General features: G+C 61.1%; 114 protein-coding genes, 1 tRNA gene and 1 pseudogene (1 of these 116 running past the window's edge). 64 read left to right on the forward strand and 52 right to left on the reverse strand.

Annotation, left to right across the window (positions count from 1 at the left end):
• Positions 1–305, forward strand: partial view of a hypothetical protein gene (locus ACIGGE_RS14130; RefSeq protein ID WP_397490855.1) — the 3' portion only. 196 nt of this gene lie to the left of the window's left edge; the window shows 305 of its 501 coding nt (coding positions 197–501); its start codon lies beyond the left edge, outside the window; the stop codon is at positions 303–305.
• A gap of 15 nt (positions 306–320) precedes the next feature.
• On the opposite strand, the gene rsmD is transcribed toward ACIGGE_RS14130, so the two are convergent.
• The 3 genes from rsmD to ACIGGE_RS14145 form a co-directional block, all read right to left on the reverse strand.
• On the reverse strand, positions 321–866 hold the full coding sequence (rsmD, locus tag ACIGGE_RS14135; RefSeq protein ID WP_397490856.1) for a 16S rRNA (guanine(966)-N(2))-methyltransferase RsmD: 546 nt from the start codon (positions 864–866) through the stop codon (positions 321–323).
• Positions 863–1,627, reverse strand: coding sequence for a pseudouridine synthase (locus ACIGGE_RS14140; RefSeq protein WP_103023604.1), 765 nt, complete (start codon positions 1,625–1,627; stop codon positions 863–865). Before ACIGGE_RS14140 ends, rsmD begins: the two co-directional genes overlap by 4 nt.
• A 71-nt stretch (positions 1,628–1,698) precedes the next feature.
• Positions 1,699–2,862: an aromatic ring-hydroxylating dioxygenase subunit alpha gene (locus ACIGGE_RS14145; protein WP_397490857.1), complete on the reverse strand. Its 1,164-nt coding sequence runs from the start codon at positions 2,860–2,862 to the stop codon at positions 1,699–1,701.
• Between the two features lie 71 nt (positions 2,863–2,933).
• Here ACIGGE_RS14145 and ACIGGE_RS14150 point away from each other — a divergent pair, with 71 nt between their 5' ends.
• Positions 2,934–4,661 (forward strand): AmpG family muropeptide MFS transporter, encoded by a 1,728-nt coding sequence (locus tag ACIGGE_RS14150; protein ID WP_397490858.1) that lies wholly within the window; start codon positions 2,934–2,936, stop codon positions 4,659–4,661.
• A gap of 23 nt (positions 4,662–4,684) precedes the next feature.
• Here ACIGGE_RS14150 and ACIGGE_RS14155 read toward each other — a convergent pair whose 3' ends face one another.
• The 9 genes from ACIGGE_RS14155 to radC form a co-directional block, all read right to left on the reverse strand.
• Positions 4,685–5,977, reverse strand: coding sequence for a bifunctional folylpolyglutamate synthase/dihydrofolate synthase (locus ACIGGE_RS14155; protein ID WP_397490859.1), 1,293 nt, complete (start codon positions 5,975–5,977; stop codon positions 4,685–4,687).
• 8 nt (positions 5,978–5,985) lie between these two features.
• Positions 5,986–6,834, reverse strand: coding sequence for an acetyl-CoA carboxylase, carboxyltransferase subunit beta (gene accD / locus ACIGGE_RS14160; protein ID WP_397490860.1), 849 nt, complete (start codon positions 6,832–6,834; stop codon positions 5,986–5,988).
• Positions 6,835–6,955: 121 nt separating this feature from the next.
• Positions 6,956–7,744: a tryptophan synthase subunit alpha gene (trpA, locus tag ACIGGE_RS14165; RefSeq protein ID WP_397490861.1), complete on the reverse strand. Its 789-nt coding sequence runs from the start codon at positions 7,742–7,744 to the stop codon at positions 6,956–6,958.
• Positions 7,745–7,976: 232 nt separating this feature from the next.
• Positions 7,977–9,191, reverse strand: coding sequence for a tryptophan synthase subunit beta (trpB, locus tag ACIGGE_RS14170; protein ID WP_222828669.1), 1,215 nt, complete (start codon positions 9,189–9,191; stop codon positions 7,977–7,979).
• Complete coding sequence (locus ACIGGE_RS14175; protein WP_397490862.1) at positions 9,188–9,829, reverse strand: phosphoribosylanthranilate isomerase; 642 nt, start codon at positions 9,827–9,829, stop codon at positions 9,188–9,190. Before ACIGGE_RS14175 ends, trpB begins: the two co-directional genes overlap by 4 nt.
• Before the next feature lie 11 nt (positions 9,830–9,840).
• On the reverse strand, positions 9,841–10,515 hold the full coding sequence (gene pyrF, locus ACIGGE_RS14180) for an orotidine-5'-phosphate decarboxylase (RefSeq protein WP_397490863.1): 675 nt from the start codon (positions 10,513–10,515) through the stop codon (positions 9,841–9,843).
• Positions 10,515–10,871 (reverse strand): DUF1049 domain-containing protein, encoded by a 357-nt coding sequence (locus ACIGGE_RS14185; protein WP_103023614.1) that lies wholly within the window; start codon positions 10,869–10,871, stop codon positions 10,515–10,517. Before ACIGGE_RS14185 ends, pyrF begins: the two co-directional genes overlap by 1 nt.
• A 56-nt stretch (positions 10,872–10,927) precedes the next feature.
• Positions 10,928–12,238: an adenylosuccinate lyase gene (gene purB, locus ACIGGE_RS14190; protein ID WP_397490864.1), complete on the reverse strand. Its 1,311-nt coding sequence runs from the start codon at positions 12,236–12,238 to the stop codon at positions 10,928–10,930.
• A gap of 105 nt (positions 12,239–12,343) precedes the next feature.
• A complete protein-coding gene (gene radC / locus ACIGGE_RS14195; protein ID WP_397491005.1) occupies positions 12,344–13,054 on the reverse strand; it encodes a DNA repair protein RadC in 711 nt (236 codons plus the stop codon).
• A 59-nt stretch (positions 13,055–13,113) separates the two neighbouring features.
• Here radC and ACIGGE_RS14200 point away from each other — a divergent pair, with 59 nt between their 5' ends.
• The 8 genes from ACIGGE_RS14200 to ACIGGE_RS14235 all read left to right on the forward strand — a co-directional run bounded on the left by ACIGGE_RS14200 (position 13,114) and on the right by ACIGGE_RS14235 (position 19,701).
• Positions 13,114–16,341, forward strand: coding sequence for a YdbH domain-containing protein (locus ACIGGE_RS14200; RefSeq protein WP_397490865.1), 3,228 nt, complete (start codon positions 13,114–13,116; stop codon positions 16,339–16,341).
• 32 nt (positions 16,342–16,373) lie between these two features.
• On the forward strand, positions 16,374–16,541 hold the full coding sequence (locus tag ACIGGE_RS14205; protein WP_397491006.1) for a YnbE family lipoprotein: 168 nt from the start codon (positions 16,374–16,376) through the stop codon (positions 16,539–16,541).
• 8 nt (positions 16,542–16,549) lie between these two features.
• Entirely contained in the window at positions 16,550–16,942 is a 393-nt protein-coding gene (locus tag ACIGGE_RS14210) for a YdbL family protein (RefSeq protein ID WP_222828745.1), read from the forward strand.
• A 188-nt stretch (positions 16,943–17,130) separates the two neighbouring features.
• Positions 17,131–17,451, forward strand: a complete 321-nt coding sequence (locus ACIGGE_RS14215; protein ID WP_103023617.1) for an AtpZ/AtpI family protein — start codon at positions 17,131–17,133, stop codon at positions 17,449–17,451.
• Between the two features lie 55 nt (positions 17,452–17,506).
• Positions 17,507–18,295: a F0F1 ATP synthase subunit A gene (locus ACIGGE_RS14220; protein WP_255407933.1), complete on the forward strand. Its 789-nt coding sequence runs from the start codon at positions 17,507–17,509 to the stop codon at positions 18,293–18,295.
• Positions 18,296–18,334: 39 nt separating this feature from the next.
• Positions 18,335–18,562, forward strand: coding sequence for a F0F1 ATP synthase subunit C (locus tag ACIGGE_RS14225; RefSeq protein WP_006832363.1), 228 nt, complete (start codon positions 18,335–18,337; stop codon positions 18,560–18,562).
• A 79-nt stretch (positions 18,563–18,641) separates the two neighbouring features.
• Positions 18,642–19,136, forward strand: a complete 495-nt coding sequence (locus ACIGGE_RS14230; RefSeq protein WP_397490866.1) for an ATPase — start codon at positions 18,642–18,644, stop codon at positions 19,134–19,136.
• Entirely contained in the window at positions 19,129–19,701 is a 573-nt protein-coding gene (locus ACIGGE_RS14235; protein WP_196845954.1) for a hypothetical protein, read from the forward strand. Before ACIGGE_RS14230 ends, ACIGGE_RS14235 begins: the two co-directional genes overlap by 8 nt.
• 62 nt (positions 19,702–19,763) lie before the next feature.
• Here the strand turns inward: ACIGGE_RS14235 and ACIGGE_RS14240 are convergent, their stop codons facing one another.
• The 7 genes from ACIGGE_RS14240 to aroA all read right to left on the reverse strand — a co-directional run bounded on the left by ACIGGE_RS14240 (position 19,764) and on the right by aroA (position 26,461).
• Entirely contained in the window at positions 19,764–20,729 is a 966-nt protein-coding gene (locus ACIGGE_RS14240; RefSeq protein ID WP_397491007.1) for an NADPH:quinone oxidoreductase family protein, read from the reverse strand.
• 4 nt (positions 20,730–20,733) lie between these two features.
• The gene (locus tag ACIGGE_RS14245; RefSeq protein ID WP_397490867.1) at positions 20,734–21,306 is read right to left on the reverse strand and encodes a nucleoside 2-deoxyribosyltransferase domain-containing protein; all 573 of its coding nucleotides are present in this window, start codon (positions 21,304–21,306) and stop codon (positions 20,734–20,736) included.
• A 2-nt stretch (positions 21,307–21,308) separates the two neighbouring features.
• The gene (gene gloB, locus ACIGGE_RS14250) at positions 21,309–22,064 is read right to left on the reverse strand and encodes a hydroxyacylglutathione hydrolase (RefSeq protein ID WP_397491008.1); all 756 of its coding nucleotides are present in this window, start codon (positions 22,062–22,064) and stop codon (positions 21,309–21,311) included.
• 98 nt (positions 22,065–22,162) lie between these two features.
• Complete coding sequence (rpsA, locus tag ACIGGE_RS14255) at positions 22,163–23,866, reverse strand: 30S ribosomal protein S1 (protein ID WP_103023622.1); 1,704 nt, start codon at positions 23,864–23,866, stop codon at positions 22,163–22,165.
• 362 nt (positions 23,867–24,228) lie between these two features.
• Entirely contained in the window at positions 24,229–24,855 is a 627-nt protein-coding gene (locus tag ACIGGE_RS14260; protein WP_397490868.1) for a (d)CMP kinase, read from the reverse strand.
• Complete coding sequence (locus ACIGGE_RS14265; protein ID WP_103023624.1) at positions 24,852–25,109, reverse strand: permease; 258 nt, start codon at positions 25,107–25,109, stop codon at positions 24,852–24,854. The genes ACIGGE_RS14260 and ACIGGE_RS14265 overlap by 4 nt, the downstream gene beginning before the upstream one ends.
• Complete coding sequence (gene aroA, locus ACIGGE_RS14270) at positions 25,106–26,461, reverse strand: 3-phosphoshikimate 1-carboxyvinyltransferase (RefSeq protein WP_397490869.1); 1,356 nt, start codon at positions 26,459–26,461, stop codon at positions 25,106–25,108. The genes ACIGGE_RS14265 and aroA overlap by 4 nt, the downstream gene beginning before the upstream one ends.
• Before the next feature lie 116 nt (positions 26,462–26,577).
• Between aroA and ACIGGE_RS14275 the strand changes: the two genes are divergently transcribed.
• The 5 genes from ACIGGE_RS14275 to rimM all read left to right on the forward strand — a co-directional run bounded on the left by ACIGGE_RS14275 (position 26,578) and on the right by rimM (position 29,793).
• Positions 26,578–26,922, forward strand: a complete 345-nt coding sequence (locus ACIGGE_RS14275) for a TIGR02300 family protein (RefSeq protein ID WP_103023625.1) — start codon at positions 26,578–26,580, stop codon at positions 26,920–26,922.
• 90 nt (positions 26,923–27,012) lie between these two features.
• Positions 27,013–27,088, forward strand: a tRNA-Ala gene (locus tag ACIGGE_RS14280).
• A 204-nt stretch (positions 27,089–27,292) separates the two neighbouring features.
• Entirely contained in the window at positions 27,293–28,777 is a 1,485-nt protein-coding gene (gene ffh / locus ACIGGE_RS14285) for a signal recognition particle protein (protein WP_397490870.1), read from the forward strand.
• Positions 28,778–28,810: 33 nt separating this feature from the next.
• Positions 28,811–29,299, forward strand: coding sequence for a 30S ribosomal protein S16 (rpsP, locus tag ACIGGE_RS14290; RefSeq protein WP_103023627.1), 489 nt, complete (start codon positions 28,811–28,813; stop codon positions 29,297–29,299).
• A gap of 8 nt (positions 29,300–29,307) precedes the next feature.
• A complete protein-coding gene (gene rimM / locus ACIGGE_RS14295; protein WP_221598252.1) occupies positions 29,308–29,793 on the forward strand; it encodes a ribosome maturation factor RimM in 486 nt (161 codons plus the stop codon).
• Here rimM and ACIGGE_RS14300 read toward each other — a convergent pair.
• On the reverse strand, positions 29,790–30,710 hold the full coding sequence (locus ACIGGE_RS14300; RefSeq protein WP_397491009.1) for an NAD(P)/FAD-dependent oxidoreductase: 921 nt from the start codon (positions 30,708–30,710) through the stop codon (positions 29,790–29,792). The two genes, rimM and ACIGGE_RS14300, sit on opposite strands and share 4 nt — an antisense overlap.
• 55 nt (positions 30,711–30,765) lie before the next feature.
• Here ACIGGE_RS14300 and trmD point away from each other — a divergent pair, with 55 nt between their 5' ends.
• The 5 genes from trmD to ACIGGE_RS14325 all read left to right on the forward strand — a co-directional run bounded on the left by trmD (position 30,766) and on the right by ACIGGE_RS14325 (position 36,058).
• A complete protein-coding gene (gene trmD / locus ACIGGE_RS14305; RefSeq protein WP_397490871.1) occupies positions 30,766–31,491 on the forward strand; it encodes a tRNA (guanosine(37)-N1)-methyltransferase TrmD in 726 nt (241 codons plus the stop codon).
• A 12-nt stretch (positions 31,492–31,503) separates the two neighbouring features.
• Positions 31,504–31,872 (forward strand): 50S ribosomal protein L19, encoded by a 369-nt coding sequence (gene rplS, locus ACIGGE_RS14310; protein ID WP_103023630.1) that lies wholly within the window; start codon positions 31,504–31,506, stop codon positions 31,870–31,872.
• 169 nt (positions 31,873–32,041) lie between these two features.
• Entirely contained in the window at positions 32,042–34,357 is a 2,316-nt protein-coding gene (locus ACIGGE_RS14315) for a DPP IV N-terminal domain-containing protein (RefSeq protein ID WP_397490872.1), read from the forward strand.
• 124 nt (positions 34,358–34,481) lie between these two features.
• Positions 34,482–35,507, forward strand: a complete 1,026-nt coding sequence (locus ACIGGE_RS14320) for an aspartate-semialdehyde dehydrogenase (protein WP_397490873.1) — start codon at positions 34,482–34,484, stop codon at positions 35,505–35,507.
• The gene (locus ACIGGE_RS14325) at positions 35,504–36,058 is read left to right on the forward strand and encodes a hypothetical protein (RefSeq protein WP_397490874.1); all 555 of its coding nucleotides are present in this window, start codon (positions 35,504–35,506) and stop codon (positions 36,056–36,058) included. Before ACIGGE_RS14320 ends, ACIGGE_RS14325 begins: the two co-directional genes overlap by 4 nt.
• On the opposite strand, the gene ACIGGE_RS14330 is transcribed toward ACIGGE_RS14325, so the two are convergent.
• Genes ACIGGE_RS14330 through ACIGGE_RS14340 form a run of 3 tightly spaced genes read right to left on the reverse strand, consistent with a single transcriptional unit; the run spans position 36,059 to position 39,176 of the window.
• Positions 36,059–37,648 (reverse strand): DHA2 family efflux MFS transporter permease subunit, encoded by a 1,590-nt coding sequence (locus ACIGGE_RS14330; protein WP_397490875.1) that lies wholly within the window; start codon positions 37,646–37,648, stop codon positions 36,059–36,061.
• Between the two features lie 3 nt (positions 37,649–37,651).
• The gene (locus tag ACIGGE_RS14335) at positions 37,652–38,737 is read right to left on the reverse strand and encodes an HlyD family secretion protein (RefSeq protein WP_397490876.1); all 1,086 of its coding nucleotides are present in this window, start codon (positions 38,735–38,737) and stop codon (positions 37,652–37,654) included.
• Positions 38,730–39,176, reverse strand: a complete 447-nt coding sequence (locus ACIGGE_RS14340) for a MarR family winged helix-turn-helix transcriptional regulator (protein ID WP_103023636.1) — start codon at positions 39,174–39,176, stop codon at positions 38,730–38,732. The genes ACIGGE_RS14335 and ACIGGE_RS14340 overlap by 8 nt, the downstream gene beginning before the upstream one ends.
• Positions 39,177–39,268: 92 nt before the next feature.
• On the opposite strand from ACIGGE_RS14340, the gene ACIGGE_RS14345 reads away from it, so the two are divergent.
• The 9 genes from ACIGGE_RS14345 (at position 39,269) to ACIGGE_RS14385 (ending at position 46,661) form a co-directional block, all read left to right on the forward strand.
• Complete coding sequence (locus ACIGGE_RS14345) at positions 39,269–39,916, forward strand: 2-hydroxychromene-2-carboxylate isomerase (protein ID WP_397490877.1); 648 nt, start codon at positions 39,269–39,271, stop codon at positions 39,914–39,916.
• The gene (locus tag ACIGGE_RS14350) at positions 39,880–40,362 is read left to right on the forward strand and encodes a GFA family protein (protein WP_397490878.1); all 483 of its coding nucleotides are present in this window, start codon (positions 39,880–39,882) and stop codon (positions 40,360–40,362) included. The genes ACIGGE_RS14345 and ACIGGE_RS14350 overlap by 37 nt, the downstream gene beginning before the upstream one ends.
• Positions 40,359–40,805, forward strand: a complete 447-nt coding sequence (locus ACIGGE_RS14355) for a GFA family protein (protein ID WP_397490879.1) — start codon at positions 40,359–40,361, stop codon at positions 40,803–40,805. Before ACIGGE_RS14350 ends, ACIGGE_RS14355 begins: the two co-directional genes overlap by 4 nt.
• Positions 40,802–41,557: an alpha/beta fold hydrolase gene (locus tag ACIGGE_RS14360; protein WP_103023639.1), complete on the forward strand. Its 756-nt coding sequence runs from the start codon at positions 40,802–40,804 to the stop codon at positions 41,555–41,557. The genes ACIGGE_RS14355 and ACIGGE_RS14360 overlap by 4 nt, the downstream gene beginning before the upstream one ends.
• Positions 41,558–41,624: 67 nt before the next feature.
• Positions 41,625–43,472: a M2 family metallopeptidase gene (locus ACIGGE_RS14365; RefSeq protein ID WP_301643035.1), complete on the forward strand. Its 1,848-nt coding sequence runs from the start codon at positions 41,625–41,627 to the stop codon at positions 43,470–43,472.
• An 11-nt stretch (positions 43,473–43,483) separates the two neighbouring features.
• Positions 43,484–44,479: a YncE family protein gene (locus ACIGGE_RS14370; protein WP_397490880.1), complete on the forward strand. Its 996-nt coding sequence runs from the start codon at positions 43,484–43,486 to the stop codon at positions 44,477–44,479.
• Positions 44,476–44,940: a RimK/LysX family protein gene (locus tag ACIGGE_RS14375; RefSeq protein ID WP_103023641.1), complete on the forward strand. Its 465-nt coding sequence runs from the start codon at positions 44,476–44,478 to the stop codon at positions 44,938–44,940. Before ACIGGE_RS14370 ends, ACIGGE_RS14375 begins: the two co-directional genes overlap by 4 nt.
• On the forward strand, positions 44,937–45,842 hold the full coding sequence (rimK, locus tag ACIGGE_RS14380; RefSeq protein WP_103023642.1) for a 30S ribosomal protein S6--L-glutamate ligase: 906 nt from the start codon (positions 44,937–44,939) through the stop codon (positions 45,840–45,842). Before ACIGGE_RS14375 ends, rimK begins: the two co-directional genes overlap by 4 nt.
• Positions 45,843–45,908: 66 nt before the next feature.
• Positions 45,909–46,661, forward strand: coding sequence for an SIMPL domain-containing protein (locus ACIGGE_RS14385; RefSeq protein WP_397490881.1), 753 nt, complete (start codon positions 45,909–45,911; stop codon positions 46,659–46,661).
• Positions 46,662–46,691: 30 nt separating this feature from the next.
• On the opposite strand, the gene ACIGGE_RS14390 is transcribed toward ACIGGE_RS14385, so the two are convergent.
• The 9 genes from ACIGGE_RS14390 to rpsF form a co-directional block, all read right to left on the reverse strand.
• Positions 46,692–47,099, reverse strand: coding sequence for a hypothetical protein (locus tag ACIGGE_RS14390; protein WP_397490882.1), 408 nt, complete (start codon positions 47,097–47,099; stop codon positions 46,692–46,694).
• Positions 47,047–47,442, reverse strand: a complete 396-nt coding sequence (locus ACIGGE_RS14395) for a hypothetical protein (RefSeq protein ID WP_397490883.1) — start codon at positions 47,440–47,442, stop codon at positions 47,047–47,049. Before ACIGGE_RS14395 ends, ACIGGE_RS14390 begins: the two co-directional genes overlap by 53 nt.
• Positions 47,430–47,891, reverse strand: coding sequence for a hypothetical protein (locus ACIGGE_RS14400; protein ID WP_146029832.1), 462 nt, complete (start codon positions 47,889–47,891; stop codon positions 47,430–47,432). The genes ACIGGE_RS14395 and ACIGGE_RS14400 overlap by 13 nt, the downstream gene beginning before the upstream one ends.
• Positions 47,892–48,034: 143 nt before the next feature.
• Positions 48,035–49,519, reverse strand: a complete 1,485-nt coding sequence (locus tag ACIGGE_RS14405; RefSeq protein WP_375246160.1) for a methyl-accepting chemotaxis protein — start codon at positions 49,517–49,519, stop codon at positions 48,035–48,037.
• On the reverse strand, positions 49,516–49,839 hold the full coding sequence (locus ACIGGE_RS14410; protein WP_222828624.1) for a hypothetical protein: 324 nt from the start codon (positions 49,837–49,839) through the stop codon (positions 49,516–49,518). The genes ACIGGE_RS14405 and ACIGGE_RS14410 overlap by 4 nt, the downstream gene beginning before the upstream one ends.
• Positions 49,840–49,905: 66 nt before the next feature.
• Positions 49,906–51,345, reverse strand: coding sequence for an AMP nucleosidase (locus ACIGGE_RS14415; protein WP_103023649.1), 1,440 nt, complete (start codon positions 51,343–51,345; stop codon positions 49,906–49,908).
• A gap of 122 nt (positions 51,346–51,467) precedes the next feature.
• Entirely contained in the window at positions 51,468–52,094 is a 627-nt protein-coding gene (gene rplI, locus ACIGGE_RS14420; RefSeq protein ID WP_103023650.1) for a 50S ribosomal protein L9, read from the reverse strand.
• A gap of 11 nt (positions 52,095–52,105) precedes the next feature.
• Positions 52,106–52,330, reverse strand: a complete 225-nt coding sequence (gene rpsR / locus ACIGGE_RS14425; protein WP_086436027.1) for a 30S ribosomal protein S18 — start codon at positions 52,328–52,330, stop codon at positions 52,106–52,108.
• Positions 52,330–52,695 (reverse strand): 30S ribosomal protein S6, encoded by a 366-nt coding sequence (gene rpsF / locus ACIGGE_RS14430; RefSeq protein WP_103023651.1) that lies wholly within the window; start codon positions 52,693–52,695, stop codon positions 52,330–52,332. The genes rpsR and rpsF overlap by 1 nt, the downstream gene beginning before the upstream one ends.
• 427 nt (positions 52,696–53,122) lie before the next feature.
• Between rpsF and ACIGGE_RS14435 the strand changes: the two genes are divergently transcribed.
• Positions 53,123–54,085, forward strand: a complete 963-nt coding sequence (locus ACIGGE_RS14435; protein WP_103023652.1) for a DUF808 domain-containing protein — start codon at positions 53,123–53,125, stop codon at positions 54,083–54,085.
• A gap of 10 nt (positions 54,086–54,095) precedes the next feature.
• On the opposite strand, the gene ACIGGE_RS14440 is transcribed toward ACIGGE_RS14435, so the two are convergent.
• Positions 54,096–55,523, reverse strand: coding sequence for a glutamate ligase domain-containing protein (locus ACIGGE_RS14440; RefSeq protein WP_397490884.1), 1,428 nt, complete (start codon positions 55,521–55,523; stop codon positions 54,096–54,098).
• A gap of 54 nt (positions 55,524–55,577) precedes the next feature.
• On the opposite strand from ACIGGE_RS14440, the gene ACIGGE_RS14445 reads away from it, so the two are divergent.
• The 4 genes from ACIGGE_RS14445 to dnaN all read left to right on the forward strand — a co-directional run bounded on the left by ACIGGE_RS14445 (position 55,578) and on the right by dnaN (position 59,441).
• Positions 55,578–56,402, forward strand: coding sequence for an LD-carboxypeptidase (locus ACIGGE_RS14445; protein ID WP_397490885.1), 825 nt, complete (start codon positions 55,578–55,580; stop codon positions 56,400–56,402).
• Positions 56,403–56,424: 22 nt separating this feature from the next.
• Positions 56,425–57,363 carry an ACP S-malonyltransferase gene (gene fabD / locus ACIGGE_RS14450; RefSeq protein WP_397490886.1) on the forward strand — a complete coding sequence of 313 codons (939 nt, stop codon included), beginning with the start codon at positions 56,425–56,427 and terminating at the stop codon, positions 57,361–57,363.
• Positions 57,363–58,115 (forward strand): 3-oxoacyl-[acyl-carrier-protein] reductase, encoded by a 753-nt coding sequence (fabG, locus tag ACIGGE_RS14455; protein ID WP_196845978.1) that lies wholly within the window; start codon positions 57,363–57,365, stop codon positions 58,113–58,115. The genes fabD and fabG overlap by 1 nt, the downstream gene beginning before the upstream one ends.
• A gap of 201 nt (positions 58,116–58,316) precedes the next feature.
• The gene (dnaN, locus tag ACIGGE_RS14460) at positions 58,317–59,441 is read left to right on the forward strand and encodes a DNA polymerase III subunit beta (protein ID WP_301643025.1); all 1,125 of its coding nucleotides are present in this window, start codon (positions 58,317–58,319) and stop codon (positions 59,439–59,441) included.
• A gap of 25 nt (positions 59,442–59,466) precedes the next feature.
• Here the strand turns inward: dnaN and ACIGGE_RS14465 are convergent, their stop codons facing one another.
• The 6 genes from ACIGGE_RS14465 to ACIGGE_RS14490 form a co-directional block, all read right to left on the reverse strand.
• On the reverse strand, positions 59,467–60,477 hold the full coding sequence (locus ACIGGE_RS14465) for an NAD(P)-dependent alcohol dehydrogenase (RefSeq protein ID WP_397490887.1): 1,011 nt from the start codon (positions 60,475–60,477) through the stop codon (positions 59,467–59,469).
• The gene (locus ACIGGE_RS14470; RefSeq protein ID WP_397490888.1) at positions 60,474–62,225 is read right to left on the reverse strand and encodes an amidohydrolase family protein; all 1,752 of its coding nucleotides are present in this window, start codon (positions 62,223–62,225) and stop codon (positions 60,474–60,476) included. Before ACIGGE_RS14470 ends, ACIGGE_RS14465 begins: the two co-directional genes overlap by 4 nt.
• Before the next feature lie 64 nt (positions 62,226–62,289).
• The gene (locus tag ACIGGE_RS14475) at positions 62,290–63,777 is read right to left on the reverse strand and encodes an MFS transporter (protein ID WP_397490889.1); all 1,488 of its coding nucleotides are present in this window, start codon (positions 63,775–63,777) and stop codon (positions 62,290–62,292) included.
• Between the two features lie 34 nt (positions 63,778–63,811).
• On the reverse strand, positions 63,812–64,678 hold the full coding sequence (locus ACIGGE_RS14480; RefSeq protein ID WP_301643021.1) for an alpha/beta fold hydrolase: 867 nt from the start codon (positions 64,676–64,678) through the stop codon (positions 63,812–63,814).
• A gap of 24 nt (positions 64,679–64,702) precedes the next feature.
• The gene (locus ACIGGE_RS14485) at positions 64,703–66,391 is read right to left on the reverse strand and encodes a PHA/PHB synthase family protein (RefSeq protein ID WP_397490890.1); all 1,689 of its coding nucleotides are present in this window, start codon (positions 66,389–66,391) and stop codon (positions 64,703–64,705) included.
• A gap of 89 nt (positions 66,392–66,480) precedes the next feature.
• Positions 66,481–67,791 carry an FAD-dependent oxidoreductase gene (locus ACIGGE_RS14490; RefSeq protein ID WP_397490891.1) on the reverse strand — a complete coding sequence of 437 codons (1,311 nt, stop codon included), beginning with the start codon at positions 67,789–67,791 and terminating at the stop codon, positions 66,481–66,483.
• A 182-nt stretch (positions 67,792–67,973) separates the two neighbouring features.
• Between ACIGGE_RS14490 and ACIGGE_RS14495 the strand changes: the two genes are divergently transcribed.
• The 4 genes from ACIGGE_RS14495 (at position 67,974) to ACIGGE_RS14510 (ending at position 75,028) form a co-directional block, all read left to right on the forward strand.
• Entirely contained in the window at positions 67,974–70,190 is a 2,217-nt protein-coding gene (locus ACIGGE_RS14495) for a bifunctional diguanylate cyclase/phosphodiesterase (RefSeq protein WP_234036347.1), read from the forward strand.
• Between the two features lie 173 nt (positions 70,191–70,363).
• Positions 70,364–72,505, forward strand: a complete 2,142-nt coding sequence (locus ACIGGE_RS14500) for a putative bifunctional diguanylate cyclase/phosphodiesterase (RefSeq protein ID WP_397490892.1) — start codon at positions 70,364–70,366, stop codon at positions 72,503–72,505.
• 47 nt (positions 72,506–72,552) lie between these two features.
• Positions 72,553–74,388 carry a translation elongation factor 4 gene (lepA, locus tag ACIGGE_RS14505; protein ID WP_397490893.1) on the forward strand — a complete coding sequence of 612 codons (1,836 nt, stop codon included), beginning with the start codon at positions 72,553–72,555 and terminating at the stop codon, positions 74,386–74,388.
• A gap of 313 nt (positions 74,389–74,701) precedes the next feature.
• Positions 74,702–75,028 carry a DUF6481 family protein gene (locus ACIGGE_RS14510; RefSeq protein WP_103023665.1) on the forward strand — a complete coding sequence of 109 codons (327 nt, stop codon included), beginning with the start codon at positions 74,702–74,704 and terminating at the stop codon, positions 75,026–75,028.
• A gap of 38 nt (positions 75,029–75,066) precedes the next feature.
• On the opposite strand, the gene ACIGGE_RS14515 is transcribed toward ACIGGE_RS14510, so the two are convergent.
• Positions 75,067–75,495: a hypothetical protein gene (locus tag ACIGGE_RS14515; RefSeq protein ID WP_397490894.1), complete on the reverse strand. Its 429-nt coding sequence runs from the start codon at positions 75,493–75,495 to the stop codon at positions 75,067–75,069.
• Between the two features lie 71 nt (positions 75,496–75,566).
• Between ACIGGE_RS14515 and ACIGGE_RS14520 the strand changes: the two are divergent.
• From ACIGGE_RS14520 to ACIGGE_RS14535, 4 genes and pseudogenes are all read left to right on the forward strand, one after another.
• Positions 75,567–75,692, forward strand: a pseudogene (locus tag ACIGGE_RS14520) (hypothetical protein); the annotation flags it as partial.
• Positions 75,693–75,722: 30 nt separating this feature from the next.
• Positions 75,723–76,649, forward strand: a complete 927-nt coding sequence (locus ACIGGE_RS14525) for a patatin-like phospholipase family protein (protein ID WP_301643015.1) — start codon at positions 75,723–75,725, stop codon at positions 76,647–76,649.
• Positions 76,650–76,661: 12 nt separating this feature from the next.
• Positions 76,662–77,558 (forward strand): nucleotidyltransferase, encoded by an 897-nt coding sequence (locus tag ACIGGE_RS14530; protein ID WP_301643014.1) that lies wholly within the window; start codon positions 76,662–76,664, stop codon positions 77,556–77,558.
• A 29-nt stretch (positions 77,559–77,587) separates the two neighbouring features.
• The gene (locus ACIGGE_RS14535) at positions 77,588–78,466 is read left to right on the forward strand and encodes an HNH endonuclease (protein ID WP_397490895.1); all 879 of its coding nucleotides are present in this window, start codon (positions 77,588–77,590) and stop codon (positions 78,464–78,466) included.
• A gap of 181 nt (positions 78,467–78,647) precedes the next feature.
• On the opposite strand, the gene ACIGGE_RS14540 is transcribed toward ACIGGE_RS14535, so the two are convergent.
• Positions 78,648–79,493, reverse strand: coding sequence for a hypothetical protein (locus ACIGGE_RS14540; RefSeq protein WP_397490896.1), 846 nt, complete (start codon positions 79,491–79,493; stop codon positions 78,648–78,650).
• A gap of 237 nt (positions 79,494–79,730) precedes the next feature.
• Between ACIGGE_RS14540 and ACIGGE_RS14545 the strand changes: the two genes are divergently transcribed.
• The 4 genes from ACIGGE_RS14545 to ACIGGE_RS14560 are packed head-to-tail and all read left to right on the forward strand — an operon-like array spanning position 79,731 to position 83,256.
• The gene (locus ACIGGE_RS14545; RefSeq protein WP_397490897.1) at positions 79,731–81,653 is read left to right on the forward strand and encodes a Tad domain-containing protein; all 1,923 of its coding nucleotides are present in this window, start codon (positions 79,731–79,733) and stop codon (positions 81,651–81,653) included.
• Positions 81,650–82,255 (forward strand): TadE/TadG family type IV pilus assembly protein, encoded by a 606-nt coding sequence (locus ACIGGE_RS14550; protein WP_397490898.1) that lies wholly within the window; start codon positions 81,650–81,652, stop codon positions 82,253–82,255. The genes ACIGGE_RS14545 and ACIGGE_RS14550 overlap by 4 nt, the downstream gene beginning before the upstream one ends.
• Positions 82,255–82,902 carry a TadE/TadG family type IV pilus assembly protein gene (locus tag ACIGGE_RS14555; RefSeq protein WP_397490899.1) on the forward strand — a complete coding sequence of 216 codons (648 nt, stop codon included), beginning with the start codon at positions 82,255–82,257 and terminating at the stop codon, positions 82,900–82,902. The genes ACIGGE_RS14550 and ACIGGE_RS14555 overlap by 1 nt, the downstream gene beginning before the upstream one ends.
• Positions 82,903–82,938: 36 nt before the next feature.
• Positions 82,939–83,256, forward strand: a complete 318-nt coding sequence (locus tag ACIGGE_RS14560; protein ID WP_397490900.1) for a hypothetical protein — start codon at positions 82,939–82,941, stop codon at positions 83,254–83,256.
• A gap of 37 nt (positions 83,257–83,293) precedes the next feature.
• Here the strand turns inward: ACIGGE_RS14560 and ACIGGE_RS14565 are convergent, their stop codons facing one another.
• On the reverse strand, positions 83,294–84,559 hold the full coding sequence (locus ACIGGE_RS14565) for a glutamate-5-semialdehyde dehydrogenase (RefSeq protein ID WP_397490901.1): 1,266 nt from the start codon (positions 84,557–84,559) through the stop codon (positions 83,294–83,296).
• 43 nt (positions 84,560–84,602) lie between these two features.
• Positions 84,603–85,388, reverse strand: a complete 786-nt coding sequence (locus tag ACIGGE_RS14570) for a pyrroline-5-carboxylate reductase family protein (protein WP_397491010.1) — start codon at positions 85,386–85,388, stop codon at positions 84,603–84,605.
• Between the two features lie 210 nt (positions 85,389–85,598).
• Between ACIGGE_RS14570 and proB the strand changes: the two genes are divergently transcribed.
• From proB to ACIGGE_RS14600, 6 genes are all read left to right on the forward strand, one after another.
• Complete coding sequence (gene proB, locus ACIGGE_RS14575; RefSeq protein ID WP_103023824.1) at positions 85,599–86,768, forward strand: glutamate 5-kinase; 1,170 nt, start codon at positions 85,599–85,601, stop codon at positions 86,766–86,768.
• A 79-nt stretch (positions 86,769–86,847) separates the two neighbouring features.
• Positions 86,848–87,651: an outer membrane protein assembly factor BamD gene (locus ACIGGE_RS14580; RefSeq protein ID WP_397490902.1), complete on the forward strand. Its 804-nt coding sequence runs from the start codon at positions 86,848–86,850 to the stop codon at positions 87,649–87,651.
• Between the two features lie 284 nt (positions 87,652–87,935).
• Complete coding sequence (recN, locus tag ACIGGE_RS14585; protein ID WP_397490903.1) at positions 87,936–89,600, forward strand: DNA repair protein RecN; 1,665 nt, start codon at positions 87,936–87,938, stop codon at positions 89,598–89,600.
• 48 nt (positions 89,601–89,648) lie between these two features.
• Positions 89,649–91,709 (forward strand): NAD-dependent DNA ligase LigA, encoded by a 2,061-nt coding sequence (gene ligA / locus ACIGGE_RS14590; protein WP_397490904.1) that lies wholly within the window; start codon positions 89,649–89,651, stop codon positions 91,707–91,709.
• Complete coding sequence (locus ACIGGE_RS14595) at positions 91,710–92,201, forward strand: CinA family protein (protein ID WP_397490905.1); 492 nt, start codon at positions 91,710–91,712, stop codon at positions 92,199–92,201.
• Positions 92,202–92,237: 36 nt separating this feature from the next.
• On the forward strand, positions 92,238–93,371 hold the full coding sequence (locus ACIGGE_RS14600; protein WP_397490906.1) for a serine hydrolase: 1,134 nt from the start codon (positions 92,238–92,240) through the stop codon (positions 93,369–93,371).
• An 8-nt stretch (positions 93,372–93,379) separates the two neighbouring features.
• Here ACIGGE_RS14600 and ACIGGE_RS14605 read toward each other — a convergent pair whose 3' ends face one another.
• From ACIGGE_RS14605 to ACIGGE_RS14620, 4 genes are read right to left on the reverse strand one after another with little or no spacing between them, the layout of a single operon-like run.
• Entirely contained in the window at positions 93,380–94,063 is a 684-nt protein-coding gene (locus ACIGGE_RS14605; protein WP_397490907.1) for a DUF2459 domain-containing protein, read from the reverse strand.
• Positions 94,060–94,965 carry a 50S ribosomal protein L11 methyltransferase gene (locus ACIGGE_RS14610; protein ID WP_397490908.1) on the reverse strand — a complete coding sequence of 302 codons (906 nt, stop codon included), beginning with the start codon at positions 94,963–94,965 and terminating at the stop codon, positions 94,060–94,062. The genes ACIGGE_RS14605 and ACIGGE_RS14610 overlap by 4 nt, the downstream gene beginning before the upstream one ends.
• Entirely contained in the window at positions 94,958–95,878 is a 921-nt protein-coding gene (bla, locus tag ACIGGE_RS14615; protein WP_397490909.1) for a subclass B3 metallo-beta-lactamase, read from the reverse strand. Before bla ends, ACIGGE_RS14610 begins: the two co-directional genes overlap by 8 nt.
• Complete coding sequence (locus ACIGGE_RS14620) at positions 95,868–96,578, reverse strand: SDR family NAD(P)-dependent oxidoreductase (RefSeq protein WP_301643000.1); 711 nt, start codon at positions 96,576–96,578, stop codon at positions 95,868–95,870. Before ACIGGE_RS14620 ends, bla begins: the two co-directional genes overlap by 11 nt.
• A 99-nt stretch (positions 96,579–96,677) precedes the next feature.
• Here ACIGGE_RS14620 and sdhC point away from each other — a divergent pair, with 99 nt between their 5' ends.
• The 5 genes from sdhC to ACIGGE_RS14645 are packed head-to-tail and all read left to right on the forward strand — an operon-like array spanning position 96,678 to position 101,471.
• Positions 96,678–97,058, forward strand: coding sequence for a succinate dehydrogenase, cytochrome b556 subunit (sdhC, locus tag ACIGGE_RS14625; RefSeq protein ID WP_103023826.1), 381 nt, complete (start codon positions 96,678–96,680; stop codon positions 97,056–97,058).
• Positions 97,059–97,070: 12 nt separating this feature from the next.
• Positions 97,071–97,457, forward strand: coding sequence for a succinate dehydrogenase, hydrophobic membrane anchor protein (sdhD, locus tag ACIGGE_RS14630; protein WP_196846000.1), 387 nt, complete (start codon positions 97,071–97,073; stop codon positions 97,455–97,457).
• The gene (gene sdhA / locus ACIGGE_RS14635; protein WP_196846001.1) at positions 97,457–99,286 is read left to right on the forward strand and encodes a succinate dehydrogenase flavoprotein subunit; all 1,830 of its coding nucleotides are present in this window, start codon (positions 97,457–97,459) and stop codon (positions 99,284–99,286) included. Before sdhD ends, sdhA begins: the two co-directional genes overlap by 1 nt.
• On the forward strand, positions 99,286–100,599 hold the full coding sequence (locus ACIGGE_RS14640; protein ID WP_397491011.1) for a M20/M25/M40 family metallo-hydrolase: 1,314 nt from the start codon (positions 99,286–99,288) through the stop codon (positions 100,597–100,599). Before sdhA ends, ACIGGE_RS14640 begins: the two co-directional genes overlap by 1 nt.
• 8 nt (positions 100,600–100,607) lie before the next feature.
• Positions 100,608–101,471: a glycoside hydrolase gene (locus ACIGGE_RS14645; RefSeq protein ID WP_397490910.1), complete on the forward strand. Its 864-nt coding sequence runs from the start codon at positions 100,608–100,610 to the stop codon at positions 101,469–101,471.
• 459 nt (positions 101,472–101,930) lie between these two features.
• Here ACIGGE_RS14645 and ACIGGE_RS14650 read toward each other — a convergent pair whose 3' ends face one another.
• Both ACIGGE_RS14650 and ACIGGE_RS14655 read right to left on the reverse strand, forming a co-directional pair.
• Positions 101,931–102,578, reverse strand: coding sequence for a peptidylprolyl isomerase (locus ACIGGE_RS14650; protein WP_397490911.1), 648 nt, complete (start codon positions 102,576–102,578; stop codon positions 101,931–101,933).
• A 25-nt stretch (positions 102,579–102,603) separates the two neighbouring features.
• Positions 102,604–103,164: an ATP-dependent Clp protease proteolytic subunit gene (locus ACIGGE_RS14655; protein WP_103023687.1), complete on the reverse strand. Its 561-nt coding sequence runs from the start codon at positions 103,162–103,164 to the stop codon at positions 102,604–102,606.
• 151 nt (positions 103,165–103,315) lie between these two features.
• Here ACIGGE_RS14655 and ACIGGE_RS14660 point away from each other — a divergent pair, with 151 nt between their 5' ends.
• Together ACIGGE_RS14660 and ACIGGE_RS14665 are read left to right on the forward strand one after the other, a co-directional pair.
• Positions 103,316–103,702, forward strand: a complete 387-nt coding sequence (locus tag ACIGGE_RS14660) for a BlaI/MecI/CopY family transcriptional regulator (RefSeq protein WP_397490912.1) — start codon at positions 103,316–103,318, stop codon at positions 103,700–103,702.
• A complete protein-coding gene (locus tag ACIGGE_RS14665; RefSeq protein WP_397490913.1) occupies positions 103,699–105,390 on the forward strand; it encodes a M56 family metallopeptidase in 1,692 nt (563 codons plus the stop codon). The genes ACIGGE_RS14660 and ACIGGE_RS14665 overlap by 4 nt, the downstream gene beginning before the upstream one ends.
• A gap of 68 nt (positions 105,391–105,458) precedes the next feature.
• Here the strand turns inward: ACIGGE_RS14665 and ACIGGE_RS14670 are convergent, their stop codons facing one another.
• Positions 105,459–106,310 carry a neutral zinc metallopeptidase gene (locus tag ACIGGE_RS14670; RefSeq protein ID WP_397490914.1) on the reverse strand — a complete coding sequence of 284 codons (852 nt, stop codon included), beginning with the start codon at positions 106,308–106,310 and terminating at the stop codon, positions 105,459–105,461.
• 87 nt (positions 106,311–106,397) lie between these two features.
• Here ACIGGE_RS14670 and ACIGGE_RS14675 point away from each other — a divergent pair, with 87 nt between their 5' ends.
• From ACIGGE_RS14675 to ACIGGE_RS14695, 5 genes are all read left to right on the forward strand, one after another.
• Complete coding sequence (locus tag ACIGGE_RS14675) at positions 106,398–107,153, forward strand: 3-hydroxybutyrate dehydrogenase (RefSeq protein WP_397490915.1); 756 nt, start codon at positions 106,398–106,400, stop codon at positions 107,151–107,153.
• Between the two features lie 6 nt (positions 107,154–107,159).
• Positions 107,160–107,501, forward strand: a complete 342-nt coding sequence (locus ACIGGE_RS14680) for a hypothetical protein (protein WP_397490916.1) — start codon at positions 107,160–107,162, stop codon at positions 107,499–107,501.
• A 69-nt stretch (positions 107,502–107,570) separates the two neighbouring features.
• Positions 107,571–109,034: an IMP dehydrogenase gene (gene guaB / locus ACIGGE_RS14685; protein ID WP_103023693.1), complete on the forward strand. Its 1,464-nt coding sequence runs from the start codon at positions 107,571–107,573 to the stop codon at positions 109,032–109,034.
• Between the two features lie 3 nt (positions 109,035–109,037).
• Positions 109,038–110,210 carry an RsmB/NOP family class I SAM-dependent RNA methyltransferase gene (locus tag ACIGGE_RS14690; RefSeq protein WP_397490918.1) on the forward strand — a complete coding sequence of 391 codons (1,173 nt, stop codon included), beginning with the start codon at positions 109,038–109,040 and terminating at the stop codon, positions 110,208–110,210.
• A gap of 68 nt (positions 110,211–110,278) precedes the next feature.
• Positions 110,279–110,785 carry a tetratricopeptide repeat protein gene (locus ACIGGE_RS14695; RefSeq protein WP_397490919.1) on the forward strand — a complete coding sequence of 169 codons (507 nt, stop codon included), beginning with the start codon at positions 110,279–110,281 and terminating at the stop codon, positions 110,783–110,785.
• Position 110,786: 1 nt separating this feature from the next.
• On the opposite strand, the gene ACIGGE_RS14700 is transcribed toward ACIGGE_RS14695, so the two are convergent.
• Entirely contained in the window at positions 110,787–111,260 is a 474-nt protein-coding gene (locus tag ACIGGE_RS14700; protein WP_397490920.1) for an RNA pyrophosphohydrolase, read from the reverse strand.
• The gene (locus tag ACIGGE_RS14705) at positions 111,257–112,207 is read right to left on the reverse strand and encodes an alpha/beta hydrolase (protein WP_301642988.1); all 951 of its coding nucleotides are present in this window, start codon (positions 112,205–112,207) and stop codon (positions 111,257–111,259) included. The genes ACIGGE_RS14700 and ACIGGE_RS14705 overlap by 4 nt, the downstream gene beginning before the upstream one ends.
• Between the last annotated feature and the right edge of the window lie 80 nt (positions 112,208–112,287).

The raw sequence follows: 112,287 nt of genomic DNA on the forward strand, positions 1-112,287 counted from the left end.
GGCCGGAAGACGTGAAAGCCTATTATTGGGGCCTTACACCGGAGCGTCAGGAACTGTTCTGGCGGATTTCAGACGAAAACAAGGTGACGATCACGGCCCTTAGTGCCGAGCAGCAGGCGCAGGCCTGGACGCAGATCGAAGCTCAGGCTGCAGCCCAGACTGCACCGGCAACCACTGCACCTGCAACAACCGCACCGGCGGCGACTACCGAGCCGATGACTGATACTACGGCACCGGCCGATCCGATGGGCGACACTACCGCACCGGTCGAACCCGAAACGGATGCAGCCACCGATCCGATGTAATCGGTCTGGATCAAATCATTGGGCAAGGCGGAGAAGAGAAACCTTCGCCTTGCCCATTTTTCTGTCTGCCACAACTTCGAGGCCGCGCAGTTCGCGCTCTTCCCTTGCCCCGGTTTCCAGCGCGACCCAAGTCGCCGGGCCGATCCATCCCAGACGCGTCAGCCGGTCGATGGCGACATGGCCTGCTCCGGTATCGTAAGGCGGATCGAGCAGGATCAGGTCGTGCGGGGCCTTTGCCGGACCAAGGCTCATTACGGAGGCCTGCTGGACGGTCGTGCGTGTCCTCGCGTCGAGGGACTCGATATTCTTCCGGATGGATTTTACCGCATCGGCATCCTGCTCGACGAAGAGACAGGACGCAGCGCCACGCGATAGCGCTTCGAGCCCGAGCGCACCCGACCCAGCGAACAGGTCGACAACGTTAACTCCTTCGAACGATCCGAGCCTGCTTGCGAGCATATTGAAGAGCGTTTCGCGCGTGCGATCCGCCGTCGGGCGCGTCACCTCTCCGGGCGGAGCGGTCAGCTTGCGGCCACGCCATTCGCCTGCGATGATTCTCATTTGCGGGCCCGGGTCAATTGCTTGCGGAATCGCTCGACGTCCGCCTGACGGATCTCCACCGCCTGTCCGCGGGCAAGTTCGCCCAGTTCGAACGGACCGTAGCCGACGCGCAGCAGGCGATTGACCTGCAGGCCGAGATGTTCGAGCACGAGGCGAACTTCGCGGTTCTTGCCCTCGGTCAGCGTCATCTGAACCCAGCGGTTCTTGCCCGATCCGCGTTCCAGATCGGCTTCGATCCGGCCGTAGCGAATGCCATCGATTTCGATACCTTCGATCAATTCGTCGAGCTGCGCCTGTGTAATGTCGCCGAAGGCGCGCGCGCGATAGGTGCGCGGAATGCCGGAGGACGGCAGTTCCATCGCGCGCTTCATCTCGCCGTCATTGGTCAGCAGCAGCAGGCCCTCGGTGTTGAAGTCGAGGCGGCCCACGGGCATGACCCGGCCGGCATTCTTGGGCAGGGCGTTGCGCAGCGCCGTGTAGATGGTCGGGCGGCCCTTGGGGTCGCGTTCTGCCGTGATGAGGCCCGAGGGTTTGTGAAACGCAAAGAGGCGCGGCGCTTCGGCCTGGGCCACGGCCTTTCCGTCCACCGTCACACCGTTGAGGTTGTTCAGCTTCACGGCGGGTGTGGTCAGAACCTTGCCGTCGATCGACACGCGACCGTCGGCGATCATGCGTTCGATTTCTCGACGGCTCGCTATGCCTGCACGGGCGAGTAACTTGGCGATCCGGTCGCCCTCTTCTGGTAATCGATTGTCGGCCATGGGCGCGCCATTACACACAACCCCGCCCAAGCGGAAGCGCAAGCTGAGCAGAGACCAGCGCGGTGAGCGCGTCAGTTGGCTGCGCGCAGAGCCTCTTCGACGGTTTCGTGATAGCGCCGGATGCCGCCCTCGAGTGTACCGAGGGTGAGGTATGGGACCGCGCCCGTGGCGAGCCCCTGCTGCCCGAGCTCGGCCGCGCGGAAATCTTCGCCGGCGAAGACGCCGCCATCGAGCAGGGCCCAGCTGCGTTCCCAATGGTCGCGCGCCTTGTCGGTCGCGGGGTGTTCCGGAATGAGCATGAAATCTTCGACCAGCGTGCGGTCGTGCGCCTGCGGCATCATCACCATCACGTTGATGTAGTCCGGGCTGGGGATGATGAGGGCGCCCGGCAGAAGCTGATAGGCAAAGGTCACCACACGGCGCAGCTGCGCCATATCCTCCAGATCGATGCCTTCCATTTCCTCGAGCCGCCCCACAGCGCTGCGCGAATGGGGGCCGATCATGTCGCCGCTGGTGGCGCCGTCCTTGAAGAAGGGGCCGATGGTCTTCGCATGCAGGCGCGTAACGTGATAACTTTCCAGGAAAGCGTCCATGATGAGCTTCCAGTTACCGGCGACCTCGTGCGTCTTGCGGCGAAACAGGACCTGATCGCCCATGCCGAGCGCGTCGAAATCCTGCCCGATCTCTTCCGCCAGCGAGAAATCGGCTGGGCCATCCTGCGGGCAGAACCAGATCAGGCCACCGGTCTCCCTGCTGGGCAGTTCGACAAGGCCGTAGTCGCTCTTGTCGAGGCCCGGGAAGGTGTCGGGCCGGGGCAGGGCAAGCAATCGCCCGTCCACCGAATAGGTCCATGCGTGGTAGGGGCAGACAAGCTTCTTGGTACACTGCACCTCGGCGCCTTCCACCAGCCGGGTGCCACGGTGGCGGCAGACGTTGAGGAATACGCGTGCCCTGCCGTCGCCATCGCGCGTGATCAAGAGGGGGCGCCCAGTTGCATCGTGAGGGACTGCCATGCCGGGGTCGGGAAGCAGCGCCGACGGAGCGAGGATCTGCGGCAGCCGGTTGTAGATTGCGGCCTTCTCGCGCGCCCAGTATTCGGGATCGGTGTAGACGCTGGCGGGGACGGTGGTAGCCTGCGAGGAATCGCGCATGCGCCCGTCTGCGATGTCCTTCGCCAAAGCCAGCATGCCGTCGGTTGGTCGCCGCGCCGAATGTTTGGTGTCGACATCGCTCATGACGCCTGTTCCTCTCTCTCACACTCCGTTAGTGTTGCAAATTACACGCCCGATAGGAAGGACGCTAGGGAATGGCCGCGGTCGCAGAACATAAGAAAAAGATTTCAGCCTGGCGAGCGCTTGGTCTGGCGCTCGGCAACCGCAAGACCGGTTTCATGCTGCTGTTCGGCTTTGCCAGCGGGCTGCCGTTCGCACTTTTCCTGGGCACGCTGTTTGCCTGGCTGACCGAGGCGGATGTGGACCTCGAGACGATGGGCATCTTCTCGCTCATCGGACTGGCTTACGCATTCCAGTTCCTGTGGTCGCCGCTGATCGACAAGGTCGACATTCCGCTGCTGCGAAAGCTGGGCAGGCGCAAGCAATGGATCATTCCGATGCAGCTTCTGCTGGGGGCGATCCTGGTGACGATGAGCGTGCTTGAACCGCGAACGCAGCTCGGCATGTTCTCGCTGCTGGCAGGGATCGGCGCCTTTGCCAGTGCGACACAGGATATCGCGATCAATGCATGGCGCATCGATGTCGCAGACGAAGTGGCGACGATCGACATTCTCTCCACCGTCTACCAGATGGGTTATCGCCTCTCCTCTCTGGTGGGCGGCGCGCTCGGCCTGATCATCGCTGCGCGGATCGGCTGGCCGGAAACCTATATGATGATGGGCGGCATCTTGCTGTTCGTCGGCGCGGTCGGCCTGTTCGCTCCGAATGCGGAAGGCGCGGCCGAACTGACGGAGGGCGACGAACAGGTTCGGGCGCTGCGCAAGGCAGGTGAACTGGTACCTTCCGTGCGGAACCGCGCACTGGCCGCCGTTGCGCTTCTATGGGCACTGGCTATCGGTGCCGTGCTGGCGTTCATGATCATGTCGATGACGTATGCGCCGGAAGATCGACCCAATCCGACCGATTTTACGCTCACATGGGGGCCGTGGATCATCGTGGCGACGATCATTCTGCCCGCACTGATCGCAGGCTGGCTGTCGAGCCAGCAGAAGCAGGGGCGAAACCTGCTTGCCGAAGATGCACCGGCCGTGGGCGGAACTGCGTATGCGCTCGACCATCTCTACCGCGCGCTGGTGCTGCCCTTGGTGGAATTCGTGGGCCGCCTGGGCTGGTCGCTGGTGCTGATCCTGGCCGTCGTCCTGACCTATCGGATCTGCGATGCGATCTGGGGTACTTTTGCGTATCCGTTCTATCTAGGCGAGTTGCAGTATACCAATGACGACGTGGCCTTCGCGTCCAAGTTCTTCGGCGTTGGGGCAATCATCGCGGGGCTGGCGCTGGGGGGGCTGATGCTGACCACCATCGGGCGGATGGCAACACTGCTGATCGGCGGTATCCTCGCAGCGCTGACGAACTTGCTGTATGCCGACATGGCCATCGGCGGGGCGAATATGCAGGCGTTCAGCGACGCAATAGGCTTTACCTATCTGATCGAACAGGTGCCGGGCATCGGCGATGCCGATCTGGCGAGACTGACTATCACCATCGCTTTTGAAAACCTGGCGATCGGTATAGCGGGCGCGGCCTATATCGCCTGGCTGTCATCGATCGTGTCGAAGAAGTTCAGCGCAGTCCAATATGCGCTTCTGTCGTCGCTGACACTGCTGGTCGGGACGCTGGGCCGCGGGGCGCTGGGCGAGATGATCGAAAACCAGGGTTATTACGACGTCTTCGTACTGACGACCTGGATCGGGTTGGGGGCAGCGGTGCTGGTATGCATCGAATGGTGGCGGGTCAGCCGTGCGAAGGATGATGCCGGCATTATCGCGCCCGAGGCCGGAGCCGCTCAGCCAGCCGAATGAGCTTGGCGGGAGCGCCGGACGATCTAGTCGGGTAGCTCGCCGTTCTGCCGGAGAACGTCCCCAGCGAGATAGAGCGATCCGGCGATCAGCACGGGCAGACCGTCTTCGGGCAGGCTGGCGAGAGCTGCCGCGACATCGATTTGCGCCGCCGCATGGTCGCCAAAGGCTTCAGGCGGATGCCAGTCATGCCCCGGCACAGCGACGGCGGAGATGCTGGCGAGGCTATCCGCCAGCGGCGTGATGATAGCAGCGGGATCCTTGCTTTCCAGCATGCCGAGGATGAGATGCAGGCGCCGGCCCGAAAAGTGCCTGCCCAACATGTGGCCCGCATCGGCATTGTGCCCGCCATCCAGCCAGACTTCGCGCTGACCAACCAGCGGACCCGGCAGAAGGCGCTGAAGGCGTGCAGGCCAGCGCGCCTGGCCCATCCCGCGAGCGATGGCCCCGGGTGTGATTCTGAGCTTGTCCTGATGGCGAAGCATGGCCACGGCCAGCGAGGCATTCAGCGCCTGATGATCGCCGGGCAATGCGGGGCGGGGCAGATTCAGGCTGCCGCGCCGGTCGCGATAGCTGAGGCCGAGGCCGATTTCGACGTCCCAGTCGTAATCGAGCAGCGCAAGCTGCGCTTTTGCCCGCTCCGCAGCGGTCTGGATCTGGGCGCGTGCATCGGCTGGATAGGACAGGCAGACGAGTGGAACCCCGGCCTTTGCGATGCCAGCCTTTTCGAAGGCAATGCGCGCGATAGGCTCCGTCGGAGCGCCTTCTTCCGGGGTGAGCAGGAAGCGTTCGTGATCGATGCCGAGCGATGCGATGCCGCAGGCAGCGACGCGTTCGGGTTCCAGAACATTGGTCGCATCGAAGCGTCCGCCCAGGCCGACTTCCACGACACAGGCATCGGCGGGGACGCGGGCGAATTCGGAGAATGCTGCGGCGATCGTGACTTCGAAAAAGCTGGGGCCGAGATCTTCGCCTGCATCGAGCACCTCGGCGAGCAGTTCGGCCAGCCGGTCGTCATCGATCAGCGTGCCTGCGAGACGGATGCGTTCGTTGTACCGCACAAGATGCGGGCTCGTAGTAACATGGACCGTATATCCCTGTTCCTCGAGCATTGCGCGCAGGAAGGCGCAGGTCGACCCCTTGCCATTGGTTCCGGCGACATGGAAGACGGGCGGCAGGCGGTGGTGCGGATTGCCGAGTCTGTCCAGCAGCGCGCGGATCGTATCGAGGCCAAGCCTGCCTTCGGGAATGGACAGCGCGGCCAGCCGGTCGAGCTGTCGCTGCACTGCCGGACTGTCGGAGCGGGCGAAGTCCCGCATGCCGTGCCTCAGGCAGCCTTGGCCGGGGTGAGGTAATCGAGCAGGGTCGCCAGCGTCGCTTTGAGGTCGCGGCGATGGACCACCATGTCCACCATGCCATGCTTGTGCAGATATTCGGCGCGCTGGAAGCCATCGGGCAGCTGTTCGCGGATCGTGTCCTGAATGACGCGCTGCCCGGCAAAGCCGATCAGTGCGCCCGGTTCGGCAATATGGATATCGCCGAGCATGGCGTAGCTAGCCGTCACGCCGCCGGTAGTCGGATCGGTCAGCACCACGATATAGGGCAAGCCGGCTTCCTTCAGGCGGCGCGTCATCACGGTCGCTTTGGGCATTTGCATGAGCGAGAGAATGCCTTCCTGCATGCGAGCGCCGCCAGCAGCGGTGACGACGATATAGGGGCAGCGCCGGGTAAGCGCGTGTTCCGCGCCCTGGCAGAAGGCGGTGCCTACGGCCATGCCCATGGATCCGCCCATGAAGCCGAAATCCTGCACCCCGACCACCGCGGGCTTGCCATCGATCGCCCCCGAGCCGACCAGGAAGGCGTCCTTGTGCGGACTCTTGGCGCGCGCCTTTTTCAGGCGGTCGGTGTATTTTGCCGTGTCGCGGAACTTGAGAGGATCTTCCTTCACATCGGGGATCGGAAGGACTTCGAAGCCTTCGTCCATCAACTGGCGCAGGCGTTCGTCCGCGCCGATGCGACCATGGTGATCGCAGCGCGGGCAGACATAGGCATTGTCTTCGTATTCCTGCGCGAACACCATCTGCTGACAGCTGGGGCATTTGACCCACAGATCCTTGTCGGTGCTGCGCTTGGACAGCGAGGTGATCGAATTGCGGACGCGGGTGAACCAGTTCATAGTTGAAGCCTATAGTCCTGTTGCAGCAAAGCTCAAATAGTCGGCAGAATACCTAGGAAAATCAAATTGCTCTTTACCGGGCGGGCTGATCTTGCCCGGGCGGAAGAGCGGTCGGACCCGCTCAGCGGGCCGAACGAACAGCGCCGGCGAGCTTCGATGTCAGTTCGCGCAGGTGGGCCGGAGCATCGGCGCCATGTTCTGCCACGAGTTCGACCAGCGCCGAGCCCACCACGACGCCATCTGCCACGCGAGCGATTTCGCCGGCCTGTTCGGGCGTGCGGACGCCGAAGCCGACAGCGACCGGAATGTCGGTGGCCTGCTTGATGCGGGCGACATTGGCTTCGATCGATTCGATCGCTGCCTGCTGCATGCCGGTGATCCCTGCGACCGCGACGTAATAGAGGAAGCCTTCGGAACCTTCGACCACGGCGGGAAGGCGACGGTCGTCGGTTGTCGGTGTGGCGAGGCGAATGGGGGCAATCCCGGCATCGCGCAGGGAAGGGCCGAGCGCATCGTCTTCCTCTGGCGGGATATCGACGCAGATCACGCCATCGACGCCTGCGTTCATGGCGGCAGAGGCGAACCATTCCGGTCCGCGCCGGACCATCGGATTGGCATAGCCCATCAGTACCAGCGGAACGTCGGGATGGCGCTGGCGAAAGCCGCTTGCGATCGAGAGGACATCGGCCGTGGTGGTGCCTTTGCCAAGCGAGCGGATGTTCGCCGCCTGGATGGCCGGGCCATCGGCCATGGGATCGGTAAAGGGCATGCCGAGTTCGATCACGTCCGCGCCGCCATCGACCAGCGCGTCGAGATTGGCGGCGGTGTCGCCGTCACCGGCGGTCAGAAAGCAGACCAGCGCAGGGTGAGGCTTGGCGAAGGCAGCGGAGAGGCGATTCGAGGCGTTCATGGTGTCAGGTTCGTTCATCTAGCTTGGCAGAAGTCTGAGACATGGACCGGGTGTTACACAGTCCAAGGGAGAAAAAACTGGCTGGCGCCATCAGGGCGTATCCGGGTTTGCACTGCAAGGAACGATTAGGCGTCATCAAAGCCCCATCGCATGAATGCAGTCGTGTAGGACAGCCTGCATGAGTGGGTATGCGTAAACCAGCACGAGGCACCTCCATCGTTCGGAGCGAGGGCTAGATCTCAACTCCGAGCTTTTCCGCCACGGTGAAGATGTCCTTATCGCCGCGGCCACAGAGGTTGGCGAGGATCACGCTGTCCTTGGGCATGGTCTTGGCACGCTTGGCGACTGCTGCGATGGCATGGCTGGGCTCGAGCGCGGGAATGATGCCCTCGGTCCGGCAGAGAAGCTGGAACGCATCCAGCGCCTCGTCATCGGTGATGGCGGTGTATTCGACGCGTTCCATGTCTTTCAGCCAGGCATGTTCGGGGCCGATGCCGGGATAATCGAGACCGGCGCTGATAGAGTGGCCTTCGGTGATCTGGCCGTCATCGTCCTGCAGCAGGTAGGTCTTGTTGCCGTGGAGCACACCGGGGAACCCGCCAAGCAGCGATGCTGCATGCTGATCCCCGTCGAGGCCGTAACCCGCCGCTTCCACACCGAGCATCTTTACATCCGGATCGTCGAGGAAGGGGTGGAACAGCCCGAGCGCATTGGAGCCGCCGCCGATGGCTGCCACCAGCAGGTCGGGCAGGCGATCGATGCGCGAGAGCATCTGTGCGCGCGCTTCCTTGCCGATCACGCTCTGAAAATCGCGCACCATTTCCGGATAGGGATGCGGTCCGGCAGCCGTGCCGATGATGTAGAAGGTGTCGTGGACATTCGCGACCCAATCCCGCAGCCCTTCGTTCATGGCGTCCTTGAGCGTTGCCGCGCCGCTGGTGACGGGCACGACTTCAGCGCCGAGCAGCTTCATGCGGAACACATTGGGCTGCTGACGGGCCACGTCGGTCGCGCCCATATAGATGACGCAAGGCAGGCCGAAGCGTGCGCAGACGGTAGCCGTAGCGACGCCGTGCTGGCCGGCGCCGGTTTCCGCGATGATGCGGGTCTTGCCCATGCGCATGGCGAGCAGGATCTGCCCGATGCAATTGTTGATCTTGTGCGCGCCTGTGTGATTGAGCTCGTCGCGCTTGAACCAGACCTGCGCGCCGCCAAGCGCCTCTGTAAGCCGTTCCGCGAAATAGAGCGGGGAAGGACGGCCGACATAGTGTTCGAGCAGATCGTCGAACTGGGACTTAAAGCTCGAGTCAGCTTGAGCTTTGCGATATTCGCGTTCGAGATCGAGGATCAGCGGCATCAGCGTTTCGGCGACATAACGGCCGCCGTAATCGCCGAAGTGGCCACGTTCATCGGGCTGATTGCGGAATGAGTTTGCGTGTTCGGTCATACAGACCGCGCCGCTTTGCAGAAGGCGGCAATCTTGTCCATGTCCTTCACACCCGGAGCGCTTTCCACGCCGCTGGACGTATCCACCAGCGGGGCACCGGTTGCGGCGATCGCACCCGCGACATTCGTGGGCGACAATCCGCCGGCAAGACCCCAGGGCAGCGACATGCTGATGTCGGAAAGAAGGCCCCAGTCGAAGCGTAGCCCCATCCCACCGGGGAGCTGAGCGTCCTTCGGTGTCTTGGCATCGAACAGGATAAAGTCGGCCGCGTCGGTATAAGCCTGAGCCCTGACGACATCGCTGGCGGTGGCCACCGGGATCACTTTCCAGACGGGCAGGCCGAACTGCGCCCTGACGGCAGCGCTGCGCGCGGGAGATTCGCCGCCATGCAGCTGCACCGCGTCGAGTTTCGCGGCCGATATGGCATCGCGCAGGGCGTCGTCGTCCGGATCGACGAACACGCCAACCTTGGAAATGCGCGACCCGGCGCGCGCGGCGAGCGCCGATGCTTCGACGAGGCCGAGGTGGCGAGGGCTGGGCGGAAAGAAGTTGAAGCCGACGTGGTCAGCCTGCGCAACGAGGACAGCGTCGAGCGTTTCCGGCGTGGAAATCCCGCAGATCTTGATTGCGGCTGCCATGAAGCGCGCCGTTACAGCGTGGCTTCGATATCGCGCGCGGCCCGCGCAGGATCGTCCGCACGGCTGATCGGTCGCCCGATCACCAGCACGCTGGCGCCGTGATCACGCGCCTGGCGCGGTGTGACGACGCGTTTCTGATCGCCGACCGCGCTTCCGGCAGGGCGCAGGCCGGGTACGACGAAGTAGCCGTCCCGCCACTGGTCATGGACCGCTTTCACTTCCTGTCCCGAACACACGATCCCGTCGAGGCCTGCATCGTTGGCAAGCTGTGCGAGGCGCATGACCTGGTCATGCGCGCTGCCTTCGATGCCGGTGCGTGCGAGATCGCGTTCGTCCATGCTGGTCAGCATGGTGACAGCGACGACCCTGGTATTTTCGCCAGCTGCAGCCTTGGCATCTTCCATCATGGCGCGGCCACCGCCTGCATGAACGGTGACGATCGCCGGTTCGAGCACATGGATTGCCTGCATGGCGCCTGCGACGGTATTGGGAATATCGTGCAGTTTGAGATCGAGGAAAATGGGCAGGCCGAGCTGCCCGATCATGTGCACGCCATGCGCGCCATGCGCACAGAAGAATTCCAGCCCGAGCTTGATCCCGCCAACGTGCCCTTTGACCTTGTTAACGAGGTCGATCCCGTCGTTCAGTTGCGGGACGTCGAGTGCGAGATAGATCGGATTGGACATCAGGGCTTCGTCGGTTCGGGATCGACCGGATTGGCGGGCGGGGGTGCAAAATCGTCGCGCGGCGGCGATACCGGCGGGGTGGCCGTCGGCGTGGGAGTAGCGGCTGGCGCGGACATCTTGTGCGTGGCCGTTTCAAGCGCAGCTATCCGCCGCCTGGCGCGCCATGCGCTGGCGCGGTGGAGCAACCACATGGGCAAAAGGCCCAGCAGGAAGGACACGATGACAAGCGCCGGCAGCTTGGTTTCCAGCACCAAGTTCGACCAGATTTGAACTTCGACCGATTTCCAGTTGAAGAAACTGAATGCCAGCAGCGAAAACAGCAGCAGGACCCAAACGATAGTACGCACGATCTGCATCGGGAGCTCCCCTAATTGGCTATGCAAGCCTTGCTAGGCTGCAAGCGCGCGCTCGTCTAGCCGAACACGCGTTCGAAGATCGTGTCGACATGCTTGAAGTGGTATTCGAGATCGAACCGTTCTTCCAGCTGTTCGGCGCTGAGCGCTGCGGTGACTTCATCGTCCTGCTTGAGCAGATCGAGCAGCATCAGCCTGCCGTCCGATTCCCAGACCTTCATCGCGTTACGCTGGACGAGGCGATAGGCATCTTCGCGGCTGACGCCGTTCTGGGTGAGGGCGAGTAGAACACGCTGCGAATGGATGAGGCCGCCCATGCGGTCCATGTTGGCCTGCATGCGTTCGGGGTAGATCAGCAGCTTGTCGATCACGCCGGTGAGGCGGGCGAGGGCGAAATCGAGCGTTATGCAGGCATCCGGGCCAATGAAGCGTTCGACCGAGGAATGCGAAATATCGCGCTCGTGCCACAGGGCCACATTCTCGAGCGCGGGCAGGGCATAGGCGCGGATCATGCGGGCCTGACCCGTGAGGTTTTCGGTCAGGATCGGGTTGCGCTTGTGTGGCATCGCGCTCGACCCCTTCTGGCCGGGCGAGAAATATTCTTCCGCCTCCAGCACTTCGGTGCGCTGGAGGTGCCGAATTTCGACCGCCAGCCGTTCGATAGACCCGGCGATGACGGCGAGCGTGGAAAAGAACATGGCATGGCGATCGCGCGGAATGACCTGGGTCGACACGGGCTCGACCGACAGGCCGAGCTTTTCGGCGACATGTTCTTCGACCTGGGGATCGATATTGGCAAAGGTGCCGACCGCGCCCGAGATGGCGCAGGTGGCGATTTCTTCGCGCGCGGCGAGAAGGCGTCGGCGGCAACGGTCGAATTCTGCATAGGCCTGCGCCAGTTTCAGGCCGAAGGTCACCGGCTCGGCATGGATGCCGTGGCTGCGCCCGATGGTCGGTGTGTATTTGTGTTCTTCCGCACGGCGCTGGATTGCAGAAAGCAGTGCGTCGAGATCGGCCAGCAGAATATCGGCCGAGCGGGCAAGCTGCACAGCCAGCGTGGTGTCGAGAACGTCGCTACTGGTCATGCCCTGGTGCATGAACCGCGCCTCCTCGCCCACGTTTTCCGCCACCCAGGTGAGGAAGGCGATCACGTCATGCTTGGTTACGGCCTCGATCGCGTCGATCGCTTCGACGTCGATCTTGGGGTTGGTGGCCCACCAGTCCCACAGGGCCTTGGCCGCGCTTACCGGGACCACGCCGAGTTCGCCGAGCTTTTCGGTCGCATGCGCTTCGATTTCGAACCAAATGCGATATCTGGCTTCCGGCTCCCACAGGGCGGTCATTTCGGGGCGGGCGTAGCGGGGGACCATGGTGAACTCCGGAGTTGGCGGCTGTTTGCGCAGCGCGCTAGGCAAGGCGGCGGCCCGTGGCAAGGCGCAGGCGCACGCTTATTACGCTTCTTACAGAGGGATCGGTCAGATCAGACCCTTGGCACGCAGCGAGACGTGGCCACTGCGACCAACGATTACATGGTCGTGTACGGTAACGCCGAGCAGGCGACCGGCTTCTGCGATCCGGGCGGTGATGGCGATGTCCGCGCGGCTCGGTTCGGGATTTCCGCTTGGATGATTATGCACGAGGATCAGCGCGGTTGCGCCGATGTCGAACGCCTTGCGGATGACTTCGCGCGGGTGAATGGCCGCTTCATCGATCGACCCTTCGGCGAAGTGATGGTCGAGGATGAGGCGGTTTTGCGCGTTGAGATAAAGGACGCGCACCCGCTCGTGGTTAAGATGGGCCATGTCGACAGCGAGATAGTCCAACAGAGCCTGCCAGCTGCCCAGTACCGGCTTGTCCTGCACCGCGCCGCGCGCCATCCGCCTGGTCGCGAGGCTGACGGCATGAAGCGCGGCCACGCTCGCTTCGCCCATGCCCTTGACCTGCTTCAAAGCCTGCGGATCTGCAGCCAGAACACCGGCGAACGACCCGAATTGGGCGATCAGATTCTTGGCCAGCGGCTTGGTGTCGCCCTGCCTTATCGCTGCGAACAGGAGGAATTCGAGCAGCTCGTAATCGGCGAGCGCTTCGGGCCCGCCGGTAAGCAGTCGATCGCGCAATCGAGCGCGATGACCGGCACCCGCATGGCCCGCCGAATTATTCGATTCCTCCGGCAACCATTCCCCCATGCACGGCGTTTCGACCACTTGCATTGCCTTTCACGGGCTGCTGGCGCAAGTGGGGTTCGATGGAGCGGGACGCTGACGACAATGCCATGGCGGAGGGCGCCGATTCCATCCGGCGCGCGAGATGGCGCCAGAAACGCTGGGCTATTCCGAGTGTTCTGCTTGCCCTGCTGATCGCTGCAGGGATCGCCGCATGGTTATCGCGCGAGAGCATTGTCGACGACATTATTCGCGACCAGCTCGAAGCCAACAATATCCCCGCGACGTACACAATCGACCATGTGGGCGGCCAGACGCAGGAACTGTCAAACGTGGTCCTTGGCGATCCGGATGCGCCGGACTTTACCGCCAAGCGAATCATCGTGCAATTGCGCCACCGGCTGGGCGTGCCGGAGATCGGCAGCGTCACCCTGGTCGAGCCGCGTCTTTTCGGAACGTACCGTAATAACGAACTGAGCTTCGGCTCGCTCGACGCGCTGATATTTGCGCCGAGCGAGGGTCCGGGCGGGCTTCCCAACCTGAATGTCGCAATACGCGATGGACGTGGGCTGATCGAAACGGATTATGGCCCCGTCGGGCTAAAAATGGTCGGTTCGGGACTGGCCAGCCATGGCTGGGACGGGACGCTTGCTGCGATTGCGCCAAACCTTCGGCTGCCGGGCTGTGAGGCCGGTCGGACCAGCGCGTATGGAAAAATAACCAGCACGTCCGGCGAACCGAAATTCGTCGGCCCGGTGCGGCTCGCTTCTCTGAAATGCGAAGCGCAGGACCTCGATTTGGCCGAATACGAGATGAATCTGACCGTCGAGGCGGACAATCGCCTGCGCAATCCGTCGATCGAGGCACGGATCGAAGGCGATGACACGCGGTTCGCGGAGAATTCTGCTGCGGCCATCATCGGCACGATTCGCGCGCAGATCCGCGACCAGTCGACAACCGCCCGCTTTTCACTGGCGGCCCGCGGTGTCGAAACGCCGCAGGCACTGGCGGCTGTGCTCACGGCAGATGGACAGCTACGCGCGAACGAAGGGTTCAAGCGCGTTCAGGTCGAGAGCAATCTTGAAGGCAATGGTCTACGGCTCGGCAGCGACCTGGTCGCGGCAGTCGAGGCGCTGGCGCAAACCGGCGATGGCACGCTGATCGCGCCGCTGACTCGCAAAATGGCGAATGCGTTGCAGGCCGAGACCCGCGGAAGCGCGCTATCCGCCGACCTGCGTATCAGGACAGAACCCGGCACCTATTCCCTGTTCGCGCCAAGGGCAGAACTGCGCGGCGGCAGCGGTGCGCGGCTGGTTTCCCTATCGCGCGTCGAAATCGCTTCCCGGAGGGGTGAGACGCCGAGGATCGCAGGCAATATCGCGACGGGCGGCGCCAATATGCCGCGCATATCTGGCCGGATGGAGCGAGGCGAGGGCGGCAGTTCGATTTTTCGCCTTGCGATGGAGCGGTACGAAGCAGACGATTCCGCCCTTGCCGTGCCGCAAATGACCATCGCCCAGCAAAGCGGCGGCGCCCTTGGATTTTCGGGCCGGGTGCTGGCAAGTGGCAAGCTGCCGGGCGGGGCGGCGACCAACTTGTTGTTACCCGTCGACGGACGCTATGAGGGTGGGAACATCGCCTTGTGGCGCTCGTGCACGGATATCCGGTTCGACCGTCTCGAACTGGCCAATCTTTCATTCGAAAAGCGTGGGCTGACGCTGTGTCCTGCACGGGGCCGGGCAATCGTGAACGCGGGCGCTGACGGAATTCGCATAGCCGCGGGTGCGCCATCGCTCGATCTGCAGGGCCATCTCGGTGAAACCCCGATCCGACTTGCGTCGGGACCGGTCGGCTTTGCCTATCCCGGCGTCATGACGGCACGTGAAATCGAAGTATCGCTGGGCCCTGTAGAGACGGCCAGCCGCTTCAACGTGTCTGGCCTGGAGGCGAGGTTCGGCGACGATATCGCAGGGACGTTCACGGATGCGGACGTGATGCTGGCGGCCGTGCCAATGGATCTGAACAAAGCCGAGGGGAACTGGCGTTTCGCCGACGGTCGGCTGACAATCAATGGTGCCGACTTCACCTTGGTGGACCGCAATGCTTCGCCCCGGTTCGAGCCGCTGATCGCGCGCGATGCCAGGTTGATACTGATCGACAATGTCATCGCCGCGCAGGCACAATTGCGCAATCCCGCAAGCGACCGGCTGGTGACAACCGTGGACATTCGGCACGATTTGCAGAGCGGTGCCGGTCGTGCCGATCTCGATGTTCCTGGGCTGCAGCTGGACGGCGAGCTTCAGCCGGGCGAGATTTCCCGTCTTGCGCTGGGCGTCATCGCCAACACCAAGGGCATCGTGACCGGCACGGGCCGGATCGACTGGGCACCGAACGGCACCATCAAAAGCACGGGTAGCTTTTCGAGCGATGATCTCGATTTTGCCGCAGCGTTCGGGCCTGTCGAGGGGGCCAGTGGCACGATCGAGTTCGTCGATCTGCTGAATCTGACGACCGCACCGGGCCAGAAGATCCGTGTCGCATCGGTAAATCCCGGCGTGGAGGTCTTCGATGGCGAGGTCGAGTTTCAATTGCGCAATGGCGAGTTGCTGGCGGTTTCCGGGGGCAGTTGGCCCTTCATGGGCGGACAGCTGATCTTGCGCGATGTCGACCTCAATCTGGGGGTCAGCGAAGAGCGCCGTTACCTGTTCGAGATCGTCGGCCTGGATGCGGCCGTGTTCATGACGCAGATGGATCTCGAAAACATATCCGCCACCGGACTTTTCGACGGAACGGTGCCGATCGTGTTCGATGCCGCGGGCAACGGACGAATCGATACCGGCGTGCTGATATCCCGGCCGCCAGGGGGGAACATTTCCTATGTGGGCGATCTGACCTACGAGGATCTGTCGCCCATCGCGAACTTCGCCTTCGATGCACTGAAGAGCCTCGACTACACGCAGATGCGAGTGGTCATGGAAGGCCCCCTGACGGGCGAGATCGTTACGCGAGTGCGGTTCGACGGCGTGAGCCAGGGCAAGGGCGCCAAATCGAATTTCATTACGCGGCGACTAGCGGCACTGCCGCTGCAATTCCGTATCAACATCAAGGCGCAGTTCTACCAGCTGATGACCAGCCTGAAATCGCTGTACGATCCGGCCGCAGTACGCGATCCACGCGAACTGGGTCTGCTGTCCGACGACGGAACACGTTTCCTGAGGCGCTCGATCACTGGCGAGGAAGCGCCACCCGAAATCAGTCCGGACGACATCATTCCGGATGAACCCACCATTCAGGAGCAGGAAAGCGAGTGAGGGCTATGAACCATGCCAAATTGACCGGGAGGATGGCTGCCGCCATGCTTTTCACAGTCGCGCTCGGGGGATGCATAACGGTGAATGCGCCCGAAAAGCCGATCGTGATCGAGCTGAACGTCAACATCCGCCAGGAAGTAATCTATCGGCTCGCGGAAGATGCGGGCAATACGATAGAGGACAACGCGGATATCTTCTGATGGGTGACATGATGAACAAGGTAACGAAATCGGTTCTCGCGGCAGCAGCCGTGGCTACGGCATTCGGTGGGTTCGCAGCGCCAGCTTTCGCGCAGCGCGATCCTGCCTATGCCGCTGCCCGCGCGGATGGCGAGATCGGCGAGAAGATGGATGGCTATCTCGGCATCGTGGGTGCGGAAACGCCCGCGCTGCGCAAGATCGTCAACGACATCAATATAAAGCGCCGGGCCGTTTATTCGGATCGGGCCAAGGCGAACAATGCGACGCTCGAGGAATATGCGCTGACGGCTGGTTGCCAGGCGATCCTGGCCACCAAGCCGGGCGAGAAATACCAGGCGCCGAACGGCAGCTGGGAAACCCGCGGTGCGGGCGCTCCGCAACGCGATCCGCGCTGCCCGTAGGATTCGGACCTCGCACTCTTTCACGGCCTCTTGCTCCCGATACGGGAGCGAGAGGCTTTTTTGCGACACGACGGCTCTTTCCGGACCTTCCTCGTGTTGACTCGCCACACCCCCCCTTCTAAGGGGGCGGCGCCCTTGGCGGGCAAGTCCCTGCGCGTGCCGCGCAACCCCCTTCAAAGGAGCAAGGCATGAGCGACGACAAACCCGCACGGGAACCAATCGAGGAGGACGCGCGGATCGACGCGCTGGAAAAGCGGCTTGCAGCCGCCCAGCAGCGCGAAGAACAGCGTAACCTTCCCAAGGCTTCCGGGGCCGATGCGAACTATCGCAGCGGTAACCGGGTTCTTGCGGATCTTCTCGGGGGGCTTCTTGGTGGTGCGGTCATCGGTTATGCCATCGGGTATTTCACGGGGACCAATCCATGGGGTCTGTTGGTCGGCCTGTTCCTCGGAATAGTGGTCGCCTTCAGGAACATTATCCGTGCGGCAAACCAGCGCCCCGAAGAATGATCCCATCGTGGGGCTTCCGGGGCGTTAGTTACAGGATCTAGGGACTAGTAGAGACGTGGTAGCCGAGCAGGCCAAAGTCGATCCGATGCATCAGTTCACCATCGAACCGCTCGCCGGTTCGGGTGGCTGGGAAATCGCCGGCTACAACATCGCCTTCACCAATTCCGCGCTGTGGATGCTGATCACCACCGTGGTGCTCTTCATCTTCGTGCTGGGTGGCATGAAGCGCGAGCTGGTGCCCGGGCGCTGGCAGATGACGGTGGAGACCTTCACCGGTTTCATCGACAATATGCTGGAAGCCAATATCGGCAAGGCGGGCCGTAAATATGTGCCCTATGTCTTCAGCCTCTTCATGTTCATCCTCTTCGCCAACATCCTCGGTCTGATGCCACTGGGCGTGATCGGGCTCCACCCGTTCACCTTTACCAGCCACTTCACCGTGACCGGCGTGCTCGCAATCATCAGCTTTGCGATCGTCCTGCTGGTTGGTTTCTGGAAGCACGGCCTCCATTTCTTCAGCCTGTTCGTGCCGCATGGCACGCCGCTGCCGATGATCCCGATCATCGCGCCGATCGAGTTCATCTCGTTCATGGTGCGCCCGTTCAGCCTCGGGCTGCGTCTGTTCGTGGCCATGATGGCCGGACACGTATTGCTCGAAGTCTTGTCGAGCTTCGTGATCGACGGTACCAACGCGGGCATCCTGTGGAGCGGCGTCGTCGGCTTGCCGAGCTTCCTTCTCATGATCGGCATCTGTGCGCTGGAACTGCTGGTTGCAGGCATCCAGGCCTATGTCTTCGCTCTTCTGACGTCGCTGTACATCAACGACGCCGAGAACCTTCACTAGTCTTCAATTAATCAATCTGATTTCCCAAAGGAGTTTGTCATGGAAATGGAAGCTGCAAAGCTCATCGGTGCTGGCCTCGCTGCAATCGGTGCCGGTATGGCTGCGATCGGCGTTGGTAACGTCTTCGGTTCGTTCCTCGAAAGCGCTCTGCGCAATCCGGGTGCTGCCGACGGCCAGCAGGGCCGCCTGTTCATCGGCTTCGCCGCTGCCGAACTTCTCGGCCTGCTGGCGTTCGTCGTTGCCATGATCCTGATCTTCGTCGCTTAATCGACGCAATCGGATTTGAGCCGGTCGGGATAACCCCGGCCGGCCCACGAATTTTCGTACCCGCCTTTCGAGAGCTGCAATGCCCCAGATAGCACAGCTTGCCGAAACATGGTCCAGCCAGGTCTTCTGGTTATTGGTCTTCTTCGGCATAACCTTCTTCGTCATCGGCCGCGGCATGGTGCCCAAGGTGATGGAAACCGTCGCCCAGCGCGATGGCCAGATCGCTGCAGACCTTGCCGCCGCAAAGGCTGCTCGTGATGCAGCCGACGCAGAAGAAGAAGCGTGGCGGGTTCGTGAGAACGAGAACCGCGCAGCTGCGCAGGCAATCGTCGCCAAGGCCAAGGATGAGGCAGCCGCCAAATCCGAGACCAAGTTGAAAGCGGCTCAGTCGCGCCTCGACAAGAAGCTGGCCGAAGCCGAAACCCGCATTGCCGAAGCCCGCACTGCCGCGCTGACCGAGGTTGAATCGGTTGCCGTCGAGGCTGCGCAGGATATCGTGGCACGCCTGGCCGGTGCCAAGGTGACCAAGCCTGCAGCCGCCAAGGCCGTCAAGGAGGCGATGAACCATGGCTAATGTCGCCCCGGAAGTATTCGCCACCGAATCTGCCGACACCTTCGTCGAGGCGGGGCATGGCGGTGCACCGACGCATTCCGAGCCCGAACTGTTCGGTCTCGCGCCGTTTCAGATTGTTTCGGTCGCGATGTTCGTTCTGCTGCTGATCGCGTTTTTCGGCGCGAAGGTACACAAGTCCATCGGCAGTGGGCTGGACGGCAAGATCGCCGCCATCAAGGAGCAGCTCGACGAGGCGAAACAACTTCGCGCCGAAGCTGAAACGCTGCGCCAGGAATATGCGGACAAGATCGCCGGCGCCGAAAAGGATGCTGAAGCCATGCTAGCCAATGCGCAGCATGAGGCGGATGCACTTCTCGAGAAGGCTGAAGCCGACAGCAAGGCAATGGTCGAGCGCCGTAAGCGGATGGCGGAAGACAAGATTTCCGCTGCCGAGCGCGAGGCGGTGGAAGATGTGCGCAATCGTGCCGTCAACGCTGCCACGGCTGCAAGCCGCAAGCTGATCGCAGAAAAGCACGACGCCGAGGCCGACAAGGCATTGGCCGACAAGGTCATCGCGGGCATCTGATCCGCGAACGGACCTGTCTGAGAATATTCGAGAGGGCGGTCCGTGGGGCCGCCCTTTTCGATTCAGGGTTCGAGGACGAGCTTGCCGATGATTTCGCCGCGTTGCATCGTTTCGAATGCTTCGCGCCAGGATGTGAGCGGTAGTCTGCGGTGGATATGGGGCACTATACGCCCTTCCTGCGCCAGACGATCGATTGCGTCTGCAATTCGTGCGCCACAATCGGGAAAGCGGCGCGCATATTCGCCTGCGCGTACACCGACGACCGAGAAGCCCTTGATCAATGGAATGTTGACGGCAATTTCCGGAATGCGGCCGGAAACGAAGCCGATCACGAGAAGCTTTCCACCAAAGGTCACGCAGCGCGTACTTTCGTCGAAGACATCCCCGCCGATGGGATCATAGACCAGATCGCACAGGCGGCCATCGGTGATTTCTGCAACGTCCTCCCTGAAGCGCCCGGTATTGCAGATCGCTGCGTGGGGTTTGGCAATCGTGTGTAGTTGCTCGAGTTTGTCGGCGCTGTGAGTTGCGGCGATGACTTGCGCTCCCATCGCGCGAGCAAGGTCGCACGCTGCAAGACCCACGCCGCCGCTGGCCCCGTGGACGAGAACGGTCTGTCCGGCCCGCAGTCCGCCGATTTCGACGAGGGCCACATATGCGGTTTGGTAAGCGGCTCCCATTGCGGCCGCGCTTGCGAAATCCAGACTGGCGGGAATGGTTCGGAGCGAGGCCGCGGGGAGGGCGGCATATTCGGCAAACGCGCCCGTCTTGGCTCCGCCGCGCACTTTGTCGCCCGGCCTGAGCCCACTCGCTTCCGGTGCTTCGACGACTTCGCCGGCCATTTCGAGCCCGGACACGAACGGCACATCGGGTTTGAATTGGTATTTGCCCTGCGTCATCAGCAGGTCGGGATAATTCAGCGAAGCGGCGCGCACGCGTATCAGGATTTCTCCTTGGGGCCTCTCGATTTCGGCGAGTTCGACACCTGACAGATCGGGTGAAAGATGGCGAACCAGAACAGCCTTCATCGCGTCAGTCTGCACCATCGCTGTGAGCGACCCGCGCCCGGACAGCGGAGATAAGTTCGTCGGTCGAGCTGACCTGTTCGATATCGTAATATTCCGCGGTGATGTCGACGTTGCCCTTTCGCCAGAAGCCATCAGGGCAATACAGGATGACCTTGCCGCTTTGCGCGTGAAGACCAAGTTCCATCAAGCTCACGGGACTTTTGGTCCCTGGCGCGAGGTACATCACGATGATGTCGGCATTATCGAGTGCGTGGAGCTCCCATTCGACCTGCCTGCGAAATTCCGGATTGTCGGCGCTAGGAAGCCAGGCTGGATTCCAGTCCGCTCTGCGCGGATTCAGCAATACGACCGAGGCCTGCTGAAGTGCCTCGATGATCTCGCTCTGCCAGTCGCGGGCTGCACCCATCTCGATGCTACCGCCGAGGAACACGCGCAAACGACCGTCGGCTTCCGGCAAAGGTTCGGGTGACGTGATGACGGTGGATGTCGATTGCGGCGCAGCTGAAAGGGGCTCGCTCCCGATCCCGATAGATCCGCAAATCAGGGCGGACGCCGCCGCCAGCCGAAGCAAATGCATTGTCAGAAATTATCCTTCGCCGCACGTAGCGCAGCGAAAGTTTCGGATGGGCTGTTTCCGCCCCAGCGGTCGCGCATATAGGCCTTGTCTGCGCGGAGAAAGGGATTGGTTTCCAGTTCGCGCGACAGAATGGTAGGTACGGTCGGTTCGCCCTTCGCGCGCTTTTCATCGATGCGGTTCGCGTAGAGTTTCAATTCGGTGTTGTCCGGATCGGCATGCAGCGCGAATTTGGCATTGGCCTGCGTGTACTCATGCGCGCAATACAGCATGGTGTTGTCGGGCAGCTGGCGGATACGGTCGAGGCTGTTCCAGAACTGTTCGGGTTCGCCTTCGAACATGCGGCCGCAGCCAAGGGCGAAGACGCTGTCGCCTACGAAGGCCATGTCTGCCTCTGCCAGATAAAATGCGATGTGTCCGTTGGTATGGCCGGACACGTCGATTACGCGGGCCGTCCAGTCGCCCAGGGATACGCTGTCCCCGTTACCCACGATGCGATCGATCGGGCTGAGCTTCTCCACCTCTTGAGGTGCAGTGATGGTCGCACCTGTCGCTTCGACGATCGTCTTGTTGCCACCGGCGTGATCGGGGTGCCAGTGGGTGTTCCAGATCTGGGTTATCTTCCAGCCCCTGGCGTCCGCCTGTTTCAGATATTCCGTGCCATCGGGCGTGTCGATCGCGGCGGTTTCCCCGCTGGCGGGATCGTGGAGGAGGTATCCGTAATTATCGGACAGGCACGGGAATTGATGAACTTCGAGCATGGCGGCCAATGTAGTTTGCCTTGGCGCTATAGGAAAGGCCCGCCTGCTCGAGTGAGCGGGCGGGCCTTCCTGATTACCCTGAGAAGGGAAAGAAGAGCTTAGTCTTCCTTCTTCTTCAGCGCTTCGCCGAGGATGTCGCCGAGCGAGGCACCCGAATCCGACGAACCGAACTGTGCAACAGCTTCCTTCTCTTCGGCGATCTGACGCGCCTTGATCGAGAAGTTGGGCTTCTTCGAGCGATCGAAGCCGGTGACCATTGCGTCGACCTTGCCGCCAACCTGGAAGCGGTCAGGGCGCTGTTCGTCGCGGTCGCGGCCGAGGTCGCTACGCTTGATGAAGCCGGTCGCGCCGTCTTCGCCAACCTGAACTTCGAGGCCGCCATCGCGGACTTCGAGAACGGTGACAGTGACGGTTTCGCCCTTGCGCAGGCTGCCCGAGGCACCTGCTTCGGTCGGCGCACCCTTTTCGAGCTGCTTCATGCCGAGGCTGATGCGTTCCTTGTCGGTGTCGACATCGAGAACGACGGCTTCGACCTGCTCGCCCTTGCGGTGCAGGGCGAGGGCGTCTTCACCCGAGATGCCCCATGCGATGTCAGACATGTGAACCATGCCGTCGACGTCGCCATCGAGGCCGATGAACAGGCCGAATTCGGTGGCGTTCTTGACTTCGCCTTCGACCTTCGAGCCAACCGGATGCTTCTCGGCGAACTCTTCCCACGGGTTGCGCTGGGCCTGCTTGAGGCCGAGGCTGATGCGACGCTTTTCGCTGTCGACTTCCAGGACCATGACTTCGACTTCCTGCGAGGTCGAGACGATCTTGCCCGGGTGGACGTTCTTCTTGGTCCAGCTCATTTCCGAAACGTGGACCAGGCCTTCGATGCCCGGTTCGATTTCGACGAACGCGCCGTATTCGGTGATGTTGGTGACGGTGCCCGTCATCTTCATGCCGATCGGGTACTTGGCGGCAACGCCATCCCACGGATCGCTTTCGAGCTGCTTCATGCCGAGGCTGATGCGCTGCGTATCTTCGTTGATGCGGATGATCTGGACGGTCACGGTCTGGCCGATTTCGATCATTTCGCTCGGGTGGTTGACCCGCTTGTAGCTCATGTCGGTGACGTGCAGCAGGCCGTCGATACCGCCGAGGTCGACGAAGGCACCGTAATCGGTGATGTTCTTCACGACGCCGTCGATCACTTCGCCTTCGGCCAGCTTGTCGATCAGCTCGCTGCGCTGTTCGGCGCGGGTTTCTTCGAGAACCGCACGGCGCGAAACGACGATGTTACCGCGGCGGCGGTCCATCTTGAGGATCTGGAAGGGCTGCGCCATGTCCATGAGCGGGGTGACGTCGCGCACGGGGCGGATGTCGACCTGCGAGCCGGGCAGGAAGGCCACGGCGCCGTCGAGGTCGACGGTGAAGCCACCCTTGACGCGACCGAAGATGCGGCCTTCGACGCGCTTGCCTTCGCCGAATTCGCTTTCGAGCTTGTCCCAGGCGGCTTCGCGGCGGGCGCGGTCGCGGCTGAGCATTGCTTCGCCTTCGGCGTTTTCAACGCGATCGACGAACACTTCGACTTCGTCACCGACGCCGGGTGCGGTTTCGGTTTCGGAGCGCTGGAATTCCTTGAGATCGACGCGGCCTTCGCTTTTCAGGCCGACATCGATGTGTGCCATACCGTTTTCGATGGCGGTGACGGTGCCCTTAACGACGCGGCCTTCAAAGCCTTCGTCGCCGGCGCCGCCGAGCTGCTCGTCGAGCATTTTCGCGAAATCATCGCGAGTGGGATTGGCTGCAGTTGCCATATGTGAGTAGTCCTAACGTTCGTTTTGCTACCGGCCACCGGTTTTCCCGGGGTCTTTACCCGTCTCTGCGCACCATTACGCAGGCCAACGGGGCAAGAGGCCGAATACCGCGCGGGGCCGAATGCCTTCGCACGGGTCCTTCAATCGACAGATTGCATGAACGGGCGCGCGCCTAGGCGAAACCGGTCGTAAAAGCAAGCGAATTGCAACGCCGCGACCGAGACATGGACCGCCTGTTACACGGTCCAAGGGGCAATAATATCGGGCGGGTGGCGAAGTGGCGGTGGGCTGGGCTGGGAAGCTTCGACTGAAGGCGGAGGTACGAGGCAGGCGTGCCACCGTAATGGGTATGTAGGAAAGCCCTAGTTTGCGCCCGTCGCCTGCTTCACCGCCTGTATCGCTGCCGAAATTGCTTCGTCCCTGTCGAGGGCGCTGGTGTCGATCACCATCGCATCTTCGGCCGGAACCAGCGGAGCAACTGCCCGGCTGCGATCGCGTTCGTCACGCCGGCGGAGATCGTCCTGAATTTCCAGCAACGTAACGCCGGCGCCCCGTTCCCGCATTTCGAGGAAGCGGCGTTGCGCGCGGGCTTCCACGCTGGCGGTCACGAATAATTTCGCTTCCGCTTCCGGTGCGATGACCGTGCCGATATCGCGCCCGTCGAGGACAGCGCCGCCAGCCTGTTCGGCGAACTTGCGCTGGCGGTCGAACAGGGCCTGGCGCACGGGCGGATGGACCGAGACGCGGCTTGCCAGGCCGCCGGTTTCTTCGTCGCGCAGTTGCGGGTCGTTCAGAAGCGTATCGGGAAAAGCGCAACCCGCCAGGGCGTCCCCGCCGTTGTCGGGATCGCCCCCGTCGAGGAAAACCTGTCTGCCGACCGCACGGTAAAGAAGGCCGGTATCGAGATGGGGCAGACCGAAATGCGCGGCCAGTGCCTTGGCAATCGTGCCCTTGCCGGAGGCGGTCGGCCCGTCGACGGCGATAATCATGCCTGCGTCCTGCGGGAGCGGAGCGCCTTGGCAAGACCCCAGATCGCAATCGCGGCCCAGAATCCTTCGAGAACAAGGCTGGGCCAGTTCGTATGGATTAGCAGTGAAACGGTCAAAAGGGCCGCGCCCGCAAGATTGGTACCGTGAAGAATATAGGGATTTGGGTCTTCCTTCCACGTGAGATAGCCATAGGCGCCGATAATGCAGGCCATGCCCACAAAGCCCACCGCAGTATAGATGTCGATATCGATCATGAGGACGCAGCGTCCAGCAGCGCCGTAAAATTAGGAAAGCTGGTGGCGATTGGTTCCACATCGTCGATTTCGACACCGTCACTGCTGACGAGGCCGGCTATTGCCATGCTCATGGCGATGCGGTGATCGAGATGCGTTTCAACCTTCGCATTGGCGGTCCCGCGAAGAGGCAAGCCGCCGCTGCCTTCTATCATGAGGCCATCGTCGCGTTCTTCCACGTTCACGCCGGATGCCGAGAGCGCGGCGGCCATGGCCGAAAGGCGGTCGCTTTCCTTGACACGCAATTCGTCGAGCCCGCTGGTGACGGTCGTGCCGCTGGCCATGGCGGCTGCGACGAACAGGATCGGGAATTCATCGATCATGCTGGGCGCGATTGCGGGATCGACGTCGATCCCCTTGAGGGCGGCGTGGCGCACGCGAAGATCGGCGACCGGTTCTCCGCCGACGTCGCGTTCGTCCAGCTTCTGTATATTTGCGCCCATCTGTTCGAGGACCGTGAATATGCCGCTTCGTGTCGGGTTGAGACCGACATTCTCGATCACCAGATCGCTGCCTGGTACCACGCTGGCGGCAACGGCGAAAAAGGCAGACGAAGACGGGTCCCCGGGGACGGTGATGTCGCAAGGGTGAAGGTCGGCGGGGCCGTGGATGCGGACCACTCGTTTGCCGTCCACCTCTTCGACGGTCAGTTCCGCACCGAACCCGCGCAGCATGCGTTCGGTGTGATCGCGCGTCGGGACCGGTTCGATCACTGTGGTGGTACCCGGCGTGTTGAGACCGGCGAGGAGAACCGCGCTCTTTACCTGAGCGCTGGCGACCGGCAGTTCGTAGGTGATGGGCACGGCCGGCTCCATCCCTTCCATCATCAGGGGGAGTGTGCCGCCGGGCGAAGCCGTAAAACTGGCCCCCATGGTCGAGAGCGGGTCGATGACCCTGCCCATGGGCCGTTTCGAAAGACTAGCGTCGCCTGTGAAAGCTGCGGTGATGCCATGGCTTGCCACCAAGCCCATCAGAAGTCTGGTCGATGTGCCGGAATTGCCCATGTCCAGCGCCTGTTCCGGCTGCAGCAGTCCCCCGACGCCAACCCCGTCGACGACCCAATCGTCACCATCACGGTTGATCGTTGCGCCCATTGCGCGCAGGGCCGCGGCGGTGGCAAGAACGTCTTCGCCCTCGAGCAGTCCGGAAATGCGGCTGCGCCCGATGGCCAGTGCTCCGAACATCAAGGAGCGGTGACTGATCGACTTGTCGCCGGGCACACGGATGCGTCCGGTCAAGGGGGCTGAAGGCAGAAAACGGTGAGCGGTCACGAATGGGTATCCATATGAAGGCGGCGCTTTGACAGCGCACATGCGTTCTGGCAAGGCGCGCGCGCTGTTGATTCCTGCCCGGCAGGTACCCATCAATACAATTACGAATTCATGGCCCTGCGGCGCAATGCCGGGGGCGGCAAAGCCAAGGATTACACATGGTCAAACCTGAATGGGGCACCAAGCGGACCTGCCCGAACTGTGGCACCCGCTTCTACGATCTGAACAAGGAAGATCCCGTCACCTGCATCGAATGCGGTGAAGAATGGACGCCGGAACCGGTGCTCAAGTCCAAGCAGCCGATTCTGGCCGAAGAAGAAGCCAAGAAGAAGAAAGACGCTGAAGCAGATAGCGATCTGGGCGGCGATGACGACGACGATCTGGATATCGATATCGATGAGGACGACGATTCTCCCGATAACGAAGTCGATCTCGGAGGTGACGACGATCTCGGCGTCGAGACGAAGTCGAAGGGTGACGACGACGACGTCGACGAGAGCTGATTTTTCTCTTGCGTTGCGCGGGGCGGCCTCATAAAGGGCTGCCTCCGCAAGGCTGGCGCGCCTCCCAGGGTGCGCCGTATGAAATGGCTCGGGGCCTTAGCTCAGCTGGGAGAGCGCTACAATGGCATTGTAGAGGTCAGCGGTTCGATCCCGCTAGGCTCCACCATTTCCGGATTTTCCGCCAGTCGGCAGATCCGTGTTCGAGTTTGATGGTAGCTTGCCGTGGCAACGGCGCCGGCTTGCTTCCACCACACCCGGGCAATAGTTTGGGTTTCATCGGGGAATTCCCCACGCTGGCCGACGAGTTCTCGTCCGCCGGCGTTTTTCGCGTTTATTCGGTCCGGCAACGGTTCGATGAGGAGTAACAGGCATGTTCGACAATCTGTCCGACCGCCTAGGTAATGTCTTCGATCGCCTGAAAGGGCGCGGAGCGCTGTCGGAAAGCGACGTGCGCGAAGCGATGCGCGAGATTCGCATCGCCCTGCTCGAAGCCGATGTCGCATTGCCGGTAGTTCGGCGCTTCATCGATGCGGTGACCGAAAAGGCGATCGGTTCGGAAGTCCTGAAGTCGGTTACGCCCGGTCAGCAGGTCGTCAAGATCGTCGACGACGAACTCACTGCCATGCTTGGCGGGGGCGAAGACGCCGACCCCAAGGACCGCGAACTGAATTTCGCTGCCAAGCCCCCGGTCGTCATCATGATGGTGGGCCTCCAAGGCTCGGGTAAGACGACCACGACGGCCAAGCTCGGCAAGCTGATCAAGGCCAAGCACGGCAAGAAGCCGCTGATGGCGTCGCTCGACGTGAACCGTCCTGCCGCGCAGGAACAGCTCAAGGTGCTGGGCGAGCAGGTTGACGTGGCCACGCTGCCGATCATCGAAGGTCAGCAGCCGGTCGACATCGCTCGCCGCGCAATGGAAAGTGCCAAGCTGCAGTCGGCCGACGTGCTGCTGCTCGATACTGCGGGCCGTCTGCATGTCGACGAAGCGCTGATGGCCGAGATGAAGGCCATTGCCAGCGTCTCCACGCCGACCGAAGTCCTGCTGGTCGTCGACAGCCTTACCGGCCAGGACGCCGTCAACGTGGCTCAGAGCTTCACCGGCGAAGTGCCGCTGACCGGCGTGGTGCTGACCCGGATGGACGGCGATGCGCGCGGCGGTGCGGCGCTGTCGATGCGTTACGTAACCGGCAAGCCGATCAAGTTTGCAGGTACGGGCGAGAAACTCGACGCGATCGAGGCATTCGACCCCAAGCGCGTGGCGAGCCGCATCCTCGGTATGGGCGATGTCGTATCGCTGGTCGAGCGGGCTGCCGAAACCATCAAGCAGGACGAGGCCGAAGCGCTCGCCAAGAAGATGGCGCAGGGCAAGTTCGACCTGGAGGACCTGCGCATGCAGCTTCGTCAGATGCAGAACATGGGCGGCCTCGGCATGCTGGCCGGCATGTTGCCGGGCATGAAGAAGGCCAAGGCGGCAATGGCAGCGTCCAATATGGACGACCGGGTATTGCTGCACATGGATGCGATCATCGGATCGATGACGCCGAAGGAAAGAAAGCGCCCCGAATTGCTGAATGCCAAACGCAAGAAGCGTGTGGCGGCAGGTTCCGGAACGCAGGTGCAGGACGTCAACAAGGTGCTGAAGATGCACCAGGAGATGTCGCGCGCAATGAAGCAGATCAAGAAGATGGGCGGTCTCAAGGGCCTCGGCGCGCTGTTCGGCGGCGGGGGCTTGGGGGCAGCGATGCCCGGGCTCGGCGGTCCGGGCGGCATGCCCGGCATGGGTGGTGCAAAGGGTCCCGGTGTGGATCCCAGCACGCTTCCGCCGGACTTGCAGGACCTTCTCAAAAAGAAATAATTTCAGACGTTTATATTCGAAAGGTAATATCAAATGGCAGTTGCAATCCGTCTTTCGCGTGGTGGTGCCAAGAAGCGCCCCTACTATCGTATCGTGGTTTCGGACTCGCGTTCGGCACGTGACGGCAAGTATCTCGAGCAGATCGGCACCTACAACCCGATGCTGCCGAAGGATTCGGGCGAGCGCGTGAAGCTCAACGAAGACCGTGCCCGCCACTGGCTGTCGGTCGGTGCGCAGCCTTCGGACCGCGTCCATCGCTTCCTCGATGCCGCCGGTATCCTGGAGCGTGCAGCGCGCAACAACCCCAAGAAGGGTGAACCGGGCGAAGCCGCCAAGGAACGCGCCGAAGAAAAGGCCGCCAAGATCGCTGAAGCCGAAGAAGCCAAGAAGGCTGCCGAGGAAGAAGCCAAGACCGCTGCCGAAGCTCCGGCTGAAGAAGCTGCCGCTGAAGAAGCTCCCGCCGAGGAAGCTGCAGCAGAAGAAGCACCGGCTGACGAAGCCGCTGAAAATAAGGGCGAGTAATCGCACCCATGTCGGACAAGCCCGTCACGCTCGCAGCCGTAACCGGCGCGCATGGTGTGGCGGGCGAAGTCCGTCTGAAGCTGTTCGGCGAGGGCGTGGACGCGCTCAAACCGCACAAGCGCTTTAACGAGGGCGCGCTGACCCTCGTAAAAATTCGCAGCGACAACAAGGGCGGTGCCATTGCGCGCTTTGCCGAGGTCATGGATCGGACTTCGGCCGAGCAGCTGCGTGGCACTGCCCTGTCTGTTTCCCGGGAGGTCCTGCCGGACCTTGAGGAAGACGAATTCTATTTTTCGGATTTGATCGATCTCGCGGTGGTCACGGAAGCAGGCGAGCCCGTCGGCCGTGTGTGCGCGGTCGAGAATTACGGCGCAACGGATATCATCGAGATCGAGAAGGCCGATGGCGCAAAGTTCATGGTGCCGCTGACCAAGCAGGCTGTCCCCGGGTGGGACGATGCCCGTCTTACGCTCAACGCCGATTTCGTGGATTAACGCCTGATCGGCTTCTGATCGGCCAAATGATTGCGGATCGTGGTGGCCGCGACGCCGGCCTGACCCATAGCATGGCTGATCTGGTCGAGACCGAGCACGACATCGCCGGCTGCGAACAGGCCGGGCACGCTGGTTTCCATGTGATCGCCGACGAGAATGCAGTCCCCTTCGCTGACATCTGCCCCGCAGGATCGGGCGAGACCCGAGCGAACGACCGAGCCGAGTGCCGGATAGACGGAATCGAATTCCAGCCATCCTTCAGCGGTTTCGACTGCCAGCTTGTCACCCCTGATTTCAAAGGCGCCGCAAGGCCCTGCCACCCGCACGATGCCGGCATCCTCCAGCGCGCTGGAACAGGCATCCGAAAGGTCGTGATCGCCATGCGGCGAAATCAGTGTAAGATCGGTAGTGTAGCCGCGTAAAAACTGTGCCTCCGCCGTGCCATGATCGCTAGTGCCGATCACACCGACGCGCTTGTCGGTAACCTCGTAGCCATCGCAGACCGGGCAATAGCGCAGGAGCCCCCTTGCCAGTGCTTCCTGATGAAGTTGATCGTCGATCCCCTGCGGCCGGTTGTTTACCACGCCTGTGGCCAGCAGGACCGTGCGGGCTCTGTACTCTTCATCATCGCAGGAAACGATGAAGCAGTCGGTGTCTTTCGCCAGATCGGTAACGCGTTTGGGTTCACGCAAAGCCCCATGCTTTGCCGCCTGTTCGCGCATTCGGTCGAGCAGGTCTTCACCATGGATACCGTCTGGAAAACCCGCATGGTTGTGGCTGGTCGGTATCCAGCTCGCACGACTGGTGCCGCAATCGAACATGCGGATGGCAAGGTGGAAGCGTGCCAGATAGATCGCGGCGGTGAGTCCGGCAGGCCCGGCCCCCACGATAATGCAGTCATCGATTTGGTCGGTCATCGGCAAGTAAACGCCGGGATGGCAAAGCTGTGCCCGGCGGGCTATCGGGCGCAGCATGACATTTGCGGCCACCATTCTCACCCTCTATCCCGAGATGTTTCCTGGCCCCCTGGGTATCAGCCTGGCCGGTCGGGCTCTGGAACGCGGAGACTGGTCCTGCGAAACGGTGCAGATCCGCGACTTTGCGAAAGACAGGCACAGGACGGTCGATGATACGCCGGCCGGGGGCGGGGCAGGGATGGTATTGAAGCCCGATGTTATCGGCGCTGCTCTTGCCAGCGTGGGCGAAGGCAGGCCTGTCCTCGCCATGACGCCGCGCGGCAAGCCGATCAGTCAGGCGCGCATCCGCGAGATCGCGCAGGGTCCCGGCGTCGCTGTACTGTGCGGCAGGTTCGAAGGCTTCGACGAGCGGATTTTCGACGCTTTCCCGCAGGTCGAAGAGGTCAGCCTGGCCGATATCGTCCTCTCGGGCGGAGAACCGGCCGCGCTCGCCATACTCGACGCTTGCATTCGCTTGCTCCCCGGCGTAATGGGCGCGCCCGATAGCGGAGTCGAAGAGAGCTACGAAAACGGCCTCATCGAATACCCGCAATATACCCGACCTCAGGAATGGGAAGGGCGCACGATCCCTGAAGTGCTGCGATCGGGGGATCATGCGAAAATCGCTGCTTGGCGCAAGGCAAGGAGCGAAGACGATACACGGTTACGCAGGCCGGACCTTTGGGAGCGTTATAGTGACGCTCGGGACCGATCTGCCTCTGGCGCGCGGCGAAAAGACTAAGGATATGGTTCGATGAACCTCATTCAGCAGCTCGAGGCCGAAGCCGTCGAGAACCTGGGAAAAGATATTCCGGCATTCCGTGCCGGTGACACCGTTCGCGTTGGCGTGAAGGTTATCGAAGGCACGCGCGAACGCGTCCAGATGTTCGAAGGCGTCGTGATCGCCCGTTCGAACCGCTCGATCAACAGCAATTTCACTGTCCGCAAGATGAGCTTCGGCGAAGGCGTGGAGCGTGTGTTCCCGCTCTATTCGCCGATCGTCGACAGCATCACCGTCGTTCGTCGCGGTATCGTGCGTCGCGCCAAGCTGTACTATCTGCGTGGCCGTACCGGTAAGCGCGCTCGTATCGCCGAGCGTCGCGACAACGCCCCGAAGGCGTAAGCAGACACGAGTTTCTCCACGCGAGAGATCGAAGGGCGGCCTCCCGATCGGGAAGCCGCCCTTTTTCGTGCGTTCAGCCTGCCGACTTACCGGAGATCCGGAACAATAGGGTATGGGTTTGCGGGCCGCTTGCGCTTGCGCGCGCGCTTGTCCATCAAGCATCGCATTGATGGAGGAAAAGAAATTGCGTCATCTGACCCTCGCAGCCGCACTGTCTTTGAGCACATGTCTGTCTGCGCCCCTTGCTGCCCAATCGACGGAGACCGCGCCTATGGAGCTGACTTTCGAACGTGTCTTCGCCTCGCCAGCCCTAGATGGTCCGACGCCGCGGGCGGTCAAGCTTTCGCCGGACGGGCGCTACCTGACGGTGCTGCGCAACCGCGAAGATGACCGCGAGCGCTACGATCTGTGGGCTTTCGATCGCGAAGCGGGACAGTGGGCCATGCTGGTCGACAGCAAGGCGCTGGGCACCGGGCGGGAGCTGTCCGAAGACGAGAAGATGCAGCGCGAGCGCGCGCGCGTCGGCAATCTGAAGGGCATTATCGATTATCAATGGACCGAAGATGGTACGGGCGTGCTGGTCCCGCTAGACGGTGACCTCTATCTTGCGCGCCTTGGCGGCGATGTGGTGCGGCTGACGGATACCGAGGAAAGTGAACTCAATCCGGCGCTCAGTAGCAAGGGGCGTTACGTCTCCTTCGTGCGGGATCGCCAGCTCTGGGTTGGCGAGGTAGGCGCCGATGCGCAGCCGATCACCCCGAAAGAGGGCGAGGCGATCCGCTGGGGTGAGGCGGAGTTCGTCGCTCAGGAAGAAATGAGTCGCCACACCGGATATTGGTGGAGCCCGGATGACCGACGGGTCGCCGTTGAACGGTTCGACGAAAGCATGGTCGGCATTGTTACGCGCGCCGCCATCGGGGCCACCGGGACAAAAGTGTTCGATCAGCGTTACCCGGTCGCAGGCAGCCAGAATGCCAAGGTCGAGCTCTTTGTCATGAACCCCGATGGGGGCGACCGGGTCGAGGTCGATTTGCGCAGCAACCAGTCACCCGACTATTACAATGCCAAAGATCCCGACGATTTCTATCTGGCACGGGTAGACTGGGCGCCCGATGGCCGGGCGCTGTACGTGCAGCGCCAGAACAGACAGCAGACATGGATGGATGTGCTGAAGGTGGACCCTTCCACTGGAGCGAGCGAGATCGTGCTGCAGGAAGAAGCATCGCAGGCCCATTCAGGCGAAGGATACTGGATCAACCTGTCCGACAATTACCGCATTCTCGATAACGGGGATCTGATCTGGTGGTCCGAACGCGATGGCTTCGGACATTTGTATCGATATCTCGGTGACGAAGGATGGCGCGGCTATCAGCGGCTGACCAAGGGTAATTTCGTTGTCACCAAACTGGTGGGCGTGAACGAAGAGGATGGGCGCTTGTTCTACCTTGCGACCAGCGAAGACGACCCGCTTGAACAGCATGTCTATTCTCTCGATCTCAATGCGGAAGGCCCAGCGACGGCCCGGCGTCTGACGGAGCCCGGCTTCATGCATACGGCTAAGATGGATGCGAAGGGGCAGACGTTGCTGATTACCCGTTCCAGCGACAATTCCCCGCCGCAGACCTATATTGCCGATGAGCAGGGCAACCGCCTTGCCTGGGTCGAGGAAAATGCGCTCGATTCCGATCATCCCTATGCGCCATATCTCGCCAGCCATCGACCGGTGGAATACGGCACCATCGAGGCCGATGATGGTACTCCGCTTTACTGGGAAATGGTCACACCGGAACTGGAGCCGGGGAAACGGTATCCCGTCTATTTCTACCACTATGGCGGGCCGGGGCCGCAGGTCGTGAACAAGGGCTGGGATGGCGCGCTGCGGCAGGCGATCGTCGACAAGGGCTATATCTGGTTCGCGCTCGACAATCGCGGCAGCGCCAATCGCGGCGTTGCTTTCGAACAGCCGATCTATCGTGCGATGGGCGGCGTCGAGGTGCGGGACCAGAAGGCGGGGGCGGAGTACCTCAAGACACTGGATTTCGTGGACCCGGACAAGATCGCCATCGATGGCTGGTCCTACGGCGGATATATGACCCTAAAGCAGTTGCAGGCCGATCCAGGTCTCTACGCTGCAGGCATCAGCGGCGCGCCCGTGACCCGCTGGGAACTGTACGACACCCATTACACCGAGCGGTTCATGGGAACGCCGCAGGCGGATGCGCAAGCCTATGAGCTTTCGAGTGCCATCCCGGATGCGACCAAGGTCACCGATCCCCTGCTGATCATTCACGGCATGGCGGACGACAATGTCGTTTTCGAAAATGCGACCGAAGTGATTTCTGCCATGCAGGAAGCGAATGTGCCCTTCGAGATGATGCTCTATCCCGGTTACACGCACCGCGTTTCGGGTGAGAAAATCTCGCCCCATCGGTACAATACGGTTTTCCGGTTTCTCGAGCAGAATGGCGTGACGCCGCCGGAATGACCTGACCACATGCGCTCGGATCGCACCGACCTCGTCTGATCTTTAGGCCCCGCAATCGAATGTGCGCTTGCGGGTGTGCAGGTAATCGCTATCTCGACGGCGCATTCATAGTGGAGACGTTGAATTGGGTTATCGTGTTGCCGTAGTCGGCGCGACCGGAAATGTCGGGCGTGAAATGATGATGGTGCTCGCCGAGCGCGAGTTTCCGATCGACGAGATCGCTGCCGTCGCCTCGAGCCGTTCGCACGGGTCGGAGGTCGAATTCGGCGATACCGGCAAGATGCTTAAATGCCAGAACATCGAGCATTTCGACTGGTCTGGCTGGGACATCGCCCTCTTCGCAGCCGGTAGCGGCCCGGCGAAAGACTATGCGCCCAAGGCCGCCGCCGCCGGCTGCATCGTGATCGACAACAGCTCGCTGTACCGGATGGATCCGGACGTTCCGTTGATCGTGCCTGAGGTCAATCCCGAAGCGATCCACGACTATAAGAAGCGCAATATCATCGCCAATCCGAACTGCTCGACCGCGCAGCTGGTCGTGGCGCTGAAGCCTTTGCACGATGCGGCGACGATCAAGCGGGTGATCGTTTCGACGTACCAGTCGGTGTCCGGCGCGGGCAAGGCAGGGATGGATGAACTGTTCCAGCAGAGCCGCGCCATTTTCGTCGGCGATCAGATCGAGCCGGTGAAGTTCACAAAGCAGATCGCGTTCAACGTCATTCCGCATATCGATGTCTTCATGGACGATGGTTCGACCAAGGAAGAATGGAAGATGATGGTCGAGACCAAGAAAATCCTCGATCCGAAGATCAAGCTGAACGCGACATGCGTGCGCGTGCCGGTCTTCGTCGGCCATTCCGAAGCGGTGAATATCGAGTTCGAAAACGAGCTCTCCGCCGAACAGGCGCAGGAAATCCTGCGCGAGGCGCCGGGCATCATGCTGATCGACAAACGAGAGGACGAGGGATACGTTACCCCGGTGGAAAGTGTTGGCGATAGCGCAACTTACGTCAGCCGTGTGCGGGACGATCCGACCGTCGACAACGGCATCACCCTGTGGTGCGTATCGGACAATCTGCGCAAGGGCGCGGCGCTCAATGCGGTGCAGATCGCGGAGCTGCTGGGGCGCGAATGTCTCAAGAAGGGATGATCCGGAAGGGCGCATTGTTCGCCCTGCCGCTGGCGCTTGCAGCCTGCGGTCAGCAAGAGGGCGCGGGCGGCGAGGAAACCTCGGATTCCGCGCCTCTCGAGGCGTCACTGGCCGATGCGAAGATCGTGGTCGATGCCAACGGAGTGGGTGCGAAAGGCGACCCGATGCGCTTCGGAACACTGCGAACGGATGTCGATCATACGCTTGAATCGGCGTTCGGCAGTGCGCCGAACACCACCCGAAACGACGAATGCGGCGCCGGACCGATGGAATTCAGTCAGTTCGGGCCGCTCCAGGTCGGCTATCAGGACGACAAGCTGGCGGGCTGGTTCCTGGGCAGGGGGCAAGGGGTGGTTACGTCGGATGGCGTCGCTCCCGGTATCACGAGCCTGGAGAGCCTGAAGCTGGAGCGTCAGGTGCAGGAGCTCGACACGACGCTCGACGGCGAATTCCAGTACACCAGCGCCGATTACGGCACGATCACCGGCTTTGCCGACCCCGATGGGACCATCACCGGCCTGGCGGCCGGTGTGACCTGTTTCTTCCGCTGATCATTCCCCCGGCGGGGGCATGGGTCCCTTTGCCGGTTTCGGCTTGCGCATGATGAAGGCCAGCGGGACCGCCGCCAGCGTGATCCACATCATCATCCAGAAATCGTCGATATAGGCGACCATCGCCGCCTGCCGGTTCGCTTCGAGATCGAGCATGCTGAGCGCGACCTCGCCGAGGTTCTGATACCGGTCGACCGTGCTGACATCGATCATGCTCGACAGAGAGGCGCCGGTGACGTTCGAGGCGATGTCGGAATGGGCGATCTGGATATTGCGCGCCAACATGACCGTGGTCAGCGAAATGCCGGCCGAGGCGCCGAGCGAGCGGAACAGGTTCAGAAGGCTCGACCCATCCGTCCTCAGACGCGGGGGGAGGGTGCCAAACGCGCTGACGTTGAGCGGAATGAAGACCAGACCCATGCCGAGGCCCTGAACCAGGCCGGAGGCGACGATATGGAACTGATCCACGCCCAGAGACCATTGCGCCATTTCGTAAAGAGACAGCGCGCAGATCAGGAAGCCGGTCGCCACAACGGGCCGGGAATCGATCCCACGCCGCATGGCCATGCCGGCAAACTGCATCGAGATAAGCACACCGATCCCGCGCGGCATCAGGACAAGCCCCGTGTCGATCACGTCGTAGCCCATCAATTGCTGCAGCATCGGCGGGAGCAGCGCCATGGTGGCGAACATGACCACGCCGATGGCCAGCATGAAGCCCATGGCGATCGCGAAGTTGCGATCGAGAAATAGCGCACGGTCGAACAGGCCGTCCTTTGCGGTGCCCAGATGGATGACCGCCATCCAGGCGGCGGAGATGAACAGGAAGGTCCAGAGCCAGATTTCGTAGCTATCGTACCAATCGAGCGTCTGCCCGCGATCCAGCAGCATCTGGAAGCTTGCCAGCGCCACACCGAGCAGGATGAAGCCGGTGAGATCAAACTTGCGCTTCACCGTTTCGCGGGTCGGGAGCTGGGATATCAGGATGGCGAGGCTGAGGATGCCGACAGGCAGGTTGACGTAGAACACCCAGCGCCAGTTGGCCTGTTCCGTCAGCCAGCCACCCAAAACCGGGCCGAGGATCGGGCCGATCATGATGCCCATGCCCCATAGCGCCATCATCTGCGCGTGTTTGCTCGGCTTGTTGGTGTCGAGCATGAAGGCCTGGCTGAGCGGGGCGATGAAGGCACCGGTCACCCCCTGCAAGGCGCGGAACAGAACCATCTCTTCCAGATTCTGCGCCATGCCGCACAGCATGGATGACATGATGAAGCCCGCAACGGAGAGAATGAACAGCCGCCGCCCGCCCACACGATCGGCCAGCCAGCCGGTGATCGGCAAAGCCACCGCGCTGGCGATGATGTAGCTGGTGAGGACCCAGGTGATCGTTTCCGTCGTCGCCCCCAGCGCGGTGCGCATGTGCGGAATGGCGACGTTGGCAATGGTCGTGTCGAGCACCTGCAGCAGCGATGCCGCCATGATGCCGACGATCAGTATCCCCGGATTGGCTACCGGAAGCTGCGCGACATCGTGCGCCGGTTCCGGCGCCGTCGCGGCGGCGGATCCCGCAGGGGCGGCGCGGCTAGCCATGGATCAGTGCTTCTTGCCGTCGGTGAAGACGGTGACTTCGGTAGAGAGTCCAGCGATGAGCGGGCGAGCGCTCTTTTCGTCGATGGCGATGCGCACGGGCACGCGCTGCGTCACCTTCACCCAGTTGCCAGTGGCATTCTGTGCAGGGATCACCGAGAATTCGTTACCCGTACCGGCACCGATCGATTCCACATGGCCTCTGAGCTTGAGGCCGGGATAGGCATCGAAATGCACTTCTGCCGGCTGGCCAACCTGCATGTCTGCCAGGTCGGTTTCCTTGAAGTTGGCTTCGATATAGCTGGTGCCATCCCCGACAAGCGTGAGGACGGGCAACCCCTGAACGACCTGCTGGCCGAGTTGCAGGCGATCGGCCTGAGCGATACGTCCGGCAGATGGTGCGCGCACTTCGGTCCGGCTGAGAGATAGTTCGGCGACGGCCTTTTCGGCCTGAGCGGCGGCAACCTGCGGGTTTTCCCCCGGAACCGCGCTCCCCGTAGCGAGCTTGGCGCGGGCGGCTTCCTGACGGGCGAGAGCCTGACGCAGAGCTTCCCTGGCCTGATTGACACGGTGCTGCGCCGCATCGTGATCCGCCTTGGTCACGAAACCACGTTTGTAGAGAGCATCATTCCGTTCGAAATCGGACTGTGCGAAGGCGATGTCTTCGCGCGCCGCGGAAATGTCGGCACCTGACAGGTCGGACGAATTCGACAGGGCAGTGACATTGGCCTGCGCCCCGGCGATAGCGGCATTGGCCTGTGCGATCTGAAGCTTGTACGGTTCGGGATCGATCCGGAACAGCAGATCGCCTGCGTTTACGGTATCGCCTTCGCCAACGAATATCTGGACGATTTCGCCGCCGACCTGTGCGCTGACCGCAACCTTGTCCTGCTGGATGTAGGCGTTGTCGGTCGTCACCTTGCCCTGCAGAGAGAGCCAGTAGACGCCGCCGGCGATGAGCAGCAGCAGCGGCACGCTGAGCATCAACAGCAGGCGGCGCTTGTTCCGCTTGGGTGCGGGAGCTTCGGTTTCGACCACGGTTTCGGTTTCGTCCACGGGTTCGACCGGGATCTGGGGATCGGCCTCAGACATTTACGACATTCCTGTATTCACGTTCGGCCGACAGATTGGCCGATATTTTGCCAAGCAGTTCCGCGAGCAGATCTTGCTCCCGCGAAGTGAGCCCTTCAGCCATATCTTCGACCAGAGCGTTCACGATGGCGCGCAGGGGTTCTACGATTTCACGGCTTTTGTCGGTAAGGTGCAGCAGGCGAGCGCGCCTGTCGTTCGGATCGGCGACGCGTTCCACCCACCCGGCTTCTTCCATCCGGTCGACGATGCGGGTCAGGGTGATCGGTTCGACTTCGATCCGTTCCGCATAGAAAGCCTGATTATTGTCCGGGAATTTGACGAGGCTGAGCATAAGGCGCGCCTGCACGGCGGTAAGCCCGAGATCGCGCACGCGTTCGTCGAACGTCTTGCGAAGCAGGCGGCCGCTGTCGGACAGAAGATAGCCGATGTTGTTTTCCATGCGCGGCGATATAATAACATAGCTTATTATTGCAAGTTGCAATTAAAGCAAACGGTATGGCAAGCAAGGCAATGGAGGGTTAGGGTTGCACCATGACGCTGACCGCCGATCTCTACTTCAGCTTCCGGTCCCCTTACAGCTATCTGTCCGTGGGCCGTTATCGCGCGATGAGCGAGAAGTTCAATCTCACTTTAGCTTTAAGGCCGGTCTATCCCCTTGCCATCAGGCAGCCTGACTTCTTCGAGAAGAACCACCCCAACTGGCTGAGCTATACGATCCGCGACATGATGCGGGTGGCGCAGTTCCATGACATTCCTTTCGGAGTGCCGCGGCCCGATCCGATCGTGCAGAACCCCGCAACGCGCGAAATTGCCGCAGAGCAGCCCTACATCCGCCGTGTGACCCGCATGGGCCAAGCGGCGGCGCGGAAAGGCAGGGGCATCGCCTTTGCCCACGAGGCAGGACAAATGATCTGGGGCGGACAGCCGGATTGGCACGAGGGAGACCACCTTGCCCGCGCTCTGGAACGTACCGGGCTGGATGCGGGGGAAATCGAGACCGAAGTGAATGATGAGCCCGAAGCGCTCGACGCGGAAATAGCCGCCAATCAGGATGCGCTTGAAAAGTCCGGCCATTGGGGTGTGCCGACACTGGTCTTCGAAGGCGAACCGTTCTTCGGCCAGGATCGTATAGAAATGGCGCAATGGCGAATGGAACAAAGAGGGCTGACGAGGCGATGAAGGGTGAATTGTCTGGTGGATGCCTGTGCGGGGCAGTGCGCTATGTCTTACGCGAGGGCTTCCGTCTCAATCCCTACGCCTGCCACTGTACAGATTGTCAGAGCCGAACCGGTTCGGCGTTTAGCGAACATATGCTGTTTGCATTGGCCGACCTCGAAATATCGGGCGATCTCGACGTGGGGGAGTACGTTCAACCCAGCGGAGCGCATTCCCGTATCTCTGGCTGCGCGATCTGCAAGTCGCGCATCTATGCCGTCAACGGCAGCCAGGAGGGTTGGGCGAGTCTTCGCTGCGGCACTCTCGACGACAGCGCCTCCGTCGTGCCTGCCGCGCATCTCTGGGTCAAAAGTAAGCAGCGATGGATTGGCTTGCCAGAGGATGCAAAGACGATGGACGCACAACCGCGCACCAATAGGGAGTGGGTCGAATTCGTGGGTGTCGCATGAGCAAACGCGAGATGACGGGCGGCTGCCAGTGCGGCGCCGTGCGGTACACTGCGCAAGTCGATGTGACGCAGGCCTATCTGTGCCATTGCCGCATGTGCCAGCGGGCCACGGGCGGCGTATCGATCGCCTTCATCGGTCTGCCCAAATCCGACATGAGCTGGGAGAGCGGGCCCGACTGGTATGAAAGTTCGCCCATTGCCCGCAGGCCGTTTTGCAGCAAGTGCGGCACGCCCCTGGGTTTTGTCTTCAACCAGGGCGAGAATATGGACATCACCGTTGGCAGTCTGGACGAACCCTATGGGATCGAGCCGCACTGGCATTTCGCATCGGAGAAGATTCACGAAGCCTGGATCGACACGTCCGGGTTGAAACGAATGCCCCTGAGCGAACATGCGGCGCTTAGCCAACGATGGATCGACGCAACCGGAGCAGTGCCCGAATGAATACCGAATATTTCGAAAGTTTTGACGGCACGCGGCTTGCCGTGCATCGTCATGGAGAGGGCAGGCCCTTCGTCCTGCTGCATGGCCTGTTTTCCAGCGCGCAGATGAACTGGATCAAATGGGATCACCACGAAGCGATCGCGGAAAAGGGGTATGAGGTCATCATGCTCGATTTCCGGGTTCACGGTGACAGCGACGCACCGCAGGATCCGGACAAATATCCCACCAATGTTCTGGTGCGCGATGTAGCGGCGCTGGTCGATCATCTGGCGCTGGAGGATTACGACCTCGGCGGATTTTCGCTGGGCGCCCGCACATCACTGCATGCAACCGCACATGGCGTCTTGCAGCCCAGGCATCTGGTTGTGGGCGGAATGGGAACGGCGGGGCTTGGCGAATGGCATCGGCGCGCGGCAAAGTTTCGCAGGGTGATCGAGAAGTTCGATGAAATCCCGCGCGGCGATCCCGATTATTTTTCCATGCAGTTCCTGAAATCGCAAGGGGTCGACCGGGTGGCCGCGCGGCTGCTGCTCGACACCATGCCCGATCTGGATCTGGCGCTGCTCGCCAATATCACAATGCCCACGCTGGTGGTGTGCGGCGACGAGGACCGCGACAACGGTTCGGCCGAAGAGCTTGCCGGGCTGCTTCCCAACGCCGAATATGTCGAAGTACCGGGCACCCACATGGGCAGCGTAACCAAGGCCGAGCTGGGCGAAGCGATCGCGGGATGGCTGGCCAAGACCGCTTGATTAAGCGTGGCGGCCGGTGCAATCCGGTAGCCGATGTAACTTGTATCTCCCCATGAGGATCGACACGATGAAATTGCTTTGTACCTCGCTCGCGGCCCTGGCCATCGCTTCGGCCGCTCCTGCTGCGGCCCAGAATGCTGCACCCGCGGCTGCAACTGCCGATGCCGCCTACCCGATGACGCCGCAGGGCGCCGCCGACTGGGTGGCCATGGTCGAGAACGAGATGGGCGATTTCGGCGTCGAATACGCGCGGGTGTCGTGGGTGAATTCCACCTATATCACCCCCGACACCGATGCGCTGGCCGCGAAATACGGCGCGCAGGCGACCGAAATGTCGGTCCGCTATGCCAATGAAGCGGCGAAATACGCGCAGGTACAGGGCCTCGACGCCGACGTGGCGCGCAAGCTCGATATCCTGCGCAACGGCATCGTGATGCCGGCCCCAGTCCGCGACGGTGCTGCGACCGAACTCAACGAAATCGCCACCAGTCTCAACAGCCAGTACGGCAAGGGCAAGGGCACGCTGGACGGGCAGGAAATCAGCGGCAGCGATATCGAAGCCGAAATGGGCAACCTCGAGCGTACGCCCGAAGAATATGCCGAAATGTGGACCAGCTGGCACGACAATGTCGGCGCGCCGATGCGCGACGATTACCTGCGCATGACGGCGATCGCCAACGAAGGCGCCAAGGAACTGGGCTTTGCCGATCTGGGCGCGATGTGGCGTTCCAACTACGACATGGACCCCGACCAGTTCGCCGCCGAAACCGAGCGCATGTGGCAGGAAGTGAAGCCGCTCTACATGGCGCTGCACACCTATGTCCGCAGCAAGCTCAACGAGAAATACGGCGACGCGGTGCAGCCTGCAACGGGCCCGATCCGCGCTGATCTGCTCGGCAACATGTGGGCGCAGGAATGGGGCAATATCTACCCGCTCGTCGCCCCGGCAGGTGCGGGCGATATCGGTTACGATCTGACCGAACTGATCGAGCAGAAGGGTCTGGACGAAATCCAGATGGTCCGCACGGGCGAACAGTTCTTCTCCTCGCTCGGCTTTGCGCCGCTGCCGGGCACGTTCTGGGAACGCAGCCAGTTCGTGAAGCCCCGCGACCGCGAAGTGGTGTGCCACGCCAGCGCCTGGGACGTCGACAATGTGGACGATCTGCGCATCAAGATGTGCATCAAGAAGAACGCCGACGATTTCGTGACCATCCATCACGAGCTCGGCCACAACTACTACCAGCGCGCCTATAACAAGCAGGATTATCTGTACCTCAACGGCGCCAACGACGGCTTCCACGAAGCCATCGGCGACATGGTCGCGCTGTCGATCACGCCCGAATATCTGGTGCAGATCGATATGCTCCAGCCGAACCAGGTGCCGGGCACGGACAAGGACATCGGCCTGCTGCTGCGCCAGGCGATGGACAAGGTTGCCTTCCTGCCGTTCGGCCTGATGGTCGACCGGTATCGCTGGGGCCTGTTCGACGGATCGATCCCCGCCGGCGAACTCAACAAGGGCTGGAACGATCTGCGGCTCGAATATCAGGGTATCGTCCCGCCGGTCGAACGCGACGAGACCAAATTCGATGCGGGCGCGAAATATCACGTGCCGGGCAATGTTCCCTACACCCGCTATTTCCTCGCGCGGATCCTGCAGTTCCAGTTCTTCAAGGCTGCCTGCGATCAGGCCGGATGGGATGGGCCGCTGCATCGCTGCTCGTTCTACGGCAACGAGGAAGTGGGCAAGAACCTCAACGCCATGCTCGAAATGGGTGCCAGCAAGCCGTGGCCCGATGCGCTCGAAGCCTTCACTGGCGAGCGTCAGATGAGCGGCGAAGCGATGGTCGAATACTTCGCTCCGCTCAAGGCGTGGCTGGACGAACAGAACGCGGGCAAGACCGAAGGGTGGTAAGCCGCTTAGCCTTGTTGCTGACCCTCCCGCTCGCGGTCGCCTGTGCGCCCGTGGCGGGAGGCGGCGATGCCGTATCGTCTCCAACTCCCGATGCCGAAGGCGCGCTGTTCGTTGCCGGCAAGTTCGGCAACACGCTGTCCAAAGTCGATCTGGCAAGCGGCGAGGCGGTGAAGACCGTCGATAGCTGCGCCAATCCACACGAGCTGGCGACATCGCCCGACGAGAAGTATGTCGCACTGGCCTGTTACGGCGGGCAGACGGTGGATATCTTCAGCACGGCCGACCTTTCGCGCGTTGCGAGTATCGATCTGGGCGAAAATGCGCGCCCCCACGGGATCGTGTGGCACGCCAATGGCGATCTTTATGCAACGGCAGAAGGCCGCAAATCGGTATCCTGGATCCGCAATCCGCTGGGCGAAGCGGAAACCTTCGAATTCGGTTCGGGTCAGGAGGGCACGCACATGCTCGCCGTCGCGCCCGATGGATTGCACGCGTGGACCACAAATCTGGGCTCTCGCACGGTCACCCTCATCGATCTGAAGACTCGCCGTGCACCGCAGTCGGTCGAGGTGGGCGAGGAACCGGAAGGGATCTGGCTGTCCGATGACGGCGATACGCTGTGGGTCTCGGCTCGCGGGTCAAACGCCGCGTTTAAACTCGATCCGCGAACTCTCGAAGTGCGCCAGCGAATCGAAACCGGCAATTTTCCCTTGCGAATTACCGTGCGACCGCAGGGTGATTACGCGGTGACGTCCAACCTGTCCGATGGCGGATTGAGCGTTATCGACACAGCCACCGGAAAGGTCGTGCGCAATATAAGGGTATCGGGGCCCGATCAGGCGGAGGCGAAGACCCAGGTGACGATCCTGTTCTCACCGAACGGAGAGCGCATCTACGTGGCTGAGACCATGGCCAACACCATAGCCGAAGTCGATTTTGCCAGCGGACGCGTGCTTCGCCGCCTACCGGGAACAGGCGGGGGCGATGGGCTGGCGATCATCGAATGAGCATGAAGCGCAAGGAACTGCCGATCGTCGGTTGGCGGGAACTGATTCATTTGCCTGAGCTGGGGCTGCACAGTGTTCCAGCGAAGATTGATACGGGAGCGCGTACGTCCTCTCTCCATGGCACCGTACTCGAGGAGTTCGAGCGTGATGGCGAGAAATACGTGCGCTTCGCGGTCGATTTCTCGCGGCAGCATGTGCGCCAGGTATGCGAAGCCGTGCATGTCGACATCCGCGGTATCACCAGTTCGAATGGTGAAACGCAGAGCCGCTACGTGATCAAGACACCGCTCAAGATCGGGGATGTGGAATTCCGCGCCGAGATCAGTCTGGCCGACCGTAGCGATATGCGGTTTCCAATGCTGATCGGGCGCTCGTCTCTGCGTCGTCGCTTTGTCGTGGACAGCGGCTATTCCTGGCTGCAGACGCCGGAAATGAAGGTCAAGAAAGGCCACAAACCATGAAAATCGCCATGCTGGCGCGCAACCCGAACCTCTATTCGCACCAGCGACTTAAAGAGGCAGCGGAAGAGCGTGGGCACCATTTCGACATTCTGAATACGACGCGCTGCACTGTCCATATCGCAAGCCACCGGCCCGAGGTGTATTACAACGGCGAGCCCTGTGTCGGTTATGATGCGGTCATTCCGCGCATCGGCGCATCGATCACCAATTATGGCCTAGCCATATTGCGGCAGTTCGAAATGCGTGGATGCTGGCCCTTGAACGAAAGCGTCGCCATCGGCCGCAGCCGCGACAAGCTCCGCAGTATGCAGATACTCGCCAAGCACGGCCTGGGTCTGCCGCTGACTGCCTATGCGAACGATCCCAAGCAGGCGGAAGAAATCATTAAGGCGGTCAAAGGACCGCCCGTCGTGATCAAGCTGCTGGAAGGGACGCAGGGCATCGGCGTGGTGCTTGCCGAAACCATGAGCAGCGCAAAGTCGGTTATCGAAGCGTTTCGCGGAGCCAATGTGAACATCCTCGTGCAGGAATTCATCAAGGAAGCGGGCGGCACGGATATCCGCGCGCTGGTCGTTGGTGGCAAGGTCGTCGCCGCAATGAAGCGGACCGGTGCCCCTGACGATTTCCGATCGAACCTGCATCGCGGCGGCAGTGCGCAGCTGATCAAGATCACCCCCGAAGAACGCAGCACTGCCGTGCGTGCAGCCAAACGCATGGGACTGAACGTTTGCGGCGTGGATATGCTGCGATCCAATCATGGCCCGGTGATCATGGAAGTGAACAGTTCGCCGGGGCTGGAAGGCATCGAGAATGCGACCGGCAAGGATATTGCCGGCATGATCATCGATTTCGTGGCGAAAAGTGCCCGGGACGGCAAGACCATGACTAAAGGGAAGGGGTAGAACGCGGGGCACTGCAACCTACCGCACGTTAGAAAAACACATTGATGCCCAGGGAGGCCCAAGTCGATGCGTAGAGCACTTTTCATATCCTTGGCTTTGCTAGGGGCGAGTACAGCAGCGGCGCAGACGTCGCCGACCGAGGTTCTTGCACCGAACCAGACGCTGCTCGAAGTGCAGTCCACGGGTCAGAGTTTTGTCGCGCCCGATCAGGCGACCCTGACAGGAGGCGTCGTAACCTTTGCCACCACGTCGCGCGAGGCTGCGGACAGCAACGCCCGGGCCATGGCACAAGTCGTTGCGGCTTTGAAAAAGGCTGGCGTGGCCCCCCGCGACATCCAGACGCAGAGCGTAAGCCTCGATCCGCAATCCAACTACGATCGGCAAGGCGCAGAGCCACCACGCATCACTGGCTATCAGGCGCGCAATGCCGTGACGGTACGGGTGCGCGATGTGACAAAGGCGTCCGAATTGCTGACAGTCCTGTTCGAGGCGGGCGCGAACGATGTAAACGGCCCATTCTTCTCGATTGAAGACGACAGCGCAGCCGTCGCCAAAGCGCGGGCCGATGCGGTTTCAAAGGCCAAAGCCGAGGCCGATGCTTATGCAACTGCCTTCGGAATGCGCGTTGTGAAGGTCCTGAGGATTAGCGAGCGCCAACGTTCTGCGACTTACGAATCCATCGTCGTGACCGGTTCGCGAATTCGGCCGGCTGGCGCTCCGCCTCCACCACCGCCGCCGATGTCGTCACCGGCGGTAGAAGTCGGGGAAATGGAGCAGAAGGTTACGATCTGGGTGGATTTCGCGCTCGGTCCGAAGTGAGGTTCCCGCTCCTGACGTGACTGGCACCGCCTATTCGGCAGCCATCTTGAGCAGGGCGATTTCTTCGCGCAGTCGCTGCAACTCCATTTCGTACAACCGGGTGCAATCGATACGTTCCGGGCGCTGACCCAGCGGAATCGTTACGCGGGCATAGACCAGGGCGCGTGCATCGCGCTCGTTGGAAAAGGGGCTGTACTGCAGGAACGGGTCGACCGTTTCTGGCGTCGCCGCGCTACCGCTGACCCCGACATCGACATAGCCACCGGACGAATTGATCGACTGACGACATCGTGTCCCGCCAGCAGTTTCGATCGAATCTTCGCCTCCAGATCCCTGAGGGGGCGCGGGCAGATAGACGCCTTGCGCCTGAGCATATGCCTCGGTGCTAGCGAACAGTGCCAACCCGGCGAGCGCTGAGTTTCGAACAAACTCTCGCATGGACCACGACCTCCTTGTTTTCGATCCTTTCGGCGCAGACGCGCACATTGACCTGTTCGCCAGGCACAAGGTCGCGCACGACTACGAGTACCTTGCGATTGGATTCGGGTGCCATCAGCGCGACTTCGGGGAATATCCTGACCCGGCCTTCCAGGGCCGGGGTTTCTTCATCGACGAATGTCCGGAAGCGAAAGGGCTGCTTGTACGGGTTCGTCAGAGTGAGATAGAACCCCTTGGCCTCGGTAGCGGTCACGCCGCTCTTTTCCAGCGGCCCAAGGCCCACGGCCAAGGCGGCTGTCGACGTGACCAGCAGCAGCGGTGCGATAACTCTCAGCCCGAACATGTCAGCACCGTGCCGATCGTATACGTACCGACATTGAAACCGGTCGGTTTCGACGCCTGCGCGTTGACGGTATAGGTTCCGAGCAGGCCCGACTGGTTATATGTCGTCTGGCTGCTTGTGTATGGTTGATTGGCCCCGCCGGGCGATACGTACCGGATCTGCGGCGTGACGCCGGTAACATCTGCCGAAGACGTTATTGTCGGCGCCGTAAAGGTCAGGCGCGGTGCGCCGCCTAGCGCGGTAACGGTAGCAGTCGCCGGCAGCCCGCCCGTGTTTTCCGATGACAGCAAGGTGTAGTCGCCATTGGGCGCCAGGGCGCCGTCGGTAACCACGATTATGCACGAAACGAGCAGCGTTGCCCGAAAGTTGATCGGTTCCGCCTGAATGGACGCCGGAAAGGTCAGTGCACCTGCGACCGAAACAGCCGAAGCGAGAAGATATTTGAGCATTACCATCTCCCAATTGACGAGATGGTTTTTTAGTAAACGGACAGAGTAACCGACCCCTACCCGGCGCGTTAGGTACGATACCGGGGGTGGCAGGCCGAGCGATGCGGGTGTGAAGTGCTGCGCCGATCCCGATGCAGATGAAGTTAAGCCGCCTTGATAGTAGCGACGAAGCGACCGGCCGATGCTTCGAGCGAGCGGATGTTTGTCATGAGCTCACCGGTCGTGCGACGCGCGTCGCTGAACAGGTGCTCCGTCTGGACAGCACTTTCGGCGAGAAGGGCGCTCAGCCGCGCCATCTGGTCGGTGCCGGTGGCGGTTTCTTCTGCGTTCGTCTCGATCATGGCTGCAGCGCCGCGCTGTCCATCGACATCCCTTCGGATTGCTGCCGCGGACCGTGCAAGCTCCTCGATCGCTTCGCTCAGTTCACCGAAACTGGTTTCCGCTTCGCCCGTCCCGTCACGCACACCGGACAGCAGATTGTCGATTTGCTGGGTTGCTTTGGCGGCCTGTCTGGCCAGATCCTTGACCTCCTGCGCCACGACAGCAAAGCCCCTTCCGGCTTCACCTGCGGACGCGGCTTCGATCGCTGCATTCAAGGCAAGCAGATTGGTCTTCTCTGCAACGCTGGCGATCGATTTGGTCGCTTCGCCGATTGTCTGCGAATGCTTCGACAGTGAAGTGACTGCCTCGCCGCCAGAATTGGTTCGGACGCCAGCTTCGCTCGCAAGTTGATCCTGCTGTCCTGCAGTTATGGCAATGCTGCTGATCGAACGGGACAGTTCCGCAACGCCTCTGGCCACCGATTCTACGGCGGTCGAGACCTGCGATGCGGAGGCGGCAACGTCGCTGGCCTGCCGGCCTGTGTCGCGGACGGTCCCATCAAGCGAAGTCATGGCCTTGTCGAGGGTGAGGGCGCTTTGCGAGACAGAGGCGGCGACCATGGCAACCGACCCTTCGAAATCTTCGGCGATGCGGAGCAGTTCGACTCGGCGCCGTTCGGCCTGTTCGTTTTCGATCATTCCACGCTTCGATCGTTCTGCATCAGCTTGCTGGAGCGCTTCATTTGCCAGGACATTGGCATTTTCGCTCGCCATGAGTGCATCGGCCAGATGCGACAGGATCGCGTGGAGACGAATAGCGATGAAACACAAGGCCGCCGCCTGAAGAACAACGGCCAGCGCGTGAACCAGCACACGTTCGATGCCGCCGCCGCCGGAGAAGACCCATTCCGGCGATACGAGGGCAAGCAACAGGTGATGGAGCGCAATGGCCACAGCGGCCAGAACGATCGGGCGTGCGTCGCAAAGGACGGTCAGCAGGGCCAACCCGACGAAGAAATACATATGCATGTCGATCTGCCAGGCGGCCCCGCGCATCGCATAAAGAAGCAATGCTGGTTGCAGAGCGGCCATGAGCGCGACTGCGAGGCGTGCGGCAAGATCTGATCGGCGCTGCAGGGCGTGTAACGACGGCACGATGTTGAGCAGCGCGCTGACCATGCATGCGTGAAGAGCCTGCTGCCCCATGGAGAGGGTGAGCAGGCCGATGGCAAAGGTCGTACCCCATCCGGCGGCGGCAATCCATTTGATACCCTGCTGCCTGAGGGTATCGACTTCGTTTCGTATCATTTTGCTGTTCCGATGCAGCCGCCATCCGCGACGGCCAGGGCAATGATGCCGTGATTGAAAAGCAGATCGGCAAAAGCCGGACGGGTTCCCGTGACGATATAGCCATTGGCCAGCGCGGTTTTCGAAAGGAGCTTTCGCCCTTCGGAGGTGGCGAGCATAGGAAGGCTTCGCTTGGCCGACGCCGTCAACGGATAGAATGCGATCGTGCCCTTTGCAGGCGGCGCGAGCAGAAGCGCACCGACCGCCAGCACGCCGGCGCCGATCTGCAACGTATCAAGCAGGTGCCGGCGAGCCGCCGCCGACAGTTCGATAGTGGTCATTACTGCCCAAATGGCAGAAAAGGATTATTGGACCGTTAACCCTCTAGAGCACCACAATCATGCCATTTAGCGGAATGGCGGTTCGTTGAAGGCGCGAAGCTTGCGGCTGTGGAGGCGGGGGCCTTCATCGCGCAGCAGTTTGCAGGCCGTCACACCGATCTGGAGGTGGGCAGCAATGGCTTCCTCGTAAAAGGCATTGGCCTGTCCCGGCAGCTTGATTTCGCCGTGGAGGGGCTTGTCCGATACGCACAGCAGCGTGCCGTAGGGTACGCGGAAGCGATATCCCTGACCGGCAATCGTTGCGCTTTCCATATCGACACCGACCGCGCGGCTGAGGCTCATGCGGTGGGCAGAGCTGGTATAGCGCAGTTCCCAGTTGCGATCGTCGGTGGTTACCACGGTACCGGTGCGCATGCGCTTTTTCAGATCCGCCCCATGTTCGCCCGAGACCATTTCCGCCGCTCCGGCCAGCGCCTGCTGCACTTCGGCAATGGCGGGCAGGGGGATTTCCGGCGGAAGGACCGGGTCGAGGACGTGATCGTCGCGCAGATAGGCGTGAGCGAGAACGTAGTCGCCGATCTTCTGGCTGGGACGAAGGCCGCCGCAATGGCCGATCATCAACCAGGCTTCCGGCCGCAGCACGGCCAAGTGGTCGCAGATCGTCTTCGCATTGGAAGGACCGACGCCGATATTGACCAGCGTGATGCCCTCCTTGTTCGGGCCGACGAGGTGATAGGCCGGCATCTGGTGGCGCCGCCATGCCGTATCGGACAGTTGCGCGCGGGCATTGTCGGTCTTTTCCGTCAGCATGAGGCCGCCGGCGCCCGCCAGGGCAGTGTAGCCGTTGGCGCCGAGCTGTGATCCGGCCCAGTCCACGAATTCATCGACATAGCGATGGTAATTCGTGAACAGGATGAAGCGCTGGAAGTGTTCCGTGCTTGTGCCCGTATAGTGCGCAAGGCGCGCCAGGCTGAAGTCGGTCCGCAAGCCGTCGAAAAGGGAGAGGGGGATGGCTTCGTCCGGTTCGCCGAGGATTATACCGTCGGCCAGTTCGTCACCGATGTCGGCCAGTTCGGTCGAGGGGAAATGACGCGCGATGAGGTTTGGATCGACGCCGACGAGTTCCGCGCCGGCTTCGCCATCGAGGACATAGGGGAAGGGGATTTCCTGGCGTGACGAGCCGACTTCCAGTTCGACTTCGTAATTCTCGTCGATGAGTTCGAGCTGTTCGCGAAGGTAATCGCGGAAAAGCGCCGGGCGGGTGACCGTGGTGGTGTAGAGCCCGGGCGCGTTGAGGCGGCCGAAGGCGCGGTTGCGGTCTTCTGGCTGATCGCCGCCGCGGAAACGCAGGCGCAGTTCGGGATAGGAATAGCTGCCGTCGCTGCGGCGTTCCGGCGCGGGCAATTCGCGTTCGCGTCCGAAGGCGATGACGTCTGCGCGCAGCCGCTCGACTGCCGCGTCATAGATGCTCTCGAGCCTGTCGAGCGTCTGTTCGATGGATTCCATGGGCGTTTCTCCTGCCTCTTGTGTTTATGAAGTCCCTCCCTGCCATAAGCAGGGCTTTGTTACAAAAAGGGCGCGGGGACCGAAGCCGCCGCGCCCTGATTGTACTTTTTTCGAAGCGAGGATCAGCCTTCGGCTGTCTCTTCGCCTTCGTCCGCTCCGTCTTCGAGCATGTCGGCGGGAATTTCGCCCGGCTCGAGGTTGGAGTCGATGCGGTTGGCTTCGGCCTGTTCTTCGATCTCGCGCTGTTCGTCTTCGAACATCTGCGCCATCACGTCGACACCCTGGCTCTGCAGCTCGGCTTCGTCGTCCGAACGGGCGACATTGGCCTTGATGTTAACCGACACCTCGGGGTGGAGGTCGATGCGGACTTCATGCATGCCGATCGCCTTGATCGGATCACCCATGATGACCTGCTTCTTGTCGATGTCGTGGCCCTTGTCGGCGAGTGCGGCAGCGATGTCGCGAACGTTGACCGAACCGTAGAGCTGGCCGGTGTTCGACGCAGCGCGGATCAGTACGATTTCGACGCCATCGACCTTTTCGCCAGCCTTTTCGGCTTCGGTACGACGTTCCGCGTTTTCCTTTTCCAGGCGATCGCGGTTCGCTTCGAAGACCTTCTTGTTGGCTTCGTTGGCGCGCAGTGCCTTTTTCTGCGGGAGCAGGAAGTTGCGGGCATAGCCGTCCTTCACGGTGACGACGTCACCGATCGAGCCGAGCTTTTCGATCCTCTGAAGGAGAATGATATCCATGGATTTTCTCCTTACTTCACGATGTACGGCAGCAGGCCGATGTGGCGAGCGCGCTTGATGGCCTTGGCCAGTTCACGCTGCTTCTTCGCGCTGACGGCGGTGATGCGGCTGGGGACGATCTTGCCACGTTCGGACATGAAGCCCTGCAGCAGACGTGTGTCCTTGTAGTCGATCTTGGGGGCGTTCTTGCCCGAGAACGGGCAGGACTTGCGGCGGCGGAAAAACGGACGGGCCATCAGTTACGCTCCTCGCGGTCGCGGCGCTTCTTGGCATCGCGCTCGTTCTTGCGCATCATCACGCTGGGTCCATCTTCATGCTCGTCGACACGGATGGTCATGTAACGGATGACGTCTTCATTGATGCGGGTCTGGCGTTCGAGCTCTTCCACGACGGCGCCGGGGCCTTCGATGTTGAGCATTACGAAATGCGCCTTGCGGTTGCGGTCGATCTTGTAGGCGAGGTTCTTGAGGCCCCAGGTTTCCGTCTTGGTAACCTTGCCTTCGTTATTCTCGACAATCTCGGTCGCGGTGGCGGCGAGCTGGTCCACCTGAGCCTGGCTCAGGTCCTGTCGCGCCAGGAAAACATGCTCGTAGAGAGCCATGCCCTTGTCCTTTCACATATGGCCGATCGCTGGCTGATCCGCGGGATTGCGGGGCCCCTCCGGCTTTCTTCGAATCCCCCGGTACACCCAGGGGATGCGCGCACATAACGGGATTGGCGCAGAATGCAAGCGAGGGTCGAACAGGTCTACGCCGACCGGGGGTGAATTCAAAACTCGCGCATTCGTCATTCCCTTTGTCAAACAACGATTTAGTTCTGAATTGGCAGCCGGGAATGTCACCTTCCATGTCGCGACTACGTTACCGCCGTTTGGGGTGGGGGACGAAGCCCTGCCGTGGACCCGCCCAGCGGCGAGGGGGTGCTGCATGCCATTTCATCACGATGTAGGACAGCGCGAAATCGCCAGTTGCTTCGTTTGCGTAAGGCAGGCAAGCGTGGTGCGGATTTCAAATAAGCAAGGACGCGCAATGCCCGGTGGTTTGGTAGCCCTTCTGGACGACGTATCGATCATTGCGCGCACCGCGGCGGCTTCGGTAGACGATATTGCCGCGGCTGCTGGCCGGGCAGGTTCGAAGACGGCAGGCGTGGTCATCGACGACGCCGCCGTTACGCCGAGCTATGTGACCGGCCTGTCGCCAGCGCGCGAGCTGCCGATCATCTGGAACATCACCAAGGGCAGTTTGAAGAACAAGCTGCTGATCCTGCTGCCTGGCGCCGTCCTGCTGAGCGAGTTCCTGCCGCAGGCGATCGTTTTCATCCTGATGCTGGGCGGTGCCTATCTTTCGTATGAAGGTGCGGAGAAGGTGGCCGAGAAGCTGGGCGGCAAGAAGCATGGCCAGACGGTGGCAGACGATATCAAGGACCCGGTCGCGTTCGAGAAGCAGCGGGTTTCCAGCGCGATCCGAACCGATCTGATCCTGTCCGCGGAAATCATGGCCATCACGCTGAACGAAGTGGCGGCAGAAGATCTGCTGACCCGCGCCGGGGTTCTGGCCATCGTCGGCATCGCGGTGACCGTAGGCGTCTACGGCGTGGTCGGCCTGATCGTGAAGATGGACGATATCGGACTGCATTTCGCCAAGAAGGACGGGGCCGCAGCGCAGAGCTTCGGACGCGGGCTGGTGGCGTTCATGCCGCATCTGCTGGTGGCGTTGAGCTTCATCGGCACAATTGCCATGCTGTGGGTCGGCGGTGGGATCATCCTGCACGGCCTGGCGGATATCGGTATTGCAGGGCCGGAGCACTGGATCGAAGGTATCGAGCACGGCGTATCCGCCGTAGCCGGAGCAGCCGGCGGCGTTCTGGGCTGGCTGACCTTTGCCGGGCTGTCCGCGCTGGTCGGACTTGCGCTGGGGTTCGTCCTCGTCTTCCTGCTGCACAAGGTCTTCGGCATGGGACATGGCGATGGCGGCGAGGCTGCCGCGCACTGATCGCCAGCCGTTAAGAAAGGCGTGAAAAGAGGTCCCTTGCAAAACTGCTGAGCGTATCGTCGCGCGCACCCATGATGACGATACGATCGGCAGGGCGGGCCATTTCGGCCAGCCGATCGCCCACCGCATCGCGCGACGGAATATATTCGGCGTTTCCGCCTGCCTGTTCGATCAGGCCGACAATCCGTTCGCTGCCTTCGCTGCGGTCGACCGTGCCGCCGAAATAGACCGGATCGCACAGAATAACCGTGTCGCCTTCGTCCAGTTCGTTGGCGAAGGTTTCCGCCAGTTCGTCGCCCATCTGCCTGAGCGGGCCGTAGCCATGAGGCTGGAAGAACGCGAGTACGCGGCCCGGATGCGCTTTCAAGGTGCGCAGCGTAGCGGCACATTTTTCGGGATTGTGGCCGAAATCGTCGATCACCGTAATGGCCGAGGGGCTGGTGCCGACGATGTCGAAGCGGCGCGCAAGGCCGGCGAAGGCGGCCAGAGCCTCGACCGCCTTGCCGACCGGGATACCTGCCGCTGCAGCGCCGGCTATCGCCGCGAGCGCGTTGGAGAGATTGTGGCGACCGGGCAGGTGGAGCGTCAGGGGATGCTGGCTGCCATTGTGCCGATCCACGATCAATGCCGCCTGCCGCATGGGGCCTTCCGCAATCGAGCCCGGGACCACGCCGATCTGCGCCTTTTCCTGATCGATGCCGAAAGTGACAACTTCCTTCGCATGCGGGAGGAGTGCGAGCGCTTCTTCATCATCGGCGTTGATCACCGAGATGCGGCTGCGCGAGAGATAGTCCCCGAACAGCTGGCGCAGTTCTTCCATGCTCTTGTGATCGAGGCTGACATTGAGCAGCACGCCAACCGCAGGGCGATAGAGTGCGATCGATCCGTCGCTTTCGTCGACTTCGCTGACATAGAGGCTCTGGCCGCCGATCACGGCACTGGCAAAGGGGCGTTCGGGCGACACGAAGTTCTTCATCACCGCGCCGTTCATGATGGTCGGCTCGCGCCCGCAGGCGTGCAGTATCCACCCGAGCATGCCGGTAACCGTCGATTTGCCGCTGGTACCCGCGACGGCAAGACCCGCGCCGCTGGTATTGAAGAGGATCGAGTTCAGTTCCGCGCGGGTAAGGCGCAGGCACCCGAGTTCGTTCGCGCGGCTGACTTCGGGAACGCTATCTTCGATGGCGGCGCTGGCGACGAGAATCTGTTCGGCCGAAACCATTCCGCTGCCGTCCTGCGGGTGCAGGGTGAAGCCCTGATTTTCCAGCGCGGTGAATTTTTCCGGCGTGCGGCCCTGATCGTAGCTGCGATCGGATCCTTCGACCGTGCAGCCGCGCCCTTTGAGGATCTGCGCAAGCGGCAGCATTCCCGAGCCGCCGATGCCGCAGAAGAAGAAGGGGCGGGCAAACAATGCGTCTGGAGTGGGCATATCGCTCATGCCGGTGCAGCTATTGAGTTGTGTCGCCCGACACAAGCGCGCTAGCACGCGGACATGGTCAAAATTGCGATCTGCGCCCCCGGAAAACGGTTGAAGCGCGACAGGGCCGAGGCGGTCCAGGCCTTGGTGGCGGGCCGCGAGGATGTGGAACTGATGTTCCACGAACAGTGCTTTCTGGAAGAGGGGCATTTTGCCGGCAGTGACGCCGTGCGCCTTGCCGCCTTGCTGGACTGTGCCAACGATCCCGCATTCGATGCGGTCTGGTTTGCCATGGGTGGATATGGTTCGAACAGGATCGCGGCGAAAGCGGCGAGGCAGATGAACGACCATGCGCGGGGCAAGCGGTTCATCGGTTATTCGGACACGGGTTTCCTGCTCGGCGCGCTGTATCGCCACGGGATCGGTCAGGTGGCGCATGGACCGCTGGCGGGCGACATAAGGCGCACAGAGGGCGATGCGGCCGTGGAACGCGCGCTCGATTGGTTGGCCGGCGGGGCGAGCGGCCTGGAACCAGGCCTGGACGAGCGGCCTGCGGTCGCTTTCAACCTGACCACGCTGGCGATGATGGTGGGGACCGAACTGATGCCCGATCTGACCGGGCATGTCGTCATGATCGAAGAAGTGGCAGAGCATCTTTATGCCGTGGACCGGCTGTTCTTCCACATCAGCCAGCACCTGCAGGGCATTGCGGGACTACGGCTCGGCCGGATCAGCGACGTGCCGGAAAACGACCGTCCTTTCGGTAGTGACGAGGTCGCCATTGCGCAGGACTGGTGCGCGCGCAGCGGGATTCCCTATCTCGGCCGCGCCGATATCGGCCATGATGCTGCCAACAAGATTGTCCCCTTCGGACTTGAGGCGCGCGGCCCACGGGCCTAGGCGCGCCCGCAAGGAGAAATTCATGACTGCATTCATCTTTCCCGGACAGGGTAGCCAGAAGGTCGGCATGGGCGCCGACCTTGCCGAAGCCAGCGCGCATGCCCGCGAGGTTTTTCAGGAAGTCGACGAGGCGCTGAAGCAGAATCTTTCCGGCCTGATGAAGGACGGGCCCGAGAGCGAGTTGACGATGACCGCCAATGCGCAGCCCGCCATCATGGCCAATTCGATCGCCACGGTGCGCGTTCTGGAAAAGGAATTCGGCGTCGCGCTGGCGGACAAGGCCGACTGTGTGGCCGGACATTCGCTGGGCGAATACAGTGCGCTGTGCGCTGCCGGAGCATTTTCGCTGACGGATACGGCCAAGCTGCTGCGCTTGCGCGGTATCGCGATGCAGGATGCCGTTCCCATCGGACTGGGCGCGATGGCCGCACTGCTGGGAGCCGATATCGATAAGGCCACCGCGCTGGCCGAAGCAGCGGCTGAGGGTCAGGTGTGTGAAGTGGCGAACGATAACGATCCGACGCAGGTCGTCATCTCCGGCCATGCCGAAGCGATCGACCGCGCCATCGAAATGGCCAAGGATCATGGCATCAAGCGCGGCATCAAGCTGCCCGTTTCGGCGCCGTTCCATTGTTCGCTCATGAGCCCTGCGGCCCTGCGCATGAAGCGCGCGCTGGGCGATACGCCGCCCGAAGCCTTCACCGTGCCGCTCTACGCCAATGTTACCGCCGCGCGCGTTACCGACCCGGCGGAGGAACAGGCCCTGCTGGTCGATCAGATCACCGGCCGCGTGCGGTGGCGTGAAAGCGTGATCGCCATGCGCGAAGCGGGTATCGAGCGGTTCGTCGAACTGGGCGGCAAGGTGCTTGGCCCGATGATCGGCCGGATCGACAAGGACGCGGCGACCGTATCGCTCGTCACCATGGAAGACCTCGAGAATTTCGCGAAGGAGAACGCGTGATGTTCAGCCTCGAAGGAAAAACCGCCCTCGTGACGGGCGCCAGCGGCGGCATTGGCTCGTCGATTGCCTACGCCCTGGCGAAGCAGGGTGCACGACTGGCACTGTCGGGCTCGAATTCGGACAAGCTGCGCGCCTTTCGCGAACAGCTGAACAGCGAATTCGGTCACGATCATGTCGAGATCACCTGCGATCTGTCGAACGCGAAGCAGGTGGAGGAGCTGATCCCGGCCACCGTCGACACGCTGGGCAGCATGAATATCCTGGTCAACAATGCCGGCATCACGCGCGATAACCTCGCCATGCGGATGAAGGACGAGGAATGGGACGATGTGATCCGCATCAATCTGGAAGCCAGTTTCCGCCTGATGCGTGCGAGCGCGCGGCCAATGATGAAGGCCAAGGGCGGGCGGATCATCTCGATCACCAGCGTGGTCGGCCACACCGGCAATCCGGGCCAGATGAACTATACCGCCGCCAAGGGCGGGCTGACCGCCATGTCCAAGAGCCTGGCGCAGGAACTTGCCAGCCGCAACATCACGGTGAACTGCGTGGCGCCGGGCTTCATCCGCACCGCCATGACCGATGCGCTGAACGACGATCAGAAGGGCGCGATCAATTCGCGTATCCCGATGGGCCGCATGGGCGAGGGCGAGGAAATCGCCGCTGCAGTGGCCTATCTGGCGAGCGACGAAGCCGCCTATGTCACCGGCCAGACGCTGCATGTGAACGGCGGAATGGCGATGATGGGATAAGGGAGGCGCTTTGGCGGACGTGGGCGCGGGGGCAATCCACGCCATGTCCGACAAACCCACCACTTTTCCCCAAGGAAATCGGGACCGGGCCGCTTGCGGCTTGCTCCCTATGACCGCCCCGCTAGGGTAATTATCCGTATTCCGGCGCTGATGGGGGCGATTCCGGCCCTCTGTGTGCCCAAAAGGGACGAAAGTAGGACCATGAAGGCCACCATCGAACGCGCTACGCTGCTGCGTTGCCTCAGCCACGTGCAATCGGTCGTAGAACGCCGTAACACCATCCCCATCCTCTCGAACGTCCTGATCGAGGCGGAAGGCGACAATTCACTGAAGGTCATGGCGACCGACCTCGACCTGCAGGTGGTCGAACATATGGACGCCAGCGTCGAAAGCGCCGGGGCGATCACCGTATCGGCGCACTTGCTGTTCGACATCGCCCGCAAGCTGCCGGACGGTTCGCAGGTCAGCCTGGAAGCCGCGGAAAACCGCATGGCGATCAAGGCCGGGCGCAGCCGCTTTTCGCTGCCGACGCTGCCGCGCGACGACTTCCCGGTGATCGTGGAAGGCGATTTGCCGACCAGTTTCGAACTGCCGGCAAAGACGCTGGCGGAACTGATCGACCGCACGCGGTTCGCCATCTCGACCGAAGAGACCCGTTATTATCTCAACGGCATTTTCTTCCACGTGTCGGACGACAGCGAACCGGTGCTGAAAGCTGCGGCCACCGATGGTCACCGCCTCGCACGCTTCACGCTGTCGCGTCCGGAAGGCGCAGAAGGCATGCCCGACGTTATCGTGCCGCGCAAAGCCGTGGCCGAACTGCGCAAGCTGCTCGAAGAAAAGATGGACGGCAATGTCCAGATCGACCTGTCGGCCAGCAAGGTGCGCTTCACGCTGGGCGGCGAGGGCGGTGTGGTCCTTACCAGCAAGCTGATCGACGGCACGTTCCCCGATTATTCGCGTGTTATTCCAACGGGTAACGACAAGCTCCTGAAGATCGATCCGAAGAGTTTCCACGAGGGTGTGGACCGCGTTGCCACGATCGCGACCGAGAAGACCCGCGCGGTCAAGATGGGTCTCGACAAGGACAAGGTGACGCTTACCGTCACCAGCCCCGACAACGGTACCGCGACCGAAGAAGTGCCCGCCGAATATGCATCGGACGGGTTCGAAATCGGCTTCAATGCGACCTATCTGAAGGACATTCTCAACCAGATCGATTCGGACACGGTGGAAATCCACCTTGCCGATGCCGGTGCACCGACGCTGATCCGCAAGGATGAGAATTCGCCTGCGCTTTATGTGCTGATGCCGATGCGGGTGTAGGTGGCGGCTGGCGATCCTTCGCCGGTCAGATTTCCACCGCGATCTTGCCGAAATGGGCGCCGCTTTCCTGGTGATGGAAAGCGGCAGCCAGGCGTTCCAGCGGGAAGCTGTCGGAAATCTCCGGACGGATTCCGTTGGCGTCGATCCCGGCGATCATGTCGAGCTGGTGGCGGCGGCTTCCCACGGTCAGGCCCTGCACGCGCAGGTTCTTCGCCATGAGAAGGCCGGTCTGAACCGGTCCGGCAAAGCCTGCGAGGACGCCGATGAGCGCGACATGGCCACCGACGCAGGCCGCAACCATCGATTGCCCCAGCGTTCCGGCCCCGCCGACTTCGACAACGCAATCCACGCCATGTCCGCCGGTGAGTTCTTGAGCCTTTGCGCCCCACTCCTCGACCTCGCGATAATTGATCAGATGATCGGCACCCAGGTCGCGGAGACGTTCGAGCTTCTCTCCGCTCGAACTGGTGGCGATCACCGTTGCCCCCGCAGCCTTGGCAAACTGAAGGGCGAAGACCGAGACCCCACCGCTCCCCTGAACAAGGACCGTGTCGCCCGGCTTGACCGAATTATCGACAAACAGGGCGCGCCATGCCGTTAGACCGGCGCAGGTCAGCGTTGCGGCTTCGACATGGCTGTAACCCTTGGGAACGCGCGTGAACGATGAAGCGGGCGCGGTGACCGCTTCGCGCGCATACCCGTCGATCCCGTCACCGGGAACACGGGTGAAGCCCGTTTTCGGGGGCGCACCATCCAGCCAATCGGGAAAGAAGGTGCTGACCACCTGATCCCCCACGGAAAATTCGGTTACGCCATCGCCCACGGCTGTAACCACGCCCGCGCCGTCGGACATGGGAATGCGCCCTTGCTGCGACGGGATCATCCCGGTGACGACTGCATAGTCGTGGTAATTGAGTGAACTCGCTTTCAGGGCGACGGTTATCTCGCCCGCGTCCGGTTCGGGCGGGCCGTCCACGTCGCAAAAGACAAGGGCATCGAGGGTGGAAGGTGTCGCGCCTGTGCGAATGGCCTTCATTCCGCTGCCTCCAGCAGTTCCACACGTTGCGGACCACGAATGAGGCCGCCGGGCGTTTCGCCCGTCCATTCGCCATCGCGGAAGGTAACTTTTCCGCTCTTGATCGTGGCGATATAGCCTTCGGCCTTTTGCAACAGACGCTTGCCGCCGGCGGGCAGGTCAAAAGCGAGCCAGGGTTTGCCCAGCCGGATACGATCCATGTCGATAATGTTGAGATCGGCGAGATATCCTGGCGCGAGGACGCCGCGATCTTCGAGACCATAGAGGCGGGCCGTGTCGTTGCACTGTCGCTTGATCGCGTTTTCGAGACCAATCGTACCGCGAGACCGGTCACGCACCCAATGCTGAAGCATGAAGGTGGGGGAGGCTGCATCGCAGATCGTTCCGCAATGGGCACCGCCATCCGACAGCGAATTGACGGTATCGTCCGATTGCTGGAGATCCATCAGGAAATCGAGATTTCCGTCGGCATAGTTCAGGATGGGGAGATAGATGAACCCCTTGCCATCATCGCGGCATAGCAAATCGTAGGCATATTCGTCGCCCGAGACTCCCGCAGCCTTTGCGCGTTCGAGGATACTTTCGGCGATGGTTGGTTCGTAGTTGAAATCCGGGTCCATTTCGAACTGCATGTTCCAGCCGCCGCAGACGACCATTACGAGACCGATGATGTCCTGATTGACGTCGGAAAAGTCATGCTGTTCGCCGAGCATACGAGCCTTGAATGCCGGATCGAGAAGTTTTGCCTTCTGTGCTTCCCAAGGCAGATTTTCGATTTCCTTCCAGCTTGGCTTGAGGCGGAAAGGGTGAACGGTGCCCTGCCAGGCCATGACGATGCCGTTACCCCGCAATGCGATCTGCGCGACGATATTGGCGCCATTGTCGTTTTCCGCCCGCATGCTGGCGATCTGTTCGTCGAGCGGCAATTCCTTGGCGATGGACTGAAGCGCGGCGAACGTAACGGGCAGGCCGGTTTCGCGGCTCATCTTGCCCATCCAGCCGAATTCATCCCAATCGCGTTTCATGTCGGAAGCCATTTCGAAGACGCCGTGGCCCGCGCGACCCATGGCTCGGCCGATTTCGATCAGCTCTTCCGCTGTCGCGGTGGTGCCCGGCACGACTTCGCCATCGATATCGCGGTGAAGCACGGTGCGGGACGTTGAAAAGCCCAGAGCGCCGGCACGAACGCCTTCTTCGACGATGCGTCCCATTTCGGCAATTTCGGCATCGGTCGGAACGGCTCCCGGACGCTCGCGGTCCCCTAACACATAGGCGCGCACCGAGCCATGCGGGACATGGGTGCCGACATCGATCGCACGGGGCAGCTTTTCGAGCGCGTCGAGATACTCCGGGAAGGTTTCCCAATTCCATTCCATGCCTTCGGCAAGGGCAGTGCCGGGAATATCCTCCACCCCTTCCATGAGGCCGATGAGCCATTCGTGCTTGTCCGGCTTGGCCGGTGCGAAGCCAACGCCGCAATTGCCCATGACGACCGTCGTCACGCCGTGCCAGCTGGAAGGAGCCATCTCCTGATCCCAGGTAGCCTGTCCATCGTAATGGGTGTGAATATCGACAAAGCCGGGAGTGACGAGATGCCCACCAGCGTCGATTTCTTCCACGGCATCACCGCTGACCGTGCCGACCTGGACGATCAGCCCATCCTTGACGGCGATGTCGCCGTGGAACCGGTCCTGTCCGGTACCATCGACGATGGTCCCGTTGCGAATGATCAGATCGTATGCGGGCATAGATATGTGCTCCTCTCTCCGGCGAAAGAAGGTTCCACATTGCAACCGACCTGTCCAGTGATGATTAGGCTGCGCGTTCCGGCATTCGGACGGTCAGCAGGGTAGCGAAACCGATGATGAAGAGAATGTTGATCGAAACCATCCCGATCCGCTGATCGCCCGACCAAAGGGTAAACTGTTCCACCAGCAGCGGCCCCATCCATACGGTAATCGTCCCGGCAATGGCGTAGAGGCCGAAGAATTCGCCACTGCGGCCCGGCGGGGCAAGCGTCACCAGCATCGTGCGGCCAGACGAAATGCTGGCCGTAACAGTGATGGCGACCACGCTGATCAGCGAAAGGTAGACGATGTCCGAAAGTGTCTGGAAGACCGGGCCGTCCCAGACCTGACTGTTTTCGATCAGGCCGAGAAACAGGGTTTCGCGGGTTATGCTGAGCTGCGTTAGCCCGGCGAGGACCATCAGCATGATTTCGACCAGGAGGGCGCGCTTGACGCCGACCTTTGACTCCAGCCATCCGCCGATGAGACCGCCGGCAAAGGCGCAGGCGCTGGCAAAAATGGCGTAGCACAGCATTTCCAGGAAATTCCAGCCGAGGAAGAGTGCCACGTAGACCGCGCCAAGCGCCAGGAGGGCAGCCATTCCATCGGCATAGAACATGCGTGCTACGAGGAATTTCATCAGTTCGCGGTAGTGGGTCGCTGCACGAAGAGTGCGCCAGACGCTTACTGCGCCGTCCCGGAAAGCCTTGGCCCAGCTCGCACCCGGAACGCCGGGATCGCGTGCATTTAGAAAAAACGGGATGGAGAACACGGCAAGCCAGACGGCACATATCGGCCCGGCAAGCCGCGCATGTTCGAACTTCGAAAGATCGACGCCGAACTGCGGGATGGCAAACGGCCAGCCGATCGCGGCGGGCAGAACAAAAAGCAACGCGATAGCGAGGAAGATTAGCGTTGCAGCAAGATTGCCCAGACCGAGGCCCAGACCCGAGATCATCGCCAGCCGCCTGGGTTCGCCCGCAACGCTGAGCATGGCATTATGTGTGACCTCGGAATAGGTGTAGCTGACATAGGCGACGACCAGCAGCACCATGATCGCGCCTACGCTCAGCCCCTGGCCGCCCGGCATCGCGAACCAGAGCATGGCAGAACAGACGACGATCGATCCGAGGAAGATTGCCAGAATGGGCTTGAGCCGCCCGCCGCGGTCCAGCGCGGCACCCAGAAACGGCGCGGTGAGCGCGGCGATCAATCCGGCCCATTTCGTTACCGAGGCAATCGTTGCCTGGCCTTGCGCATTGGCCGCTGCAAGCGCCTGATCGTCCGGCAGACCGGCCAGCGTACCACTGGCGAGGAGATCCGCCCCGATGATGTCCCGCGCGAAATAGGGCGCGAAGATGTAGATGACGATGAGGATGTAATAGGGATTGCGGGCCCATTCGAAGATCGCCCATGAAAATCCGGTCCGGCCGAGCGCACCGCCTTCACCGCTGGTCTGGCGTATCGGCTGATTTGCGAGCGGATTTGCGGCAAGCGCGGGATCGGTGGCCATCGTCAATTCCTTATGATCCCGGCCGTCCCGCTGTTCAGGCGGCTCTGGCCAGTTCCGCTTCTGTGGTCGGAGCGTCGAGAAATGCTCTCAGCTTGCCAATGCACTGATCGGCATGCGTCAGCAGGAAGAGATGGCCGCCGCCTGCTATGACTTCCAAATGCGCATTGGGGATCGCGGAGGCGAGGATGCGGCCATTGACGAGTGGGACGATCTGATCATCGTCGCCCATCATCACCAGCGTTTCCTTCTTCATCAAGGGCAGGGCGGGAAGGCTCGTCCACCCCAGCATGGCGATAAGCTGGTAGAAATATCCCCGCGGTGATGGCGGCTTGAGGCGGCCGATGTGGCTGGTCTTCTGGTTTGCCCCGCCGTCGGGATCGATACCGCCGTAGAGCGTCTGGAAATGCTCGTTCATATACTTGGGATCGATGTAGCGGCGCGGATTGGCCATCTTGGTCAACGCGGCGGGATTGCCCGGCACCATGAGCATCCCTGCCGTCGTGGCGGCCAGGACCAGTCTGTGGGTCCGCTTGGGATATTGAAGCGCGAAGTGCTGGGCCATGGCACCCCCCCACGAAACACCCATCACATCGACTTCGGCGATCCCGAGCTGATCCAGTACCTGCCTGGCCGTCCAGCTCATCGTGAAAGGATTATACGGCAACGCGGGATCGGGGCTTTCGCCCGTTCCCGGCATGTCGAACATTACGAAGGCGCGTTCGGTCAGCTTTTCGGCCAGCGGGGCGACTGCTTCGATATTCGCGCCGATACCGTTGAAGAACAGAATCGGGGGATGATCAAGGTCGTCGTCCAGCCGCCAGGTCGCCACGCGCAGGGTCCGCCCACCAGCCTCCATCATTTCGATAGTGGCGGTCATGGGTTCGTTCTTCGATGCGGTCACTCAATGATCCTTCAAGACTGCCTGTCAGCAGGATTCCAAGACGTACTGGCCGGGCGCCGGGTCCAGGGGGGCGTATTGCTTGGTCCCGAGCTTGGCAGGGGCTTTCTTCTTCTTGCCGGAACGCGTCTGAACCCAGTCTATCCAGTAAGGCCACCAGCTACCGGCGACTTCTTCGGTTCCCTTCAGCCATTCATCGGCCGTAGCGGGGAGCTTCTTTTCGCCATCGCCCTGAATGTAATATTTCGCCTTCGGATTTCCCGGAGGGTTCAAAATGGCCTGCATGTGGCCGGAATGGCTGAGAACGTAGGTCACGTCCTTCGACCCGAACGGCTGGGTCGACCGGTATGTCGCCTTCCACGGTGTGATATGATCGGTGACGCCGCCGAGGATGAAAAGATCGCTCGTGACCTTCGACAGATCGATCTTGTGATCGACCATCTCGACCTCGCCCTTTTTCGTGAAGGCCAGTGTTTCGAACACCGTCAGGAAATCGCCCATCAACGCGCCCGAAAGATTGGTCGCATCGGCATTCCAGAACAGCACGTCGAAAGCGGGCGGGTCCTGTCCGAGCAGGTAATTGTTGATGACGTAGTTCCAGATCAGATCGTTCGGGCGCAGCCAGGCGAAGCCGCGGGCGAGGTCGTCTCCCTTGATGATGCCCTTCTTCGCGGCGCGATGTTTGGCGAGGGCAAGACCGTTCTCGCTGACCAGCGAACCGGCCTCGATATCGTTCTGCTTGGGGTGGAGAACACAGACCATCAGTGTGAGCGCGCCGAGCAGATCGTCCTTGTCGGACGCCATCTTGCTGGCCAGCATGGTAGCGGTCTGACCGCCGGAGCATCCGGCGGAAACGTTGACCTTTTTGCTGCCGGTGATCTTGGCAACCGCTTCCAGCGCCTCCCGACAGGAATTGACGTAATCGGCCATGTCCCAATGGCCTTGATCCTTCGTCGGGTTCTTCCAGCTTATGACGAAGGTCTGGATGCCGTTGTCGAGCTGGTATTTCACCACCGATTTTTCCGGCGACAGATCGTTGATGTACATCTTGTTGATCTGCGGTGGGATAGTGAGCTGGGGGATCTCGTAAACCTCGTCCGTCGTCGGGGTATACTGGATCAGCTCCATCATCTCCGTGCGCATTACTACGGAGCCCTTGGACGTGGCGACGTTTTCGCCAAGCTTGAAGGGCTTCTTGTCGACCTGGCTGACCATGCCCTTGTTGTAGACCATGTCGTCATAGGCGTTCTTGAGCCCCTTGATCAGCGACAGGCCGCCGCTGGTGATGGCCATCTTCTGGGCGGAAGGATTGCCGATCAGCGTATTGGTCGGGGCAAGACTGTCGATGATGATATTCGAAACGAAGCGCGCACGATCCCGCTCCAGCTCGTCCAGCTCAAGATCTTCGAGCCAGTGCGATGCGCCCTTCTGCACGGCGAGGTAATATTGCATTCCGGCGCGCATGAATGGGTTGTATTGCCAGGCCGGGTCCTGAAAGCGCTTGTCCTTCGGATTGGGGGCGAGATCGCTCTTGCCGGTCATGATCTTGATCATGTCCTCGCCCATCGTCCGGCTGTGCTTCATCAGACGCTGCGGGTCCGAAGCCGTTTCGCGTAACATGACCGCGACCGCACCGAAAATGTCTTCGCGTGTCAGGCCGACAAGGGGCCCGAGCGCGCTGGTCGACTGGGCAGCTTCATCTTCGAGCTTCGCCATGGTTTTCGGTTCTCTCCACTTTTGACTGCCGCTCTGTGTCGGCATTTCGGCAATTCATGCGGGCCGGCCACGGCTTTGGCAAGCGGGCTTCACAATCCGCGCGCAGCAATCATGCTTTCGATGTCGACGAATTTCTCCCGCGGCGACCCGTCGCGCGCGGCGGCGATCTCCGCTTCCTCGATCTTTTGCCAGTCGCGGAATGTGACGATATCGAGCCGGCGCTCTGCCGCCAGATCGTCGAATCCCTCGCGCCCCCGTTTGCGGTGTCCCGATCCGATATCTTCATCGACGATATCGATGACGGAATAGCCATCGGGGCGGTTCGTGCCGATTGTCCCGCTGGGCCCCCGCTTGGCCCAGCCGACGCAATATAGCCCGGGCAGGATGCGGCCCTGATCGTTGGCGAAGCGGCCTGCACGTTCGTCGAACGGTACGCCTTCGATTGGCGACGTCTCGTATCCGATGCAGGTTATGACGATATCTGCCGGTATGCGGTAGGTTTCGCCGGTGCCGATCGCACGGCCAGCCTCGACCACCGTCCGTTCGACCACCACGCCTGTCGCTCTGCCGTCCATCACATCGATCGCCTTGGGGCTGGCAAAAAAATCGAACTCGATCGCGATGGGTTTCTCGCCATGAATATTTGGTGGAATGGCGGCAAATTCGCGCAGCAAAGTTACCGATTTGCGCATTCCCGGCTCAAGCACGGCATCGTCATCGAGCGGCGGCAGGTCGGCGGTTTCGACCTGTGGACTGGCCCGCTCCAGCTGCAGGAGTTCCCCAAGTTCCTTGGGGGTCATCATGATTTGATGCGGCCCCCGGCGGCCAAGGATGGTGACGCTTTCGAGGCTGCTGTTTCTCAGTGCATCAAGCGCGTGGGTGACGATGTCCGAACCGGCGAATTCGTCTTCGGTCTTGGACAATATTCGCGCTACGTCGAGCGCAACATTGCCCATGCCAACGACAACCGCATGGCGGCCAGAAAGATCGGGGTTCAGATTGGCGAATTCGGGATGGCCATTGTACCACCCGACAAATGCCGCACTGCCGATGACATTCTCGGCATCGGATCCCTCAATGCGCAGCAGGCGATCTTTCGGCGCGCCGGTGGCGAGAATGACCGCATCGTACAATGATTGCAGTTCTTCTATCGAGACATCGCGGCCGATCGCGATATTGCCAACGAAACGCACGGTGTCGCCGATAGCGGTTTTTTCGTAACGTCGCGAAACGCCCTTGATCGACTGATGATCGGGCGCGACACCGGTGCGGATCAGCCCGAAAGGAACGGGTAACATGTCGAAGACATCGATACGGGCTTCATCGCCCCATTTCTTAACGGCCGCTTCCGCAGTGTAGTACCCGGCCGGACCCGAACCCACGATTGCGATGTGCCGCATGTCCTTCTCCCGCAAGACAGTGCGTTAGATGCACGTCTGCCGTGCGCATGGCAAGTTCGTCGAAGCCGTCCGACTGCTTGGCAGCGGGATTATGCCTTTGGAAAGAAATTGCCGGTAAATGCAGTAGTTACCCGGAGCTTTCGGGCCGCTTTCCGGGTTTTTCAGTTAGAGGTAAGCTTTAGATGGGTGGGTTCTTCTCGCGGGCGACGCGGGCCAAAACAATGGAGGACGAGGCGCTGGAGGATGCGCCGCTTTGCCCCATTGCCGCATCCGATGCGGCGCGCCGGGTTGAACTTCTCGACAGTTTCGAAGCCGCCGGGCTCGGCTGGTTCTGGGCGACTGACGCTCAGGGTCGCCTGATCTATCTTTCCCAGAATGCCGCTCTCAAGCTTGGCTGGAACGACGGCGAGGCCATCGGAAAGCCACTCGGCGATCTCTTCATGACCGAGCAGGATGACGATCCGAACCGGACCGAGCGGCCGCTCGCTTTCCTGCTCAGTGCACGAAATTCGATCAGCCAGTTGAACGTCAGGCTCGCGGTTGCTGGCCAGGAAGTGTGGTGGGAAATCGCCGGCAAGCCGCAGTTCGATGAAGCGCAGCGCTTCACCGGGTACCGCGGGAGTGCGAAAGACATCACACGCAGCCGTGAAAGCCAACGCGATGCCGAACGGCTCGCGCAGTATGATTCGCTGACAGGGCTGTCCAATCGTCACCGCATGACCAAGCGGCTGTCGGCAACGCTGGCGGCCTACCGGAATTCCAAACGCTCCTGCGCCCTTTTGATGCTCGATCTCGATCGATTCAAACAGGTCAACGATACGCTTGGCCATCCAGCCGGCGACGAATTGCTGAAGCAGGTAGCAGCGAGACTTGGTCGTATTGTCGGCGACAAGGGCGAAATCGGTCGACTGGGCGGTGACGAATTCCAGATCATGCTTCCCGACATCGATGACCGGGGTGCACTGGGTGAATTGGGCCAAAGGCTGATCCAGATGATCTCGCAGCCTTATTCGATCAATGGCGCGCGCGCGATCATCGGTACATCTGTCGGCATTGCGATTGCACCGTATGATGGGCTCGACACTGAGGAACTGGTCAAGGCCACCGATCTCGCGCTCTACGCCGCCAAGGGGGGCGGGCGAGGCCAGTATCGATTCTATTCGAGCGATCTGCAGGATGGCGCCAAGCATCGTCGGCAGGTCGAGGAAGACCTTCGCGACGCAATTACCAATAGCGAACTGTCGATGCACTATCAGCCACTGATCTGCGCAAAGACACACACCGTGCAGGCCTGCGAGGCTCTCATGCGGTGGGAACATCCCGAACGGGGCAGCATATCGCCCGGCGTCTTCATCCCGGTGGCCGAGGAAATCGGGATCATCAAGGAGATGGGCGACTGGGCGCTCAGGGAAGTGTGTCGGCAGGCCAAGGAGTGGCCGGTCGATTTACGTGTCGCAGTCAATGTCTCCGCGATCCAGTTTTCGCATGACGACTTTGCGCATGTGGTGAAAAATGCGCTGCACTATAGCGGGCTTTCACCCGACAGGCTCGAACTCGAAATCACCGAAAGCGTTTTTCTCGGCGATGCTGACCGATCGCAACGCATGTTCGCAGAACTGAAGGATCTGGGCGTTCGTCTGGCTCTGGACGATTTCGGTACCGGTTACAGCTCGCTAAGCTATCTGCGCACGGCACCTTTCGACAAGATCAAGATCGACCAGAGCTTCGTCCGGGGTGCAACGGAAGAAGGTAACAACAACGCCGCTATTCTCAGTGCCATTACGGGCCTTGCAGCAGCGCTGAAGATGGATACGGTCGCAGAAGGCGTCGAAGCGGAAGACGAACTGGCGCTGGTCACTGAACGCGGCGCGACGCTGATCCAGGGACATATTTTTTCGCGTGCGATCTCGCACGAGGAACTCCTGGAGCGCCTCGAACAGGGCAAGCTCAAGTACGAACCGCGCGGCCCCGCCAAATATCGCGCGGACCGCAAGCGCGTTTTCCGCCGGATCGGTCTGATCCACGAAGATAGCCGTTACAAGGTCGTGATGCGCAACCTGTCGAAGACCGGCGCGATGATCGAAGGTCTGCTGGATGTCCCGCAAGGAACCGATATCGTTCTGGATCTCGGCGGTGGTCAGTTGGCTGTAGCGACTGTCCGTCGTTCGAAGGGGTCGATGCAGGGCGTCGAGTTCGAAACGCAGCTTATCAGCGATGGCGCCGATGGCCTTTGCACCCGTCATCGTGTGTCGCCCTACCAGATCGAGGCAGCCGGGCGCCCCCTGGCCGCTCTCACCCAGGATGCGTACTCGATGATGGTTGCGGAGCAGCTTGGCTCAGGTCGAAAAAAGTTCGTCGAGGTTGAAGTCGGCAATCCGAAGCCCGGAAGCGGAATCTGATCGGCTCGGATGTGTCGTTAGGTTAAAAATAACCATTACTATCTAGGCCGGTCGTACCGAGGCAAATTGTTGCATGAGGCGGCACGACGATGGGGGCCATGCCCTTTTCCGATTTCTTGAGAGGAAGAAAAGCTGAGGCTGAGGCCCCGGCCGAAGATGTATCACGCCCCTTATTGGCTACCTTCGCCCGTTCCGAAAAGCTGGACGTGGTCGAAGAAATCGAGCGCAGCGGTGCATTGGGCTTCTGGGCGACCGACGCCCACGGTCGGATCGTTTACCTTAGCCCGGCAATTCTCGAAGGTCTGGGTATAGATTTTGCACGCGCTTCCGGCGAACCTCTTCAGCAATTGCTGGTACCCGTCGACGGCGATGGCGACGGTCGATCTCTGGGGCTGAGGCTCAATACCCGCAAGAGTTTTGCCAATCTGACCGTACAGGCCGGTGATGAGCAGAACGACATCGTCCTCCGGCTCTCGGGCAGGCCCCTGCACGACGATGATACGAACTTTATCGGATTTCGCGGCAGCGCAGTCGACGTTACACTTGATTTCCGAAGCGAAGAAGAAGCCAACCGTCTGGCCAAATTCGATTCCCTGACCGGTCTGGCAAACCGCCACCGGATGGAACAGCGGATTGATTCCACGCTGCATGCCTTCAAGAGTGCGCAGCGCAGTGCAGCCCTGATGATGCTAGACCTCGACAAGTTCAAACAGGTCAACGACACGCTCGGCCATGCTGCTGGCGACCAGTTGCTGCAGCAGGTGGCAGAGCGTCTCACTAGCGTCATCGGCGGACGGGGGGAAATCGGCCGCCTTGGTGGCGACGAATTCCAGATACTCGTTCCTGATATGGACGACCGCGGAGAGCTTGGCGAAGTTGCCAAGAAGATCATCCAGATCCTTTCGCAGCCCTATTCGGTCGAAGAAGGTCGAGCGATCATCGGGTGTTCGGTAGGCATCGCGGTTGCACCTTATGACGGTATCGAACGCGATGAACTGTCTCGCGCCGCCGACCTGGCTCTTTATGCTTCAAAGAACGGGGGGCGCGGCCAGTTCCGTTTTTACGCAGCCGATCTCGAGCACGAGGCGAACCTGCGCAAACGGATGGAAGACGATCTGGCCGATGCCATCGAGAGCGGCCACTTCACGCTCGAATATCAGCCGGTCGTTTCGCTTGAAGACAATCGCGTGCTCTCTCTCGAAGCCCAGTACTGCTGGGCGGACGAGGAGCGCGGCCGCGTGCCAGCGGATACCTTTCTGCCGGTCGCCGAAGGCAGCCGCCTGATTGTCCCGATCGGGGAATGGGCCATTCGACGTGCGTGCGAAGACGCGCTTTCCTGGCCGGATAGTCTGCGGGTGTCACTCCATATCAGCCCCGTCCAGTTCGAGGCCAACGGTTTTGTCCAGTGTATCGAGCAGGTGCTGGCGGACACGGATCTCGATCCCACGCGGCTCGAATTGCGCTTTCCGGAGAAGGTGCTCCTCGGAGATGCGTCGAAACTGGATAAGGCGCTCGGGAGTCTGTTCAAGCTCGGAGTGCGGCTCACCGTCGACCAGTTCGGTTCGGGGCTCTCCTCGCTCGCTTATCTGCGGCGGGCGCCGCTGAGCGCGTTACGTATCGGTGCGCAATTCTTCGAACCGATCATGGGCAACGATCTCGGCGATATGGATCTCGTTCGGGCGGTAATCGCGCTGTCTGACGCCATGGGAATGGAGACGACGGCCTCCGGCGTCCACGCGCTCGATCTCATGCACGAACTGAAGCGGCTCGGCATCGATCAGGTCAGCGGCTTTGTCTATTCCGAGGCGCTTTCGAACGAACAGGTATGTCAGGAGCTCGCCAATGGGGAATGGACGCTTGCGCCCACGGATAGCGGTACCCAGCGCGCTTCCCGCCGGACGGTCTTCCGCAAGATCGGCGTGATCCACGAGGATCACTATTACGACGTCACCCTGCGCAATCTTTCGCGCTCCGGCGCGATGATCCAGGGGCTCGAGGACGTGCCGGTCGGGACCATGTTCGTGCTCGACTTCGGGCAGGGCCAGCTGGCTGTGTGTACCGTTCGCCGGACGATGGACGATACGCAGGGCCTCGAATTCGAACAGGAACTGGTCGATGACGGGGCAGGCGGGTTGTGCACGCGGCACCGCGTGAGCCCTTACGAACTCGCGACGGCTGGTGTGCCGCTGGCCGCGCTTTCGCCGGGCAAATATGCCATGGCTCCGGATAGCGGGGCAGGGGCCGGCTTCGCGCAATTCAACCTTTCGGCCAGCGCTCCGAGACAGACCGGTCGCAAGGAAGCGGCACAGGTGTAGCTTTGTCTGCTGACAGGGCGGCGCGGCGCGGCTAATGGGGCGGCGCAATGACCGACCTTTCCAAGATCCGCAATTTCTCCATCATAGCCCACATCGACCATGGCAAGTCGACGTTGGCTGATCGGTTGATCCAGTTTACCGGGGGGCTGACCGACCGGGAGATGTCCGAGCAAGTCCTTGATAACATGGACATCGAGAAGGAGCGGGGCATCACGATCAAGGCGCAGACCGTGCGCCTCAACTACACCGCGCGCGACGGCGAGACCTATGAGCTGAACCTCATGGACACGCCCGGCCACGTCGACTTCGCCTATGAGGTCAGCCGCAGCCTGGCCGCGTGCGAGGGCGCGCTGCTGGTGGTGGACGCGGCGCAGGGCGTGGAAGCGCAGACGCTGGCCAATGTCTACCAGTCCATCGAGCACGACCACGAGATCGTCCCCGTCATCAACAAGATCGACCTGCCCGCCGCCGAACCGCAGCGCGTGGCCGAGGAGATCGAGGAAATCGTCGGCATCGAGGCCACCGGCCCGTGGGAGGAAGGCGGCGCCGTCCTCACCAGCGCCAAATCGGGCATCGGCATCGAGGAAACGCTGGAAGCGCTGGTCAAGCGCATCCCGCCGCCCACGGGCGACCGCGACGCACCGCTGAAAGCCATGCTGGTCGACAGCTGGTACGACCCCTACCTCGGCGTCGTCATCCTGGTGCGCGTGATGGACGGGGTCATCAAGAAGGGCCAGCAGGTCAGGTTCATGCAGGGCGGCACCCAGCACCTGACCGACCGCGTCGGCTGTTTCACCCCCAAGCGCACCGACCTGCCGGAACTCGGCCCGGGCGAAATCGGCTTCATCACCGCGCAGATCAAGGAGGTGGAGCAGGCCCGCGTCGGCGACACCATCACCACGGTGAAGAACGGGGCGCCCGAGGCGCTGAAAGGCTACAAGGAAGTCCAGCCCGTGGTCTTCTGCGGCCTGTTCCCGGTCGACGCCGCCGATTTCGAGAAACTGCGCGACAGCATCGGCAAGCTGCGGCTGAACGATGCAAGCTTCAGCTACGAGATGGAAAGCAGCGCCGCGCTGGGCTTCGGCTTCCGCGCCGGCTTCCTCGGCCTGCTGCACCTGGAAATCATCCAGGAACGCCTCAGCCGCGAATACGATCTCGACCTCATCACCACGGCCCCCTCGGTCGTGTACCGGGTCCACCTCGGCCATTCGAAGAACGAGGACGCCAAGACCATCGAGATCCACAATCCCGCCGACTGGCCGGACGTCAACCGGATCGAGACGGTGGAAGAACCGTGGATCAAGGCGGTGATCTACGCGCCCGACGAATATCTCGGCGCGATCCTCAAGCTGTGCCAGGACCGCCGTGGCATCCAGACGAACCTGACCTATGTCGGCGGCCGCGCGCAGGTGAGCTACGAATTGCCGCTGAACGAAGTGGTGTTCGATTTCTACGACCGGCTGAAATCAATCAGCCGCGGCTATGCCAGCTTCGACTATGAACAGATCGGCAGCCGCGAGGGCGACCTCGTCAAGATGAACATCCTCGTCAACAACGAGCCGGTCGATGCGCTGTCGCTGATCGTTCACCGCAGCGTGGCGGAAGAACGCGGCCGCGGCATGTGCGAACGGCTGAAGGACCTGATCCCGCGCCATTTGTTCAAGATCCCGATCCAGGCCGCCATCGGCGGCAAGGTCATCGCCCGCGAAACCATCGCCGCGCTGCGCAAGGACGTGACCGCCAAATGTTACGGCGGCGACATCACGCGCAAGAAGAAGCTGCTGGAGAAGCAGAAGAAGGGGAAGGCCAGAATGAGGGAATACGGAAACGTCTCGATCCCTCAGGAAGCCTTCATCGCAGCCCTGCGTATGGGAGAAGAGTGAGTCTCCCATTTTGCGAGGATGCGGGAGCGCCCGAAGGGCGGCCTGCCCGGCGAAGGCCGGGGGGTAATGCGAGCATTCCGCATCAAGCGTTCATCGCGGCGCTGCGGATGGCTGAGAAATGACCCCCATTCTCAAACACGCCCGCGTGCGGTAAGGCGACCTGTCCCCGCGCACGGCGGGGCGTAATGCGAGCCTTCCGCGGAAGGCTTTCATTGCCGCGCTGCGAACGGGCGAGGCGTAATCGCCGCACCCCGCGCAGCCCGATTTTTCCAGCCGGCAGCCTGCCGGCCAACCAGAAACGACACGATCCCTAATGCCTTCATTCAAGCAACCCACTTTCCAGGAACGCGCAGCCATGGCCGACAAGGCCCGCGAAAAGGCGCTGAAGAAAATGGCCGCCAAGCCGCCGGTCGACCCTGAGGTCGAAGCCAAGCGCCGCGAGGCCCGCCTGGCGCGCGAAGCCGCCGCTGCCGAAAAGAGCGCCGCACGCCGCGAAGCGATCGCCAAGGCCAAGGCCGAAAAGATCGCCGCCGCCGAGGCAGCCGCCGAAGCCGCCGCCATTCCGGAGCCGACCGAAGCGGAACTGAAAGCCAAGCGCGACGCGAAATACGCCGCCCGCAAGGCGCGCAAGAAGCGGTGAGGGGAGGGCGGCCTGCGGGAGCAGGCCGCTGTTTGTCTTTAGCGGACCCTTGTCGGGCCATCCGCATCGGCGGAATTGAACCGCACATGCGTGAGATAGACATCGCCGAGCGCGGTCCGGCATGCCAGGTTGAATTCGGCATCGACACCGGACTGAGTTCCCAAGACAGCGGGGCCATTGGCGAACAATGTGTCCTTGCCGTTGAGGTTGAACATCATCGGTACAAGCGAGAAGCCGTTCGATTTCAAGTTTGCGAGAAAAGCCTTCAGGTCTGCGTCGCTCACTCCTTCAATTACGAAATTGTAGGTCGCCCGAACGGGCAATTCCGGCCCCTCGCCAACGACCGGCGCGCGTTTACCGGGGCAGGCCTGCGTTAATTCGACCGGGTTGGTTTCGGGCTCCCATCGTGCGCATCCTGCCAACATAGCGGCAAGTGAAATGGTGGTGAAAATGGCCGCTTTGTTCATGGTGTCCTGCTCCCCTCCTCTGCGCGGAGCACCGTTTCAATGAAGGCTTAAATTTTTGCGAAGACCCCAGTGGAGACGTCACACGCAAGAAGAAGCTGGTAGAGAAGCAAAAGGGCAAGGCGCGGATGTGGGACTATGGGAACGTGACTATCCCGCAGGAGGCGTTTACTGCTGCGCTGCGGATGGGTGAGGAGTGAGATCCTGATACACGCAGAAGAATTGAGCAAATGAGCGGATCGCAGCCTACGTGCAAAATTCTCGCACTTGATGGCGGGGGTGCAAAGGGGTTCTATTCCCTTGGAGTCCTAAGGGAAGTTGAAGCTACCCTTGATCATCCTCTTCACGAGGAATTTGACCTCATTTTCGGGACAAGCACCGGTTCGATCATAGCCGCCCTGTTGTCGCTGGGAAAAAACGTTGATGAGATTCACTCGATTTATCGCGATCATGTCCCTTCAATTATGAAGGCGAAAAAAGCCTCAGAGAAATCGTCAGAACTGCAGAGAGTGGCAAAAAAAATTGTTGGCAATTTGGGATTTGATGCGGTCAAGACCGGATTAGGCATCGTTGCAACAAAGTGGCAACAAGAAACGCCTATGATTTTCAAGAGTCTTGAAACTCAGGCGCACGGAAGAAGAGCAACTTTCCAACCTGGATTTGGCTGTAAAATCTCAGATGCGGTGGAGGCTTCTTGTTCGGCATTCCCATTCTTTGAAAGAAAAAGAATTGTTACGGGGGCAGGCGATGAATTCGACCTTTTCGACGGTGGTTATTGTGCCAACAATCCGACACTTTATGCATTAGCTGATGCAACTCAGGGTTTAGGATTCGATCCGACAGCCTGCAGAGTATTGAGCGTAGGTTGTGGACAGTATCCAGAGCCAAGTCGGGGATTTTTTGCGCGAAGAGTTAAAAGCTTCTTGCCAGTTCAACTGCTTCAAAAAACCCTCGAGGTGAATACTGCGTCAATGGACCGGTTGAGGCAAATATTGTTTGCAGAGGTGCCGACCGTTCGAGTTAGCGACACGTTCGAGCGGCCGGAGTTGGCCACAGATATGTTTGAACATGATCTGGAAAAGCTAGCATTATTGAGGCAGCAAGGTGCTGAATCTTTCGCACGCCAAGAGAAAGAGATAACGGCACTTTTGCATTGATTGCGAGGCTTAATGGCAATTTCCGAGCATCAACTCGAAGTGTGGTCTCACCAAGGATCGACGCAGCAGTCTGCCGCAACCTATCAAACCATAAAACGCGTTTTAGAGGATCCTAGAGCACCCTTCTCGAATCGAGGGTTCACAATTTTCCTACAGGGGTCCTACGGCAATGACACAAATATTTATGCCGATAGTGATGTCGACATAGTTATCTGCCTGACTTCCGTATATTACAGTGATACCAACAACTTAGACCCCGATGAAAAGACGCGCTACGAAGCTAATAGGAATCCAGCCAGCTATAAATTCAGTGATTTCAAGTCGGAGGTTACGGATTGGCTGACCTTACATTTCGGATCGGGCGTCACTTCGGGAAATAAGGCAATCTTTGTTCCGGGAAGTAGTGGGCGGCGCGACGCCGATGTAATTGCTTGCGTGGAAAACCGCGATTATTTTTCATACCCTGATCGAAGCCCGCCAGAATTCCATAGCGGAATCGCTTTTTGGACAAATAATCAACAAAAGATTGTAAATTATCCGAAGCAGCATCTGTCAAATTGTAGCAACAAGAACGGGAACACGAGGACCCGCTTCAAGCCAGACGTCCGAGTTTTGAAGAACATGCGTAATGCCGCTGTCGACGATGGAGTGCTTTCAAGAGGCAAGAGCCCATCGTACTTTCTGGAAGGAATGTTGTATAATATTCCAAATCAATTGTTTGATCCTTCCCGTCAAACCACATTTGAAAACGCGTTTTCGTGGCTCTCAAGTTGCAATTTGGACGATCTTGTTTGCGCCAATGAGAGATTTTATTTGGTTCGCGACGGTTTGCCTAACTGCTGGAAAGCGACTGACTTTCGTGACACCCTAGCTGCGCTGACGGAATTCTGGCGGCACGGAGCGCGATAGGGGGAGCGAAAGTGTCTTTTGGCGTTTTCATGCACAAAGATGGGTCGATCTACGACGACATCCCGGAAGTGCATTATCAGTTTCCGAAGAGCTATCTCAGTCGCGCCCAGCAGATGGTCGGCGACTGGATTGTCTATCGCGAGCCGGTCAAGATTCCGAACTCCAAAGGCTTCTTCGCGGTGGCGAAGGTCGAGGAGATCATACCTGATCCAGCGGAGCCTGATCGCTTTCGTGCGATCATAGAGGAAGGTAGCTATTTGCCGTTTGAGCCGACCGTGCCGCATATCGTTAAAGGCGAGCATATCGAGCGCGGTGTTCTCAATGAGGAAGGCAAAGTCTCTGGCCGCGCACAAGCTGCCGTTCGCCCGCTTTCGCATGCCGACTTCGCCCGCATAATATCGCTCGGCCTGCCGGATGAGGATTTCCTGCCTCGTAGCGACGACGAAGTTATCGAGGATAACCGTGTCCGCGATTTTCAAACTCCGTTTGAAATCGAGCGACCCATTGTTCAGTCGCTCGTGTCCAAGCCATTCCGCGACCGCGCTTTCCGCCGCGCCGTGATGCACGCCTATGATGGCCGTTGCGCCGTGACGGGTTGGAAGCTGGTTAATGGCGGTGGCCGCCTGGAAGCGCAGGCCGCGCATATCCGGCCTGTCGAACATGGCGGGCCGGACAGCGTTCGCAATGGCCTTGCACTTTCCGGCACGGCGCATTGGATGTTCGACCGAGGCCTGATCGGCTTCAAAGACGATCTTGAGATCATCGTGCACCGCAAGGTCAATGACCGCGAGGGCGTCGAAGCGATCATCAATCCGACGGGCAAGCTCAAGGCCCCGGAAGTCGAGTCCTACCGACCGCATCCCAAGTTCTTGTCGTGGCATCGTGAGTTCCACGGTTTCGACGTGTAGGGCCAGAGCCTCTTCGCGAAGTCATTCCAAGGTTCGAGTTTTTTGTTTGCGCCCTCAAACGCCGGGCGGGGCGCATCCGCGCCCCTTGGCTTCCTCACATAAGCTCGGGCGGCCGGTCGGCCTTGCCTCGCCGTTTCGGCTCGGGTTCAGCGCAAAACGGCTGGGCTGCGCCGTGTGATACCTAGCCCGGATTATCCCGCCAGTGGTCCTCGTCCTCGTTCCACTGTTCCAGTTCGTCCTCGACCTCGATCAGGTCTTCCAGCTCTCCCGCCGCCTTCCAGTCGCTGCTGGTCAGCTGGGTGAAGGGGGTGTCGATGGCGTGATCGGGCGGGCCGTCTTCCTCGTCGCGCTTGCGGCGGGCGATTTCGGCGAGCTGGGTCTGCATGGCCTCGATCTCTGCCAGGCTCATGTCCACCGGATCGAAATGTTCGACCATGGCGGCGTTCATGTCGTCCTTCTCCGCACGGGAGAGGGCGGGGAGGGTGTAGCCTACGCCGAGGCGGACGGGTTTCGGGTTCGGGAGCGGGGCGGTGCTGCTTGAGGACGTGCCCGTGCCCCCATGCAGCCTTACGGCGTCGCTATCGAAGTAACTGGCGGCGAGGCGTTTGCCGCGTTCGTCGCGGGCGTTCATCCGGAGGCAGAACATCAGCAGGCGATCGTTGCGGATGCGGCGGAAGCCTTTCAGCTTGCCGGCGACGAAGACGGGGCTGAGCTGGCCGTCGATCGCGCGTTCATAGGCGATGTCCTTGAGCCGCTGCACACCGAGATCGAGTGCGGCCTCCCACGCGCGGCGGAAGCTTTCGGAGCCCGGACGGCGGCGCAGGTAATAGGCGCCTTCGGGGCTCATGTTGACGTAGCGCGCGGCGCGGCTGACGCTGCCGGTATCGGCGAGGGCGCCGATGAAGGCTTTCTGGCGCGCCGGGGTCCAGCCATCGTGGCGGTATTTGACGGGAACGCTGTCGAAGGCGGGGAGGTCTTCGGCGGCGACGGGGATGCGGGTTTCGGCGGGGTCCTTGCGGCGGGTCATGCGGGCTCTCCTGACAGATGGGCGCGCGGGCATGGGCCAGGCGGGCAGCTGTAGGAAAGCGAAATAGGATCGGCGCGGGGGCCGCTCCTACACGCGGTTGCGGGCGCAGGCGGGCCGCGGCGCGGTAAGGTTCGCTTAACCGAGCGACATAGGCTTTTCTTAACCGGAACAGGATAGGGGTCGGGCGGGGCGATGCATCATGCGTCGACATACCCCGCTTTGCGAAAGTGTGATGCGATGGCATTCCTGTGTCGTTTACTGGCCCGGCTGCTGCACGACCACAAAGGCAACGTGCTGGCGATAGTCGGAGCGGGCCTGGTCCCGCTGACCATCATGATCGGTAGCGGGGTGGACCTCAGCCGCGCCTATATGGCGAAGAGCAAGATGCAGAGCGCCTGCGATGCCGCCTCGCTGGCCGCGCGGCGGGTGATGAAGAACGATTCCCTCAACGATACGGTGCGCAATACGGGGCAAGAGTTCTTTACCTTCAACTTTCCGCAGGGGCAGTACGGGGCGCAGGCCTTCACCCCGGTGATCACCAGGCCGGAAGCGGGCGTGATCCGGGTGAACGCCTCGACCGCGATCCCGACCGCGATCATGCGCCTGTTCGGCTTCGAAACGCTGCCCGTGGCGGTAAGCTGCGATGCCTCGCTCAACTTCGTGAACACGGATATCGTGCTGGTGCTGGACGTCACCGCATCGATGGCGCAGACCGTCGACGGCACCCCCAAGATAAATGCGCTGCAGGATGCAGTGATGGCGCTCTACGACGAGCTCGCCCCGATCCAGACGCAGCTGGCTGCGCAAGGGTTGCGGCTGCGTTACGGTATCGTGCCCTATTCGAGCACGGTGAACGTCGGGCGGCTGATTTACGGGCAGAACCCGACTTATATGCGGAGTGAGACCACGGCCACATCGCGAAAAGCGAGGTTCACCAAGCCGGTTTATGTGCAGGATGGAAAAACGACCACCATGGGCTGGGAAGTGTCACCCAGCTTGCTCACCAACAACCAATGCAAAGCCTATGTCGAGGCGAGTGATGTGAACGGGGGCGGGCCAGCTCCGAAAGCTACGACAGTGACCAAGTATCAGGGCACTTCGTCTAACAGTGGTTACGTGCAGTCAGAAAACCGAGGGTGGAGCGGCGCTCCCAACGGCAGTAGTTGTCGGCGTTGGAAGATCGTTGAGACGAGCACCTACAAGACTGAGTATGAATTCGATAGTTGGGTATACACTAACGCAAATTACGATGTGACGGATTTTGTGAAACCCGGCGGTACGATGGCTTTGGCTGCATCCACTGCGGGCACAGTTGGAAAAGCTGGCGACTACCAATTCCAAGAACTTCCAATCCTGACCGGGAAAAGCACCAACCCCATTTCGTGGAATGGTTGCATTGAGGAACGGGATACTGTGTCGAGTATCGATGGCGGTACCAATCTGACGATCCCTTCGGGAGCCCACGATCTCAACATCAACCTAATTCCAAACAGCGAAGAGACGCGCTGGCGACCGATGGTTCCCGAGCTGATCTATCCAAGAAGTTCAGGATCGACGTCAAGCACGTCGACCACGGGTCCTATTACTAACGATGGAGAGGCCTTTTTTGCTTGTCCGTCCGAAGCTCGTCGTCTGGCCGTTTGGGACCGTACAGCCCTCAACAATTATATCACGGGCCTGCAAACCATTGGTGGAACTTATCACGACATCGGCATGATCTGGGGCGCGCGCTTAAGTTCGACGGGCGGAATTTTCGGCGACGGCTGCGAAGTCTTTAACGGGATGCCATGCAACCGCCACATCATTTTCATGACTGATGGCTATCAGACGGCCTATTGCAATGTGTACAGCGCGTACGGCGTCGAGCGAAACGACATGCGGATCCGAGGTTCGAGCGGCTGCACATCGTCCAGTGACACGAACTCCATCGTCAAAAATCTGGTGTCGCGTCACGAACAGCGCTTTCGCATGGCGTGCAACGCCGCAAAGAATATGAACACCTCGGTTTGGGTGATCGGGTTCGACACGGCGCTCAATTCCAATCTCACCGGCTGCGCTAGCAGCCCGGGACAGGCGGACACGGCCGCCAACCGCACGGCTCTGATCGCCAAGTTCCGAGAGATCGGCAACCAGATCGGCGCACTGAGGCTAACGCAATGATCGGGCTGTTCAAACGCCTCCGCAAGGAGGAGCAGGGTGCGGCGATAATCGAGTTTGCCTTCGTCCTGACCCCGCTGATGCTGTTTCTCCTGGGTGGTCTGGATCTCGGCTATCAGGCTTATCTTCGCTCAGTGGTGCAGGGTGCGCTCAACGATGTATCGCGAACGGGCTCGCTCGAGGCGCCGGGTTTTGCCTGCAGCGGCGATAGCGTCGAGGAGAAGATCGGTTGCGCGATCAGGACCCGCTCCGACGTGGTGGCGCGCAATGCCACCTATCAGATCACCATGCGCAGTTTCTACGATTTTTCCAGCATCGGGCGAAGCGAGAAACTCGTGACCGATTATAATTCCAACGGGCAGTACGATCCGGGCGATTGCTTCATCGACCTCAACGAGAATGGCGCTTTCGATGCGAGCGCGGGACGCAATAATATCGGCGGCGCGGACGATGTCGTGTTCTATGAAGTGAACCTGTCCATGCCCCGCCTGTTTCCGATTCATCGATTTCTGGACGTATCGCCGAACTATTCCATCAACGCGACCAGTGCGATCCGGAACCAGCCCTACGCTGTTCAAAAGAAACCACCAACGGTGTGTGTGTGATGATGCGTGAAGCAATCTTGCCACGGCGCTTTCTGCGCCGGCTGCGTTTGTCGGAAAGCGGTTTAGCCCTGACCGAATTCGCCTTCTCCCTTCCGATTTTCATAACCCTTCTCTTCGGTGGGCTGGAAATAATCAATTTGGTGATGGCGCACATGCGGATCAATCAGATTGCAATCACGGTGGCGGACAACGCCGGACGTGCACGATCGGGAATCGACGAAGCAGATATTTACGAAGTATTTGCCGGGGCTACGCAGGCAGGTACGGGCTTGGATTTCGCCAGCAACGGCCGGGTGGTCCTATCTTCCTTGCAACCCAATGGCAAAACCGGCGGCAACGCCGGCCAAATGATAAATTGGCAACGATGCTTCGGTTCTCTCGCGGTCGCTCCACGTTACGGTTTGGAGAACAAGGGACGAAACGATTCTTCCCTCGCTGCAGGCATGGGCCCTGACACAACGCGGATCAGGGCTGCCCAGGGCACAGCGGTAATGTTTGCCGAGGTATCCTATCATTACACGCCCAAGATTCTGCCAAGCATCGTCAGCAGCGGGTTGGATTTGCGATACGAAAGCGCGTTCAACGTGCGTGAGCGGACCAATCAGGACATAACCAATACGCAGCGGCTCGCGACCAATTCCTGCTGACCTAAATCAATCGGTTATTCGCAAAGGCAATTTGCAATGGACAAGAAATTTGCCTTGATGCTGGCTGGCGGTATCCTGCTGACTGTCGCATTGACGATGGCCGAGGGCGGGCCCGTGGATCGTATGATTGATACGAAAGGCCAGGACGCGCACCGGCTGGCCCAAATTCGCAGCGCGCAGCAGCAAATCGGACAATCTGTGGATGTGCCGAACGAGAACGGCGCCCAATGGTTCGCAGGTAGCCCGCCAGTCACATCGGCGCCGATAGAAGTCTATCGGCCGGAAACCGTCCATGTAGAAATACCGCCGGACGTCATCGATCCGGCCGTGGTGGCGGCCAGCCCGATACGGTGATCGGGCGGCCTTCACCGCACCCCGAACGTCCCGGGGATCAGGGACGGGTCTGGCCGTCGCCGTGAACGAGGTACTTGAAGCTGCACAGCTGCTCGAGGCCAACGGGACCGCGGGCATGCATCTTGCCGGTCGCGATGCCGATTTCCGCGCCCATGCCGAATTCGCCGCCATCGGCAAATTGGGTGGACGCGTTGTGCATCACGATGGCGCTATCGATCGATGTCATAAACTGACGTGCTGCATTAGCATCTTCTGTGATGATGGCATCGGTGTGATGGCTGGAGTGTTCTTCCACCCAGGCAATGCCTTCGTCCAGTCCGTCGACGATCTTCACCGATGCGATGGGATCGAGATATTCAGTGCTCCAGTCTTCCTCGGTCGCCGGCTTGAGGCGATCGTCGATTGCGACGGCGTCGGCATCGCCGCGTAATTCGCAATCGCCAGCCATCGCGTCAGCGAATTTGGGAATGAACGCTTCCGCCACGGACCGGTCGACCACGACGCTTTCCGTCGCACCGCATACGCCTGTGCGGCGAAGCTTCGCGTTGCGGATGACCTTGACCGCTTTGTCGACGTCGGCTGCCGAATGCACATAGCTGTGGCAGTTCCCGTCGAGGTGGAGGAGGGTAGGAACGCTGGCCTGATCTCTGACCAGTTCGACCAGTCCACGCCCGCCGCGCGGAATTACCAAGTCGACGAATTCGTCGGCTTTCAGAAGCGCGGCGACGGCATTGCGGTCGGTCGTGCCAACGGTTTGGACGGCGTCTTCGGGGAGACCGGCTGCCTTCAGCCCGGCGCGCATGCATTCGACGATCACGCGTGTGGAGTTGCGGCTTTCGCTGCCGCCGCGCAGGATGACTGCATTGCCAGACTTGAGGCAGAGCGCGCTGGCATCGGCCCCGACATTGGGGCGGCTTTCGTAAATCATGCCGATCACACCTATCGGCACGGCGACACGTTCGATGGACAAGCCGTTGGGTCGTTCGAACGTCGCAAGCTCGCGACCGACGGGGTCGGGCAGTTCGGCGATTTCTTCCAGCGCACCGGCCATGCCGTCGATCCGGTCGTCGGTCAGACGCAGCCGGTCGATGAAGCTGTCGGGCTTTTTGCCTTCGACACTCTTCACATCTTCCGCATTGGCTTCGAGCAGTTCGCTCTTGCGGGTCCGAAGGGCCTTTGCCGCTTCGCGCAGAGCATTGTTCTTTGCGTCTGTGGTGGCCGAGAGGAGGCCGCGAGCGGCCTTGCGAGCACGCTGGCCAAGTTCGTGAATGTGGATTTGCGGATCAAGTGCTTGGTCGGTCATAGTTTCTCTCTTGTCTTGTATTCGGAACGGGAGGCGCTGAGGGTCAGCGCAACTCCACCGCCCGGTCGTAAGCTGCCTGCAACGTATCATGGAGGCGGGTGGAAAGGCCACCATCGCCATTGAGCGCATCAAGGCCGGCGGCAGTCGTTCCGGCCTTGCTGGTGACGGAATTGCGCAGTTCTTCCAGGCTGGGGGCGCCCGGTTCACTGGCCATTGCGATCGCGCCGCCAATGGTGCCGAGAACCATTTCGCGCGCTTCGTCTTCGGTAAAGCCCAGTTTCATGGCGGCTTCCGCATAGGCGCGGGCAATTTCGAACACATAGCCCGGGCCCGAGCCTGCAACGGCGGTCACCCGGTCCAGCTTATCTTCGCTATCGACCGTCACTGTCGACCCGGCTCGGCTCATGAAATCCTGCGCATGGGCAAGGTGGTCATCGCTTGCGTGCGGGCCGGGGCAAATTCCACTGACCCCGCGACCGATTGCAGCGGGCAGATTGGGCATCGTGCGAATGACGGGTGCATCGCCCATGAGCTTTGACAGGCGTGCGGCTGAATAGCCTGCAGCAATCGATAACACATATCCGCCGGCGGCCAGGTTGCTCACGTAATCTGCCAGAATGTCGTCAATCAACTGCGGCTTTACAGCGGCAATGATGCAATCGAACTGGTCATCCGCGATTTCCGAACGATCTGTGACAAGCGCGACATCGTCGGGAACGTCGCTGCCGGCGGGGTCCACCACCGTGATGGCTTCGGGGCCGTTGACCCATTGGGACAGTAAAGCGGAACCCATTTTCCCGCAGCCGACAATGCAAACTGTTTTTGTAATGTCTAAATTCCGTTTCCGAGCGTCACGGCTCTATTTAAATGTGTCTTATACTTTGTGTTCGTGCCGAATTATTTGACCGTTAGGCGGCTAAACTGGAGAATACCTATTTATCAACGACGTATGGATATTTTCAAAAATCCGGTTGTGCGTCGCACCATTACGATCTATATTCTTTTCAGAAAATTTCAAGGCTGCGCAATATTTGGGAACATGACTAAAAAACCTACCATTGTCGTCAAAATCGGTTCGGCCCTTCTTGCCAACCAGGAACTCCTCACGCCGCGTTATGGTTTCCTCCAGCGCCTGCTGGAAGATATCGCACAATTGCGGGCGCAGGGTAGCAACGTCATTCTCTGCTCCTCCGGTTCGGTGGCGTTGGGTCTGCGTATTATCGGTGAAACGCCCGAAAGCGCCGGTGTTTCCGACAAACAGGCGGCTGCCGCCTGCGGAATGCCCTTGCTGCTCAACGCCTATAAGCAGGTGGGGCACGAATTCGGTTTCGATATCGCACAGGTCCTGTTGACGCTGGGCGATTTCGAGGACCACCGCCGCTTCCTCAACACGCGCAACACCGTGCATCGCCTGCTTGAATCCGATGTCGTTCCGATCGTGAACGAGAACGATTCGATCACCACGGAAGAAATTCGCGTGGGCGACAACGACCGGCTGGCAGCGAAGGTCGCGCAGATGGTCGGGGCTGACGATTTCGTCATCCTGACCGGTGTCGATGGTCTGTATGACCGAAATCCCGACGATCCCGAGGCGCAGTTCGTGCCCGAGGTCGAGGACGTGGGCATGTATATGGACGCGACCAAGGGCAAGAGCACGCTTGGCACCGGCGGCATGGAAACGAAACTGCTAGCCGCCAATATGGCGCAGGAGGCAGGGGTCACCACCTGGATCGCGCAGGGCGAGGTAGACCATCCGGTCTCCGAAGTGCTCAATGGATCGCGCCGGTCGACCAAGATTCTGCCGCATCCCAACCCGTTGTCCGGCTGGGACAGCTGGATCGCCAACCGGCTGCAAATGGCGGGTAGCATCGTGATTTCGGATGCGATCGCCGCGGCGTTGAGTGGGGATCGGCCGATTCGCCGGCAGGATGTCATCTCGATGACCGGCGATTTCACGCGCGGCGATGTGCTGCATATCTACGACAGCAAGGGTATCGAGCGTGCACGCGGATTGAGCGATTTCACATCGGAAGAATTGCGCGTGCTGACCAACAATCCCGACACTCAGGCCGAACAGCTTCTGGGCTATCGCACCAAGGGCGAAGTCATCCGGAGTGCCAATCTGGTGATGCTGGAGCATCGCCATCTGCTGTGGGACGCGCCGGAAGAAATCGCGCGCCGGGATTGGGACCAGCCTGCCGTTGGATGACGATAGTGGCTGCTGCCGGGGGACAGGGCTGCTAACTTCACTTGGCGTTCATGGGGGCGGTGGCTATAGGCTGCTACCCATGACGAACCAGACCCGTTCCACGACGAAGCTCATTCTCGGCACCGCGCTTGCAAGCGCGTCTCTGATGACCGCGGCCTGCGCCGGCCGCAGCAGCGGCCCAGCCGATACTTCCTATGTCGCTCGCGACGTGGAATCGCTTTATGGCGAGGCAAAGCGGCGGCTCGACAGTGGCCAGGCGACTCTTGCGGCGGCCCTGTTCGACGAGGTCGAACGCCAGCATCCCTATTCGCCATGGGCCCGCCGGGCGCAGCTGATGAGCTCGTTCAGCTATTATGTCGCCAAGGATTACAACAAGGCGATCCAGTCGGCGCAGCGTTTCCTCCAGATCCATCCGGGTAACAAGGATGCGCCGTATGCCTTCTATCTGATCGCGCTGAGCTATTACGAACAGATCAGCGATGTGCAGCGCGATCAGAAGGTGACCGAACAGGCGCTGACGGCGCTGCAGGAAATCGATCGTCGGTTCCCCAATTCGGATTATGCGTCCGATGCACGTCTCAAGATCGACCTCGTGCGCGACCATCTGGCGGGCAAGGAAATGGAAATCGGCCGCCATTACGAACGCGCTGGCCGCTGGATTGCCGCACAGATCCGCTTCCAGAACGTGGTCGACAATTACCAGACCACGAGCCACGCGCCCGAAGCGCTGTACCGTCTTACGGAAACCAGCCTCGCGCTTGGCATTCCGGACGAAGCGGTGAAGTATGCGGCGGTGCTGGGTGCCAACTACCCGGGCACGGAATGGTACGACAAGGCGTATGATCTGGTGCAGGATCATGCAGCAGGCGTGACGCCGAGCTGAGCCATTCGGCCGAGCCGGGCTTTCGGTTTTGGGGCTCCTCGGTTCGTAACTCGGCTTCGGTTCGATCTTGTGGGACCGCACGCGGTTGCGGCCATCATTCTTCGCTCGATAAAAGTGCGCGATCGGCCCGGCCGTACAAACCGTTCCAACCGGCAGGATCGCTCACCAGTGGCAAGCAGGGCAAAAGCTCATGCGCCGTTTACATCGGTCAGACATCGAAAGGGTGTCGATTGGCGTGCGTGCCCTGCTGACTCGGCCCGCGGCAGCCGCTAGGAGGTGCCTGCATGCTGACCCGGCTATCCATCCGCAACATCGTCCTGATCGAAGCGCTCGATCTCGCCTTCGGTCGGGGACTGGGCGTGCTGACGGGCGAAACCGGGGCAGGCAAATCGATCCTGCTTGACGCGCTTGGTCTGGTGCTGGGAAATCGCGCTGATAGCGGGTTGGTTCGGGGCGGAGAGGACAAGGCCAGCGTTTCGGCCAGTTTCGAATTCAACAGCCTGCCGGGCGGTCTGGTGCAATTGCTGGACGATGCCGACATCGAACTCGAGGAAGGTGAGCCGCTGATCGTGCGTCGCCAGATCAAGGCGGATGGGAAGAGCAAAGCCTTCGTCAACGATCAGCCGGCCAGTGTCGGCTTGCTGCGGGAAATGGCCGGTTATCTCGTCGAACTGCACGGCCAGCACGACGATCGCGGCCTCGTGAACCCGCGCGGTCACCGCGCCCTGCTGGACCGGTTCGCGGGCGGTGATGCCGGGCGTGTGGCAGCGGCATGGTTGAAATGGCGCACCACCGAAGACGCACTGGCAGAGGCGCGAGAGGCGGTCGAGGCCGCGAAGGCCGACCAGGACCTCCTGCTGGCTCATCTCGCCGAACTGACGGCGCTCGAACCGCAGGCTGGCGAAGAAGCGCGGCTGGCCGAAACGCGCGCAGACATGCAGAAAGGCGAGAAGCTGTCCGGCGATCTCGAGGAATTGCGGCACATCTGGGAGGGGTCGGATTCACCCCTTGCGGCTTTGCGCGTAGCCGCGCGGCGGCTCGACCGCATAGCCCCGGAGCACCCGCTGCTTACAGAGGCGCTCGGTGCGCTGGACCGCGCGGTGATCGAAGCGGGTGAAGCAGAAGACAAGCTCTCTGCCGCCGCGGAAGCACTGGTTCACGATCCTGCTGCCCTCGACGCGGCGGAAACCCGCTTGTTCGAATTGCGTGCAATCGCACGAAAACATCGCTGCGAAGTGGATGAACTGCCCGCGAAGATGCGCGAGATGCGCAGCCGGTTGGAAAGCATCGAAGGCGGGGAAGCGCAGCTGGATGCGCTGGAGGCTGCGGCAAAGGACGCGGGCCAGCGCTATCGCGCCGAGGCCGAGGCGCTACATGCTACACGGGTTGCTGCAGCACTGCGGCTCGACGAGGCGGTGGCGCGCGAACTCGCTCCGCTCAAGCTCGATGCGGCGCGTTTCAAGACGGCGGTTACCGAGTTGCCAGAAGAAAAATGGGGGGCTGCGGGAATGGATTCCGTCGAATTCCTGATTGCTACCAATCCGGGAGCTGATTTCGCGCCGCTTAACAAGATTGCCAGCGGCGGCGAATTGTCGCGCTTTATACTGGCGTTGAAGGTCGCGCTGGCGGAGCAGGGCGGCGCGGCCACCGTGATTTTCGACGAGATCGACCGAGGCGTAGGCGGTGCGGTTGCGAGTGCGATCGGCGAACGACTGGCGCGCCTTTCAGCCGATGGACAGCTACTTGCCGTGACGCATAGCCCGCAAGTCGCGGCGCGGGGGCGTACGCACTACATGATCGCAAAAAGCTCAAATGGCACCGTGACCAAGACCGGTGTCGCCCTGCTGGACGAAGCCGGACGCAAGGAAGAGATCGCACGGATGCTAAGCGGCGCAGAAGTAACCCCCGAGGCGCGGGCGCAAGCCGACCGTCTGCTGGAAGGGGTGTAAAATGCTGCCACTGCTGGCCTGCCTTTTTCAAGATGAGTATGTTTTCTGATGACGCCAGACCTCACCGAGGCCGATGCCGCAAACGAGTTGATGCGGCTGGCCAAGCAGATTGCGCATCATGATCGCCTCTATCATGCCGAGGACGCACCTGAGATAACCGATCAGGAATACGATGCGCTGGTGCGGCGCAATGCCGAACTGGAGGCCGCATTTCCGCAGTTGGTGCGGGATGATTCTCCGAGCCGCAAGGTCGGCCATGCCATCGCTTCCTCGCCGCTCTCCAAGGTAAAACATGAGGTTCGCATGATGAGCCTCGATAATGCCTTCAGTGCTGAAGAGGTTGAAGAGTGGGTCGCGCGCGTTCGTCGATTCCTGTCGCTTGCGGACGATGCGCCGCTAGCGTTCACGGCGGAGGACAAGATCGACGGCCTGTCATGCTCGCTCCGTTACGAGAAAGGCGTTCTGGTTCGCGCGGCCACTCGCGGCGACGGTCAGGTGGGGGAAGACGTGACCCCCAATGTCGCCTTCATTCCAGACATTCCCCAATCGATTGCCGGCGAAGTACCCGACGTCTTCGAGGTGCGGGGCGAAGTCTACATGGCGAAGGCCGATTTCCTTGCCCTCAATGCGGCGCAGGAAGATGCGGGCGGCAAGCTTTTCGCCAACCCGCGGAATGCTGCGGCCGGCTCGCTACGGCAAAAGGATGCTACCGTTACGGCAAAGCGCCCGCTGAAGTTCTGGGCGCATGGCTGGGGCGCAGCGTCGGCTGTGCCGGGAGCGACGCAACAGCAAGTGGTCGACGTGTTACGCGAATGGGGTTTCCCGGTATCTGCGCTGTTTCGTCGCGTGGAGGATACGCAAGGACTACTGGGCAGTTATGATGCCATCGGCGAAGCGCGACCTGAACTTCCGTATGAAATCGATGGCGTCGTCTACAAGGTGGACCGGCTAGATTACCAGCAGCGGCTCGGCTTTGTTGCGAAAGCCCCGCGCTGGGCGCTGGCACATAAGTTTCCTGCCGAACGGGCGGAGACCACGCTGGAAAACATCGATATCCAGGTCGGACGGACGGGCAAGCTGACACCGGTCGGGCGTCTTGCGCCGGTATTGGTTGGCGGCGTGACGGTTACCAATGTCACGCTTCACAATCGCGACGAGATCGAGCGCCTGGGCGTACGTCCGGGCGACCGCGTGGTCGTGCAGCGTGCAGGCGACGTTATTCCACAGCTTGTGGATAATCTGACCCGGGACGAAAAGCGCACACCGTTCAAATTTCCCGACCGCTGCCCCGAGTGTGGCAGCGAGGCGGTGGCGGAAGAAGGTGAAGTCGACGTGCGCTGCACCGGCGGCCTTATCTGTCCTGCGCAACGTACGGAAAGATTGAAACACTTTGTCAGTCGTGGGGCGCTCGACATCGACGGGCTGGGCGAAAAGACGATCGATCAGTTCTTTGCACTTGGCTGGCTGGAAAGCCCGGCCGACATCTTCCGGCTAAAAGACCGGCGCGCCGATATTCTAGCGCTCGACGGCTGGAAGGAGCGGTCTGTGGACAACCTGTTGGCTTCTGTGGAAGCCCGCAGGGAGCCCGATGCCGCGCGCCTGTTGTTTGGACTGGGAATTCGCCACGTCGGGTCGGTGACCGCGCGCGATCTGATGAAGAACTTTCACGAATTGCCCGCGCTGCGCAGTACGGCGGAGAAGGCTCATGCGGGTGATGAGGACGCGCTGGCTTCGCTCGTTTCCATCGATGGTATCGGCAGTGCGGTTGTCGAGGCGCTCGGCGATTTTTTCCATGAAGATCATAACAAGACGGTGTGGGAAGACATACTCTCGCAAGTAGCGCCGCCTCGCTATGTCGTCGAAACCCGGGATAGTCCGGTCAACGGCAAGACAGTTGTCTTTACCGGGAAACTGGAAACCATGAGCCGGGATGAGGCAAAGGCACAGGCCGAACGTCTTGGGGCCAAGGCCAGCGGATCGGTCAGTGCAAAGACCGACCTGCTCGTGGCTGGCCCGGGCGCGGGCAGTAAGCTCAAAAAGGCCGCTGACCTTGGTATCGAAGTGATCGACGAGGCGGCGTGGGCCGACATCGTCAAGGCGGCCGAGTAGGTGCTGGCAGCTATCCAGCCGCGGGTGCTCCGCATAGCCGGACTGCTGCGCAATCGTGGCGAGAAAATCGCGGTCGCCGATGGCGCAACAGGCGGGTTGATCGCTGCGTCGATACTCACCGTTCCGGGGGCGCTCGATTTCTTCGTCGGGGGCGGGGTGGTGTATTCCTTTCGCGCGCGCGACGTGCTCTTCGATCTTCCGCGTGATGCCTATGACGGAATGCGCGGGGCGAGCGAGGACTATGCGCTGCTTCAGGCGCGCGCCATTCGGGACAATTTCGGAGCGGAGTGGGGCCTGGCCGAAAGCGGTTCGGTCGGCGGATCGAACCACCCGAGCGGCGCGCCGGCCGGGAGGAGCTGTTCCGCAGTGGCGGGGCCGGATGGTTTCGAGCTCGCGCGGGTAATCGAAACCGGAAGGGGCGATAGGATCGCCAACATGGAAGCTTTTGCCACGGAGGCACTGATAACGCTGGAGGAAGCGCTAAATCGCTGATTCAGGAACAAGCTGTCAGCACTGCGTTGAACCGGGGTGAGCGCATCTTTCCGGTTTATCATCTTCGCCGTTCCCGTCATGCTGCTGGCGCTGATCCTGGTGTGGACACCGCGCAGCCATCCGGAAGTCGATGGCGATCCGCTTGTCGAACAGGCGGCAGACGAGGTCCAACCGGCCCCGATGACACCTGAACAGCGCGAGCTGGACCGAGAAATCAGCCGTATCGGTGGTACATTTCCCGGCCATGTAGGCATTGCCGTGCGCGACATTGCTGCACGCAGGACGCTTCATTTCAACGGCCTTCAGCTCTTCCCTCAGCAGAGCGTGAGCAAACTCTGGGTCACGCTGACTGCTCTCGGCGAGGTCGATGCAGGGGAGCTCGAATTGACCGAGAAGGTCGAAATCCGTGATCCGGACCTGACCGTCTTCCACCAGCCGATCCGCGACATCGTTCGCCGGCGAGGTAGTTTTACGACCGATTATGCCGATCTGATCGAACGGGCCATCACCCATAGTGACAATACGGCCAACGACCGCATCCTGCGCCGCGTCGGCGGACCGGATGTGGTGCAGAAGTTCCTCGACGATCATGGACTGTCCAGCATCCGTTTCGGTACCGACGAACGGACGAAGCAGAGCGGCATTGCGGGGCTGACGTGGACGCAAGCCTATTCGAAGGGAGCTGCCTTCTTCGATGCGCGCGACCAGGTGCCGGACCAGAGGCGCAGCAATGCGTTCGAGGCCTATCTTGCAGATCCGATCGATGGTGCCCCGCCGGTTGCCATCGTCGAGGCGCTGGCCCGCCTGCACGAGGGAAAGCTACTTTCCGGCCCGTCTACAGCACTGCTTCTGGCCACAATGTCGCGCACGAAGAGCGGCCCTCAACGCCTCAAGGCCGGTGCACCGCAAGACTGGATCGTCCGCCACAAGACCGGGACGGGTCAAGTCTATGACGGGGAGCAGTCCGGATATAACGACATCGGGCTGTTCACATCGCCTGACGGGCGGACCTATGCCATTGCTGTTATGATCGCCCGCACGCGGGTGTCCATTCCGGAACGCATGGCGATGATGCAGGAGGTCGTGCGCGCGGTGGTGAACTACGATACGACAATCGCCGAGGATCGAGATGTGGATAGGCGTATGTCAGAAGAAGACGGGACTGCCTGAACCAATTGCTACCGCGAATCGGCCTGCAACGGTTCGGGTATCCATTTCATGACGCCACCTTCGAGCGGCGTCCATAGGCCCACGCGAATACCGGCGGTGGCCAAGGTGTCGCTGGTCCACTGGTTGCAGGTGTTGCCGAGGTGATAGGTACCGGGCGCGTCGTAAAAAACGTCATTCCCGAAATACCCGTGATACATGGTGCGCTTGTCGAATGGTACGATCTGGCGTTCGACGGCGGCGACGAGCCGGGCATATTGGCTTGGAGAAATAACAAGCGGACGCAGATCCGCGCCGGGGGCCGGGCGCACATAATGGGCGACATGCAGCAGACTGTCGCCGCTGATGATCGCCCCCACAGCAGTGGACACGGTGATGTCGGCCCAGGTCGGCGTGTTGAGGAATACCTCGCGTTCCCCCCAGCTCACCGAGACATGCGTATAGGGGCGCTGGAAATCGTTTACATCGCCGGCTGGAAAATCCGCTCGCCAGTCCTTTTGCGGTGTGACGAGCGGCATGACGATTGCGGTATGGACGCCGTTGGTTTCGATCATGATTTCGATACCGCTATCGGGTTCGGTCCAGCCCGAATTTCGTGGAATGGCGCTGCCGATCCATGCAGCCAGAAGAAACAGCACGAACAGGGTGATGAGCACGGCCAGTGCCCACGCGCCAACTCGCGCAGCGCGCTTCACCGGTGGCGACTTTTGCGCAGCCACAAGATCGACCAGTCACCATTCACCAACCGGCGACCAAGACGAAATCCGAGTTTGCGATAGGCGGTCCGCACGCGTGTTTCCTGCGTTTCGAGCAACCCTGCGAGCAGCAGATTGCCACCTGGAGTGACGGCGGAAGCGAAGGACGGCGCAAGTTCGACCAGCGGTCCGGCAAGGATATTGGCAATGAACAGGTCGTACGGGCCGCGCAGCTTGAGCAGCGGGTCGTCCAATCCGTCGGCGATGACCATGATCAGCTCGCCTGCCCGGTCACCTTCGACAATGCCGTTCATCGCCATGTTGTCGCGCACGACGCCCGCGCAGACCGAATCGATATCCGATGCGGTGGCGGTTGCGCCTGGCCAGAGATGCATGGCAGCGAAGGCCAGCAGTCCTGTGCCGGTACCGATATCGGCATGGTTGCGGGCGACCACGCCTTCGCGCTTCATCAGGTCGAGCATGGCGAGGCAGCCCGCGGTGGTCTGGTGCTGCCCGGTACCGAAGGCCTGGCTGGCGGGAATGACGAAATCCACCATCCCCGCATCGGCGGGATGATCAGGCGTGCGGACGTGGAAGCGGCCCGCGCGGATCGGCTCGACGCCTTTCTGGCTTTCGGTCACCCAGTCGGCTTCGGGCACCTTCTCGACCGTCAGGGTTGGTGCATCGCTATCGAACAAGGCGGCGACGCGTCTGAGCTCAGCCTTCTTCGGCTTATGTTCCAGATAGACCTCGACCGTCCATTCTTCAGGGCGATCATCGGCCACTTCCATGCCGGTGACGATCCATTCAGGCGGCCAGTCGATCGCATCTTCATGCGCGACCAATGCCGCCCTGGCGACATCCTTGGAAACTTCCGCAACGATCTTCCAGCTATCAGCCACCCGCACGTTCCTTGCTGAGGCGCTTGTCCAGTGCGGAAGTGAGAGCAGCAGCATAACGCTGACATTGACCCGGCGCTCCGAGCGTGCCGTCGCGCAATTTCTCGATCAGGCTGCTGGCCGAGGGATGGGGTGTCAGCAATTCGTCGCAAGGCAATTGAGACACTTTGGAAATACTCGTGCGGAAAGCGGCAATGGTCTGCGGGTGGTCGCTGAAGCGGTAACTGTCCGCCGATACGGGTGAAAGGCTATCGACATAGGCAATGCGACGACAGGCGGGCGGCTCGTCATCGGAGGCGCAGGCGGTCCAGGTGTAACTCATGGCTCCGGGTGTGTGGCCCGGGGTGGCGTGGGCGGTAATGGCAATGTCGCCCAGCGTGAGGGTCTCTCCATCCTGGATGATGCGGGCGACTTTCACAGGCGCCATAGCCGGATGATCGGCATCCGCCTGTGGGTCCTCATCCGAAACCATCCCGCTTTCGAGAACCGGAGCCGCGAGGGGCGAGGCGATAATTTGCGCACCGGTCGCCTTGGCGAGAATTGCATGTCCACCGACATGATCGAAATGTTCGTGGCTGGCGAGGATGTACCGAACATCTTCAGGATCCACGCCGATCCGGCGCAGATTTGCGAGGATCAGTTCGCCACCTGCCTCGGTACCGCTATCGATGAGAACATGGCCTTGAGGGCTCGCAACAAGGATTGCGGCAATCCCGCAAGTGCCGACGTACCAGCTATCGCCGAGAATTCGGAAGGGCGGGGCCGCCTTATCCCACTCGTCCCAGTCTTCGCAGCTTTCAGGAAACGAGGCGCCCGAGAGGTTGGCCGCCGCCAGGCTTGGCATCGACACGGTATCAGGCGGGGTGGTCGCAGCACATCCGGCAAGCAACAGCGCTGGTAGCAATCTAGCGAACATAACTGGCTCCGTTGGCGTCCAGTGTTGCCCCTGTCATGCTCGCAGGAGCATCAAGCGCGCAAAAGGTTATGATCCGCGCCATTTCTTCGGGTTCGGCTACCCGGCCAAGAGGAATATCGGCAAGAAGGCCTGCGCCGCCTCGGCTTTCGAGGTAATCGCCCGCCATTGCAGTATCCGTAAATCCGGGTGTGATGGCAAAGCTTAGGATACCCTGATGCGCATATTGGCGGGCGATGGTCTTGTGCATGGCCAACATGCCCCCCTTACTCGCAGCATAATGCCAGTGGGCAGGCGAATCTCCGCGATGGCCCGCTCGGCTGGCGACGTGAACGATGCGGCCGGAAAAGCCGCGTTCCTGCCAGTGTTTGACTGCAAACCGGCTCAACTGCGCCGAAGCGGTCAGGTTGATCCGCATGGTGTCCTCCCATGCGTCGAGCCATTCGATATCCGAACGATCGAGCGGGTTCGGATCGAAAAGACCAGCATTGTTGATCAGGACGTCGATTTCGCCGCCAGTCCTGGCGAGTGCGGCCTCCCACAATTCGTGCGGAGCACCCGGCTCGCAGAAATCTGCAGGGACGGTGTCGACAGCCTTGCTCGACGTCGCCTGACCGATAACCTTCGCACCGCGTGCTTCGAGCGATGCCTTGGCAGCGGCGCCGATGCCGCGGGAGGAACCTGTAAGGAGGATGGTAGTCATTACGCCGCTGTATCGAAGGGAAAGCCGCATTGCCATCCTTGCGCCACGCGTCAGCTTCGCTAAGGGAAGGCCTTCAAATTATCCAACCGGACGAGAATGATGGCCAACCGCCCGATCGCACCACATCTGCAAATCTGGAAATGGGGACCGCACATGGCGATCTCCATCCTCCATCGCGTAACCGGCGATGGTCTCGCCCTGGTCGGCCTGGCCGTCCTGCTCTGGTGGCTGGGCGCAATGGCAGCCGGTCCGGATGCGTACGCGACCTTCCAGACGGTCATGGGCTCGCCATTGGGTATGGTCGTGCTGGTGGGTCTTAGCTGGGCTTTCTTTTCCCACATGATGAGCGGCCTTCGCCATTTCGTCATGGACATCGGTGCCGGTTACGAACTCGACACGAACAAGACGTGGTCCATTCTCGCGCCGCTGCTCGGCATTCTTCTCACGGCGGGCTTCTGGGCCCTCATTCTGCTTCGTTAAAGGGTAAGACCCATGGGTAACGGAACCTCCATCGGACGCGTGCGCGGGCTGGGCTCGGCACACGAAGGCGCGCATCATTGGCTGCTGCAGCGCTTCACCGCGATCGGCAATCTGGTCCTCGCACTGTTTCTGGCGGTTAGCCTCGCGCTGCTGCCGAATTACAGCTTCGCCACCGTCACGGGATGGGCATCGCAGACGCTGCCCGCCACGGCACTGGCGCTGCTCATCATCTCGGTCTTCTGGCACGCACGCATCGGCTTGCAGGTGCTGATCGAAGACTATGTCCACGACGCCGGAACCAAGTTCGGCGTCCTCGCCCTTCTCAACTTTGCAACCATCGGCGGCGGCGCGTTCGGTCTTGTTTCGATAGCACGCCTCGCCCTTGGAGGAGCCGCCTGATGGCTTTCAATCAGACTTTCAGCATCAACGGACGCGAATATCCGATCACCGATCACACGTATGACGTGGTCGTCGTGGGGGCGGGCGGTTCGGGCTTGCGCGCCACCATGGGTGCAGCCGAAAGTGGCCTCAAGACCGCGAACATCACCAAGGTCTTCCCGACGCGTTCGCACACGGTTGCCGCGCAAGGGGGCATCGCCGCCAGCCTGGGCAACAACACGCCCGACCACTGGCAGTGGCACATGTACGATACCGTCAAGGGTTCCGACTGGCTCGGGGATCAGGACGCGATCGAGTACATGGTCCGCGAAGCACCGCAGGCGGTTTACGAGCTGGAGCACGCCGGTGTGCCCTTCAGCCGCAACGACGACGGCACGATCTACCAGCGCCCGTTCGGCGGGCACATGCAGAACATGGGCGAAGGCCCGCCGGTGCAGCGCACCTGCGCTGCGGCCGACCGTACCGGTCACGCCATGTTGCACGCGCTCTATCAACAGAGCCTGAAATACGACGCGGATTTCTTCATCGAATATTTCGCGCTCGACCTGATCATGAAAGATGGCGTCTGCGTCGGCGTGATCGCCATGTGCCTTGATGACGGGACGATCCATCGTTTCCGTTCGAAAGCCGTGGTTTTGGCAACCGGTGGTTATGGCCGCTGCTATTTTACTGCGACCTCCGCGCACACGTGCACCGGTGACGGTGGCGGCATGGTGCTTCGCGCTGGCTTGCCCTTGCAGGATATGGAATTCGTACAATTCCATCCCACGGGTATTTACGGTGCCGGCGTACTGATCACCGAAGGCGCACGCGGGGAGGGCGGTTATCTGACCAACTCCGAAGGTGAGCGGTTCATGGAACGCTACGCCCCGAGCGCGAAGGATCTGGCCTCGCGCGACGTCGTCAGCCGTTCGATGGCGCTCGAAATGCGTGAAGGCCGCGGTGTGGGCCCGGAAAAGGACCACATTTTCCTCCATCTCGACCATATCGATCCGACCGTCTTGGCCCAGCGCCTGCCTGGCATTACCGAAAGCGGAAAGATCTTCGCCGGTGTCGATCTGACCCGCGAACCGCTGCCGGTTACGCCCACCGTCCATTACAACATGGGCGGCATTCCCTGTAACTTCCACGGCGAAGTAATGGCGGGCGATACCAGCGATCCCGAGAAGATCGTCCCCGGTCTGTTTGCAGTGGGCGAAGCAGCCTGCGTGTCGGTGCACGGCGCCAACCGGCTCGGCTCGAACTCGCTGATCGATCTCGTCGTCTTTGGGCGTGCTACTGGCCATCGCCTGAAGGAACTGATCAAGCCGGGTACCAGCCACGACGAACTGCCGAACGACAGTGCCGATCTCGCCCTGACTCGTCTCGACCATTTCCGTTATGCCGATGGCAGCACCCCGACCGCCAAGCTGCGTTCGGATATGCAGAAGTCGATGACTCGCCACGCGGCCGTTTTCCGCGACAGCAAGCTCCTGGCTGAAGGCGTCGAGGAACTGACGGCGATCAACAAGCGGATGGAAGACGTGAAGGTCTTCGACCGCTCGCTGATCTGGAACAGCGATCTGATCGAAACGCTCGAACTCGACAATCTCATGGCACAGGCGAACGTGACCATGGCGAGTGCGGAGAACCGCAAGGAAAGCCGCGGCGCGCACGCTCACGAAGACTACCCCGATCGCAACGATGCCGAATGGATGAAGCACACCATTGCCTGGTTCGACGGCTGGGGCGGCAACGGCGGCGGCGTGAAGATCGACTACCGTCCGGTCCACGAATATACGCTGACCGATGACGTGAAATATATCGAACCGAAAAAGCGGGTTTATTGATGCGAGCGAGGGTGGTGGCATTCGCCGCGGGTGTCGCGGCGTTCGCCGCCGCCCCCGCTGCCGCGCAACTCCAGCCCGCAGAGCAAGCTATCGTTGCAACCGTCGAGGACGTGTTCGAAAGCGATGTGGCGCTGCTCGAAAAGATAACCTTGATCAATTCGGGGTCGCATAATCATGCGGGGGTGAAGGCTGTTGCTGATGCGCTCATCCCGGAGTTCGAAGCGCTTGGCTTCACGACCGAATGGATCGACCAATCGGGCAATGGGCGAGCGGGGCATCTCTTTGCGCGCCATGATGGTGCGGCAGGTACCACCAAGATGCTGCTTATCGGGCATCTGGATACCGTGTTCGAGCCCGATTCTCCGTTCACCGGATTCGTTCGCGAGGGTGACACTGCGGTCGGCCCCGGCATTCTGGACGACAAGGGCGGGATCGTCGTAATCATTGCCGCTCTCCGCGCTATGAAACAGGCCGGCACGCTCGACGATGCCAATATCGTCGTCGCGCTGACAGGGGACGAGGAAGATGCCGGTGAACCGCTCGAAGCGGCGCGCAAGGACCTGGTCGAAGCGGGAAAATGGTCTGATGTAGCGCTCGGCTTCGAAGGCTTGTCGATCCGCGATGGCAAGGACATGGGTGTCATTGCACGGCGATCATCCGGTGGCTGGACGCTGACCACCAGCGCGAAGAGCGGGCACAGTTCGGGGATTTTCTCGGAGTACGCAGGCTATGGCGCGATTTATGAAATGGCCCGTATTCTCGATACGTTTCGCAGGGAGCTGGCCGAGGAAGATCTGACCTACAATGTAGGCTTTATGGCCGGCGGGACACCGGCGCATTTATCCGAAGACGGCCTCTCTGCCACCACCAGCGGCAAGACGAACATCATTCCCTCGACTGCGGTAGCCCGCGGCGATCTGCGCGCTTTGACGCAGGAACAGAACGAGCGTGTAGCCGAGAAAATGCGTGCTATCGTTGCCGACCACCTCTCCGGAACCGAGGCGCAGATTGCAATCGAGTTTCGCTATCCCCCGATGGCACCGACCAATGGTAACCGTGCGTTGCTGGACAAGCTCAATCTGATCAACGCAGATTTGGGTCGCGAAGCGATGCAACCTTATCCCCCTTCGCTTCGCGGGGCCGCCGATATCAGCTTCGTTGCACCTTACACCGATGGGCTAGCGGGAATGGGACCGGCCGGCACCGGAAGCCACGCGGAAGGTGAGAGGATCGAACTGCGCTCCATCATTCGTCAGGCACAGCGCACAGCCATTCTGATGAGCCGACTGTCTCAGGAACGTCCCGACGATTAGGCGTGGCAATGCGGTTTCTCGCCACTATCGTTTCTGCGGCGCTGCTGACGGCCTGCGCAACGATCGCAGGCGCGCCGCCCGCGCGGCTTGCGGCGGATTCGTTCTACCGCAAGCACGTGGACGCGGCGGGCATACCTATCCTCTCCTCCGCCCGTGTCCCGGACGCGGCACTTTTCGCGGCACGCGACATGGTCCGCGGCATGCTCGCTCACCGGCCCGATCTCGCGGCATGGCTCGTTTCCAACGATTATCGCATCGCGCTCATTTCCCGCGACGAAGCGCTGCTTGATTTGCCGGAAAATGCGGACTGGACCAAGCCGGCCCGTGACGATCCGCGCCTGACCCGATGCGAATTGAAGCATTACGACGAACGGATCGGCTCGAAAACCGACAGGGAATATTGGGACGAACGGGCGCGGGGAATCGGGGGTGAACGCATGGTCGGGTCCGAAGAGGACGTCTTGGGCCTGCCGATAAGCCGCTATTGGGGCGAGACGATCTTCGTTCACGAATTTGCCCACAATGTACTGTTCGCGATCGAGGGTGTAGATCCGGGCCTTTATGAAAGAGTCACGGCAGCCTACGCAAATGCCTTGGCTAACGATCTGTGGTTTGAGGAATACACCACCACGACGATGCAGGAGTATTGGGCGGAAGGAACGCAGTTCTGGTTCAATTCGAATCGTCTCCAGGCCTTCGATGGACGCCGGATCCTGAACGCTCGCGATCTGGCCGATTACGATCCGCAGCTCTATGCGGTCCTGGCCGAAGCTTACGGCGACAGCCACGAACTTGAGTCGGACCCATTCTACATGCATCCCGCCCGAGTCCCTCCGGGGCCGCCTCCGGTAAACACCGCGGAGGTGTGCTAAATGTCGTAGGCGTACGTTAATCTCCATAAGAGTATGGTCACGTTGGGAAAAAATGGAGATCGGAATGTTATCAGCTTTGGCTATCGCCGCATTGTCAGCCAGTTCGCCGTTTGTAGCTACTTTTCAAAACGTCGATGCTAGACAGGTCAATGCATCACGCGATCAGATGCCTTGGGAGCGTTGGAGTTTTACAATTTCAAATACGTCAGGGTCTGCACAAGAACTGCGTATTTGTCCGCACAATGTTGACCGAGTGGCCTCCGATCCCGCGCGAACTACCAAACGCGCTTTCGCGCTTGCGTTCGGTGATGCCAGCTGGAGTTACAATTGTATCAAAACAACGATAGAAGGCGGCGCGTCCATTGATCTACGCGCTTATACCCGACCATATGGGCAGGCAAATTCTCCAAGGACTTTGATTCTTCACACAAGCGATGGCGCCTTGATCCCCGCTGTGGATTAGTCCTCGTCATTTTGTAATAATCTTCTAACGTCCACGATCTCGACAGGCTCTGCCAACAATTGCCCCTTCATCCAGCCCTCTCCCTTTTCTGGGTCGGGCGGCAGCGCATGGATAGCCTGCACCACATCCATACCGTCCACAACATAACCGAAGACGGCGAAGCCCAGCTGAAGATTGGGATCGGATGAGGTGGGATCGGCATCGAGACCCGTCTGGTCCTTTATCATGATCGAGAAGTCGCCCGTGGCCGTCCCGGGATCGTAGCGCGCCATCGATAGTGCGCCATTCGTGTGGCTCAGTCCCGTCTGGCTGGTCGGCTCATGTGCAATTGGATCGAGGACGCGATCAGGGTCCATCCGTGTGCCTCCCTGCAACAAGCCGTTGGGAGGTTCACCCCAATCGAGATGCATTGCGCGGTAGAAATGCGTGCCGTCGAACCGATCCTCGTCCACATAGCGGAGAAAGTTTGCCGCGGTGATCGGCGCTCGCTCGGTCTCGATCGATACCGTAATATCGCCCATCGTGGTCTCGATCAGGACGAGTTGCGTGGCATACTCACGGCTTTGTACCTCCGGCTCGCTTTGGGCGAAAACCGGAGACGTAACCAGTAGAGCGGCGGCGGCGAGGGCGAATCGACGGATCATGCCGTCAGCATGACATGGTGGCCTGTCAGATCACACCCGCAATAAGGCCGCGCTCCGCGGCTTCCTTGCATCCGATGTACCAATTGTCCGGCGCCTTGTCGCGGACCTCCTCGAACTCGACGTCGGCCCCGTCCACGATCGCGCGGAAACCCTGTTCTTCGATGGCGATCGAATGTTCGATTTCGTTCAACGCTGCTTTGAGCTGCGCAATGCAGCTTTTCAGCGGCCCGTTTAGCTGGATCGTCTTCGCAATCTGGCGCTCGTGCAGAAGGAGCGAGGAATCTTCGGTCATGTAGCGGCATTCTACGGGAAATCCGGCCATGAATGTCGCGCCCGCGGAATAGACAGCGGATTTTCCGAGGAAATAGATCGTCCGACCGGCATTGCGGAGGAGGCGAACGTCGTCGGCCATCGTTCTCGCGATCTCCGGATTTCCGCCCAAGGTCGTCAGCGCAATCACGAGCAGACCTTCCTTCGGTGCCGCGCTCAGCTGATCGCGGAATTCGGCATACATGGCCTCGTCGACACTACCGACAAGACGCAGTTGCGGCGCGGCAAGAATGGCATTTCGATCGTCGTCGTTCATCGGGTCCGGTTTCCTATTGGTCGGGTATCCTCCCCAGCGCACCGCGGGGAAGGTGGTTCCAGACCGATGATCACACGCAATCGAGTGTTTACATACGTAATCGAAGGCGGTACATACTTTGGGACTACAGTTAGACTAATGGGAGCAGGCAATGTCCAGGCGCAAGGATACCGGTGAGCGGATCAGCGATGCCGAGCACGCCATTATGGAAGTGTTGTGGGACAAGAACCCCGTGTCCGCGACCGACGTCTGCGACGCCATTTGTGACGAACGCGACTGGTCCATCGCTACTGTAAAGACCTTGCTTAGTCGCCTGGTTCAGAAAGAGGCTGTCGGCACCGAACCCGACGGACGCAAATTTCTATATCGCCCGCTGATCGAACGCTCCGATTACGTCGGAGGCGAAAGCCGTCGCCTTGTCGATCGACTATTCGGTGGCCGTGCAGCTCCACTGTTTGCGCAACTAGCGGAAAACGAAGCGCTGACCGATGACGATCTTGCCGAAATCGAGGCGCTCTTGAGGGAGATGCGCAAATGACCGAACTTGTTCGCGATTATTGGGAACTGTTCCTTTTCGATACGCTGTTATGGACCGGTGGTCTCATCGCATTGGCGCTGCTTTTGCGCCGCCCCGTGGCAAAGCACCTTGGTGCGGGCGCGGCCTACGCCCTTTGGTTTCTGCCACTCGCGCGTCTGCTATTCCCTCCGGTGACCCTTCCGGCATGGATGCGGCCTGCCTCGTCCGAGAGCGAGGCGCTGATAGAGCCTGTCCGGTCGGGGCTGGTCTCTGCACCCGGTGCGGACGTCGGCTTTTCCTACACCGAATTCGTCGCGCCGGCGATGCCGATGCCGGCGAGCTCTTCCATCGATTTCGTGGTTCCGTTGGTGATAGTTTGGCTGGTCGGCGCGGCGATCTTCATGGGCCGTCGCTTCTGGCTCTATGGCGAACTGCGCAGGGAACTGCTCGTGCATGCGCGGCCGGTGGGCGAGGTGGGCAATATCCGCCTCATCGAAACGCCTGCGATTTCAGGTCCCATGGCTTTCGGCGTGTTAGACAAGGTCGTTGCGCTTCCCGATGGCTTCATGGTCAGCCGCGAACGGCAGGTACGCGATCTCGCTATCGCGCATGAAGTGGCCCACCATCGCGGACACGACATACTTGCAAACATGTTGATCCAGCCGCTGTTTGCGTTGCACTGGTTCAATCCGCTCGGCTGGATGGGCTGGACGGCCATGCGCCGGGACCAGGAAGCATTCTGCGACGCCCGCGTAGTCGCCAGCCGCAGCCGTGACGAACGGGCGGCCTATGCGGCGGTTATCGCCGACTATGCCCGCCGCTCCGGGCCTGCCCCGCGACCAGCTCTGGCTGCGCCGATGGCCTGTCCGGTGCTCGGCGACAAATCGATCATTCATCGCCTGCGTAGTCTGCCGATGACGGACCATTCGCGCCGGCGCCGCCTGGTCGCACGCGGCACGGTCGCGGCTGCTCTGGTCGCTTTGCCAATGACTGCCAGCGTCTACTATTCCGAAGCCATTGCTGCGCCCTCCACCAAATCGCAGATTCCCGCTTCTCCGCTTTCGCCAGCTGCACCTTCGGCGCCTCTGCCGCCGCAAGAGGTTGCGGCAGCCGAACCTGGCGATCGCACGGTCCGCATTGAGCGCGTGGATGACAACGGCAATGTGACCGAGCGGCGGACTGTGCGTTACGGCGATAGTGAATGGTCCGAAATGACCGCGGGCGACGAAGCGGATCACCAGGCAGCCATGGCAGAACATGAAGCGCGAATGGCCGAACTGGAAGCAGACCGTGCAGAGCGGAACAGCGAGCTGCAGGAGCGCCTGAGCGAGCAGCGCGAACTTCGGATAGAGGCCGCAGAGCTTGCTCGCGAGCGGGCAGCAGAAGCGCGCGTCAATTCCGAAATGCGGGTCGCAATGGCATCGGCCACCGCGGTAGGCGTGCAGGCTCGCGCAGTAGCTGCGCGTGCCCGTGCTTCGGCGCCGCGCGTCGTGAACCAGTGCCGCGGTTACGATGCGCCGGTTACATCGGTCACCGACGCTCAGGGCCGCACCACCATGTATGTTTGCGAAGAATATGGCGATCGCATCGCACTCAAGGCGCTGAAGGCTGCTCGGCAGGCACTCGCCATCGAGCGCAACCTTTCCGATCGTCAGCGCGCAGAAGCGCTGCGTGAACTCGACGCCGAAATTTCCGAACTTTCGCGCTAGGTCCCCACAGGCGCGTATACGAAGGGCGCGGTCATTGTGCCGCGCCCTTTTTGGTTTTCGAAATGCGGTCAGCCTACGTTCGTGATGCGATCGCAGGCCCGGTCATCACCTTGCAGACCCATGCGCAGCGCGTCGCTGCGTTGCTTGCTGGTGCCGTGGGTGAAATTTTCAGACGAGACCCGTCCGCCCGTCAGCCGATCGTCGCCGATGGCGGCCGCAGCGTTCATGCCTTCTTCGATATCGCCCGGTTCGATCAGATCGCGGTTCTTCCCGGCCCATACACCAGCATAACAATCTGCCTGCAATTCCATCAGCACCTGAAGCTGGTTCGCCCGGCGCGGGTTCTGCTGCTGAAGGCTGCGCATTTGATCGGAAATGCCTGTTATCGTCTGGATATGGTGGCCGTATTCGTGGGCGAGAACGTAATAGCGGGCAAAATCCCCGCCAGCGCCCAACTGCCGTTCCAGCGTGTCGTAGAAGCTCGTATCGATATAGATTGTCTGGTCTGCCGGGCAATAGAACGGGCCGACTGCCGAAAATGCATTTCCGCATCCTTTCGTACGGACGCCGCCACCGCCGAACAGGTCGAGCGTAGGCTCTTGGAAATCGTATCCCTGATCACGGAAGGTCTGGGACCACGTCGTGTTGAGCGATGTCAGGGCATTGCACGCTTCGGTCGCATACTCGCTGCTGGTGCAGACTTCCTGCTCATTGGTATTGGCCGGCCCAGCCTGCTGCTGGCCTTGCTGCACGCTCTCGACCATTCCTGCAGTCTGCATCGGGTCCAGTCCGAAAACGAAATAGCCCAGCGCCGCAATGATGATCGTGCCGCAACCGATACCGCCCGCCTTGCCGCCGGGCATGCCTCCGCCGCTCGATCGGACATTGATGTTGCCGGTATCGAAAGGATTGAGCCGCATCCGTTCCCCCTGTGCTGTCGGCTTTACAGCGCCCACTATGTGCGCGATGGCCTGAATCGATATTCCCTATAACGGCCGGAGGTTCAAATGTTTCTCGATGGTAAGCGCGCACTCGTCACCGGGTCGACCAGCGGCATCGGCCTCGCGATCGCACGGGCGCTCGCAGCCGAAGGCGCAAGCGTCGTACTCAACGGCTTCGGGGACGATAGCGAGATCGCGAAACTGTGCGACGAGCTGGGCGCAACTCATAGCGGAGCCGATCTGACCGACGTATCGCAGATCGAAGCGATGATGGAGGAAGCGGGCGGGGTCGACGTCCTCGTGAACAATGCCGGTATGCAGCATGTTGCACCGGTGGAAGATTTCCCGGTCGAAAAGTGGGATACGATCATCGCGCTGAACCTGACCGCCGCGTTCCATACCACGCGCCTCGCAATCCCGGGGATGAAGGCGAAGGGCTGGGGCCGTATCATCAACACGGCGAGCGCCCACTCCAAGGTCGCTAGCCCGTTCAAGAGCGCCTATATTTCAGCCAAGCACGGGCTGGACGGCCTGACCAAGACGGTGGCGCTGGAAGTGGCGGAGCATGGCGTGACGGTCAATTGCATCAGCCCCGGCTATGTTTGGACACCTCTCGTCGAGAACCAGATTCCGGACACGATGAAGGCGCGCGGCATGACACGCGAGCAGGTTATGAACGAGGTGCTCCTCGCCAAACAGCCGACCAAGAAATTCGTTCAACCGGCGGAAATCGGCGCGATGGCCGTGTTCCTGTGCCGTGACGAGGCGCAGAATGTAAACGGCGCCAACTGGAGCGTGGATGGCGGCTGGACGGCGGACTGACAGATCGTGTCTTTGTCATTCACCGCTTTCCTCGCCGCGGCTTTCGCGTGCCTCTTGGTCAGCCTGACTGCAATGGTGCTGGCGCTGCGCGAACCCGGGCTCACGCTGAAGCCGTTGTGGATGGTTCTCGCCTTCGTCGGGGTTGGAGGTGCGGTAACGGTCTGGTCGTCGCCAGAGAACGTGTACTGGTTCTTCGGAATCGCCTTGCCGACCGTGTCCTTCTCGACTGGTGACGGAAGCTGGGAACCAGTGTTGATCCGTTTTCTATTCCCTGTCGGAGCTTTGCTGGTGCTGGGGCGCCTGTACTGGCATCGCCGTTGCAGCTCGGCAGAGCGCCTCTCCGCCTGAGCCACTAGCGCCCGCAACAAACCGTCGTTACATGGGCCGCCACATTTCCTCCGGCAGGCGATTCTCTACGTGGCACATCTCGACATTCCCCTCGGTCTTACTTTCGACGACGTACTTCTTGTACCGGCGGAGAGTGAGATCCTGCCATCCATGGCCAATACGACCACGTGGCTGACGCGCGAAATCGCATTGAATATCCCCGTCATCTCGTCCGCGATGGACACGGTGACGGAAGCCGACATGGCCATCGCCATGGCGCAATTGGGTGGGATCGGCGTTCTCCACCGCAATCTCGAGGTCGATGAACAGGCCGCCGCTGTTCGCGCGGTAAAGCGGTATGAAAGCGGCATGGTGGTCAATCCCATCACCATCCACCCGGATGCAACGCTGGGGCAGGCTCAGGAAATCATGGCCAAGCATCGCATCAGCGGGATCCCTGTCACTGATCGCAGCGGCAAGCTGGTCGGAATACTGACCAATCGCGACGTTCGTTTCGCGGAAAATCCGCGTCAGCCTGTCAGCGAACTGATGACCACCGAAAACCTCGCTACCGTGCCGCTCGGCACCAGCCAGGAAGAAGCGCGCAAGCTGCTTCACCAACGGCGCATCGAAAAGCTGCTGGTTGTGGACGATAACGGGCGCTGCGTTGGTCTGATCACAGTCAAGGATATCGAGAAGGCCGTGGCCTATCCCGATGCAACGAAGGATGCGACCGGGCGCCTGCGCGTTGCCGCAGCAACCACTGTTGGCGACAAGGGTTTCGAACGCACCGAAGCGCTGATCGATGCCGAAGTGGACGTGGTCGTCATCGACACCGCTCACGGCCATAACCGCGATGTCGCTCGTTCGGTCGAGCGTGTGAAGAAGCTCTCCAACAGCGTTCAGGTCATTGCCGGCAATATTGCCACGGGCGAAGCGGCCAAGGTGCTGGCCGGTGCAGGTGCCGATGCCGTGAAGGTGGGAATCGGTCCCGGCTCCATCTGCACCACGCGCGTAGTGGCAGGTGTTGGCGTACCCCAGCTGACCGCGATCATGGATTGCGTGGAAGAAGCCGAAAAGCTCGGTGTGCCCGCCATTGCCGATGGTGGTCTGCGCACCAGCGGCGATGCAGCGAAAGCGCTTGCCGCTGGTGCTTCGACTATCATGGTCGGATCGATGCTCGCCGGAACCGAAGAGGCCCCGGGCGAAACCTTCATTTACCAGGGGCGCAGCTACAAGAGCTATCGCGGCATGGGCAGCGTCGGTGCGATGGCGCGTGGCAGCGCCGATCGCTATTTCCAGGCGGACGTAAGCCAGCAGAAGCTGGTACCCGAAGGGATCGAAGGCCAGGTGCCCTACAAGGGCCCGGCAAGCGCTGTGATCCACCAGCTCGTCGGCGGAATAAAGGCGGCCATGGGTTACACCGGGAGCGCCTCGATCGAGGACCTGCGCAAGAATGCAAAATTCGTGCGCATTACCAATGCTGGCCTGACCGAGAGCCATGTCCACGACGTGGCCATCACCCGGGAAGCGCCGAACTATCCGACGCGATAGGCCATGACCCCCGCCGCACGGGTTCAGACTTCGATAGAGCTGCTCGACAGCATCATCGAAGCCGCGCGCAACAAAGGCGCGCCGGCCGATCGCATCCTTGCGGAATGGTTCCGCAACAATCGGTTCGCCGGATCGAAAGATCGCCGTGCCATCCGTGAACTGGTGTTTGCCGCTATCCGCGCCTGTGGCCCGATGCCGGCAAGCGGGCGATCCGCTATGCTGCGCCTCGGTGAGGTCGACGAGAACATTCCGGCTCTATTCGACGGATCGAACTACGGGCCCGCGGCCATTCGCGACGGCGAAAGCGCCGCCGCGGGCGGGGTTGCTCCCGAATGGCTCGAACAGCGCTTGGCCGCATCCGATGTGACAGGTCAGGAAACAGAGGCTCTACTCGAACGCGCGCCTCTTGATCTGAGGGTCAATACGCTCAAGGCCGACCGCGCCACTCTGGAGCTTCCGGCACCTGCCATCACGACCGCGGCGCCAAACGGATTGCGGGTTGAACCGGGCACCCAGGTGGAACAATGGCCGGCATTTCGCGATGGTGCGATCGAAGTACAGGATACGGGTTCGCAACTCGCCTGCATGGCGGTCGCGGCGCAGCCGGGCGAAACCGTCATTGATCTGTGCGCTGGCGGCGGCGGCAAAACGCTCGCCCTCGCTGCTGCGATGGATAATCTGGGCCGTCTCATCGCCTCGGATACGGACCGCAATCGCCTGTCTCGCCTTGCCCCGCGCGCCGAGCGGGCCGGGGCGACGAACATTCAGACGATCCTGCTAAATCCGGCGCAGGAACTTGGTGCTCTTGCAGATTTCACAGGTCAGGCGGACGCGGTCCTGATCGATGCGCCGTGCTCGGGCACCGGCACCTGGCGGCGCAATCCCGAAGCCCGCTGGCGTCTCGACGAAAAGGAACTGGCCCGCCTTACCGAAATCCAGTCCTACCTGCTCGATCTGGCGGTGAAACTCGTCAAGCCTGGCGGTCGGATCGTGTACGTCACTTGCTCCCTCTTGGACGAAGAGGGGGCGGGGCAGTTCGATGCCTTCCTCGGCCGCCACTCCGAACTTCGGCCGAAAGGGCTGACCCTTCCTCATGGTCGCCCCCGCGGGAAAGGAATACGCCTGTCTCCGTTTCATGATGGCACCGACGGTTTTTTCATCGCCTGTGCAGAATGAACATGTTAGCCATACCGATTATGGCTGATACGCCGCCCATTGGACGGAATACCCCGCTGGAGACTCTCATGCGTTTCGCACCCGCCGCCGCTGCCCTTTCGCTGGCCCTCGCCGCAACTTCGAGCGTGGGTTGGGCAGATCAACGCGAACCGGCTCAGCGCGCCGCGGTGCTAATCGCGGAAGGGGAAGCAGCTCTTGCGCAGAACGATGTTCAGGGCGCGATCGATGCATATGAAGCCGCGCTCGCCGTCGATCCCGGTTACACGCCGATCCTTCTCCATCTCGCCGAAGCCGCGCGTGCGGACCAGTTGCAGGGGAAGGCAATCCGCTATTACCGCGAAGCGCTAGACCGTGATCCGCGCAATCTCGCCGCCCTTGCGGGCGAAGGCGAGGCGATGGTTGAAAAGGGCGCGGTCGAAAAGGCCAAGGGCAATCTGGCCAAGCTCCAATCGATGTGCGGCCAGAGCTGCGCCGAAACCGAACAGCTTTCCGCCAGCATTGCCGCCGGTCCGCCCAAGCGCGTTCAGACGGCCGAAGTAGTGCTGCCCGAAGACGGGGCGACGCAGCAGAACTGAGCTATACCAGCTCGCGAAAGGCATCGACCACGGTGCGGTAGACGCGTTTCTTGAACGGGACGATCAGCTCCGGGAGCTGCTCGGGGTCGACCCATTTCCAGTCACAGAATTCGGGCGGATCGTGCGCTTCCAGGTCGATATCTTCGTCCGCGCCGGTGAAGCGGGCAAAATACCAGACCTGTTCCTGCCCGCGATATTTCCCGCCCCACAGCTTGCCGATCAGTTCTTCCGGCAGATCGTAGCGTATCGGCTCATCCATCGCCTTCAGGATCGTAACGTGCTCGGGCCTGGCACCGGTTTCTTCACCTAGCTCGCGCAAGGCGGCAACCTTCAGGTCTTCGCCCTCATCGACGCCGCCCTGGGGCATTTGCCACCAGTCGCCTTCCTTGTTGTCGATGCGGCGGCCGACGAATACCTTGCCATCGCCATTCACCAGCATCACGCCCACGCAGGGTCGGTACCCGAGTTCGCTCACCTGTAACGCTCCACCATCAATTTCACGGCATCGAGGAAGGCCTCGAGATCGGTCTGGCCGCTCGGTATCGCTTTTCGCAGCGTCGTAAAGCCATGGATCATGCCAGGGAACTCGAGAAAGACCACTTCCGTGCCGAGTTGCACCAGGTGTGCGGCATATTCCCGGCCGGAATCGCGCAGCGGATCGAGCCCGGCGGTACACAGAACCGTCGGCGGCGTATTGGAACAGTCGCCTACCATCGGGGTGTGACGCGGGTCGTTCGCATCGCCTTTGTACTGGTCGGTGAACCACGCCATCGCCGCGCCGGTCAGCAGGAAGCCGTCTGCAAACAGCGAGAAGCTCTTATGCTTCGATACGTCGCTTGCCACCGGATATATCGGCGCCTGCACGATCACCGGAACAGCTGCGGGATCGCGCATAAGCTGGTTGGTGGTGACGATCGTCAGGTTGCCGCCCGCGCTGTCGCCGGTAATGATCAACCCGGTAATGTCGCGCTCCAGCTCGTCCGGCGATGATGCGACCCAGCGCGCCACCGCTTCACAATCGTCGGGCGCAGCGGGGAAGGCATGTTCGGGTGCAAGGCGATAATCGACCGATACCACCGGCAGGTCGAGATGATGCGAAATCTCGGTGCAAAGCGCGTTGTAGACGTCCAGATCGCCGATCACGAAGCCGCCACCGTGGATGAAAATCACACAGGGGCTGGGGCCTCGTTCGGCCTTCACGTCGTAGAAACGGATGGGAACCGGGCCGGCAGGTCCGGGACAGGTCAGATCCTTCTGGACCGCCATCGCGCGCGGTTCTGCTTCGGCTACTGCGCTCATGGCGCGCATCTGGGCACGGCCTTCGTCGGCACCGACTTCTTCCACGCCCTTTCCGCCCATCTGTTCGAGCATGTCGAGGAAACCGCGCACATCGTCGCGGACATAATGTTCGGTATCGGCCATCGGTATCTCTCCCAGTTGCGTTGCGTTTCGGGACTTAGCGCGTTCACAGCGCTTTTCCATGCGTCTTTTTTGGCCTAGCA

It is taken from the genome of Qipengyuania sp. NPDC077410 (assembly GCF_044543405.1).
GTDB classification, from domain to species: domain Bacteria; phylum Pseudomonadota; class Alphaproteobacteria; order Sphingomonadales; family Sphingomonadaceae; genus Qipengyuania; species Qipengyuania pacifica.

Coding starts and splice junctions, on each gene's coding strand:
- rsmD (WP_397490856.1), bottom strand. CDS start 866: ATGAGAATCATCGCAGGCGAATGGCGTGGCCGCAAGCTGACCGCTCCG.
- ACIGGE_RS14140 (WP_103023604.1), bottom strand. CDS start 1,627: ATGGCCGACAATCGATTACCAGAAGAGGGCGACCGGATCGCCAAGTTA.
- ACIGGE_RS14145 (WP_397490857.1), bottom strand. CDS start 2,862: ATGAGCGATGTCGACACCAAACATTCGGCGCGGCGACCAACCGACGGC.
- ACIGGE_RS14150 (WP_397490858.1), top strand. CDS start 2,934: ATGGCCGCGGTCGCAGAACATAAGAAAAAGATTTCAGCCTGGCGAGCG.
- ACIGGE_RS14155 (WP_397490859.1), bottom strand. CDS start 5,977: ATGCGGGACTTCGCCCGCTCCGACAGTCCGGCAGTGCAGCGACAGCTC.
- accD (WP_397490860.1), bottom strand. CDS start 6,834: ATGAACTGGTTCACCCGCGTCCGCAATTCGATCACCTCGCTGTCCAAG.
- trpA (WP_397490861.1), bottom strand. CDS start 7,744: ATGAACGCCTCGAATCGCCTCTCCGCTGCCTTCGCCAAGCCTCACCCT.
- trpB (WP_222828669.1), bottom strand. CDS start 9,191: ATGACCGAACACGCAAACTCATTCCGCAATCAGCCCGATGAACGTGGC.
- ACIGGE_RS14175 (WP_397490862.1), bottom strand. CDS start 9,829: ATGGCAGCCGCAATCAAGATCTGCGGGATTTCCACGCCGGAAACGCTC.
- pyrF (WP_397490863.1), bottom strand. CDS start 10,515: ATGTCCAATCCGATCTATCTCGCACTCGACGTCCCGCAACTGAACGAC.
- ACIGGE_RS14185 (WP_103023614.1), bottom strand. CDS start 10,871: ATGCAGATCGTGCGTACTATCGTTTGGGTCCTGCTGCTGTTTTCGCTG.
- purB (WP_397490864.1), bottom strand. CDS start 12,238: ATGGTCCCCCGCTACGCCCGCCCCGAAATGACCGCCCTGTGGGAGCCG.
- radC (WP_397491005.1), bottom strand. CDS start 13,054: ATGGGGGAATGGTTGCCGGAGGAATCGAATAATTCGGCGGGCCATGCG.
- ACIGGE_RS14200 (WP_397490865.1), top strand. CDS start 13,114: ATGGAGCGGGACGCTGACGACAATGCCATGGCGGAGGGCGCCGATTCC.
- ACIGGE_RS14205 (WP_397491006.1), top strand. CDS start 16,374: ATGGCTGCCGCCATGCTTTTCACAGTCGCGCTCGGGGGATGCATAACG.
- ACIGGE_RS14210 (WP_222828745.1), top strand. CDS start 16,550: ATGATGAACAAGGTAACGAAATCGGTTCTCGCGGCAGCAGCCGTGGCT.
- ACIGGE_RS14215 (WP_103023617.1), top strand. CDS start 17,131: ATGAGCGACGACAAACCCGCACGGGAACCAATCGAGGAGGACGCGCGG.
- ACIGGE_RS14225 (WP_006832363.1), top strand. CDS start 18,335: ATGGAAATGGAAGCTGCAAAGCTCATCGGTGCTGGCCTCGCTGCAATC.
- ACIGGE_RS14230 (WP_397490866.1), top strand. CDS start 18,642: ATGCCCCAGATAGCACAGCTTGCCGAAACATGGTCCAGCCAGGTCTTC.
- ACIGGE_RS14235 (WP_196845954.1), top strand. CDS start 19,129: ATGGCTAATGTCGCCCCGGAAGTATTCGCCACCGAATCTGCCGACACC.
- ACIGGE_RS14240 (WP_397491007.1), bottom strand. CDS start 20,729: ATGAAGGCTGTTCTGGTTCGCCATCTTTCACCCGATCTGTCAGGTGTC.
- ACIGGE_RS14245 (WP_397490867.1), bottom strand. CDS start 21,306: ATGCATTTGCTTCGGCTGGCGGCGGCGTCCGCCCTGATTTGCGGATCT.
- gloB (WP_397491008.1), bottom strand. CDS start 22,064: ATGCTCGAAGTTCATCAATTCCCGTGCCTGTCCGATAATTACGGATAC.
- rpsA (WP_103023622.1), bottom strand. CDS start 23,866: ATGGCAACTGCAGCCAATCCCACTCGCGATGATTTCGCGAAAATGCTC.
- ACIGGE_RS14260 (WP_397490868.1), bottom strand. CDS start 24,855: ATGATTATCGCCGTCGACGGGCCGACCGCCTCCGGCAAGGGCACGATT.
- ACIGGE_RS14265 (WP_103023624.1), bottom strand. CDS start 25,109: ATGATCGATATCGACATCTATACTGCGGTGGGCTTTGTGGGCATGGCC.
- aroA (WP_397490869.1), bottom strand. CDS start 26,461: ATGTGCGCTGTCAAAGCGCCGCCTTCATATGGATACCCATTCGTGACC.
- ACIGGE_RS14275 (WP_103023625.1), top strand. CDS start 26,578: ATGGTCAAACCTGAATGGGGCACCAAGCGGACCTGCCCGAACTGTGGC.
- ffh (WP_397490870.1), top strand. CDS start 27,293: ATGTTCGACAATCTGTCCGACCGCCTAGGTAATGTCTTCGATCGCCTG.
- rpsP (WP_103023627.1), top strand. CDS start 28,811: ATGGCAGTTGCAATCCGTCTTTCGCGTGGTGGTGCCAAGAAGCGCCCC.
- rimM (WP_221598252.1), top strand. CDS start 29,308: ATGTCGGACAAGCCCGTCACGCTCGCAGCCGTAACCGGCGCGCATGGT.
- ACIGGE_RS14300 (WP_397491009.1), bottom strand. CDS start 30,710: ATGACCGACCAAATCGATGACTGCATTATCGTGGGGGCCGGGCCTGCC.
- trmD (WP_397490871.1), top strand. CDS start 30,766: ATGACATTTGCGGCCACCATTCTCACCCTCTATCCCGAGATGTTTCCT.
- rplS (WP_103023630.1), top strand. CDS start 31,504: ATGAACCTCATTCAGCAGCTCGAGGCCGAAGCCGTCGAGAACCTGGGA.
- ACIGGE_RS14315 (WP_397490872.1), top strand. CDS start 32,042: ATGGAGGAAAAGAAATTGCGTCATCTGACCCTCGCAGCCGCACTGTCT.
- ACIGGE_RS14325 (WP_397490874.1), top strand. CDS start 35,504: ATGATCCGGAAGGGCGCATTGTTCGCCCTGCCGCTGGCGCTTGCAGCC.
- ACIGGE_RS14330 (WP_397490875.1), bottom strand. CDS start 37,648: ATGGCTAGCCGCGCCGCCCCTGCGGGATCCGCCGCCGCGACGGCGCCG.
- ACIGGE_RS14335 (WP_397490876.1), bottom strand. CDS start 38,737: ATGTCTGAGGCCGATCCCCAGATCCCGGTCGAACCCGTGGACGAAACC.
- ACIGGE_RS14340 (WP_103023636.1), bottom strand. CDS start 39,176: ATGGAAAACAACATCGGCTATCTTCTGTCCGACAGCGGCCGCCTGCTT.
- ACIGGE_RS14345 (WP_397490877.1), top strand. CDS start 39,269: ATGACGCTGACCGCCGATCTCTACTTCAGCTTCCGGTCCCCTTACAGC.
- ACIGGE_RS14350 (WP_397490878.1), top strand. CDS start 39,880: ATGGCGAATGGAACAAAGAGGGCTGACGAGGCGATGAAGGGTGAATTG.
- ACIGGE_RS14355 (WP_397490879.1), top strand. CDS start 40,359: ATGAGCAAACGCGAGATGACGGGCGGCTGCCAGTGCGGCGCCGTGCGG.
- ACIGGE_RS14360 (WP_103023639.1), top strand. CDS start 40,802: ATGAATACCGAATATTTCGAAAGTTTTGACGGCACGCGGCTTGCCGTG.
- ACIGGE_RS14365 (WP_301643035.1), top strand. CDS start 41,625: ATGAAATTGCTTTGTACCTCGCTCGCGGCCCTGGCCATCGCTTCGGCC.
- ACIGGE_RS14375 (WP_103023641.1), top strand. CDS start 44,476: ATGAGCATGAAGCGCAAGGAACTGCCGATCGTCGGTTGGCGGGAACTG.
- rimK (WP_103023642.1), top strand. CDS start 44,937: ATGAAAATCGCCATGCTGGCGCGCAACCCGAACCTCTATTCGCACCAG.
- ACIGGE_RS14385 (WP_397490881.1), top strand. CDS start 45,909: ATGCGTAGAGCACTTTTCATATCCTTGGCTTTGCTAGGGGCGAGTACA.
- ACIGGE_RS14390 (WP_397490882.1), bottom strand. CDS start 47,099: ATGCGAGAGTTTGTTCGAAACTCAGCGCTCGCCGGGTTGGCACTGTTC.
- ACIGGE_RS14395 (WP_397490883.1), bottom strand. CDS start 47,442: ATGTTCGGGCTGAGAGTTATCGCACCGCTGCTGCTGGTCACGTCGACA.
- ACIGGE_RS14400 (WP_146029832.1), bottom strand. CDS start 47,891: ATGCTCAAATATCTTCTCGCTTCGGCTGTTTCGGTCGCAGGTGCACTG.
- ACIGGE_RS14405 (WP_375246160.1), bottom strand. CDS start 49,519: ATGATACGAAACGAAGTCGATACCCTCAGGCAGCAGGGTATCAAATGG.
- ACIGGE_RS14410 (WP_222828624.1), bottom strand. CDS start 49,839: ATGACCACTATCGAACTGTCGGCGGCGGCTCGCCGGCACCTGCTTGAT.
- ACIGGE_RS14415 (WP_103023649.1), bottom strand. CDS start 51,345: ATGGAATCCATCGAACAGACGCTCGACAGGCTCGAGAGCATCTATGAC.
- rplI (WP_103023650.1), bottom strand. CDS start 52,094: ATGGATATCATTCTCCTTCAGAGGATCGAAAAGCTCGGCTCGATCGGT.
- rpsR (WP_086436027.1), bottom strand. CDS start 52,330: ATGGCCCGTCCGTTTTTCCGCCGCCGCAAGTCCTGCCCGTTCTCGGGC.
- rpsF (WP_103023651.1), bottom strand. CDS start 52,695: ATGGCTCTCTACGAGCATGTTTTCCTGGCGCGACAGGACCTGAGCCAG.
- ACIGGE_RS14435 (WP_103023652.1), top strand. CDS start 53,123: ATGCCCGGTGGTTTGGTAGCCCTTCTGGACGACGTATCGATCATTGCG.
- ACIGGE_RS14440 (WP_397490884.1), bottom strand. CDS start 55,523: ATGAGCGATATGCCCACTCCAGACGCATTGTTTGCCCGCCCCTTCTTC.
- ACIGGE_RS14445 (WP_397490885.1), top strand. CDS start 55,578: ATGGTCAAAATTGCGATCTGCGCCCCCGGAAAACGGTTGAAGCGCGAC.
- fabD (WP_397490886.1), top strand. CDS start 56,425: ATGACTGCATTCATCTTTCCCGGACAGGGTAGCCAGAAGGTCGGCATG.
- fabG (WP_196845978.1), top strand. CDS start 57,363: ATGTTCAGCCTCGAAGGAAAAACCGCCCTCGTGACGGGCGCCAGCGGC.
- dnaN (WP_301643025.1), top strand. CDS start 58,317: ATGAAGGCCACCATCGAACGCGCTACGCTGCTGCGTTGCCTCAGCCAC.
- ACIGGE_RS14465 (WP_397490887.1), bottom strand. CDS start 60,477: ATGAAGGCCATTCGCACAGGCGCGACACCTTCCACCCTCGATGCCCTT.
- ACIGGE_RS14470 (WP_397490888.1), bottom strand. CDS start 62,225: ATGCCCGCATACGATCTGATCATTCGCAACGGGACCATCGTCGATGGT.
- ACIGGE_RS14475 (WP_397490889.1), bottom strand. CDS start 63,777: ATGGCCACCGATCCCGCGCTTGCCGCAAATCCGCTCGCAAATCAGCCG.
- ACIGGE_RS14485 (WP_397490890.1), bottom strand. CDS start 66,391: ATGGCGAAGCTCGAAGATGAAGCTGCCCAGTCGACCAGCGCGCTCGGG.
- ACIGGE_RS14490 (WP_397490891.1), bottom strand. CDS start 67,791: ATGCGGCACATCGCAATCGTGGGTTCGGGTCCGGCCGGGTACTACACT.
- ACIGGE_RS14495 (WP_234036347.1), top strand. CDS start 67,974: ATGGGTGGGTTCTTCTCGCGGGCGACGCGGGCCAAAACAATGGAGGAC.
- lepA (WP_397490893.1), top strand. CDS start 72,553: ATGACCGACCTTTCCAAGATCCGCAATTTCTCCATCATAGCCCACATC.
- ACIGGE_RS14510 (WP_103023665.1), top strand. CDS start 74,702: ATGCCTTCATTCAAGCAACCCACTTTCCAGGAACGCGCAGCCATGGCC.
- ACIGGE_RS14515 (WP_397490894.1), bottom strand. CDS start 75,495: ATGAACAAAGCGGCCATTTTCACCACCATTTCACTTGCCGCTATGTTG.
- ACIGGE_RS14525 (WP_301643015.1), top strand. CDS start 75,723: ATGAGCGGATCGCAGCCTACGTGCAAAATTCTCGCACTTGATGGCGGG.
- ACIGGE_RS14530 (WP_301643014.1), top strand. CDS start 76,662: ATGGCAATTTCCGAGCATCAACTCGAAGTGTGGTCTCACCAAGGATCG.
- ACIGGE_RS14535 (WP_397490895.1), top strand. CDS start 77,588: ATGCACAAAGATGGGTCGATCTACGACGACATCCCGGAAGTGCATTAT.
- ACIGGE_RS14540 (WP_397490896.1), bottom strand. CDS start 79,493: ATGACCCGCCGCAAGGACCCCGCCGAAACCCGCATCCCCGTCGCCGCC.
- ACIGGE_RS14545 (WP_397490897.1), top strand. CDS start 79,731: ATGGCATTCCTGTGTCGTTTACTGGCCCGGCTGCTGCACGACCACAAA.
- ACIGGE_RS14550 (WP_397490898.1), top strand. CDS start 81,650: ATGATCGGGCTGTTCAAACGCCTCCGCAAGGAGGAGCAGGGTGCGGCG.
- ACIGGE_RS14555 (WP_397490899.1), top strand. CDS start 82,255: ATGATGCGTGAAGCAATCTTGCCACGGCGCTTTCTGCGCCGGCTGCGT.
- ACIGGE_RS14560 (WP_397490900.1), top strand. CDS start 82,939: ATGGACAAGAAATTTGCCTTGATGCTGGCTGGCGGTATCCTGCTGACT.
- ACIGGE_RS14565 (WP_397490901.1), bottom strand. CDS start 84,559: ATGACCGACCAAGCACTTGATCCGCAAATCCACATTCACGAACTTGGC.
- proB (WP_103023824.1), top strand. CDS start 85,599: ATGACTAAAAAACCTACCATTGTCGTCAAAATCGGTTCGGCCCTTCTT.
- ACIGGE_RS14580 (WP_397490902.1), top strand. CDS start 86,848: ATGACGAACCAGACCCGTTCCACGACGAAGCTCATTCTCGGCACCGCG.
- recN (WP_397490903.1), top strand. CDS start 87,936: ATGCTGACCCGGCTATCCATCCGCAACATCGTCCTGATCGAAGCGCTC.
- ligA (WP_397490904.1), top strand. CDS start 89,649: ATGACGCCAGACCTCACCGAGGCCGATGCCGCAAACGAGTTGATGCGG.
- bla (WP_397490909.1), bottom strand. CDS start 95,878: ATGTTCGCTAGATTGCTACCAGCGCTGTTGCTTGCCGGATGTGCTGCG.
- ACIGGE_RS14620 (WP_301643000.1), bottom strand. CDS start 96,578: ATGACTACCATCCTCCTTACAGGTTCCTCCCGCGGCATCGGCGCCGCT.
- sdhC (WP_103023826.1), top strand. CDS start 96,678: ATGGCCAACCGCCCGATCGCACCACATCTGCAAATCTGGAAATGGGGA.
- sdhD (WP_196846000.1), top strand. CDS start 97,071: ATGGGTAACGGAACCTCCATCGGACGCGTGCGCGGGCTGGGCTCGGCA.
- sdhA (WP_196846001.1), top strand. CDS start 97,457: ATGGCTTTCAATCAGACTTTCAGCATCAACGGACGCGAATATCCGATC.
- ACIGGE_RS14640 (WP_397491011.1), top strand. CDS start 99,286: ATGCGAGCGAGGGTGGTGGCATTCGCCGCGGGTGTCGCGGCGTTCGCC.
- ACIGGE_RS14645 (WP_397490910.1), top strand. CDS start 100,608: ATGCGGTTTCTCGCCACTATCGTTTCTGCGGCGCTGCTGACGGCCTGC.
- ACIGGE_RS14650 (WP_397490911.1), bottom strand. CDS start 102,578: ATGATCCGTCGATTCGCCCTCGCCGCCGCCGCTCTACTGGTTACGTCT.
- ACIGGE_RS14655 (WP_103023687.1), bottom strand. CDS start 103,164: ATGAACGACGACGATCGAAATGCCATTCTTGCCGCGCCGCAACTGCGT.
- ACIGGE_RS14660 (WP_397490912.1), top strand. CDS start 103,316: ATGTCCAGGCGCAAGGATACCGGTGAGCGGATCAGCGATGCCGAGCAC.
- ACIGGE_RS14665 (WP_397490913.1), top strand. CDS start 103,699: ATGACCGAACTTGTTCGCGATTATTGGGAACTGTTCCTTTTCGATACG.
- ACIGGE_RS14670 (WP_397490914.1), bottom strand. CDS start 106,310: ATGCGGCTCAATCCTTTCGATACCGGCAACATCAATGTCCGATCGAGC.
- ACIGGE_RS14675 (WP_397490915.1), top strand. CDS start 106,398: ATGTTTCTCGATGGTAAGCGCGCACTCGTCACCGGGTCGACCAGCGGC.
- ACIGGE_RS14690 (WP_397490918.1), top strand. CDS start 109,038: ATGACCCCCGCCGCACGGGTTCAGACTTCGATAGAGCTGCTCGACAGC.
- ACIGGE_RS14695 (WP_397490919.1), top strand. CDS start 110,279: ATGCGTTTCGCACCCGCCGCCGCTGCCCTTTCGCTGGCCCTCGCCGCA.
- ACIGGE_RS14705 (WP_301642988.1), bottom strand. CDS start 112,207: ATGGCCGATACCGAACATTATGTCCGCGACGATGTGCGCGGTTTCCTC.